We start from the raw sequence: 113,547 nt of genomic DNA, 5'->3' as shown, positions 1-113,547 counted from the left end.
CTTCTCCCGCATGTTGTAGTACTGATCCGTCAGCTCCAACGTGATGCTGTCCTTTCCGTAGGTTTGGCGGAACTCGTCGGCGATGGTTTCCATGGCGCTCTTGCGGTTCTCGAAGCTCTGGCGGTCGAAATCGCGGATGATGTACTTGAGCCGGGTTTTATCGACGGTGCCTTCAAACGAGCTCAAGTGATAGAAGCCTTCGTATCCTTCCGTGAATTCCGGCACCTCGCCGGCGGGCAGCCTGCCGTGGAAAGCCATGCCGATTGCGGAGGAGTTGATCATTTTGCCCTTGGCCGTGCCGGGATGGACGCTCTTGCCCTGGATCGTGACGATCGCCTGGGCGGCGTTGAAGCTCTCGTACTCCAGCTCGCCCAGCGGGCCGCCGTCCATCGTGTAGGCGAACTGCGCATTGAAGGCCGCGACGTCGAAGCGATGCGGGCCGCGGCCGATCTCCTCGTCCGGGAGGAAGCCGACGCGCACCTTGCCGTGGGGGATTTCCGGATGAGCGGCCAGATAAGCCATGGCCGTCATGATTTCGGCGATGCCGGCTTTGTCGTCCGCGCCGAGCAGCGTGCGGCCGTCGGTCGTAATCAACGTCTGGCCCTTGTAGGCGGCCAGCTCAGGGAATTCGCGGGGGGAGAGCAGTATGCCGTTCTCCGCATCGAGAACGATATCGCTCCCGTCGTAGCCCTCGACGATTTGCGGACGCACATTGGTCCCGGTAAGGTCGGGAGAAGTGTCCATGTGGGCGAGAAAGCCGATCGTAGGCGCCGGCTTGTCCGTCGTGGCTGGAAGGGTCGCCATGACATAGCCGTTATCGTCCAGCGATACCTCCGTCAGCCCGATTTCCTTCAGCTCGGCGGCGAGCTGCCGGGCGAGCTCAAGCTGGCCTGGCGTGGAAGGACAAGTCTCGCTGTTCTCGTCCGACTGCGTGTCCACCTGCGCGTAGGCGATGAGCCTGCGGATCAATTCCTGCTTCAATTCCATCGTTATCCTCCTTCGGAATGCTCTTTGTCCTTTCATCATAGCAGGCAGGGACAGGCTAAGCCAACATTGCCGGCTGGCCATGCCCAAGGCGGACGCCTCTTCGTGCCGCTTGCCCAACCGCTGCGGGAGGCGCCGGCATATGTTGGTGGCAAAGCCATGGAGCCAGCTCCCTGCACAGGAGATGATTGTATGCCCAGTCATTCCGTCCCATCCGGCGGTGTCAGTACCCGGATCGACGTGCTTATCCCCGCGATCGAGAAAGACCTCCGGACGCTGCCTCATGCCGTCCAAGCCGTTCGCCGCCAGTCTCTGCACCCCGTCGGCGAGATTGTCATCGTCGCGCCGCGTACGAAAGCGATGCAAGCGTCCTGCCGCACCCATGGGTGGAGGTTCGTGGACGAAAATACGGTGCTTCCCCTGACGAAGAAGGACATCACCTACCGCTCGGCCAAGTGGGACCGTTCCGGCTGGCTGTTCCAGCAGCTGCTCAAGCTTAGCGGCGACAAGATCGTCAAGGCCGAGCATTTTCTCGTTCTCGACGCCGATACGGTGCTGATTCGTCCCCATTCGTTCCGCTCGGGGGGGAGGACGACATTTTATACCCGGAGCTGGAGCCAGCCGGAGTATTTCCGCACGTACAAAAAGCTGATGGGACGCGCTCCATCGGCTCCCCGGTCGCTCGTCACGCACTATATGCTGTTCGAGAAAAGCAAGCTGCGCAAGCTGAAGCGCGATATTGAGCGGCGGCACGGCATGAGCTGGCATCGCGCCATTCTCAAGAGCATCGACCGGACCAAGCAGTTTGGCTTCAGCGAATATGAGACGTATGGGAATTTTGTCTACAGCCGCTATCCCGGCAGCGTGCAGCTTCGCAAAGCGTTGAACCGCGGGCTGCATGGGCGGGCGAGCCGGCTGACGCCGCAGCGCAGCAAGGAGCTTGCGGCGAAATACCGCTCCGTCAGCTTCCATGAACGCAAAGGCTATGTCCGCAGCGGAAGCAAGGCGGCGGGCCGGATCAGGCAGCTGTCCTTGCAGGGCCGGATATTACTGCCCGGAGGAGCCGCTGCCTTGAAGGGAGGCCATCGCTGATGGCTGCCCGTGCTGACCAAAGAAGCCGTGGGCAGGAAGCGGAGCGGCCAGATGCCAGCCAGCAAGCCGCTCCACATAGAGAGTCCAAGCAGGTCAAGAAGCAAGGAGGCTTGTCATCAGTTGCGCATCATTCTGCTATCCGGAGGATCCGGCAAGCGGCTCTGGCCGCTGTCCAACGACGTTCGCTCCAAGCTGTTCCTGAAACTCCTCCCTGGCGAAGACGGACGCCTGGAGTCGATGATCCAACGCGTCTGCCGCCAGCTCGCCGCGGCAGGCCTCGCTGGCCAAGCGGCGATCGTGACGCATCGCAGCCAGGCCGAAATCACGCGGAGCCATGTCGGGCTCGGCATCCCCATTATCGAGGAGAGCCGCAAGCGGGGCACCTACGCCGCCGTGGCGCAGGCATGCTCCTATCTGGCAGGCGAGCTGAAGGCAGACCGGGATGAGATCGTCTGCGTCTTGCCCGTCGATTTGTTCGTGGAGTCCGATTTCTTCGACCTTCTGCAGCGGCTGCCGCAGACGCTGGAGCAGGCGGGTGCGGACATCGCTCTCGTCGGCACCGCTCCCTCTCATCCCTCCAGCCAATATGGCTATATCGTTCCGGAGCGGAAGAAGCGGGCCTCGCGCGGGAAGAGAGAGAAGGAGGCGGCTGGAGCAGGCGATGGCAAGGAGCAGCCCTGGTTTCCGGTCGAAAGGTTCGCGGAGAAGCCCGATCCGCCCGCAGCCGCGAGCTTGATCCGCCGGGGAGCGCTCTGGAACTGCGGTGTGTTCGCCTTTCGGCTGGGCTACATGCTGGAGCGGCTGGGCGGCGACGAGCGGCTGGCCGCGGACGGGGAGCTGAGAGAGGATTTTCGCGGGCTGCGGGAGGCGAGCTTCGACGAGGAGGTCGTCGAGCGCTGCAGCCGCCGGGCGGCGCTTCTCTATGAGGGTCCTTGGCATGATCTGGGCAGCTGGGAAACGTTCGTCAGCCATATGGGAAGCACTCAGATCGGGCTTGGACATATCGCTGAAGGCTCGCACAACACCCATCTGATCAACGAGCTGAGCAGCCCGATCTATGTGATCGGCTTGTGCGATGTCATCGTGGCGGCAAGCCCGGACGGCATTCTCGTCGCCAGCAAGAGCGAGGCGAGCCGCATCAAGAGCATGCTGGGCGAGCAGGCGCGGCTGCCCATGTACGAGGAGAAGCGATGGGGAATACGCCGGACGATCGATTACGCCGAGACGGAGGACGGCGCGGTGCTTACGCGGCGCGTGGAGTTGCAGCCGGGCAGCCACACAAGCTACCATCTGCATGAGCGCAAGGAAGAGGTGTGGACGGTTCTGTCAGGGACCGGCCGCTTCATGCTCGAGGACCAGATCTATACGGTCGGACCTGGGGATGTGATGCGGTTTCCTCCTGGAGCCAGGCATGGAGTGAAGGCCGTCACGGAGCTGCTCTGCATGCAGGTCGAGATTGGCGATGTACGGGATGAAAAAGACATCGAGCGGCTGCTGATGAGCTGGTAGCGGCGGCATTCCATGCGAAAAAGAGGCCATTGGCCGCGCATCAGGTCCTGATTGCGCAGCCGTTGGCCTTTTAGTATGGAAAGGAGGGATCAGAGGCGCGGCACCTTTCTTCTCCAGATCATGTGGTCCTCGTCTTTTCCCCAGTAGTCTCGCAGCCTGTAGTCCGGCTCGCCGAACTTCTTCGTCCAGATCCGTTGGGCGCTCTTATACCCGCTGTCCAGGCAGAATTCATCGATGCTCTGCTCCCGCAAGGAAGCGAAGGCGCCTTCAAGGAGGGAATTGCCGATCCCGCGCCGCTGGCGGGCGGGATGGACGAAGACGGTGCCGATCTCCGGAAGATGGCCGTACCCGCCATCGGTCACGTCGAGAATCAGGCTGCTTGGAGGACCGTGCTCGATGGAACCGACAATGGCTCCGTCGACCTCGGCAACCAGGAAATGAACTTCCGTGCCTTCACTTTCGAAGCAGCGCTCCAGGCGGAGCCGCTTGCTTTCGATTTCATTTTCCAGGTCATCAGCGTGATCGTCCAAGCCTTCCTTGGCAAACGTATCCGTAATCACGGTCTGGAAAAAAGCGTTCATCGACGCGGCCTCTTCACGCTTTGGTATCCGGATTTTCATCGAATTCAAATCGATCCCCCCTCTTTTCTGCTTTAGGTCCCACAGGGGACGGCGCACCGCGTCGGTCTCAGGCTCCGCCGGCGCATCGGTCCAGCCTCGGCGGTTCCATGCTCCATCGGCATCCGTCCTAAAGCGGCAATCCCAGCCGTTTCATCCGGTTGTACAGCGTCGCCCGCGAGATATCGAGCTTTTTGGCGACGGCCCGCTTGTTGCCTTTTTCGGCTTCCAGCATTTCGAGAATCTTCTGCTTCTCGACCTCGTCCTTCATGGATTGCAGCCGGGCGCCGGCCTGCGCTTCCTTGACGGGGGCAGCCGGCGCCGCCGAGCCCGGAGCGCTCAGCACCGGCCCTGGCAAGTACTCCGGCTTGAGCTCTCCGTCCGAGGACAGAATGACGAGCCTCTCGACCGCATTGCGCAGCTCCCGGACGTTGCCGGGCCAATCGTAGCTCATCATCGCCTGCACCACTTCGCTTGGACAAGCTTCGATGAACCGGCCGTAGGCGACGGAGAACTCCGAGAGGAAGGCCTGGATCAGCTCATAAATGTCGCTCTTCCGGTGCCGAAGCGGAGGAACGTCGAGCGTGACCACATTGAGGCGGTAATACAGATCCTCGCGGAATTTATTCTCGGCGATCATGGCCTTGAGATCGCGGTTCGTGGCGGCGACGATCCGGCAATCCGCCTGCTTCAAGACCGAGCCGCCGACCGCGTAATACTTCTTCTCCTGCAGCACGCGCAGCAGCTTGACCTGCATGTCGAGAGGCATTTCCCCGATTTCGTCGAGAAAAAGGGTGCCGCCTCCAGCCATTTCGATCTTGCCCTTCTTGCCTCTCGGATCGGCGCCGGAGAACGCTCCGCGCTCATAGCCGAACAGCTCGCTCTCGAACAGGGAGGGAGGGATGGCGCCGCAGTTGATGGCGATGAACGGAGCCCCGGCCTTCTCCCTCGAATCATGGATGGCGCGCGCGTAGAGCTCCTTGCCGACCCCGCTTTCGCCGAGGATGAGCGCGGTCGCCTGGGTGGAGCCGATCTTGCGGGCCGTCTCGACGGATGTCTTGAGCGCCGCGCTCGTTCCCTTGATGGAGGCGAAAGGATCGCTCGTCGGGCTGAGCTTGGCGACCTCACGCTCCAAATGCTGGACTTTGGCCGCCATCGTGAACAGCTGCTTGTTCATCCGGATCTGCGAGGTGATGTCGATCTCCGCCGCTACCGCCCCGATCACCTTGCCGTCCAGCTCGATCGGGCGGGCGTTGATCATGGCGTGGATATCCTGCCGCGGCTGATGCTGCATCTGCCGGACGGCCTCGCCCGTATGCAGCGTGCGCAGCACCTGGAGACGCTCCTTGGGGAAAAAGTCCGATGCCTGCTTGCCGAGAATATCCTCGCGGCGGATGCCGAACATCCGCTCCGCGTCGGCAGTCCATGCGATCACCTCGCTGTGTTCGTTGATGACCGTAATGGCAATCTCCGAGGCTTCCAGAGCCGCGTCGAAGCCCGCCTTGAGCTGCCGGTAGGCGAGCGCAAGCTCCCGGCGGACATCGCTCATGCGGACCATTCCGCTCGGCTGCCCGGATGTCCCGGTAAGCAGCGCGTAGGGACAGTCCCCGGCAATGGCGGCCAGCTCGCCGAGTCCGGTTCCTTCAGGAACGGCATGGACTGCGATCCGGCCGGAATTGCCGGGGCTTCCAGGCACGAGCCATTCGTAGAGTCCTTCCGCGGAGCGGATGAAGGCAACGATGCCCGCCTTGGGCAAAATGCCGGAGCCGGCCTCTTCCTCGGTCCATAGGACAAAGTCTTGCGTCATGATGCTGCAGCCTGCAGGAAGCTGGTGCCTCATCTCATTCCTCCTCATCCTGTTTGTAACCGTTATCTTTATTATAAGAACTAGCGGCTAGAAGTGTACAAAAATTTTGACACTTTTGGTCAAAACCGCAAAAATAAGCTGCATCCCTTTGGGAGGGATGCAGCCTGGCATGGAATGAGAGATGAAAATGCTGACGCGCCGGATCTATCAAGAAGCCGATCTCTCCGAAACGTATTCATTGCCGTATGAGCCTTGAGCAAATCGGACAAGTCCCTTTTGCTGCGGTTGGGAACGGTTCGCTTGAAGGCGAGCTCTCGCATGCAAGGGGCTTCGGCCGAAAATGCCTCTGGCAAGACATGTCAAAAAAAGTCCAAAGTGTCTAATGAATTAGACACTTTGAAGAGATCTAGTTGAACATGTTTTTGAGAACCATCATCAGGTTGGCCGGCTTCTCCGCCAGGCGGCGAGTGTAATAGGGGTACCACATCGCCCCGTAAGGCACATAGCAGCGGACGCGGTAGCCTTGCCGGGCGAGCTCGGCCTGGTAGGACATGCGGAGGCCGTACAGCATCTGGAATTCAAAGGCGTCTTTGGAGATGCCGTTCTCTTCCACATACTTCTTGGTCCAGTCGATGATCGTATCGTCGTGGGACGCGACGGCGGTATAGATGCCGCGGTCCAGATGGGTGCGGATCATGTCCTTGAAATTGTCGATGACGGCCGATTTCTTCTGAATGGCGACCTCGGCGGGCTCCTTGTAGGCTCCCTTCACGAGGCGCAGCCGGATCCCGGATTCAATCATGTCTTCGATATCCTGCTTGGTCCGGTGCAGGTAGGCCTGAATGACCGTGCCGACATTGGTCAGCCCTTCGGCATGCAGACGCTTGACGATGTCGATCGTCGCCTGCGTGAACGGCGTGTCCTCCATGTCGATGCGGACGAAATTGCCGCATTGCTGCGCTTCCTTCACGACCAGGCGGATATTTTCGTAACAAGCCTGGGGATCGAGGGCGAGGCCCATCTGAGTCGGCTTGAGAGAGATGTTGGAGACGACTCCGGCTGCGGCGATCGCCTGGACGAGCCGGACGTATTCCTTGCGGTAGCCCTCGGCTTCCCGCATGCTTTTGATTCCCTCGCCTAGATGATCCAGCGTGGCCATGATGCCTTTGCCGTTCAATTCCCGAATCGCGTCTATCGCTTCCGGAAGCTCTTGCCCCGCTATGAATTTGCCGGCAAGCTTCTTGCCGTATTTGAGCGTCAGTTTCTCTACCAGGCTGTTGCCCGTAATCGTAAGCAAGGTTTTGCGGTACAGCTCGGATCCGATTTCCATCCTCGATTTCCCCTTCCGTTCTCCGTCGAAAAATAGATTCCCGAAGCATTGTCGCCGGGAATCGGCTGCCTGCAAATAATAGAAGCAAGCGCCGTGCCAACATCGAGGGAACCGAGCTTAAAAAATAAAAAAACATTCTGTGTCAACGAAGGGCGGAAATTGGCATGAAACTTGCTTGAATACTTATCTTGAGAAACAAAAAAATGAGCTGGCCATGCAGACGCAGGGCCAAGAACGATATCCAAGGAGGCTGTACCATGAGAGAGGAATTTGTGAACGAGCCGTTTTCCAACTTCAAGGACGAAAAGACCGCCAAAGCCTACGACGAAGCTTTGAAAAAGGTGGAAGCCCAGCTCGGCCGAACCTATCCGGTCGTCATCGGCGGCGAGAAGATCGAGACCGACAGCCTGCTCGACTCCATCAATCCGGCCGATACGAAGCAGGTCGTCGGCCGCGTTCACCAGGCGGACCGCGAGCTTGCGGAACGCGCCATCCAGACGGCATCCGGCACGTTCAAGACTTGGAGGACGATGGCTCCGGAGTCCCGCGCCCGCTGCCTGTTCAAGGCTGCTGCGATCATGCGCCGCCGCAAGCATGAGTTCTCCGCGTGGCTGACGTTCGAATCCGGCAAAAACCGTGCGGAAGCGGATGCGGACACGGCCGAAGCGATCGACTTCATGGAATTCTACGCCCGTGAAATGCTGCGTCTGCACGCTCCGCAGCCGCTGACCCGCCTCGCGGATGAGGACAACGAGCTCTATTACATGCCGCTCGGCGTCGGCATCGTCATCCCGCCGTGGAACTTCCCGCTGGCCATCATGGCCGGCATGACGACGGCCGCGCTCGTATCCGGCAATACCGTCGTCCTTAAGCCTGCCAGCCCGACGGCGGTCATCGCGTCGAAGTTCGTGGAGCTGCTCGAAGAAGCAGGCGTTCCAGCGGGCGTCGTCAACTTTCTGCCCGGACCGGGAGGAGAAATCGGGGACTACCTCGTCGAGCATCCTCTGACCCGCTTCATCAGCTTCACCGGCTCCCGGGACGTGGGCCTGCGCATCAATGAGCGCGCGGCGAAGACGGCGCCAGGCCAGAAGTGGATCAAGCGCGTCATCGCCGAGATGGGCGGCAAGGACTCTATTGTCGTCGACTCCGACAGCGATCTCGACCTGGCGGCGGAAGCCATCACCGCATCGGCCTTCGGCTTCTCCGGACAGAAATGCTCCGCCTGCTCGCGCGCGATCATTCATGAGGACGTCTACGACACGGTGCTGGAGAAAGTAACGGCGCTGACAAAGCAGCTCCGGATCGGCAACCCGGCCGAAGCCGCTACCAATATCGGTCCGGTAGTGGACGCGAACGCCTACCGCAAAATCCAGGAGTACATCGAGATCGGCAAGCAGGAAGGACGGCTCGTGACGGGCGGCGGCACAGGCGATCCGTCCGGCTATTTCATCGAGCCGACGATTTTCGCCGACGTGGACTCCCAGGCCCGCATCGCTCAAGAAGAAATCTTCGGACCGGTTGTCGCGTTCATCAAGGCATCCTCCTTCGACGAGGCGCTCGAGTTCGCCAACAACACGGATTACGGCCTTACTGGAGCGGTCATATCGCGCAGCCGGGAAAACCTGGAGAAGGCCCGCCGCGAGTTTTTCGCCGGCAACCTGTACTTCAACCGCAAATGCACCGGTGCCCTCGTCGGGGTCCATCCGTTCGGCGGCTTCAATATGTCGGGCACCGATTCCAAGGCGGGCGGACGCGATTACCTGCTTCTATTCACGCAAGCGAAGCTCGTCTCGGAGAAAATGTAGCTCGTCTCGGAGAAAATGTAGCTCGTCTCGGAGAAAATGTAGCTCGTCTCGGAGAAAATGTAGCTCGTTCCGGAGAGAAAGCAGTTCGTATCGGAGAGAGCGCAGCGGGATCGAGGCGGGGAGCGGGACTGTCATAGTCCGCTCCCCTTGGGTATACTGGAGGCATGAAGCGCCGCGAGAGTCTGGACCGGGAGGCAGAGGATGATGACAGGACTGGAACTGCGCCAGGAGCAGAGGCTCAGGCTGGCCGTAACGCCGGAGATCAGGCAATCCATCCATATGCTGACGCTTCCCGCATGCGAGCTCGACAGCTACGTGTGGGAACTTGCGGCGGAGAACCCGGTTCTGGAGTACGAAGGCACCCGCGCTGGAGGCGCCGTACGCAAAGGCGGATCGTCCTCCTTCTCCGGGGATCCGATCTCCCGCGCTGCAGAGGCCGAACCGACGCTGGAGGCTGAGCTGCTCGGCCAGCTTCGACTTCTGTCCCTTCCGCGGCGCATCCATCAGGCAGCTGCTTATATGGCGGGCAACCTGAACGACGACGGTTATCTGCAGTTGAGTCTGGGCGAGATCGCATCCGAGCTTGGACTCGATCAAGCGGAGGCGGATGAAGCGCTGCGGAAGCTTCAATCGCTCCATCCCGCAGGGGTCGGAGCAAGGAGCTTGAAGGAATGCCTCCTGCTGCAGATTGAGCGCGACGGACGTAGCCCGGCGCTGGCCGCCGAGGCGGTGGAGCATCATCTGGACCAGTTGGCCGGCCAGAGATGGGAGGCCGTCTCGTCTTCCCTTGGCGTGAGCCGCTATAAGGTCATGGATATCCGCACTTATATCCGCAGCTTGAGTCCACGCCCCTGCGCCGGAATCTCTCCCTGCAAGCCGCAGACGATCATCCCGGATGCCAGGATCGAGCGTACGGCCTCCGGCTTCGACATCGAGCTCAATGCCTCTTGGGAGCCGCGGCTGTCGGTGAATTCCGGCTACGGCCGGCTCCTCGGGGATAGGCGGGGGGAAGCGGACGCCTACCTGGAGGAGTGCTACCGGTCGGCCAAGTGGATCGTGCAAAGCCTGGAGAAGCGCAAACGGACGATGCGCAGAGTCCTGCAGGCGATCATGGACGGACAACCGGGCTTCCTGGAAGGGGGTGCTTCGGCGCTTCGACCGATGACGCTTGCAGATATCGCTGCCGTCGTGCAGCTGCATGAGTCCACGGTCAGCCGTGCGGTGAGCGGCAAATATGTACAGACTCCTCACGGAGTGTTCAGCCTCCGCTCGTTCTTCTCCGCCAGCCTGTCTGCGGACGGCGGCGACGGGACCTCGGCCGCGGCCGCGAAGCAGCGCCTCAAGGCGATGATCGGCGCCGAGAACAAGGCGCATCCTTGGTCGGACCAGCAGCTCGCGAATCTTCTTGGGGAAGAAGGGATCGCCTTGTCCCGCCGAACCGTAGCCAAATACCGGGACGAGCTCCGGATCCCGTCCTCTTCGGCACGGAAGCCCCGATAAATTGCGAACAGAGCATGCCTCACGAGGCATGCTCTGTTTTTTTATTGCGACAGACGGCTGCGGCGAAAGGGGAAGGCGGTGGCAGCAGCATGGGACTGTCTGCGGCTAGGGGAGAGGAATCGAAAAAAATACCTCATCCCCTCTTGACAGACCGACGGTCGGTTTTGTATTCTGATGATAACAAACCGTCGGTCGGTACGGGAACCTGGCCGAGGCGAAAAAGAGGAGAGATCAAGCATGACGCAGCAGCAATGGGATTGGATCGGCTACGGAGTTTGGGCTTTGATTATTTGGATGACGTTCAAGCAGTTCAGGCAGACGCGCAGGGAAATGAAGGGCAGCGGAATCAAGCTCCTGCTGGGAGACTGGCTGCTGCTCGCGCCGCTGCCGTGGATCGCCGTCTGCATGGGCAGCCGGGCGACGCTGGTGCAGGCCGCATGGACGCTGGGACTTGGCATCATGCTTTCGCTTCCCTATATATTGACGACGAGGTTCGAGGCTCGCTCAGGCGGAAGGATATTCTTCAAGTTCAATCTTCTGTTCTATGTCTTCCTGCTCGGTCTTCCTTATGTCCGTTACCTGATCCGTGACAAGGTGTTCCACACGTATCCGATTCTAACGCCGGAGCATCGACCGGACATCGAGCTGATGCTGGCCATGTATATCGCTGCGATGGTGATCTGCACCTTCCTGTGGCGCGTGTGGATGTACGCCTCCTACCGCCGTCTGGTTCGGGAAGATCGGATAGAGATTCCCATGCGTACGCCTAATATAGACCGACAGTCGGTCTAATCTTTCGAAAGAGGAGTTGAGATTTCATGCTTGCCAATCTGTCGCCGGTCGTCATCTTCTATCTCGTTTTCCTGATGCTGCGCTCGCAGCTTAGAACCAGAATATTGAGCGCCAGGCTGTTCGCTCTTCCGATCCTGCTGCTGGGAGGCGCTCTCGCCGCCTCCTCCCGCGCTGCAGCCGGTGAGGGAGAAGGACTTCTTCTGCTAATGGAAGCTTTGATGGGGATGGGCATCGGCTTGCTTCAAGGCCATCTGAGCCTGATCTTCCAGGAAGGCTCTGTATGGATCATTCGGGGCTCCGTTGCGGGCGCGGCAGTCTGGCTGTTCTCCATTCCGCTGCGGCTCGGCATCGAGCTCGGCGCGGCCAGCGCGTTCGGGATTCAGATGGAGCTGTCGCACGCGCTTCCCTTCGTGCCATATCTGCTTGGCTTTGGAGGAATACTGCTGGGCCGTGCCCTTCTCGTGGCGCTGCGCTACCCGTGGCAGATGGCCCATCAATCCGTATGATACAAGGAGGAGATAGAAAGATGACATGGAAAGCAAAAACGGGACTCTGGTCGCTCTCTGCCGCCGCGCTGCTGCTCGTGTTCGGGTATGTGCTGGTGCAGTACGGCATTGCGGGAGCGAGGCAGGGCGGGTTCGTCAATTTCAAGCTGCAGTCGCCGGGGTTCAGCTACTCGCCGTGGATCTACATGCTGTATGTCCACATCATCACGGCAAGCGCGGCTATGCTTGCCGGCTTGTACGCGCTGCTGCGTCCTGCGGCCGGGAAGGCGCGGCATGCTGGCTCGCCTTCCTTGAGGACGGTGCGGCTCCACCGGCTCGCCGGCCGGATTTACGCCGCTTCCGTAGCGCTCAGCAGCCTGGCAAGCCTGTATCTGGCCTTCAAAGCCAGCGGGGGATGGATCGCCAGCGCCGGCTTCCTCCTTTTGGACGCATTATGGGTGGGAACGACGATACATGGCGTCAGGCAGGCGATGCTTGGCCGCATCGGCGAGCACCGCCACTGGATGATCCGCAGTTATGCCCTTACCTTTTCTGGCGTATCCCTGCGTGTTCTGATGGGACCTCTGGTGCTGCTGCTTGGCTCCTTCACTCCGGCTTACCAGGCTGCGAGCTGGCTGTGCTGGCTCGTCAATCTGGCCGTCGCCGAGTGGATCATCCGCAGATCGAAGGGGCGCGACGTTGGTTTGACCGGACCGACGGTTGGTATACAATAAGAAGACCATAATCGACAGCTGAAGGAGAGGACAATATGATGAAGGAATCCGCGAGCCGAACCTCCAGCTTTCAGCTGATCCTGGATACGGCGGAGCAGATCATCCAGGAGAAGGGCTGCCGCCAGACGACAATGCAGGATATCATCGACCGCTCGGGGCTGTCGAAGGGCGCCATCTACCACTACGTATCGGGCAAGAACGAGCTGTTCGGCCAGATTCTGAAAACCAAGATGGACCAGATGAACGAGAGCTTCAAGCGATCGGTATCGGAGACGCCCAAAGGAGAGGCGACTCCTCCGATCCGCATGATCGCGGAGGCGATCCAGCGCAATACGGACCGGAATGCCGTCACCAATAAAATCTTCACCTATCTGCTCAGCCAGACCGACAATCCCAAGATCGAAGCCATGATGAACGAGCTTCATCGGTTCAATCTGGAGCTCAGCCGCCGCTGGATCGAGACCGGCCAGCAGGCGGGGGCGATCCCGAGGGAGATCGACGCCGCGAAGATGGCCGGACTGTTCATCGTGTTCAGCTACGGAATGCGGACGCTGGGGACGCTGGAGCAGGAGGACAGCTTGGGCTCGGCAGACATTTTTTCCCTGATTTCTAAAGCGCTCCGCTGATCTATCCGTTATACTGGGTTCATTCGGTATCGGGAGTGGATGGGTCGGATGGTGGGTTCGAGAGTCAAGGTTCTGCACCGAATTCCTGCGGGAGCGGCAGCGACAGTCTTAATGAACGCGGTTTTGCCCTATGTGGCGTATCGCATCCTGAGCGAGGGCATGACCGGGTTGCAAGCGCTGCTGATCGCGACCTGCCTCCCGCTGCTGGAGCAGTTGTGGCATTTGGCGCGGCGCAGAAAGCCGGACGCATTCGGCCTGCTTATGGCCGGGCTCTTCGTGCTGGGAGCGGGAGCGGCGCTGGCCGGAGGCGGCGAGCAGGCCGTGCTGCTGCGCGAGTCGCTGGTCACGGGAGCTGCGGGAGCTGCGTTCCTGCTGTCCCTGGCGGGACGGCGTCCGCTCGTCTACCGGCTGGCGGCGAGGTTCGTGCCGGCGGCGGATGCCGCAGCGATGGAGCAGAGGTGGGAGCTGGCGGAGTACCGGCGTGCCTCACGAGTATCGACCGTCTTCTGGGGAGCGCTGCTGCTAGGGGAAAGCATGCTGCGGGTAGGGCTGGTTCTCGTTCTGAGCGTCGAGACTTTTTTGGCCGTATCCGGCCTTCTCCTCTATGGCACCCTTGGGTTCGGAGCTTTGTGGAGCATGACGTACCGGCGGCGCACTCTAAGCCGGATCAACTCGGCGACGCCAGATCCGAAGGCTTCGGAAGCATGAAGAGGCAAGCATGAAGAGGCAAGCAGAACGAGGGCAAGGAGATAATGAGGGTATCCAAAAAGCAGGAAGGGGCGGTCCCCCTTCCTGCTTTTTCTTTGCGATGGAACGGCGGTCAGCGGCGGTTCCTGCTGCGGTTGCGGTAGAAGAAATAGATGGCCGCGGCGGCGCCGGCGGCGAGCAGTCCGTAGACGATGTTGGAGAAGACGTCCATGAACCCGACGGCCGATTCCCAGGAAGCTCCGACCGATGCTCCGACGCTTACGAGCACGATATTCCAGATGAGCGAGCCGATCGTCGTATACAGCAGGAACAGAGGCAGATTCATGCCCGACATGCCGGCTGGAATCGAGATCAGGCTGCGCACGAGCGGCACGAGCCGGCAGAGCAGCACGGCCCATGGGCCGTAGCGGTCGAACCAGCGGTCGGCCTTGCGCACATCCTCCGGCTTGAGGCGCAGCCAGCGGCCGTACCGCTCGACGATCCGCTCCAGCCGCTCGGCATGGAGCCAGGCGCCGATTCCGTATAGGACCAGCGCTCCGAAGACGGAGCCGATCGTGGCGGCGATGACCACCCCGGTCACCGTGAGGCTGGTCTGTGTCGTCATGAATCCTCCGAATGTAAGGATGACCTCGGAGGGAATCGGAGGGAACAGGTTCTCGAGGGCGATCAGCAGCGCAACGCCGAAGTAGCCGAACTTGTCCATGACCTCCGTAATCCAGGCTTCCAAAAAAGCGCACTTCCTTTCGGGAGTCCCGCCTCGGGCGGCGGACTTTGGTTTCCCCTTATACGCTTGACCCCGCCTCTTGGATTCAGAAGATGCTGCCATCCGCCATCGAGCAAGGCCGCTTGAAAGGCATGGGACATCGCGGCGTTTCGTTGGCTGGAGGCCGGAGCCGTCGCTGGGACAAGTCTGTCGGGAGAGGATGCGCAGGCTGCCCTATCTCTTGGAAAACAGAAAAAAGGGCAGCCCTCAGTCACTTTCATGACTTTTGGGCTGCCCCAGAGCCAGACCGAACTCCTGCGTCCAGCCGGGTGGCGGCGAACGATCGGGAGCTGCGGTCAGCCCGGATGGGATGATGTCGGGCCGGATCGAAGCCCTGCTTCCAGCCGGGTGGCGGCGGAAGTTCAGGAGGATACGGTCAGCCCAGATGCTGGAGATATGGAGTCAGATCGACGCCAAGCTCCGCGGACAGCCGCTTGCCGAGCTCGGCATCCGCGCGGAAGAAGTTGCAGATCGCGCGCAGCTGGGTGGACGCCTCGACGGAGGCGAGATCGGCGGACAGGTTGCGCACAAGCGCATCCTGCTCGGCCGGGGAGTAGCGGCGGAACACTTGGCCTGCCTGGCCGAAGTCGTTGGTCTTGGCGATGCGCTGGCGTCCTGCGGCAGCTCCGGCTTCGAGAGGCGCGGCAGCTTCGGCGTAGGCCGGATCCGGCTGAGGAGCATCGAGGTGGCGGCTCGGCTCATAATTGACGGAGCCGCTGAACTTGCCGTGCTGCATGGCCCCGTCACGCTGGTTGTTGCTCACCTGGGCGAACGGGCAGTTGACCGGCAGCTGCAAATAGTTCGGTCCGATCCGGTAACGCTGCGTATCGGAGTAGGAGAAGAGGCGTCCTTGGAGCAGTTTGTCCTCGGACGGCTCGATGCCCGGGACGACGACGCCGGGATTGAAGCCGACCTGCTCCGTTTCCGCGAAGACGTTGTCGGGATTGCGGTTCAGCTCCATGGTGCCGACATGCACGTAAGGAATATCCTCCTCGAACCAATCCTTGGTCGGATCGAGCGGATCGAAGTCGAAGGAATCGAGGTCGGCCGGATCGAGGATCTGGACGAACAGATCCCACTCCGGGAAATCGCCGCGGTCGATGGCGTCGATGAGGTCGCGCGTGGCATGGTTGAAGTCGCGCCCCTGGATCTCCGACGCCTGCTCGGCGCTGAGGCTGCGCACGCCTTGCTTCGGCACCCACCGCAGCTTGGTGTACACGCGGTTGCCATGCTCGTTCACCCATTTGAACGCATGGACGCTGGAGCCGCGCATCTCGCGGTAGTTCGCGGGAATGCCCTCGTCGGAGAACAGATGCACAAGCATGTTGGTGGACTCGGGAGACAGCGACATGAAATCCCAGTAGCGGTCGGCTGTCTGCAGGTTGGTGCTTGGATCCGGCTTCAGGGAGTGGACCATGTCCGGGAACTTCATCGCGTCGCGGATGAAGAAGACGGGCAGGTTGTTGCCGACAAAGTCGTAGTTCCCCTCCGTCGTATAGAACTTGATGGCGAATCCGCGAGGATCGCGCAGCGTCTCGGGGGAATGCTGGCCGTGGATGACGGTAGAGAAGCGGGCGAAGACAGGCGTCTCGGTTCCGGCATCCTGCAGGAACGCCGCCTTGGTCCAGCGCTTCATGCTGGCCGCAGTGCGGAATACGCCATGCGCGCCTGCACCGCGGGCATGGACGACGCGCTCAGGCACGCGCTCCCGGTCGAAATGGGCCAGCTTCTCCAGCAGCTGGTAATCCTCCAGCAGCGTCGGGCCGTTCTGTCCGGCAGTTCTGGAATTTTGGTTGTCTCCGATCGGGACACCCTGGTTCGTCGTAAGTCTGTTCATCGCAAGCTCCCCTTCCTTCGGCTCGAATTTTTCGGCATAAGCGCCATGTATGAGTTCATTCTGTCGCCATAACTTTATCTGTTTCTAATTTGATAGTCAATACTTTTTTATAATCATTATAATAAACTATCGGAAGGATTTTTCTGGCAGGCCGTGAAGTAATATAGAGCATCGGGAGCCGCTGCGGAGCTGCCGCAATTCCATCAGCCGGGAGTGTGAATCATGTCGTCCAAACGCGTGAATTCCACCTTTATGTACGCGCTAGGAATGTTCGCCATCATGGTGCCGAGCCAGGCTTTCACTTCGTTCTACAGCTATTACTACGTGGAGAAGCTGGGGCTCGGCATCGGTCTTGCGACGCTGGCGCGATCGGTCTATCTCGTATGGGATGCGGTCAACCAGCCGCTTCTCGGCTACTGGTCCGACCGGACCCGATCCCCCCGCGGCCGTCGCAAGCCCTGGCTCTACGGAGGACTGCCCGCTTTCGCCATCCTGTTCGTGCTGATGTTCTCCGTCCCGCCCGGGCTGTCCGGAGCCTCGGCTGCCGGAGAGCTGTTCTGGTGGTTTCTGATCGTGCTGATTCTGTTCGAGAGCGCTTCATCCGTCCTTTGGGTCAATTATGGCTCCCTCCTTCCCGAGCTGTTCGCCGGAGCCGCGCTCCGGGCCAAAGCCTCCGCCGTCCAGCAGGGCTTCCAGATGCTGGCCATCCTGATCGGCACGGCGGCCACGCCTCTGCTGTTCAAATCGATCGGCTTCAGCGGCATGTCTGTCGCGTACGCTGCCCTCTTCCTTCTATGCATGCTTGTCTTTCTGAAGCATCTGCAGGAGAGCCCCGCCGCCCGCGCCCCTTCTCCGCTGCCGCTGCGGCAAGCTTTCCGCGAAACGCTCCGCAACCGCAATTTCTGGATTTTCCATCTGGCGAATTCGTTCGCCCAAACGGTGAACGGGCTGCTCAGCTCCATGATTCCGTTTTATGCCAAGTATGCTCTGCATATTCCGGAGAGCCAGGTTTCCATTCTGCTCGCCTCCGTATTCGTATCCGTCATTCCGCTGGTCGTAGTCTGGTATCTCATCGCCCGGCGTCTCGGCGGCTTGCGCAGCTGGCGGCTGTCGCTGGCCGTGTACGGAATCACGGCGATTCCGCTCTGGTTCGCAGGAAGCCTGGGGACGGGAATCGCGGCGGGAATCTCGATTGGCTTCGGCCTGGCCGGATTTCTAGTGACTCCGGCGGTACTGAACGGGCATATCATCGATCAAGACGCGGAGCGCACGGGGAGGCGGCGGGAGGGAGTCTATACCGCTGTCGGAGGGTTCATCAACCGTTCCAGCGGGCTCATATCCGCTCTGGCTTTCTGGATTGTAGGCCGCATGTTCGGCTATGTCAGCGGACATGACCCGGGACCGGATCCGGAGCAGGCCTTCCGCTGGCTGATCAGTCTCGTGCCGCTCGGCCTTATGGCCGTATCGCTGGCGATATCATCGCTGTACCGGGAGGAGAAGCGGCATGAGGAGCAAAAAACTGATTCTTAACTGCGACGACTTCGGCCAAAGCCGGGCCGCCAACGAAGCGATCATCTGCCTGCTGGAGGAGAAGCTCGTGTCTTCGGCCACGATCATGGCGCCTGCCCCTGGATTTTCCGAGGCGGCGGCATGGTGCAGGCGGGCCGGCGCCGCCAATATCGGGGCCCATCTGACCTTCACGAGCGAGTTTCCCGGATACAGATGGGGCAGCCTCACCGGAGGAAAGTCTCTGCAGGACGCGGAAGGGTTCTTGCATCCGACCGTGGAGGAGTTCGAACGCCGCGTCGATGCGCGCGAGCTTCGCGCGGAGATGAGGGCGCAGTTCGAGGCGATCCGGGAGGCGGGCATCCCGGTCTCTCATGCGGACAATCACATGGGCAGCCTGTTCGGCCTCGCTACGGGCAGAAGCTTCCTCCCGATGGTGCTGCGGGAATGCTCCCGAAGAAGGCTGCCGTACCGGCTGTTCCGCAAGATCTGGGAGCAGGATCAGTTCCTGGCTTCGATACCGGGAGCCCAAGGGATATTGGATAAGGTCCTCGTGCTCGCCGACGCCTTGAATGTTCCCGTTCCCGACTATCTGGTCAGCCATTCCTATCATGAGGAGATCGGAGAGACGTACGATACCTTCAAGGAGATGATGATCCGCAAGCTGTACGCCCTGCCGGAAGGCATTATCGAGACGTACATCCATCCCGCAGCGCCCGATCCGGCGATGGCGGCCGTCATACCATCCTGGGAAAAGCGGGAATGGGAGTTCCTTCTTCCGCAGGATGCCGACTTCCGGTATGCGATCCGCGATGCCGGTATTGAGCTTACCACCTATGCGGAAGTCGACCGGCTGCAGCGTCAGCCGAGGCTGCGCTCCTGGATCCGCCTTTGGCGCTTATTAGGGAAATAAGCAAGAAAAAGGCTATTATTCGACAAACAATCATTAGTTTCGCCAAAATCTAACAAAATGCAACTCTACGGGCGATAATAAGAAGAGCAATAGGTCCGGCCCTGAGGCTAGGACCGTCTTCGCTCATGTAAGGTGCCCCGAGTTGCGGCGCACGGAATCGAGGTCTTCATGTTGTCCAGCAGCTACCATCACTTTCAACGGAACCTTGTTCGCAATTATTTGGCGGGCTCTCTCCTGGCCGTATTGGGGGTAGGGGGAGCTGTTATATGGATCACGCTCGGCGTCGAGGGCGAGCAGCTGGCCGTTGTGACAGCCGTGCTGCTCGTATCCCTGCTGGTCATGGGATCGCTGGAGGGACTTGTGTTCCGCAGCCATCTTCAGCCGATCCGCAAGCTGTTCATGGCGGATCATTTCAGCGAAACGGATATTCGCGCAGCTTATCTGAGAGCCCACCGCCTGCCGATGCTCGCCGTGCTGCGGATCATGGGACCGCATACGTTAGGCTTCATGGTGCCTGCTCTTATCCTATCCTTGATCAGCCTGGAATCGGGCTGGCTTACGATCAGGCCCTATTTCCTGATCATTGCCGCGGTCGCTTCGTTTCTCATCGCATGCCTGCATGCACTCGTGGAATTCTTCCTGACGGTCCAGGCGGTACGGCCGGTGCTCGTGCAGATCCGCGACTGCGCCGTCAAGGCGGGAATCAACGGGCTGTCGCTTGAGGGGAAGGTGCTGGTGCCGATCCAGAAGAAGTTCCAGCTGAGCGTATTCGTTATCGGAACGCTGCCCGTCATCCTGTTCCTGCTCTCCACGCAGATCCGCCAGGCTGTCCACGCCAGCGACCAGCACAATCAGGATTGGGTCTGGTCGGGATTCGTCCTGGCCGTCAGCCTGGGCTTCGCTTCCTTTGCCGCCTGGCTGTTCGGACGCAACATCAAGCAGCCGATCGAAGAGCTGTACGGGACGATGCAGCAGGTCCGCAGAGGCGATCTGGGCGCTACCGTTCCGGATCTCTACTCGGATGAATTCTCCCGGCTCGTGGACGGGTTCAATGATATGATCCGCAGCCTGGAGGAGCGCGCCAAGATGAACGAGCAGCTGCTGCAGAGCTACTTCTCGACGCTTGCCGCCGCGCTGGATGCCCGGGATACCTATACGGCGGGCCATTCCGACCGGGTGGCCGGATACGCGCTCATGATCGGACGCTCAGCCGGCTTGAATGCATGGACGCTCGATGCGCTTCACAAGACTGCGCTCCTGCATGACATCGGCAAGATCGGGGTCCAGGACAGCGTGCTGCTCAAGGAAGGCCGTCTGACCGACGAGGAGTTCGACCAGATCAAGCTCCATACGGTCATGGGCGAGAATATCCTGAGGCAGATCGAGCCTGCCGAGGCGATGGCCGCCTTCCTGCCCGGCGTCCGATCCCATCATGAACGCTACGACGGCCAAGGATACCCGGACGGCCTGAGCGGTACGGACATTCCGATGATGGGCAGAATCATCGCCGTTGCCGACGCCTTCGATGCGATGACCTCCGACCGTCCTTACAGGTGCGGGATGCCGATCGACCGTGCGCTCCGGATTCTGGAGGAAGGCAGCGGCACCCAGTGGGACCCGGAGTATGCCAAGCTGTTCATCGATGCGATGGGCGGAGTGGATCAATCCGGCATGTCGGATCCTGAGTCTCCCGCTCGCGCGGGCGGGCTTCTGCCCGGCGGGAAAATGGAAGAACGGGGACTGGAGAAGCGGAAGAGCTCCTGACGGAGCAAGGTTTTCGGCAATCGGCCGGGCGGGCAGCCCGGTTTTTTTTCATTTCCGGCTTAACTAGCGGGATTCCGAAGTTTTCGCGGAGTCGATGCCGATCGAGGAATTTTTCGTTTCCTGACAACAAGCTGTCAGCATTGCTTGGGTATAATGGGAAGAAGATCAGCATGGGGAAAAGCGGGGAGAAAATAAATGGCAGGAACGGACAATGCCGGATGGGAACGGAATCGCGGCAGCAGAACGCTGCGCGAGGGCGGATTGCGGCGGAGAAGGCAGCAGCCGAAACGGTCGTCCCGCACAGGGATCAGCAATGGCTGAGTTCGGCGGCCATGAGCTGCAGGGGCTTGATCGCCTGAGCCGCCCGGATGCGTTCGTCCGTGCGGCGAAATTGATGGCGTCTTTGCCGGAGCGGGACCGGTACGAGCGCGGCGAGTTGCTTGTCCCTGGCTTGCTGCTGAAGAGCTCGGGGAGACTGCAGGAATATTACGCACCCCATAATGAAATCGCAGGCAGCCGGGCGAAAGTCTTGATCGCCGGACTTACTCCCGGCTGGAGGCAGATGGAGATCTCGCTTCGGACGATGCGCCGCGCCTTGCTCGATGGCCGGGACGCCCCCGAGGCTTGCCTGATGGCCAAGCGGGAAGCGAGATTCGCCGGATCGATGAGGCGGGATCTGCTGGCCATGCTGGAGCGGCTCGGCCTCCCCGGCAAGCTGGCGGAATGGGAGGCGGCAGAGAGCGCGGCGTGCGGACAGCGAGGAATTACAAGCCAGCCTCCGGCAGGCTTGCTGTTTCCTTCGGCCGGCCTTGACGGGCATGAGGATGGAATGGAGGACCTGGATCCTGCCGCGCAGGCAGACCTGCATTTCTCGGCAGGGGGGTCATTTGCTCTACTGGATCATCCCTTGATCCATACGACATCGGTGCTGCCATGTCCGGTATTCATGGACGGGGCGAATTACTCGGGCCATCGTCCGCCGCTCGGACGAAGCCCGCTGCTGGCCGAGATCATGATGGGCCATATGGGGACAGAGCTGAGCTCGATGCACAAGCCTCTGATCATTCCCCTCGGCCGTGCCGTCGAGGAGGCGCTGCGGCTGCTTGCCGCAGACGGATGGCTTTCCGAAGCTCAAGTGCTCTGGGGCTTTCCGCATCCGTCGGGCGCCAATGGCAGCCGCCATTCGCAGTTTGGAGCCGCTCTGCCCGGCATGCTTGAGCGCATTCGGGAATTCAAGCCGGATTTTGCCCATCAGCCTCTTGGAAAGGGAGCTGAGCGGTCTTTATTAAACCTAGAGGAGTTGTGAAGCCGAACGATGGAGCCACTGCGCAATTTGTACACCGATGAGAAGCTCGAAGCCGTCGCGGAGGCGTTCCGCAAGCTGGAGCCGGCTTTTCCGGCAGGACGGTTCATGGACCTGGTTCGCCGTGACCCCTGGGGAGAGGCTCCGTTCAAGGAAAGGATGAGGCTCGTGACGCTCGCTCTGCGGGAAACGCTGCCTGAATCGTACGAACGGGCTCTGCATCTCTTATGCCAGGCGGCGAAAGAGTTCCGGGGCGTCGAATACATTTTCTTTCCCGATTTCATCGAGCTTGGAGGAATGGAGAAGCCGGAGCATGAGCCGGCTTCCCTCGCGGCATTGGCCGAGATCAGCCGGTATTCGACATCGGAATTCGCGATTCGTCCGTTCCTGCTGCGCCGTCCGGAGGCGGTCATGGAGCAGCTCGCGCTCTGGTCGAAAAGCCCCGACGAGCATGTGAGGAGGCTCGCCAGCGAAGGCTGCCGCCCGCGGCTTCCTTGGGGGACGAGGCTGCCCGTGTTCGTCCGGGATCCCGAGCCTGTGCTGAGCCTGCTGGAGACGATGCTGGACGATGCCAGCGAGTACGTCAGGCGCAGCGTCGCCAACAATCTCAACGATATCGCCAAAGACCACCCGCAGCGGGTGCTGGAGCTGGCGGTCCGCGAGATCGGAAGATCGGCCCGGACGGACTGGATCCTGAAGCACGGCTGCCGCACCTTGCTCAAGCAGGGATTGCCGGAGGCGCTGGCGCTGTTCGGCTATCCGGCCGCGGCCGATGCCGGCGTGGAGCAGTTCCGCATCCTGACGCCGTCGGTGGAGTTCGGGGGCGAGCTCGAATTTTCCTTTGAAGTGCACAATCGGGGAGACGATTCCGTGCCGCTGCGGATTGAATATGAGATCGGCTTCGTCAAGGCAAGCGGCAGCCTCTCGGGCAAGCGGTTCAAGCTGTCGGAGCGCAGCTACCCGCCGGGAATCTCGGCCGTCTCTCGGCATCATGCCTTGAAGCCGATCACTACCCGCCGCTACTACCCGGGCGTCCATGCCCTGAAGGTGCTGGTCAACGGCGTCGAGCTCGCGGCCGGACCGTTCGAGCTGACGATGCCGGCGGCAGAGGCGCGCGTATAACCCGAAAGCCCGGCATGGATGAAGGTCATCCGCAGCCGGGCTTTCTTGCCGTGATTCCAAGATACAGGCTGGCCGCGCTTCAAGCCTCTTCAAGTCTCTTCAAGTCTCTTCAAGTCTCCAGACTGCTGCTAACCGGTATGGCGGCCGGGATACGAAGAGCAGGGACAGTCCGCGCAGCCCGCAGTACCAGAACAGCAGCCAGCGGCTGTCGAACCGGTCGGACAGTCAGCCCGACAAATTCGTGCCGACGTGAAGCGGGTCAAAGTGGAAGGCGCGGACGGGCAGATTGAAAAAAAGAGCGCCGAGGCGCTCTTCATTCGTCCTGCAAACCCGCCCGTTGCCTTCCGCTTGAGGCAAGGCCTCAGCGGCTCATATCGGATTTGATGTCCTTCATCAGTTGGATGGAAGCTTCGATCTCGACCTTGCGGGTCGATACGCTCTCGATGCTGCAGCCGATCGGTATGCCCTTCTCCAGGCCGAACTGGTACAGCTCCCGGAAAGTCTCCCGCGAGAGCTGGACGGATTTGTCCAGAATATCGTGGGAATGGATCAGCTCGTTCTCGAGCCATTTTGGAATGCTGATGCCGAGCCACTTCATGAACTCCAGCGTCTTCGCGGAGCCGCAGGGAGCGAGGTTGAACAGAATCGGCGCCATTCCGATGCCGTTGTCCCGGCAATGGTAATAGTAGTCGGACAGGAAGCTTTTGGATGCCTCTACGTCGTAGGTCGCCTGGGAGATGAAGAAGGCGCAGCCGGACTGCTGCTTGTGAAGCGCGCGCAGATGCTCGTCTCCCTTGCCCCGGTGCCGTTCCGGGATGACGACGCCGCCGAGCATCAGCTTCTCGTTCAAGCTGGCGCCCAGACGATAGGCTTCGGGCAGCTTGACCTGCACCTGCTGCCTGCTCGACGAGGCGCCGACGAACACCGAGTAGCGCTGCTCGTCGCGGTTCTGGTGGATCCATTCCTCCAGCTCGCTTCGGCTCCCGCCCGCGACGCAGTGGTAGATGACAGCCGGAAGGCCGAGCTCCTGCTGGAGATAGTCCCGATAATAGGCGGTCGGATCAAGCGAGGCCAGATAGGGAAAGGGCCGGTCCTTGTCGGTGCGCTGGGCTTCGTCCTGGACGTCATACAGCACGAGGCCGTCGATGCCGATGCCCTGCAGACGCTCGATCTGCTTGTCGGCGATTTCCCTCACCTTCTCCGCCGGATGCGTATTTTTGGGCGGGGTCATGCCGTAGGTGATGATGCCGCTCTGCCGGCTGAGCAGCTTGTCCTTAAGGGTGGGGGTAATCATGAAGGGCCTCCTTGTGCCGCGCTTGCTGGTCTTTTACCTAGTTTAGCACTTCGAATACCTGTCTTGATATTCCTTTTCCGAATAGCTGGTTATAGGCCGAAGAGCCCCTGCCGGGGGCAGGGGCTCTTCGCTATTCTCCTTTTTGGATCGCAAGCCTCGTCAGGTTTGCAGCAGCCACAGGGCCGGCGTCGTTGGCGGCTCCCAGCCTGTCAGGGAGGTGTGGCTCTGGCGGCAGGAATAAGTCTTGCCGCCGTAAGTGACCAGATCGCCTACTTTATAAGCGACGCCGGCAGCCCAGGCTTGAGGGCCGGTTGGCGGCGTCGTGCCGTCGGAAGTCTTGCCGGCAACCGTCGCCGACGGGCTGACGTTGCCCGCAGCATCGATGGCCTGCACGCTCAGAGTGTAGGAGGTGCCGGCGCTGAGGCCGCTCACCTTGTATTCGAGCGTCGTTCCGGAGACGGTCGCGACAAGGGTGGAGCCGTTGTAGATGCGGTAGCCGGTGACGCCTACGTTATCCGTCGAAGCGCTCCACATGAGCGAGATGCTGGAGGCGTCGAAGGTGTGGATATGAAGGCCGCCAGGCACGGTCGGAGCCGTCGTATCCGGCGTGGAGCCCGTCGGCGTCGTGACGTTCAGGGCTGCGCTGGAAGCGCTGGTGTTGCCCGCGGCGTCAACGGCCTGGACCGTGAAGCTGTAGGCGGTGCCGGCCGTCAGGTCGGTTGCCGTGTAGGTCGTCGTGGAGCCGGACACGGTGGCCAGCAGCGTCGTGCCGCGATAGACTTTGTAGCCGGTAACGCCGACATTGTCGGAGGAGGAGTTCCAGGCGAGGCCTACGCTCGTGGAAGACACCGACGTGGAGCGCAGGTTGCCAGGGACAGATGGAGCTGTCGTGTCGACCGGCGTGCCGCCGTTCGTCAGGTTGACGTCGATGGCTTGGTAGAAGGCGTTGCCGGTGTCCGCGATTTCCCAGACGCCGAGGATCACGTAGTAGCCGCTGCGGTCGGTCGGCACGCTGCAAGTATGCGTGACGGTGGCCTCAGGCTGCTTGCCGGTATCCTTGATGTAGCAGAACTGCTCGAGATCCGCGCGGGCGATCGCCTTGTTCGGATCCCAGCCTTTTTTGGTGATGTAGTATTTCCATTCCGTCGTCGCATGGCGGGCCGTCAGCTTCCAGGTGAATGTGTTCGTACCGCCGCTCAGGTTGACTTTGCTCCAGCGCGTCGCGGATTGCGCATACATCTCGGGGAAGGCGCCTGCGCCCGTAATTTGGCCGTCGGCCGGACCGCCTGTCGGGAAGTTGCCTTTGGCCTCGAGGCTCTGCGGCTCGTACTGGATCGCGCCGCAGCCGGTGTTGACGCCGGTGCTGCACAGCTTGGAGCGGCTGGAGGGGGAATCGATATAGCCATGTGCGGAAGCGCTTCCAGCAAAGGCCTTGGCGCAGGCGAGGGCCAGCAGCATCAACGCGAAAGCGGCTGCCAGCTTCCAGATGAACATGCGGCTGTCATTCATTCGTACACTCATTAATCATTCCTCCTGTAAGATGGATAAATGAAGTTCCTTCTGTCTGATCCGTGGCGGGAACGGGGTTCCTCCGGGTCGGCGACAGGCCTCCTTTACGATGAAGTGGGAGACATTGGAAGCTCTCTTGCTACCACAATAAGGCATTTAACGTGAAAGCAATAGGGGGAAAATATTCATGGCAGGGGGTAAATAATGCTTTATCCAAACGAAGCGAAAGGCAGTTCCGCATTTGCGGCTCTTCCCGATGGCATGCGGATCCTTGCCCACGGCGGATGCCGAAGGAGCGCATGCGCGCAAAAAGACCGTATCCGCCCTAGGCGGGATACGGTCTGATCCGAACAAGCTTCGGCAAGGGATGCCGGTCAGCTCCCGCTCTTCAGGCCCGCGGCAACTTCCCGGATCTGATCCAGGTGGCGCGCTTCATGCAGCGGAATCAGCTCCACCCATTGCTTGGCGCTCATCGGTCCGAACGCAGGGTGGTCGAAGCCGTGGCTGTCCATGGCGTCGGTGCCGATGGACGGAGCCAGAGCTTCGAGCGTGCTCTGCCGCGCTCCATTCAGAGCCTCCAGCGCGTCGGCGAGCGTATGGAAGCGCCCGGAAGGCTCGGCCTGGCTTGTAGCCTGGAGCTTGCGGGAGCGGTCCTTGACGAGCTCCAGCGGGGCAGGGCGGAGATCGCCGCGTTCCGGGGCCAGCAGCGAGGCCTGGATGCCCTTGACGATGCGCGCCTCCAGCAGCGACAGGTGCTCGAGGATTTCTATGACGGACCAGCCGCCTCCTGCGGGCTTCTGCGTCAGCAGATCGACGGGTAGGGCATGGACCTCTTCCACAAGCTCCGAGCGGGTCATTTCCAGGGAGTCGATTACATTCATGGTCATAGCTCTCCTTTTTTGGGGACAGGCTGCATGCTCTGAGAACGCTGTTCCTGCTCTTTATTATTCTTTACCGGCGTGCCGGTCTGCAAATGATCTGCGGGGCGTCCTACTCGCCGCCCTCAGGCTCTACGTCGAACTCGGGAAGCGCCCATACGGAGACGCTGCCTCCATTCACCGGGAAATCGGCGAACCCGTCCTCGCCGATGACGACCCGCTCCGCGCGGGTGTTGGTGAGATCGACCCACACCTGGCCGGAGCGTTCCTCGCCGACGAACATCCGCTTGGAGCATTCCTCCTTGTTGCAGACCACGACCGCGCATCCGGAGCGCTCGAATTCCTGCACGCCCCTGCGCACCCATCCGATCACATTCGGATCGTCGAAGTAGTCGTCCTGATCGCCGTAAGCGCGATGATAGCGGGCGTACAGCAGCGGGTCGATGGCCATCTTCTTGCCTTCCACCGGAGCCTCTCCGCCGATGCCGTAATAATCCCCGTAGAAAACGACCGGATAGCCGTCCTTGCGGAGCAGGATGAGCGCATACGCACTCTGCTTGAACCAGTCGTCCACCCACGATTCCAGCGCTTCTCCCGGCTGGGTGTCATGGTTGTCGACGATCGTCACCGCCTCCAGAGGGCGTTCCTTGACGATGGATCCGTCGAAGATCGTGCGCAGGTCGAAGCCTTGTCCGGCCTGGGCCGCTTCCTTGAACCGGTAATGAAGGGGCGCGTCGAACAGGTCGACGCTGCTTTCCACCGCATCCAGATAAGCGAGGCAGTCCTCCGAAATGCTGTTCCAGAACTCGCCGACGATGTAGAACGGACCGTCCTGGTCCTCCTTGACGGCCTGGGCGAAATCACGGATGAACGTATGGTCGATATGCTTGATCGCATCCAGCCGGAAGCCGTCCACGCCGGTTTCCTTGACCAGCCATTTGCCCCACTTGATCATTTCTTCCCTGACCTCAGGGTTGTTGTAGTCGACGTTGGCGAACATCAGGTAGTCGTAGTTGCCGAACTGGTCGTCGACATTCTCGTTCCAGTCCTTGTTCTCGCCGAGGATGCGGTATACGCCGGTCTTGTCCCGCTTGGCGTCGAAGTCGGTTCCGTTGAAATGGTTGAAGTTCCAGGTGAAGTCCGAGTACTTGCCGCCGCGTCCGGGGAACGTGAATTTTGTCCATCCCTCGATGTTGTGGGCGTCGGAGATCTCCTCCTGGCGGTTGTCGCCTTCGACTTCGACCACCTTGAACTTCTCCTTCTCGTCCGCGCCGGCCTTATGGTTCATGACGAGATCCGCATAGACGGCGATGCCTTCCTGCTTGCAGGCCTGAATAGCTTCGAGCAGCTCCGCCTTCGTCCCGTATTTCGTGCGGACCGCGCCCTTCTGGTCGAATTCGCCCAGATCGTACAGGTCGTAGATGCTGTAGCCGTTGTCCTCCGGAGAGGAAGCTTTGGTGGCGGGAGGGATCCAGACGGCATCAATGCCGGCTGCCTTCAGCTCGGCGGACCGTTCCTTGAGCCGCTGCCAATGGCGGCCGTCGGCGGGTACATGCCATTCAAAAAACTGCATCATCGTGTGGTTGCGCTCCATCGTGCGGAAATCACCCTTCTGCTTGTCGTTTCCGCATCATTAACCTTCGGAGGCGGCCGGTTAATCAAGGCAGCGGAGGCGCGCCAAAAAAGCCCGCCCCAGGCGGGCGGGCACAATCAGTCGGAGGCCGGGCTGACGGGAATCTCGACCTCGATTCTCGATGACTTCCCGCTTGAGCTGCGCAACGCGGCTTCCTTCCCTCTGGATGGACTTGTCAGGGAGCGAGCCCCTTGGCCAGAAACGCGATCGTCGCTTCGAGCTCGGCCTGCTCGTCCCAGCCGCCGGCATTCCGGTCGGCGGCGACCAGATGGGCGAGGATATAGCCCATGATGCCGGAGGCGGTGAGCCGGAGAACGGTCAAGGGCGGCAGCGGAGCGAGGCTGCCCTCGTCCTGGAACTTCCGGATGACCGCCAGCAGCTGCGGCAGGACGAGCGGAATCAGCGTTTCCTTGGCCTGCTGCTGGAGATCGGGGTGGAAAGGCAGCTCCTGGAGCAGCACCTTGAACAGCCGTTTGTTCTGGGAAAGGAACTGCAGCCGGTTCGTGATCATGGCGCGGAGGAATTCCTCGTAGGTGCTGTAGCGGGTATGGAGCACGTCCTTGAATTCCCGCAGCAGGAAGGGGGCCAGCAGCTTGATGATCGCCGGCTTTACGATTGTCAGCAGCAGGTCCTTCTTCGTCTTGTAGTGGCGGAATATCGTTCCTTCGGCAACGCCTGCTCTGGAGGCGATCTCGCTCGTGGAGGACGAGGCATATCCTTTCTCGGCGAACAGATCCGCTGCAGCGGCGACGATGCGCGCCTGCTTGTCGGTCATTTTCCCTTCGCCTCCCTGCAGCAGCTCCTCCAGCCAAGGTTCTCTTCCATCGTTCATCATGCCAACTCCTTATGCCGTCCATCGTAACACAGCCGGCAGGCTCGTTTAAATGGAGCGCTGTTTCTTGAGCGCCAGCACATTGAGCAGGGCGAACAACAGGGAGAAGCCGAACAGCACGGTCAGATCAACCCATATGGAGGCGAATCCTTCTCCCCGCAGCATGACCCCTCTCAGCGCGTCGGCGCCGTAATAGAGCGGCATGACGAGGCTGATATGCCTCAGCCATTCATTCATGGCATCGAGGCTGAACAGGCCGGAGAAGAACACTTGCGGCACGATGACGAGGGGGATGAACTGAATGATCTGGAACTCGTTGCCCGCATAGGTGGAGAGGAGCGTGCCGAGAGTCAGAGCCGTCAGCGCCAGCAGCAGGTTTACGAGCATGAGCAGCCAGAAGGATCCCTCCATATACAGGCCGAGCACCGACGTGGAGTACCAGGCGATGAGGGCGGCTTGAAGCAGGGTGAACAAGCCGAATCCGCCCAGATAGCCGGCGACGACCTCCGATCTGCGGATCGGCGTGGCCAGCAGCCGCTCCAGCGTCCCGGTCGTCCGCTCTCGCAGGAATGAAACGCCGGCCAGCAGGAAGACGAAGAAAAACCCGAACAGGCCGACGAGCACGGGACCGAAGGAGTCGAAGGCGCTGAGGCCGGCGGAGCCGTGCAGATAGGCGACCTCCAGCTTGCCCTCCATGCCCCCGGATGCCGCAGGGTCTGGGGAAAGAGCCTGTTGAAGAAGCCCGAGCGACGCCTTCGATACGGCAGGATCGGTTCCCTCCAGCGTGACGCGCGGCGCGGCGCCTCCAAGTTGCAGCAGAGCGTCGATATCCCCATGCTCCAGAGCCGTCTGCCCGGCTTCGGAGTCGGCATAGTCACGGATAGTCGCACCGGCATGCTGAAGCTTTTGGGACACGTGCTCCTGGGCAGTTCCGGGGCCGGAGATCAGGCCGATGGAAGGGGCCGCGGAGGCGCCGCCGAAGACGAAGTGCATGAGCGTCAGCACGAGCAGCGGCGCCAGGAACAGCAGCGCGAGCGTGCGCTTGTCGCGCAGGAACTGGCGGATGATTCGGTAGGCGAGGGCGCGCGTCCTCATGCGGTGACACCTTCTCCCATGGCGATGAACGCCTGTTCGATGCTGGAGGCGCCGCTGCGTTCCATCAGCTCGCGCGGAGATCCGGAGGCGGTCAGCTCGCCGCTGCGGATGAAGGCGATGGTATCGCATTTCTCGGCTTCGTCCATGACGTGAGTCGTCATTAGAATCGTCGTGCCGCCGTCCCGCAGCTGCAGCAGCTCCCGCCAGATGGATTGGCGCAGCACGGGATCGATGCCGACCGTCGGCTCGTCGAGCAGCAGCAGCTCCGGCTCGTGCAGCAGCGAGATGGCCAGCGACAGCCGCCGCTTCATGCCTCCGGAGTAGGCTGCGACGCTCTTGTGGAGATGATCATCAAGCGCGACGAGCGCCATCACGGCGGCGATTCTTTCCTGCAATCGGCTTCCCCGGAGCCCGTAGAGCTTTCCGAAGAAGACCAGATTGTCTTTTGCGGTCAGATCGGCATAGAGAGCGTCCGACTGCGCCATATACCCGATGCGCTGCAGCACGGGCAAGGCAGGCATGCTCCGGCCGAGAACCGTTACTTCGCCTTCATCCGCCTTGTCGATGCCGGCCAGCAGCTTGACGAGCGTTGTCTTGCCGGAGCCGGATGGGCCAAGCAGTCCGGTCAGCCGGCCGCGAGGAATCTGCAGGCTGAGATTCCTCAACACTTCACGCTTGCCCAGACGGCGGGTGATCTGCCGGAGGTCGGCGGCTGGAAGCGTCGGATTTTCCATGGAAGCTTCATCTCCTTCGAAAATGAGTGATTACTCACTCCTATTCTAATCGAAAAGCGGAAAAATAGAAGACCTGACATCTGCTTCCATTCCATTGACCGATGCGCAATTTATGTACGTATGGCGGCGTACTTGACCGCTTTATGGCAGGGACCGGCTCCATCGCTGCTTCCGACCGCAGCCGGCTCGACCAGAGGCCGAGTCCGTCGTATGTTCTATCTGGCCCCTTGGTTGTTGTTCCACAGCGTAAGAAGCGGTCCTTCCTTTCCGTAAACGGGATCGGAGGCGGGCATCGGCACGAGCCGGATCTCCTCCAGCACGCGTGGACGCTCGCCGGGCTCGCCGGTGCGGATATTGTAATCGATGCCTCCGGGATAACCGCCGGAGATCAGGAAATCGGCGCTCGCCTGAAGCTTCTTGTGTCCGGTTCCGGCCGGCAGGACGAGCACGTCGCCTGCCTCCATCTCGACGATCTCTCCTTGCTCTCCTCCCAGCTGGAGCTTGGCGCTGCCGCGCGCGACGCCGAGCGCCTCATGGGCATTGCTGTGGTAGTGATGATAGGAAAAGACGCCGTTCGTCCAGGTATTTCCCCATCCGTTGGAGGCGAAGAGCAGCTCCATCCGTCCCGGCTCGGAGACGGCCGACGGATAGAAAAGGACGTGGAGGCTGGGATGGTTGGGAATGCTGCCGTCATCGTGGAAAGCAAATGTTCGGACGGAAGGGCGATGCTCGGGACCGAGTTTCATGGCGGACCTCCTTGTTTTTCAGGTTTATGAGGCTAACATACCCGCGGCGCGGTGCCGGCAACCGTTTCTTCCGCCGCATGGCGGCTTCGCGAGATTCACGACGGGCATTATCGAGGTAAGAGAAGAGATAAACTTCATGACGGTCGAATACGGGGAGAGCCGAAGGGAGAACTGGGAATGGAAGAGCGGGTATATGGACAGGACGAGGGACGGGAATTGCCGGAAGCGGATCGCGTTCGAAAAATGGCCGAGGAGGCCATGCAAGGCGAGGCGGATGTCATGATCGAAGCGGGACGTGCGGCCGCGGCCGGATTGCCTGCCGGAGAAGCCGCGCCTTCCTCCGAAGCATCCGGCGCTCCCGTCTCCGCACCGCTGACGGAAGAGAGCGCATCGTATGCGGAGGCGTTCTCGGATGGCTCCGCGGACGGAGCAAGCGCGGCGGCGCCCCCGGGAGGGGATGCCGCGGGCGCCTATGCCGCCGCTGCCGAGCTGGATCAGGTCTCTAACCAGCAGAGCGCCGGCGCTCTGCTGGTCCACCCGGCGGAAGGAGGCTCCATGTCCGCGCTTGCAGCGGATAATTCCCGCTCGGACTCCAGTCTGCTCTCGCCTCCTCTCGAGGAACGCTTGAATGAGCTTCTGCCCGTAGCTTCCAGCTGGGAAGTGGAATGGAGACGAGCCGCGGAGGCGCAATACGAGCAGCATATGGCCGAGATCGGCAGGGAGCTCGACCAGGATATTCTGATCGCGCTCGTCGGCGACGTGAACGCGGGCAAATCCTCGACCCTCAACCGCATCGTCGGCGAAACGGTGGCGGGAGTCGGGGCGGAGCCTGGAGAGACGGCCGATATCCGCCCGTACTTGTTCAAGGAGCGGATCTTCTTCGTCGATACGCCCGGCCTGAACGACGTACGGGTGGAGAACTCGCAGCAGACGATGGATTACTACCGCCAGGCAGACATCATCCTGTTCTTCCTGAATGCAGCCGGAACGGTGTATTCGGAGGCGGAGAAGCGCTCCTTCGAGGCGATTCGGGACACGAATCCGAATATTCTGATCGTGCTCAACAAGATCGATGCGGCGGACGAGGTCGACCGCATCACAGCAAGGGTGAAGCAGGAGACCGGAGGCAAGTACGATGTCGTCCCCGTCTCCTCCCGCACCGGCGAGAATATCGAAGCGCTGAGGGCCGCCATTCTGGAGCTGCTCCGAAAAAAGTCCAAGGATCTGCTGTTCGCGAAAAATCTCAAGGAGAAATCGGCGGCGGCTAACAAGTGGATCCTGGGAGCGGCAGCCTCCGCTTCGGCCATCGGCGCGGCTCCGATTCCCGGAGCGGATATCGTGCCGATCACGGCCGTGCAGATCGGACTGCTTACGCGGCTGGCCGTCTTGTACGGCAAGCCGATCAGCAAGGAGACGGCTCGCGAGCTCGTCGTCGCCACTGTGGTCGGCAATATCGGCAAAAGCGTATTCAGGCAAGTGCTGAAGCTGTTTCCCGGAGCAGGGTCAGTAGCCGGAGCTTCGGTGGCCGGTGCGATGACGCTGGCGCTCGGCTACGCGGTCAAGTATGCCTACGAGAACAATATGGATATCAATACCGCTACGATCGGCAAGCTGTACGGCATGTTCCGCAAGCAAGCGAAGGGGTAAGACGGCTGCGGAGATCGGGGCCTGGAAGTCGAAGCCCAGGCTTTGAACCTGCTCCTCTACCGGCTGTATGGATATGCAGGATGACGTTCAAATAATTTCCACGACAAAAAGGCGCCTATGCGCCTTTTTGTCGTTTGCAGGCCAACGGGCCCTCGACCGTCGCCGGCTCGACCTGCACCGTTGCAGCAACGGCGGCGCAGCTCATTCCAGCAGCCGACAGTTGTGTGAATGCCAGTACCGCCGCTTCGGTCGATCGGAGAAAAAGGAAATCAGGCGGTAGCTTCCTGCTGTCTGGGCTCGAACGTGCGGCAGCCCGCGTCCTCAGCCTTGCGGTCCGCCCGCTCGCTGGCTAACGCCACTGTGATCGCTGCCGCCGTGCAGACGTTGTTGAGAGACCAGTTCTTGCAGCTGCTGACCTCGCATGATACTTCGCATGCCATTGCATTCACCTCCGTCTCGATGCTGCTGGATACCTGTCCCTAATAGGGTATGCGGGCTGCCGAACCGGCATGACTGGCATGGATGCGGAGCGGACTTTGATTCTCGTGCAACCTTCCCGTGTATATACCGTCTGAAAGGGTGAGCAGGGTGCGCACCTGAAGCAAGAGAGCTGAACGATAGGGAGGAAAGACATGATGAACAAGACTTGGAAACGAACCGCAGGCTCTATTTTGGCTTTGACGATGGCTCTCTCCGGAGGCAGCTCTGTATTTGCCCTCGAAGGCCAGCCGGCACCCGCTGCAGGCGAGGCGGCCATAACCTCCGTTCCCGCTGATGCGGCAGCGATCAAGAAGATGTACAACGAATATATCAGGCTGGCATCCAGCTCCAAGACGCTGAGCCAGGCCGTTGCCTATTTGAACAAACATATCGGAGAAGCCGATAAATGGACGGCATCCATGATGGTGCTTCGTCTGGAGAATGCGCAGACTGCCGGGCTGGAATCCCTGCAGAACCGCATCGCCGCGAGTTCCATCCAGAAAGCGGTCAACGCCGCTTGGCGCAAGGGAAGCAGCGGCTCTATCGATTCGCTGGTCAAATACGCGGCTGACGAGAAGACGAAGAAGCTGCTCGGCGAAGCCGGCAGCCAAGGCTACCGCATCTCCACGGCGGAAGGGATGTACTTCCCCGAAATCGACTATGTGTCCTATGAAGCCTACAAGTCCCATGTCGGGGCTGATATCGCCGCTTATATCGCGATGATGTCCCTCGAGACGTCGGAGCCGACGCTTAGAGATGCGGCGATCATGATCGGATGGGGAGAGCTGCTGCAGCGCAACCTGGCCCAGGAGAAATTCCTGCGCAGCTATCCGTCCTCGAACCGCAAGGCCAAGGTGGAGTCCATGTACCTCCAGACCAAGTGGAACGTCTTTTATGGCAGCAACAATACGCTTTTGTTCGATTACGAGAGCAAAGCCATCGATGCCAAGGCGGTTGAAGCCTACAAGAAAGCCGTGGCGGACGGAGATGTCTCCAAGAGCCCGCTGCTGCTCAAGCTGTCCAACTTCCTCAAGGTCTCTGACCGCAATGGCGGCAAGCTGACCGATGAGCTGAGTCTCTGGAGAAGCAAGCAAATTCCGATTTAGTGCGACTGAATCCTCCCTGAAGCAATCGACAGCCGGCCGGATTTTCCAGGCCGGCTTTGTTTTATGGCGGCGCCTCGGCCCCATGTCCAGGCTCGCGGCAAGCGATGCCGCCGCCCCGTCCAGCCGTGAGTCCTTTTGCGTCGATGATTCAGGTATGGACTGCTATCGCTTGGGAAGGCTCTATTAACAGTGAGGCAGGGAAGGCGTTTCTAAACCCGGGAAACCGTTGAAGGAAGAACATGAGAACATGAGGCTTATTATACGAGAAAGGGATGAGGACATGGAATCATTCGCGGAGAAGGACAAGTCGGTGCGCGATGAAGTCGAGAGCGAGGAGGCCGAAGTCGGCAAGGGAGGCGCCGAAGTGCCGAGCAAGACGGTCGAGCAGCAGGACGATCCCGAGCCGGAAGGCGGCAAGGCAAGCGGCCAATCCGGGCTGAACGCCTAGAACGACAGCAAAAGGGTATCCGGCCGGCTGCGGCTGGATACCCTTTTTTATACTACCCTTTCAAGCTGCTCCTGCCTGGCTGCCGGCTCTCTTCCGCTGCGCTCTCACGGAGGCGGGCGGCAAGGCGCGAGCGTTCCTTGCGGAGCTTCCAGGCTGCTTCCCATAGCCGGGCGCGAATCTCGTCGTTCTCCGCTTCCTTCAGGCGGCCGTAAAGGCCTTCCAGCCTGCGGTTGATTTCCTCGAATTCGCTCCACAGCTGCGAACGGGCCTGATCCCGGAGCAGCTGCTCGTAGAAGCTTTCTTTGTCCTGCAGCTGCTGCAGCAGCTCGCGCCGCCATGGATCGTCGCCGATCCGTACGGCGTAATTGTACAGATCCAGCTGGTCATCCATCCACTGAGCATACTTTTGCGCATTCGTCATCGGCGTCTCTCCTGTTCTCCAACCCATTTATACCGACTATTATACTCGGTTATAAAGGAAGCGCAACCCTTCCTCCGCTGTTGGGCAAGCGCGGAGGAGCGCTTGCCAGCCGCTGCCAGAAGAGAGATTCGGCTTCGGGACAGAGGATTTCATGAAGACGGTGCGGAGATGACGCGGTTCCTTCCCTGCTCTTTGGCTGCATAAAGGGCCTGGTCGGCGGAGCGGAACAACGCTCGGCAGGCATCCTGCACGGGCAGTGCCGCGCTGCCGAAGCCGGCGACGCCGAAGCTGGCGACGCCGAAGCTCGCCCGGATGCCGAGAGGCCGTCCGTCCGGGTCGAGGGCAGGAGTATTCTCCAGCGCCATGCGGATGGATTCCGCCAGCTGTTCGGCCGTGAAGCTGTCGATGCCGGACAGCAGCAGCACGAATTCTTCGCCGCCGTAGCGCGCGAACAGGTCGCCTGGACCGAGCAGAGCGCTGCACACGGAGACGGCGTGCAGCAAGGCGGAATCGCCGGCTTCATGGCCGAGCGAGTCGTTGATGCCTTTGAAGTGGTCGATGTCGAACAGGATCATCGAGACGGGGAGTCCGTCGTCGGAGCAGCGGACAAGCGCTTCCTCCGCTTCGCGCATGAAGGCGCCGCGGTTGAGAATTCCCGTCAGCGGGTCGTGGGAGGCCAGCCGCTTGAGCTCCTCCTGCATGCTTCGCCTCTCCGTGATGTCGCTCAGCACGAGCAGGCAGCCGCCGGCATGTCCCCCGCCTCTTGAGATGGGAGCCGCGTAGACCTCGCACCAGCGAGGCTCTTCGCCCGGCAGCGCAGGGCTTGCGAACGAATAGGGCTTGCCCGGCTGCTCCCAGGCGCTGCGGAGGGCTGCGGCGGCTCCGTCCGGAAGCTCGAGGCTGCTCAGGCTCTGTCCCAGGGCGGAGCGTGCCAGCGCGGGCAGCAGAACGCGGGCGGAACGGTTGCTGTCGAGCAGGCGCCAGGAAGCGTCCAGCACGAGCACGCCTTCTCCCATGCTCTCCATGACGTTTTCCCGCGCGACGGGAAGCAAGGCCATCTTGTCCGTGGACAGGAAGGCATAGACGAACAGAAGGCTCGTGAAGCAGAGCACGACCGGCACGGGATCGACTCCGTTCGGACTGAAGCCCAGCAAGTAGAGGAGCGAGGCTGCAATCGGAAGCAGGATGCCCGCGAACAAAGCGATCAGCTGGCGGCGGTAAGAATCGTTCCCGGGACGGATCAGCGCCTGGAACACGAGGGAGAGAGCCGCGAAAAGGATGCCGGAGGTGTAGCAGCCATGGACCACGTACCATTCGCCCATCGTGAAATCCATCGTCGGCGTGGACAGGCCCCTTTGGAAGTAGATGTCATGGTAGAAGAGATGGTGATTGCTGTTGGTCAGAACAAGGAGAAAGGTGATGGAGGGTATGACGAACAGAAGCCAGCGTCCCCAAGCGGGGATCAGGTCGGCCTTGCCGAGAAAGTGGAGCGCGAGCAGCAAGGTGAGTACCGCGGAGAAAGGCATCCCGGCATACTGGACGGTCGTCCAGAGCATCATGCCGTCAAGAGTCTCGGACGTCTTCTCCAATGCGGCTCCGAACGTATAGAGGGAATTGGCCAGCGCCATCAGGATGAAGACGCGCTTGCCCGAGAACAAAGCCCTGCCCATCAGGGCATAGAGGGCGACAAAAACGTTCATGACGCCGGCCAGAGCCGTCAGAACGATATAGGTAGAGGTAAAGGCTGTCACGTCATACATCCCGTTCCAGTGGAATCTAGTTTCCTCAGCGTAGCACAGCCGCAGGCTCGATGGAACAGCGAATGTGACGATAAGCCGCAATATTTATGGAAAAGGAAGGAAAACAGCCCCGAAAAGGGGCTTTTGATCTCCAAGAGCGTCTGGATTCGTCTTCCTGCCCGATAGCCGGGAAGGGAAAGGAGAGGAGCGCCACGGCTAGAGCGCGCGTCCCGCCGCTGCCGTTCCGCTGCCGGCTCTCAGCAGATCCAGCAAAGACTCGTTGAACAAGGCCGGCTCATCGTAGAGCATCGCATGGCCGCTTTCCTCGAAGCGGATCATGGTGGAGCCGTGGATGCGCGCCTTGGTCTCCTCGGCCAGCTCGAACGGGCAGATCTCGTCCTTGACTCCCTGGAAGATCGTCGTCGGCACGCTGATGTTTGAAAGATCATGCCGCAGGTCTTCGTCGCGGAGCGATTCCATGGCCCGTATCGTGCCATGCGCGGTCGCTTCCAGGCAAAGCATCATCATATAGGCCTCGAATGGAGGCGAGGGCTTCTTGTGCGTGAACTTGGCGCCGAGGTCGCTGATCATGGCCGGGCGGTCGCGGTAAGTGTTGTCGATCATCTCGTCGACCATCTCCGGCGGCGTGCCGTAAGGGAAACTCTCGGATTGCGTGAAGCGCGGCGCGGCGGCGCCCGCCAGAATGAGGCGCTCCACGCCATGCTGCCGGTGGCGGCTCATGTACCGTACGGCAATCGCTCCGCCCATCGAGAAGCCGAGCAGGGTGAACGACGCGAGGCCGAGCTTGTCCACGACGGCCCTCACGTCATCCGCCATGCGGTCATAATCATAGCCTTCCCATGGGGAGTCGGATTTGCCGAAGCCGCGGAAATCGATGCCGATGTAGCGGTAGCCGTTTTTCGGGAGAAGCACGGATTGGGTCTCGAACATGCGCTGGCTGGCCTGCCAGCCGTGCAGGAACACGACCGGATGTCCTTGGCCGAGATCCTCGACGTACAAGCGGACGTTCGGCTCCGCTTCGATATAGATTCCCATTGATAAAAACCTCCTTGAGATCTTGTGTTTTAGTCGGGCTGTATCTTGCAGGGTCGGGAAGGATGCGAAGTGAGCTTGCATGTCCCCTTCTTACCCGGCATGGCGCATGGCGACGCGCCGGCTCCGGTTCCCGGCCGGAGATCGAGTCCGCCTGAACGGTGGAGGCAATTCCGGAGCGGGCGTCGATCCGGGACTGGCCGGCGGGATCGTGCAGGGTGCCGATTCGTGCTACAATGGAGGAACGAGTGTTCGCAGAAGAAGACGGAGAGGGGACGGCGCGGATGGAACGGCTTGAAGCGGAGGAAAGCGGAGCGGAGCAAGTCCGCGGAACGGATGCAGGCGGACCGAAGCAGGCTGCGGAAGCGCCGGCAGACCCGAAAGCTGCAGATGCGGCAGAGACGCCGGAAGCGGCAGAAATGCCGGAAGCGCTGGGGAAACCGGAAGAGGCACAAACCGCGCCGGCGGTTCGAATCGCGGTGAGGGCGCTGGCCGAATATGCATGCCGCAGCGGCAGCATCGAGGCCGGCTTCCGCAGCCTGACGTCCTTGACGGAAGGGACCCGGATCCACAAAGAGGTTCAGGCCGAATATGGAGAAGGCAGCGAGCGCGAGGTGTTTTTGCGCATGGAGATGGCCCTGGGCGGCGTGGATTGGACCGTGGAGGGACGCTGCGACGGCTTGCTCGCCGAAGAAGGCGGTCCCGTCATCGACGAGATCAAGTCTACCTCCGGGAGGCTGGAGGATCTGGGAGAGGAAGGCCACCGGGTCCACTGGATGCAAGCCAGGGGCTACGCTTATATCTATGCCGTTCAGCAAGGCCTGGAACGGATGGACGTTCAGCTCACCTACGTGCAGGTCGACTCGGGAGCGGTATCCCGGATCCGGCGGAGTTTCGCGCTGGACGAGCTGCGGGAGGGAATGGTCTGGATGCTGGAGCAGTACGCTCCTTTCGCCCGGATGCTGCGCCGGCATCGTCTGGAACGGAATGCCAGCCTGGAGCGGCTGGAGTTCCCGTTCCGAGGCTTCCGTCCCGGTCAGCGCAAGCTGTCCGCCGCCGTATACAAGACGCTGGAGGATAAGGGAGGGCTTTTCGCCAAAGCCCCTACCGGCATCGGCAAGACGATGTCGGTGCTCTGGCCCGCTGTGCGCGCCCTCGGAACGGGTGCGGCTTCACGGCTGTTCTATCTGACGGCGCGTACGACGACGCGGGCTGCAGCCGAGGATGCGGTCCGCCGCATGGAAGAGCAAGGATTGAAGCTCCATGCCGTCACGCTGACGGCAAAGGAGAAGATCTGCCTGCAGGAGACCGTCAGCTGCCGCAAGGAAGACTGCCCGTTCGCGGACGGATACTACGACCGGATCAACGGCGCGATGCTGGATTTGATGGAGCATGAGACGCTGATGACGCGCGAGGCCATCGAGCGGTACGCGCTCAAGCACCGGGTGTGCCCGTTCGAATTTTCCCTTGAGGCGGCCTATGCCTCCGATGCCGTCATCTGCGACTACAACTACATCTATGATCCCAAGGTATCGCTGAAGCGGTTTTTGGCCGAGCAGGCCAAGGGAACCGCGCTGCTCGTCGACGAGGCCCATAATCTGCCCGACCGCGCCCGCTCCATGTACAGCGCGGAGCTGGATAAGGCGCCTTTCCTGGCGCTTCAGCGGGCTTACAAGGGCTTGTCCGCCGGACTGTCCGCCGCTGCCAAGGGCGTCAACGCAGCGTTCATCGCTCTGCGCAAGGAAGCGGAGGCTGGAGCTGCCGCGGGCGGCGGAGGGCTGCGTCCGGCAGGTCCGGGCGCCTATGTATCGGAAGCTCCTCCGCAGCAGCTGCTGGAATCGGTCCATGCGTTCATCGCGCAGGCGGAGCCGCATTTGGCGGCAGGCGGGGATGAGAGCGGAGCGGAGAACGCGGCGATGCTGCTCGAAGCCTACTGGGCAGCCAAAGCGTTCGCAGCTGCCGGGGAGTGGATGGACGAGCGGTTCGTTGCGATGGCCGAGCTGGCAAGGGGCGGCGTGAAGGCGAGAATCATGTGCCTCGATCCATCCCATCTGCTTCAGCAGACGGGCAAGGCTTACGGAGGACGCGTGTTTTTCTCCGCGACTCTGTCGCCGCTGCCCTTCTATATGGATCAGCTCGGCGCCATGGAGGAAGACCGTTCCTTGACGCTGCCGTCCCCGTTCGGACGGGAGCAGCTTGAGGTCCGCCTCGTGCCGCTGTCCACGCGTTATGCCGACCGGGGCGCCACGCTCCAGCCGCTCGCCCGCCTGCTGCTTGACGCCGTACGGGAGAAGGGAGGCAACTGGCTCGCCTTCTTTCCCTCCTATGCTTATATGAACGCCGTATACGGACAGCTTCTGCTGGAATTGAATTCCGGCAGCTCCGACGCGCTGCATGCATCAGAAGAGGTTGCCGATGCCGGAGAGCCTGCGGAAGAAATGCTGTTCCCTGCGCATGCGGGGAACCAAGGCGAGAAACGGGGCTTGCGGCTGCGCCTTCAGAGGCCCGACATGGACGAGGAGGCGAGGGACCGCTTCCTCGCCGCTTACCAGCCTCCGGAGCCCGGGAGCGATGCCCTGCTCGGCATGGCTGTCATGGGCGGCATCTTCTCCGAGGGCGTGGATCTCGCCGGCGAGAGGCTGGAGGGTGTCGCGGTCATCGGAGTCGGGCTTCCCCAGCTCGGCCCCGAACGCGATCTGCTTGCCGCCTACGAGAAGAAGCAAGGACGGAGCGGCTTCGACTACGCCTATGTCTATCCCGGCATCAGCAAGGTGCTGCAGGCCGGCGGGCGCCTCATCCGCTCCGAGAGCGACACCGGCGTCCTGCTGCTCGTGGACGACCGCTATCTCCAGCCCCGCTACCAGCGGCTGCTGCCGGAAGAATGGCGAAGCGAAGGGGCGGACTAAGAAAAGGGACGAGGCGGAGCAAGCCGGTGATCAAGGCTGGTTTTCTATCCACGGAGAAGAAGCCTGATTTCTCTTTTCTACGACCCCGCCAGTTCCAGCGAATGGCTGTTGCGGCCCCCCTCGGGGCTCTCCTTGAATCCAAGGGAACGGTACAGACTTGCCGCCGGCTCGTGTTCCGTGTACAAGGTCAGCTTGTCGTAGTTCTTATGCGCTGCCGCAATGAGGGCCGACATGAGCTGCTTCGCGACTCCGTTCCTGCGGTATTCAGGACGCACATACACCCGCCTTACCCTGCCTATCCGGCCGCATTCCGCATACGGATCCCGATTCAAGCCGCCAATGCCGATGATCGACGTGCCTTCCCATGCGGCAAGCAGCATTTCCCCCGGCTCCGCGAACCGGTTGGCGCCGTTCAAGTAGTCATTCGCGAGCCTTTCCATATGGCGGTGGCCTTCTTTCTTGGCCAGCCTCGCCAGCTCCAGCAGCTCCGGATGGAATTCCGTCAGTTCTCCGATGCGCATGGAATCACTCCCCTTCAAACGATGTTGTTGACACAAGATCAAGGGTGCTCCTCCGGTCGATGAATAGAGAGCCCGCAGCAGCGATGTTGATCTGCATACGGGCTCTATTTTTATGCAAGTATGGACCGGAGAATTGTAATCGTTCTTTTGTAAAAATCACTTTGTGGATCAATCTCGCCAATCACAACTGCGTTTCGAGCGTCTAGATCGACCGATCGAGCATGATTCGGAATTGCCCCACCACAGAGTTCCGTCCAATCCGACTTTCCCACGAGCTTCCCGTTGACGAGTTAGCCATTACGAGACAACAAGTACCGGACGATACGAGGCTTGTTCCTGTCCCTTAGTAGGATTCAGGCTTAAATATACAATACTTCCGCGCTTCACGTCACCGGTAATGCCCATTAATCGATCTCATCCCCCACGGGTTCCCAGCGCTCCTCTTCGTCTTCATATCCCTCCATTTCATCGGTGACTTGGGAAACTAAAGACAAATAAAACGCTCTCAGACTCTCTTGGTCATCAGCTGCGGGATAAACATGTGGCTGAACGAAGAAACCTGCGTCGGAGGGGAGGAATTCGATCTCAACACCATCAGCGAATTTGTACATTTTCGCCACATCGGCGGAGATCCGCAATGCCAAGCTATTTCCCCAAGTCTTGATCATCTCGGGCCAATGGTTCTGCTGCCAGCTTCAGATGAATGACCTTGCTTTCATCCAGATTTTTTGTCCTTGTTCCCTGACGTCCTGCTGCGGCCGCCACGGGCATGTTCCCCGGTCCCTTCGTTCTCAATTGTTCTTACGGCTCATATCCTGCAAGTACAAGCTTTGAAAACTTATCTTCATGCCCGCCTGCGGACAAGCAGGAAAATCCGGATGGAAAGAGAAATAGTCCTGATCAATAATTATACCGTATGGTTAATTATTGATCATGGTTAAACCTTCCTCTATGTCTATTTGGGGCCTGGGAGATCGGATAATGGGAGCGGTGATGGGATGGTTGTGGGGAAAAGGGCTGCCGTAATCGGCGCCGGACCGGGCGGGCTGGCGGCAGCGATGCTGCTGGCCGCCCAGGGTGTGGACGTGATTGTCGTGGAGAAGCAGCCCTATGTAGGAGGGAGAACCTCGGGACTGCGTCTGGGAGCGTACAGCTTCGACCGCGGGCCGACGTTCCTCATGATGCTTCCCGTCATGGAGGAGCTGTTCCAGCGCAGCGGGCGCAGGCTGCAGGATTATGTGGAGCTGAAGCGCGTCGACCCGCTGTACACGCTGAAGTTCGGAGAGAAGGAGTTTTCTCCCGGCGGCAGCCACGAGGACATCGCGGAGCATGTCGAGGAGCTGTTCCCGGGCAATGGGGCGAACTACCTTAGGTTCATGGAGCGCGAGCGCAAAAAGCTCGCCGGGCTCATGCCGCTGCTGCGGCAGCCGTTCTCGCGGCGGTCCGACTATCTGTCGGGAAGGATGCTGCGCGCGCTTCCGAAGATGGATGTGCTGGACACCGTCCACAGCCGATTGTCCAAGTATTTTACGGATGAGCGGCTGCGCTGGGCGTTCTCGTTCCAGTCCAAATACCTCGGCATGTCGCCTTGGGAATGTCCCGGAGCCTTCACGATGCTGAGCTTCCTGGAGCATGAATACGGGCTCTACCATCCTGTCGGAGGCCTGCACCGGATCTGCGAGGCGATGGCGCAGGTGGCGCGCGAGCATGGAGGCGTCATCCGCACCGGAATCGGGGCCGAACGGGTCCTGCTGAGAGATGGCCGAGCCGTCGGCGTCCTCCTGGAGGACGGGACGGTCGTGGAAGCCGACGATGTCGTCATCGGCGCCGATTACGGACATGCCGTCAGCACTCTGTTCGAGCCGGGGGAGCTCCGCCGTCATGCGCCGGCCAAGCTGGTGAAGAAGAAGCTGAGCCTTTCCACGTTCATGCTGTATCTGGGCATAGGGGCTCCGCTCCGGCTTCCCCACCACAAGATCGTATTCGCCGAAGATTACCGCCTCAATGTGGATGACATGACCAAGCGGCTCCGGCTGTCGGAAAACCCGTCCGTCTACATCCATAATCCGTCGCGGCTGGATCCAACGTTGGCTCCGGAAGGGAAATCGGCCGTGTATCTGCTGATGCCGGTGCCCAACAACCGGTCGGGAATCGATTGGGAGAGGGAAGCCCCCGGCATCCGCAGAAGGATGCTGGACGTTCTCGCCCGGGAGAGCGGCCTGGCGGAGGTCGACAGCCTCATCGAGGAGGAAAGGATGCATACGCCTGCGGACTGGGAGCGGGAGTCGTTCGTCTACCGGGGAGCAACCTTCAATCTGGCCCACAGCCTGGATCAGATGATGTATATGCGGCCGCATAACAAATTCCAGGATGCGGAGCATTGCTTCCTCGTCGGCGGAGGCACCCATCCCGGCAGCGGCCTGCCGACGATCATGCAGTCGGCGATGATCAGCTCGGAGCTTCTGCTGAGGCAATACGAACGGCGGGCGCGTACGGATGCTCATGCGCCGCTGCAGGCGAGGAGGGCGGAGCGATGAGGATTGCCGTCATCGGAGCCGGAGTCGGCGGGCTGGTCTCGGCGCTGCTGCTGCGCCGGCAGGGGCATGACATCGACGTCTACGAGAAGGAGGCGGTGCCGGGAGGACGGCTGGCCTACGAAGCCGACGAGTCGGGCATGTACCGGATCGACCGGGGGCCGACGATCGTCCTGCTGCCGGATCTGCTGAGGGACATTCTCGCCGAAGCCGGAGTGCCGGACGATGCCGTGCAGCTGCTTCGCTGCGATCCGCTGTACGATTTCTACTACCCGGACGGAACGCGCTGGACCAAGTGGCAGGATAGGGGACAGCAAGAGGCCAATCTGGAGAGAACGTATTCCGGCGGAGGGGCTGACTTCAGGCGGTACATGGAGGATATGGAGGAGCTGTTCGAATACGGATTCGATGCGTTCCTATCCCGTTCATTCCCCGGCATCCGTTCCTTCCTGACGCCCGCCAACCTGAAATTCCTGCTTCGCTCGCGAGCCTACCGGGCTATCGATCCTTGGGCCGGCTCCTACTTCCGCAGCCGCCGGATACGCGAGGCGTACTCCCTGCAGTCGCTGTACATAGGAGGATCGCCGCAGGAGACCCCGGCTCTGTACGGCTTGATTCCTTACAGCGAGCACAAGCACGGAATCTGGTATCTAAAAGGCGGATATGCCGGATTGGCGTCTGTGCTTGGGCAGGCCAGCGCCGAACAGGGCATTCCCATCCGTTGCTCGGCTCCGGTGGACAAGGTTGTCGTGTCGGGCGGACGCTGCACGGGCATACGGACCGGCGGGGAGGAGCTCAACTATGATGCGGTCGTGTTCAATGGAGACTATCCGGCGCTGGCCGGGCTGCTGGAAGGATGGCGCGGCAAGCCGCGCCGCTTCCGCCCATCCTCCGGCTGCCTGCTCATCTATGCCGGGGCGGCGAGGCGATGGGACCATGCCGGCGTCCATCAGTTCTTCCTGGGCGAGCGCCACGGAGACCATATGAAGGATCTGTTCCACCGCGGACGCCTGTCCGAGGAGCCCTCCTTCTACATGTTCAACCCTGCTGCAGTCGACCCGGATGCCGCTCCCGAGGGACATAGCGCGCTCTACTTCCTCGTCCCCGTGCCGGCCGACGAGGCTCTGGATTGGGACGGTGCCGGCGAGGAGCTGGCCGAGCGCGTGCTGGAGCGGGCCGAGAGGCTGCTGCTCCCCGGCTTGCGGGACAGCATCCGCTGGCGCCGCATCCGGACGCCGCGCGATGCGGCCCGCGACGGCCTTTACCGGGGAGGCAGCTTCGGCATCGCCCCGGTGCTGACTCAGTCCGGCAGCTTCCGTCCCCAGGTCAAGCCGCTTCCGGTCGAGGGACTGTATGCGGTCGGAGCTTCGGTTCATCCCGGCGGCGGCATTCCGATCGTCATGCAAGGCGCGCGCCTGCTCGCCCAGCAAATCGCAAAGGAGCTGGAACCATGTTGAATCCGCGGCTGGCCGCCTCATGCGAGGAGGTCATGAAAAGAAGCTCGGCCAGCTTTTACGAAGCCTTCCGCTTGTTGTCCTCTCCACGCCGCGAGGCTGTCTTCGTCATCTATGCCTTCTGCCGGATGATAGACGATTCCGTGGACGAGCCGGACAAGGCGGACTACAGCCTGGATGAGCTGGAGGCGCTGTTCGGCAAGCTGGACGAAGCCGAAGGCCACTTCATCTGGCCTTCCCTGCGCTGGCTGATGGCCAGCTTCCCGATCGCCAAGGAGCCGTTCCTGACCCAGATGAGCGGACAGCGGTTGGATCGTGTCCAGACCCATTACGATACGCTGGCGCAGCTGGAGGATTACTGCTACCGCGTAGCCGGCTCCGTCGGCGAAATGCTGCTTCCCGTCCTCCACGAGAGCCCGGACAGGGAGATCGTCGAGGCGGGCATATGGCTCGGCAAAGGCATGCAGATCGTCAACATCATCCGGGACGTCGGAGAAGACCGCGGTCTTGGAAGGCGGTACATCCCTCTCGAACTGATGAAGCGCTGCGGGTATTCGGAGGAGCGGTTCGCAGCCGGAGAGGTGGACGCAGCGTTCCGCCGGCTGCTCGGCGAACTTGCCGGGACGGCCCGGCAATGGTTCGGGCGCGGCCTCGCCCATCTGTCCTCGTATCCCCAGGAGAGCGCGTTCGCTATCCGCCTGGCCGCTCATTACTATTTTGCCATTCTCCACGCGGTGGAGGAGAACGGATACGATGTCTACGGCAAGCGGGCGTATGTGAGCGACGAGGCCAAGAAGACGATTCTCCGGGCCGTGATGGCCGATATGGCCGAGGCGGAGCGGGAAGCCGCCGATCCGGGGGAAGGCTTTACGGCAGGGGAGGAAGCCGGGATGCAGCCCTCATCTCCGGAGAGGCTGGCTCAATGAGCCGCCCCGCGCAGGAGGAGACATTCCCCATCCATCCTTCCGGGAGAACGGAACGGGAGGAGCCGACGGACAACGGCCTGCAGGATCGCCAGGGAAGGCAAGGAAGCCAAGAACGGCAAGAACGGCAAGAACGGCAAGAACGGCAAGAACGGCAAGAACGGCAAGAACGGCAAGAACGGCAAGGAAGCCAAGAGCGACAAGAGTGGGAAGAACGGCAAGAACGGCAAGAACGGCAAGAACGGCAAGAACGGCAAGAACGGCAAGAACGGCAAGAACGGCGAGAGCGGGCATCGGAGGGGTGGCAGTGGGCTGCTCTTCAGCGGCTTGCGTCCGCTTATCCCGTTACCGCTCTGTTCGCCGTCTGGTACTCCGTCGGTTTCCTGCTCATGGTGTTCGCCGAGGTGCCGAAGCCGCTTGAGTTCTCCAATGGCGTGTTCCTGGTCCTCTACGCGCTCTGTCTGTGCGAGCTGGCCGCGACCGGAATAGGCGCAGCCCGGAAGCATCGGGACGAAGCTCTTGCCCGGCCGGTCGGCTGGAGCCGTCTCGCTCTGTCCGCTGCCGGCATCGCGGCAGGCACCTTCGCGGTCGAGTATGCGGGCGTGCATACCGGATTCCCCTTCGGCTCCTACCGCTACGAAAATACGCTGGGATCGCTGCTCGGCGGCGTTCCGTGGACGATGGGGCCGGCATGGGTCGGAGTCATTCTGAACGGCGCCCTCCTGTCGAGCTCGCGGGGCAGGCTGGTCCGCGCCCTGGAGACGGGGGCTTGGGTCGTGCTGCTCGATCTCGTGCTCGATCCTGTCGCGGAGGCGCGGGGATTCTGGCATTGGCAGGACGGAGGAGTCTACTACGGCATTCCGGCCGCTAATTTTGCCGGCTGGTTCGTCGTCGGGGCGCTGCTGTCCCTGCTGCTGCCGTCCGGCATAATGCTCGCTTCAGCCCGCTTCGCCGCTCTGCGGGTCATGCAGGGAATGCTGCTGCTGTTCGGGCTGCTCGCGGCCAAGGCAGGCTTGATGCCTGTATTTCTGCTGTCGCTGTTGTTCATGGCGGCAGCCGAAGGGAGGGTCCGCTTTGATTCAAGCCGATAAGAAGACATGGTTCCGGCGGTTGTTTTTCCGCTATCAGAAGCATTACCTGTTCCCGCGATACCTGCATGGCCTGTATGTATCGGGCGACATGGAAGGCGCTCGAGAGGGAACAGACGGCAGCGGCGCTGCCGTCCCCGTTCTCTACGTTTGCAACCATGTGTCCTGGTGGGACGGGCTTGTGCTGTTCCAGCTGACGGAGCAGCTGTCCCGGCAGGACCATTACATCATGATGGACGAGCAAGGCCTCCGAAACTATCCTTTCTTCCGGAAGATCGGGGCATTCTCGGTCAACCGCAGCCGCCCGCGGGACATGCTGGAATCGTTGGGCTATGCGGAGAGCCTTCTGCAGGCGGGGGCGCCGGTGTGGGTCTTCCCGCAGGGAGCCATCATGTCTCCGGACGCGGACATCCGGGCCGCAAGCGGAATCGGCCATCTGATGCGCCGGGCCGGGCAAGCCGAGCTCAGGCCGGTCACGCTTCGCTATTTGCTCGGCGATCACCAGAAGCCCCTTGCGGCGGTCCGCTTCGGCGAGCCGATCCGGCGGGATTGGGGCGGCATGGACCGCAGCGAGGCCGCTTCCGAGGTCGAGGCTCTGCTCCGGAAGCAGGCGGCCGAGCAGCGGTCGATTCTTGCGGAATGCCCGCTGCCTGGGACCGGGAACGGATACGAGGCAGTCTGGGAAGGCGGCAGGCGGACGACAGCGGAACGGTACCGGAAGCTCAAGGAGGGGATCGGGCCATGGCAGCCTTTCTCGCGGCATTGACGGGCGCGCTCGTAGTCCAGCTGCTGTTCGTGCTGTGGAACCGCCGCTACCATGTCGAGCTTGGAGAGCCAGACAGGCACAGGGGGAGCGGGCAAGAGGCTGGAGGCCGGAACAAGAAGGACGCCGTGAGCCGGGTCGGAAGCGCCGAAGCCAGAGCAGACACGTACTCTGAGGATTACGAAGTAATGCCGAGTGATATCTCTATTCTCGTACCGGCCCGCAATGAAGAAAGGAATATCGGCGATTGCCTGCAAGCGCTGCTGGCGCTGCGCGGACGGCCGCATGAAATTCTGGTGCTGGACGACCATTCGGAGGATGGGACGGCGAGCATCGTGAGCAGCATTGCCGGCGATCCGGACATGGGCGTCAAGCTTCTGCAAGGCGGACCGCTGCCGGAAGGCTGGATGGGCAAGTCCCATGCTTGCTCCCAGCTGGCGCAAGCCGCTTCGGGCCGGTGGCTGCTGTTCGTGGACGCGGATGTCCGGCTTGGTCCGGACGCGCTGGAGGCAGCCGCGGCGGAAGCCTCGCTCCAGCGGAGCGGACTCGTCAGCGGATTTCCCCGGCAGGAGACAGGGGGCTGGATGGAGCGGCTCGTCGTATCCATGATGATGTTCACGATTTTGAGCCATCTGCCGCTGAGGCTTGTTTCCCGCTCGGACGATCAGCGATTCGCCGCCGCCAACGGCGCTTTCATTCTCGTTGAAGCCCGGAGCTACGATCGAATAGGCGGGCATGAGGCGGTCCGGGAATCTCTATTGGACGATATGGATCTGATCCGCCAGGCGAAGCGCCGGGGCGAGCCGGTACGGCTGGCCCGGATCGACCGGGTGGCTTCCATGCGGATGTACCGCAGCCCCGGTGAAGTATGGAACGGCTACCGCAAAAACCTGTTTCCGGGCCTCGGGAGAAGCTTTCCTTTGATGGGATTCGTTTTCTTGGCCTATGCGCTGCTCTATCTGGCGCCACCGGCCGCCCTGCTGGGCGGCATGACGGCATGGGCCGTCTCTGGAGCGGCTCCTCTTTGGCTGGGATGGGCCGCGTCCGCGGCGGCGCTCGGCATGGCGGTGAAGACGGCAGTCGACGTATCCAGCGGACTTTCGGCATGGTACGGAATCTTCGTGCCCGCCAGCATCGTCCTGACGATTCTCATCGGCCTGGATTCGGCGCGGGTCCATTATGCCGGAAGCGGCTACGAATGGAAAGGCAGGCGGTACGCATGAAAGGAGGCCGAAAAGCCGTCGTCGTCGGCGCCGGCCTGGGGGGGCTCAGCTGCGCGATCCATCTGGCCCTGCAGGGATGGGGCGTGACGGTCGTGGAGAAGGAGCCCCTTCCCGGCGGCAAGCTGCAGCGTGTGGAGGAAGCCGGCTACCGGTTCGACAACGGCCCGAGCACGATGACGATGCAGCCCGTATTCGATGCGGTGTTCGAGGCTGCCGGACGGCGCAGAGAGGATTATGTCGAGTTCTATCCGCTCGATCCCGTCGCACGCAATGCCTTCCATGACGGAACGATCGTGGACGTCACCGGCGACATCGGGCTCATGGAGGAGCAGATCGCCCGCTACAGTCCGGAGGATGCGCTGAAGTACCGGCCGTTCATGAGGGAAAGCGCCCGCTTGTATGAGCTGGCTTCCAAAGAGTTTCTCAGCCGCCTCGTGCTGGATTGGCGGGACAAGCTGCAGCCTTCGCTGCTGGCCGGCTTTGGACGGATTCGTCCGTTCACCCCGATGAGCCGGACGATCCGGAACTACTTCCGCCACCCTCATACATTGGCGATGTTCGGGCGTTATGCGACCTATGTCGGCGCATCCCCGCAGCGCGCTCCATCCATCTTCAATATGATGGCCCATGTGGAAGCCGACCAAGGGGTGTTCGGAGTCAAGGGAGGCACGTACTCCATTGTGGCGGCTTTCGCGAAGCTGGCCGGAGAGCTTGGAGTCGCCATCGCGGCCGGCGATGCGGCCAAGGAGATTCTTATTGCCGGAGGGAAAGCGGCCGGCGTAGAAACCGAAGGCGGCAACCTGTGGGAGGCCGACGCCGTCGTGGTCAACGCCGATGCGCTGGCGGCCGTGCCCCGCCTGATCCCGGACCATCCGGGGGCTTCCCGGATGAGCGGCCGGCTGCATAAGCTGGAGCCGTCCGTCAGCGGTTTCGTTCTGCTGGCCGGAGTCGAGAGGGACTACCCGCAGCTTCTGCATCACAATGTCTTTTTCCCCGAGCGGTACCATCTCGAATTCGACGACCTGTTCCGCAAAGGAATTCTGCCGGAGAAGCCGGCCGTCTACGTCTGCCGCTCCGGCGGAGGGGCTGGTGTGGGCGGCGGCGAAGGTGAAGGCGCGAGGTCGAGCCTGTTCGTGCTGGTCAACGCTCCTGCGCAGCGCGACGGTTATTCTGTGGAAAATAGGAAGGAAGAATATGCCGCACGCATTCTGGGCCTGCTGGAAGAACGCGGCTTGCTAGGCATCGGCGCGGCCGTCCGGCGTGAAGGAGGCTTGCTTCGGATCCAGACGCCGGATGACCTGCAGCGCCGGACCGGAGCTTGGAGGGGAAGCATCTATGGCATGTCGTCCAATGGCTTCCGCCAGTCCTTCTTCCGGTACCCGAGCAAGGATTCCCGCCTTGGGAGATTGTGGTATGTCGGAGGCTCGACCCATCCGGGCGGAGGCACCCCGATCGTGACGATCGGCGGGAGGCTGGTGGCGGAGCGCATCGCGAAAGAAGGGGTGCGAGCGGGGCGGGCATGACGCGGGTCTCGAGACAGACATAAACGAGATGAGCATGATCACGATGCGACCCCAGCCCAGCAGCAAGCGGCGGCAGGACCCGGGGAAGCACCTTCCGCCGGGTCCTTGGCATGCATGCGGGCACCGGCAGCAAGCCGGCCGCCGGTCTGAAACCTGGAGCGGCATGAGCCGTACTACCTGTCAATCCATGATCTGACGGCCGCCATACCGCCAGCTGTTCCCGGTGAAGCCGAGAGGATCCTGGGAATTCAGATGCAGGAGAGTGGCAGGGATGTCTTTTTTCAAGAATATGATGGCTTCAATCGGAATCGGGGCCGCCAAGGTCGATACGGTTCTGGAAGTATCCTACAGCGGCATTCGTCCAGGGGATGAGATCAACGGACGGGTCATCGTGACGGGAGGGGCGGTTCCCCAGCAGATCAACGGCATCGAGCTGCTGCTCATGACCTCCTTCATCAAGGAAGTGAACGACCAGAAGGTTCGGGAAAATGCAGCGATTGCCAGATTGCCCCTGTGCGCGGCGTTCGAGGTCAAAGCCGGAGGCAAGGAAGAGATTCCGTTCCGCTGGCAGCTGCCGGTGACGGCGCCGATTACCGCCGGCGGCACGCAGATCTGGGTGAAGACCGCGCTGGATATCGCGAGCTCGCTCGACGCATCGGATGAGGATTACATCAAGGTGCTCCCCCATCCTTTGGTGGGAGAGGTGCTGGAAGCGTTATCCTCGCTCGGCTTCCGCACCCGCGAGGTCGAATGCAAATATGCCCCCCACAGCCGTTACGGGACGTCTCTCCTGCAGGAATTCGAGCTGGTTCCGGGCAGGGCATCAGGCTTTGGCAAACTCGACGAGCTTGAGATCGTCTTCATCCCTTCGGCTGCGTACGTGGATGTGCTGATGGAGGTCGACCGCCGTTCGGGCGGCTTTGCAGAGTGGCTGGGAACGGATGAATCCCGCATTTCCTTCCGTCTCTACGAGGAGGATATCCAGCGCGGCAGGGCTGCCCTGGCCGAGAACCTGTCCTCCCGCATCCACAGCTTCATGTAAGAGCTGTCCGGGCGTCTTCCGCAGTCTGCAAAGGCTCTTTCCTTGAATGTTCCTCCCGATTTCCTTTGGCAAGGACCAAAGCAAAGCATGCGAGGGGATCGGCAGAGCAATAAATATAGCATCGAATAAACAAAGAAGGCCGTCCTCTGCATCCTGCAGGGACGGCCTTCTTTTTGCTACGGACAATCAGGATCAGACCGAAGCCGGCAGCGAGGTCTTCTCCAGGAACAGGCGATGCAGCTCGCGGACCGTCTCGCCCGGCGCGCCGGAGCCGATCGGCCCCTGGCCGTGGATCTGCACGACCGGAATGATCTCGATGCCGGTGCTGGTCAGGAACGCTTCATCGGCATCCAGAAGCTCGGCCGGCGTGAACGGCTCCTCGATGAACGGGATGGCGGCTTCAAGCGCGATGCGGCGGACCGCTTCGCGCTTGATGCCGGGCAGGATCCGATTGGACAGCGGCGCGGTGCGGATGGCGCCGTCCTTGACGAGGTACATGTTGGAGCTGGAGCCCTCGGTGATATATCCGTCCTCCCGCACGAGCACGGCCTCGAAGCAGCCCGCATCGACGGCCGCCTGCTTGGCCAGCACGTTGGGGAGCAGATTGAGCGACTTGATATGGCAGTTCATCCAGCGCTCGTCAGGATGCAGCAGGACGGATACGCCCTGCTTGCGCAGCTCGGGATTCACTTCCCTGGAAGGCTTCACAGTCATGGACAGGGAGGCAGGGACATCCGGGAACGGATGGTTGCGGGGAGCGATGCCCCTCGTCAGCTGCATGTAGATATCGGCATGGCGCAGCCCGCTCCGTTCCAGCAGCTGGACCATGACAGCCAGAAGCTCGGCGCGGGAGATGCCGGGATTCAATCGGATCAGCTCCGCGCTGCGGTAGAACCGGTCGAAATGCTCCTCCAGCATGAAGCCCTTTCCGTCGTAGAACCGCATGTACTCGTAGACGCCGTCGCCGAATTGATGGCCGCGCTCCTCTACCGGAACGACCGCCTCGTCCAGCGGAACGAACCGGCCGTTGTAATAAGCCAGACTCATGTTGGCTCCTCCTTCTTGTCATTCTCTGAAATCAGCTGCAGCCGGGGCCATTTGGCCAGCCACTGCTTGGAGCCCGCCCTGCGCAGGAACAACCCGGCATCGGAGAGCCGGGGGCTTGGCCGCAGCAGAAGGCCGAACAAGTCCTCCAGGCCATGCGGGGCGAGCACGGCGATCGTTCCGTCCTCCCTCATGGCGGCGGCGACGGCCGTCGCCGTCTCCGGCCAGCAGCTCATCGCATCCGCCACGTCTTCATAAGGCGGAAGGCCGCTGACGACATGCATGCGCGCCTGGTTTTTGCAGGACCAGCGCAGCTCCGGCAGGCCCAAGGCCAGCTGTCGCTCCCAGACCTTCTCCTCCGCTTCGTCCGGATGCTCCTGATCATAATAGATGACGTCCGCATCATCAAGCGGCGTGCGCTCCCGGTAGTCATGCAGGCGGTCCCAGACCAGATTGCGGATATAGCCGGCGGACAGCCAGGCTCCTGGCGGGCCATGATCTCTCAAATGCCTGAGATGATCGGGAGCTTGCGGATCGGTAAGGAGCAGCGCAACAAGCTGTTGTTCAAGCAGCTGCTTGCGCCCGGCTCCATCTGTCCGCCGGAAGCCCCCTTGGAAGCTGTTCATCCCCGTACCTCCCTTCTTTCAGGTGTTAGCTCATAGAGAAGCTTGCCGGAAGCGTCGTACACCCGGATCTTATCTCCCCAGGGACTAGGACTTCCCTCCGAAGAGGGCGTCGCTTCGACAGCATGATAGAAGATTCCGTTGTAGGCAACACTGAGTTCGGTGCCGTCTATTTGGACGAGCCGAACTTCGGCCGCCTGCGGATCATGGATCTGGCCATAGACGGAATAGACGTTCTTGGACCCTACGCTGGACATGGACCCGTAATAATCGGCCTTGATGCCGTCATCGAGCCGGCTGCCGGCCGAGCCGCCGCCGATCGTCCATACGAATCCGGCATGGCGGGTGACCAGAAATTGATGGAAGAGCCCGTTGTCCTCGTCCTCCAGCAAAACGGAATATCGCCCATTTCCCCAAGGGAGCTGCGATGCGATTGCCGCGGATGGAAGCTCCAACTCCTGCAGGCGCTGGTCGGCGACGGCTTCGAGGCTCCAGAATCGGAAGCCGGATATGGAGGCGAGGATGGCATAGACGATGGCAGCCGCGGCGAGCCAGCGGATGAGGTGTCCCGCGGCCAGTCGGAGCGGAGGAGGACCGGATCGGGAAGGCGAAGGAACGGGGGTCATGATCGGGTTCCCCCTTTAGCCAGCGGAATCCTGTAGCTGAACGACTGTCCGTAGGATTCTCGGCTGACGATGACGTACTTGGCTCCTTCGGGAAGTCCGTCATAAGTAGCCATCATTCCTCCCCCGAACAGGCTGCGCGAGCTGCTGCTTCCCTGGTACATAAGATCTTTGCCCGAATCGGACACGACTTTGACGGCCAGTCCATTCGAGGGCCCGCCAGCCCGCGGGAATCCTTTCGCATCGATAAAGACTTCCAGCTCAGTGCCGTGAACGGCCGCTCCCCGCACCCGGATCCACTTGCCGTAGAAATAGCGGGAGCTTGCCGGCTCGGCCGCATGGAACCGGCCTTCCGAGCGGGCAGCCTTCAATTCCTGCGCAGGGAAGAACACACCGAGCGAAGGGATGAGCAGGAGGAGCAGCATGGCGGCGGAGACGGTCAGAACCGTCCACTCGATATACATCAATACTTTGTGTGCCAGCAACTAAAGGGAAGCCTCCTTCGTCTTATAGCTTCAAGACTATCACAATTGGAGAATAAAGGAAGGGTTGAAGGATGGAGAATGAGCCGGAAAAAATGGGAGTTGACCATAGCGGGTTCCGCGGCTGCCGGATCGTCTGGATCAACGGGGCTTTCGGATCCGGCAAGACGCAGACCGCCTGGGAGCTGCATCGCAGAATTCCGGGCTCCTACGTCTTCGATCCGGAAAATGCCGGCTATTACATCAGGGCCAACATGCCCGATTCCCTGCAAAAGGGGGACTTCCAGGAGTTCGCGCTATGGAGAAGCATCAATTACGACATGCTGTCCTATCTGACCGATCGCCACGACGGCGTGCTGCTCGTGCCGATGACGGTGACGGATCCGCTCAAATTCGCAGAGATCGCGGGCAGGCTGCGAAGCGACGGGAGGGATCTGCGCCACTATGCGCTGCTCGCTTCCGAAGGAGAGCTGCTTCGCCGGCTGCGCTCCCGGGGCGAAGGCCGCCGTTCCTGGGCTGCGGCGCAGATCGGACGCTGCGTGCGCGATCTGAAGCAGGATGCTTTCGCCGAGCAGCTGGATACCGAGCATTGGAGCGTAGCCGAGACGGCGGAGGGGATCGCGGCGCTCGCCGGCCTTGAGCTGCTTCCGCGCAGCGGCGGAGCGTCCGGGGCTTGGAGCCGGCTGCGGACACAGCTGCGCCATCTCCGATGGCAGAAGGGGATGGGCAAGAAATGACCGCTTGACCATGCCCGGGCAGAGTGGAGAGCCGGCGCTGCAAGCGGCAAAAAAGGACCGCATCCCCGACGGGGCCGCAGTCCTTTGCTTCCTTTAAGCGAGCAGCGAGCGCCCGCCCTTGCCGCTGTCATCGCCCTGACGGATCAGGCGGCGAGGATTCAGAATCTCCGCCAGCGGATGCTTCTCCCCGGACAGGGCGGCCTGCAGCATCGAGGCCGCCAGCGAGCTGTAGACCGTGCCGTTGCCGCCGCAGCCCATCGAGTGGAAGATGCCCGGCTGCTCCTTGTCTTCCCCGATGAACGGAAGATCGTCCGCCGACTCGCCGAATGTGCCGCACCAGGCGTACTCCGCTTCGAATTCGGCATCCGGGAAGTAGCGCTTCAGATCGGCGATCAGCTTGTCGGAGCGGTCGCGCAGGAACGTCTCGTCTCCTGCCGGGTCCGGACGGTCCTCGTCCAGGCCCCCGGCTACGATCCGCCCGTCGGGCGTCGTCCGGAAGTAGAAGTAAGGCCGCGCCGTTTCCCATACCATGCTGTCCTCCGGCCAGCCCGGCGGGACGCTGCCCGGCCGGGTAGCCAGGGCATAGGTCCGGCGAAGGATCGGCTTCAGCTCCGAGGCTGCGCTGATGCCCGGGATATAACCGGTGGCCACGACAATATGGCTGGCAGCGACTTCTCCGTCCCCCGCGCTGATGACCCAGCTGCCGCCGCGCCGGCGCACCTCGCGGACAGGGGACTGCTCGAAGATGGGGACGCCATTGTCCGACGCCATCCTCAGCAGCGCCCTCGCGAGCCGGGGCGGATTGGCAAGAGCGTCGCCATAAGTCGTCATGCTGGCGGGAAAAGCCTCCGCGACGCTGGAAGGAATGGCTGCAGGAGCGCCCCAGACGACGGGAAATCCGTTTTTCTCCAGCATCCGGAACTCCCGCATCAGCTTGGCTTCATCTGTCTCCAATGATGCGGCGTAGAGGCTCGAAGCCGGCCGGAATCCGTCGTTCCATTGGCCTGCAGCGGCGGCCAGCCGGCCGAGCGAGCCTACCGCGCCCCGGCACTGCTCATAGAACCGGACCGCCGCCTGGCCGCCATATCGGTCCGCCAGCTCGCTCATCATGATATCGTTGGAAAACTGAAGCAGCCCGGTGCTCGCGGCGGTGCTCGCCGCGGCGGCGCGCCTGCCCTCCAGGATGACGGCCGGGATGCCGGCTTCCGCAAGGGAAGCTCCGATGATTGCCCCGGTCATTCCGCCGCCGATGACGGCAACCCGGGTAACGAGCTTTTCCGACAACGAAGGGTACTGTCCCAGCTCATCCCGCCGATCCAGCGTCGAAGGCCAGTAAAGAGTACCGTCATGTAGCTTGCGCGCAGGCTGCTTGTCCATCTGTATTTCCTCCCGTGAGGCTTTGTTAGTATTGGCTTAACCTGCCCCGCGAGGAGTTGAACCAGGGATTTGGAACCTGCGGCGCCGTCTGCTCTTCGCTTCCGGCGAAGCCGGATATTCCGTCCCAGGGCCATCGTTCCCCTTACTTCGACACAGCAGGTAGGTTATACTTGGTAAGCCTGGGATAAGGACGAGCTCCGAGCGTGCGACTGCCGGCCGGGATGGCGGAATTGGAGGACGGGAGCATGGAGAACGTTGCCGGTGTGCTGGTTGGCTTTCTTTACGTGCTTGTCCTTCTTGTTCTCATTTTGCGGGTCCGGTAGAGGGAGTAGGATATCTTTTACGGGGCAGCCTCCCGGAGGACGCAGGTGCAACAAAGGTAATTATTGGACGACGGAAGGAAATGCTCCACGACGCGTCGAACTATATTACTGGGTATCACCATCACGAGCCGCATTTGTTTTTGGCAATTCTTCGTAATTTTGATTTGGAGAATCAGCGTCAATCAGCCTCGAAGTGGCGGGAATCCTGCGTTTTTGGTGAAGGAATCATCCCATGCTAGCACAGCCTCCGCGGCATTGCGGAGAGCGAAGGAGGAGACAAGATGAAGGTACATTTTCAAGTAGGCAACGACAACGGCAACAGCGAGCATGACCTGTTCGTCGACGGCAAAATGATCCGCCAGCCGAACGTGTGCTGCCGGGTGGACAAGCTTCCATGGAGCGACGAGCTTCCGCCGGAAAGCTTCATCCGCAACCTGCAGGACCAGCTGATCGTCACCATCGATTCGCCCGCGGCTCGCCCCGGGATGTACTATATCGGCAAGTTCGCCTTGATGAGCGGCGAGCTGCTGGAGAACCTGCAGATCGGCATCGACAACAAGAGCGACATGGATCTGCCGATCATCAATACATTGGCACAGGTAGCGGCCGTAGCGGTTCAGCGTGCCTATGACGAAGCGAAGGGCGTTCCGACGGAGCCTGTAGAGGCGACGGTCGACATGGCTACGGCTCTGCCGGTCACTCAGCATACCGACGAGACGGCAGCCAAGTTCGAAGCGAAGTTCATGGAAGGGACCCATCGCGTTACCGTTCACCTGAACAAGGTTCGCGTTCCGGTATCCATCGACTTCGAATACGTCAAGGCGATTCCGGAAGCGACGCCGGTCGTGTTCGCCTTGCAGAAGGACCGCGAAGGCAACTGGCGCTCCGGCGATATCTTCCAGGAATTCGTGGACCGGTACGAGCTCGGAGAGAAGTTCACGGGGGCTTATTTCAAGGACAAGCGAGTCCTTCATACGGATATCGGCGACGGATCGACGGAATATCCGATTACCGAGGGCAACAAGTTCCTGCGCCAATTCGTGCACGGCAGCCATCATGGCGCCGGCTATGCGATCGAGGAAGCGCTGGACGACTTCAACCGCCTCGTGCATCTGCCGGACAGCCCGCGCCAGTTCTTCAGCGACGTCATCAAGAACCCGGCGCACAAGTACCATAGCCGGGCCATCCAGACGCTGCGCCGTCCGCTGGAAGGACAAGCCCGCCACATCGTGCAGAACATCCGCAAGCAGCTGACCAAGGCACGCAACGAGATCGACGTCATCTGCGTGTACGGCGGCGGCAGCGTCCTGATGAAGCCGATTCTGCAGCCGATGCTTGAGGAGCTGTGCGAGGAGCGCGAGATCAAGCTTCTGTACATACCGGCCGAGCATGCCGTCACGATGAATGCCGAGGGATTGGACGCCTTCGTGCGCGGCAAGATCTTCGAAGCGCTCAAGTCGAAAGGTCCTAAGCAGCCGGCATAGGCGAGAAGGGTACAGGGGGTGAAGCCGGGTGAAGAAGATCAAGCAGCCCGGAGAGAATATCAGCCTGAAAACGAAAAAGAACGAATCCCCCGATGTGATGGAATGGATCAACGGCCAGTCCAATCTGATGGATTCAATCCGTTATCTGGTTGAAAACGAGATCCGCGAGCATGGCGTGCGGAATCTGCAGCTGCTCATTCCGGCCGAGAGGGGAACCTTGGTCGCCGGAAGCGGAGCGGGCATTGGCACGGCGGCCGCGCTGGCGGTTGTTCCGGCGGCAGCCGAGGAAGCCGGCGCAGGTCGACGCGAGAGTGCGGCGGCGGCCGAAGCCGAAGCGCCCGTTGCCGGAGAGCTTCCGGCAACGGAGGCGGAAGAGCCGGCAACGGAGGCGGAGGAGCCGGCAGCCGTCGGCGAAGCACCGCAGCCGGAGCCGAGCCCGGCCGAGCAGGAGCCCGGCGCCGAGCAAGCCGCGGCGGCGGAAGACGATATCGACGACGACGATATCGACAGCTGGATGTAAGCAGGTCCCCGGGGCAGCTCCCATCAGCGGAGCGGTCCCGGGGATTTTTTTGCCCATAGGAATGATTTCCTTATGGACTGAAATCCGCAGATTCCATCCAATCCGGACCGTGCTCCGCGGATTGATCAGGCACAACGACCGGCCCTTGTTGGTAATTCAGACATGAGTAGGCAATATTGCGCCATAATAAGAGCGTACCCGTAATTTTCTTTTGCAGTTGCAGCCGTTAAGTTGTAAACTATCGGTAGAAGTTCCGTGCCGACCGCCTGGCCGACAACGATAAGGTAGTCTTTGACTCACTCGACGTTTTCTCGGTGCCCAGGCTGGAAGCGGCCGTTTTTTTGCGCAATAACATTTTTCAAGGCTTGGACTGATATGTGAATTTTGGTACAAACTCAGACTTGCCTGAGATCGTATTATTCCGCAACGAGGCTGCTCCCATTCGCTGTGCGCATGATGACAACGTCCCCGCCCTCGGCCGCGACCCTGCGGAAGTTGACAGCAGCGGACGCAAGGAATCGCGGACAACCGAGGGACGGAACCGCATTTCCAGAGCAAAGGAGGAAGTAATTCCATGTCCGAAAACCAACCAACTCAAGCGGTGGCGACTCAAGAGCCATCCGCGGCGGTACAGCAGCGCGATATCCTCGACCAGCTCATGAAGCCGGAAGTTCAGGAGTCCCTTACGGTACTTGTGGATAATCTTCCGAAGCTGGCCGAAATCGTCACGCTCATGACCAAATCCTACGATGTAGCCAAGTCGCTCGCGACGGACAAAGTGCTCATCAACGACTTCGGAGGCGGTCTCGGCGAGATGGTGAAGCCGATCGTCGACAAGACCAAGACAGTCGCTCAAGCGGCTATCGAAGCCGGCGACCAAGTCAGCCACGAGTCTTCCAGCGTAGGCCTCTTCGGCCTGCTGCGCATGCTTAAGGACCCGAACGTCCAGCGCACGCTGCGCTTCACGCAGGCATTCCTGGACAATCTCGGCGAAAAGCAGAAAAACCAAAACTAACCCGCGCACTCCCCGCGGGGAGGCTGCATAGAACGTGAACGGAGGATGAACATGGCGAAGCATATTCTTATCCTGGGCGGCGGCTACGGCGGCCTGCTGGCCGCTACGACGGCACGCACGCACTTTACGCCGCAGGAAGCCCAGATTACCGTTGTCAACCGGATCAACGCGCACCAAATCATCACCGAGCTGCACCGTCTTGCCGTCGGCAACCTGTCCGAAGGCAATGTGGCGCTTCCGCTGGACAAGCTGCTGCGCGGCAAAGACATCGACCTGAAAATCGGCGAAGTCGCAGAAATCAAGCCGGACGAGAAGCAAGTGAAGCTGTCTACCGGCACGACTCTTTCCTACGATGCGCTTGTTGTCGCACTGGGCAGCGAGACGGCATTCTTCGGCATTCCAGGCCTGCAGGAGCACAGCTTCACGCTGAAATCCGTTGCAGACGCGAACAAGCTGAAAGCCCATGTCGAAGCTTCCGTGGCGAAGTACAAGCAGTCCGGCAACAAAGCCGACCTGACCTTCGTCGTCGGCGGCGGCGGCCTGACGGGCATCGAGCTTGTGGGCGAATTCGCCGACATGCTGCCCGGCCTCGTGAAAAAACACGGCATCAGCTATGACGAAGTATCCCTGTACTGCGTCGAGGCAGCTCCTACGATCCTACCTGGCTTCCCGGCCGAGCTGGTCGAGCGTGCGACGACTTCCCTCGAGAAGCGCGGCGTCGTGTTCAAAACCGGCCTGCCGATCACGGAAATGAAAGGCACGACCGTTTCCTTGAAGGACGGCAGCACGATCGAATCGAGCACGGTCATCTGGACGGGCGGCGTGCAAGGCACGGCAGTCGTGGCCAACTCCGGCATCGAAGTCAACCGCGGCCGCGCCACGGTTACGGAAGGCCTGCAGTCCACCTCGCATCCGGATGTATTCATCGCCGGAGACAGCGCTGTAGTCATGGGTCCGGAAGGACGTCCGTTCCCTCCTACGGCTCAGCTGGCTTGGCAGATGGGCGAGCTCATCGGCGCCAACATCTATGCTTACTTCAACGGCCATCAGCTAGACTCGTTCTCCCCGGTCTTCTCCGGCACGCTCGGTTCGCTCGGCCGCAAGGACGCGATCGGCACGATCGGCGGCAACCAGACCCGCCTCAAAGGCTTGCCGGCAACGCTGATGAAGGAAGCTTCCAACATCCGCTACCTGTCGCATATCAACGGCCTGTTCTCCCTGGCTTACTGATCCGTGCGCATCCGGGGCCTACCCGGATAATGCCGCATGGAAGAACCGCATGGATGCCCTCCATGCGGTTCTTTTTCATTCCCGGGAAGGACGATGCCGAATGCATGCCCATCCCAATGTGAGGAATACCGGGATGCAGCGCCAAGTCGGGAGCTTGTTATCTTCCTTGCAGGCCGCCACGGATTTTTATCTCCGTTTAACCTGGGGTGATGGCGGGTAAAGAGCACTATAACCGCTACAACAGGAAAAGGAGCGATAACCATGGCAGACGGACTTAGCGATAAAGTGAAGGGCACAGTCAACAAGGTGAAAGGCGAAGCCAAGGACCAATGGGGCAACGCTACCGACAACCACAAGCTTCAAGCGGAAGGGAAGCTGGATAAAGCCAAAGGCGAAGTCCAGGAAAAGGTCGGAGAGTTCAAAGACCGGCATTGAAGATGAAGCGAGCAAAGATCCTTGCCTCCAAATGGAGCAGGGGTCTTTTTTTTGCATGCAGACAACCTTTCTCGCCTAAGATTATCTATTATGCTTGGAGTTTGGCGTGGGGTTGAGCTGGAATTCCAGGCCGGCTCATGCAGAGCATCCTGACTTCTTGAACGGATCCTAGGAGAAACAGCCGCTATTATGGACTTACCGTCGCTTGGGAGATCCGCAGGAGGAGCGGGCGCTCCGTCTGCGGGAGGAGGCGCAGTTCCATCTCACGCCGCTGGGAGACGACTCTGCCGGGTTCTATAATGAGGTCAATTGACAACTAAATTATGGAACCGAAAGGATGACCTGCCTTGAAGGACTTGATTCGCAACGGGGTGTTCATGCGCCTGTTTCTCGCTACAGTCTGCTCTCAGCTGGCTTCTACAATCGGAGCGATGGCGTTCGCCTTTTATATGCTCGATCGGTTTTCCTCCCAGCCCGCTTATGCTTCCATCGCTGAAATGCTCTACTCCGCGCCTACCGTCTTCGTTTTTCTGTTTATCGGAGTGCTCGCAGACCGCTTTGACCGCAAGAAGATCGCAGAGAATACCGGATGGATCCGCACCGGATTGTCGCTCTGCATGCTGGGGGCTTTGGCTGCTGGGGTGTGGCTGCCGATCATCTTCCTGATCCTATTCGTTCGGGCCGGTGTGACCAAGTTCTATGCCCCTGCCGAAACAGCGATGATTCAAGGCATTCTGAAGGAAGACCAGTACGTGAAGGCCTCGGGACTGAACCAATCCGTATTCGGAGTGTTCATGCTTTTCGGAACGGGTATAGGAGCCTTTGTGTACCATACCGTCGGCATTATGGGCGCGGTCATTATCGATACGGTCGGTTTCCTGCTTACGGCTCTCCTTGTCCGCTCGCTGAAGCTGCCCGTCGAGGTGACGCTGCCGAACGGCAAGCAGCCGCTCTCCTCCCTCAATATGAGATCGGTATGGAGTGATTTCAGCATCGGCTTCCGGTATATTTTCAGCCGCAAGCTTCTGATCGCTTTGATATCCGGCTTTGCATTGTTCGGATTGATCAACGGCTCCTTCGCGATCCTGCCCATGCTGACAATGAAATACCATCTGGCCCCGGACAACTATCAGCTGTATGCCTCGCTATTCTCCGTATTTCTCGGCATCGGCTTCCTGGCAGGGAGCGCGCTGGGCTCCATGCTGATCGATAAATTCAACATGCATCAAGTTCTCATCGCATGCGTCCTGACATCCGGTCTGATCGCCTTGGTTCTGGGCTTTGTATCTTCTCCTTGGATATACCTCACTCTAATTCTGGTGATGGGAATCATCCTTGCCCCGCTTAACATCGTCATCGGCGGCTGGCTGCCCAAGCTGGTGGAGCCTTCCAAGATGGGGCGCGTGAGCGCCTGGATCGATCCCATCATGATGGCCGGACAGACGCTGATGCTCGGCCTCATCGCTTGGCTGTACCCCTCGCATTTCACGCTGCTGGGGCTGTACCTGTTCATAGCTGTGCTGCTGCTGCTGACCTTCGTCATCTATATCTTCACGCTTCCCCGCTTTGTCCGCGAAGAAGAAGGGGCTGCCCGCAACGACAGGAAGGGGACGGCTGTTGAAACCGGGCTCTAATCTTCGGGAGGGAGAGGCATTTCGGCGGTTTAATGGCAAATGGCAGCTTGGAAGGCTCTTGAATCCGTTCGTTGAAGTCCAGGTAAGAGTTTAATGTTCGGAATATTCACAGTCTCTCCCTCTTTTTCCCCGCTATATTTGCCAAAAAAGCCTAAATGACCTTGTTTCCCCGTTCAATTTCTCCGATATCCGTTCGTTTGTGCGGTTTTTGTTGAATGATGACGTCTTATGCGCGGTTTTCTGCGATCTTCCCTTTGCCTGATCGCCATCATGACCGATTTGCTGAGATTTGCTGAGCAGCCTCATCGTCACCTCGTCGTCGGTTTTCATCCGGTTTGTTCGCTGCCGCCGTTTTCTTCCTTCGCCTCGACCGAATTGGTTTTCGTCGAGATCGGCCCGTTCCCTGCGACGGGTCTTTTTGTTTCGTCAAGTTCAAAATTCGATCCAAGGAATTAAAGTGTCTAAATTGAACATGTACTAAATGACGATAAAAGGCATTCGGCCTTTGAGGATAGGATTTTTAAATAGAATTGATTTATACACATTAAACTTTAAAACATGGAATATGGGTGCTTTGGACTTGGCTCTGGATGCAAGGATAGAGCGATGGATATGTCCGCTGATCGTTTGTCGTCTGGCCGCTGGAAGATTGGTGGAGTTTGGTCGTCTGGTCGATCTGGCGGGTGCATCCGTGGGACCAATGCATTCTCATGGTGATCAATCGCTGCTGTCCATGGACGATCCAATCCGGACGTGGGATGCAATCATTCGGGAGGGAGGGGCGACCAAGAGGGAAAAGTCTCTGGGAGAGGGATATGGGGAGCTGAAACCGATCGGAAAATCTCTCTTCAGTAATTAATGTTCGTATTTATCCGGTTCTCTCCCTCTTTTTGAAATCATATCGAGCCAATAAAGCCCAATTACGGTCGTTTTGCCGTTCATTCCTGCCGTTTTTCGTTTTTTTATGCGCTTTTTGTTGAAATGCCCCGATTTTCAGCCTGTATTATCCATATCGAATTTATACTTGCATTCAGAAGGCGGCTTTCATTTTTCGGATCGATGATTCCATCTATGTATCGGCGATTCGAAGCCATGCTTTATGGCCAGGGATTGAATCGATTAATTTCAGATTAATTTAAAAGTTTAAATGGTGCAATTTCCAACCCTTCCCGCATGGCGGAAAGGGTTGGTTTTGTTCCGCAGAACATTGATTGCTATGGGGGATAAGGGGCGACTAGCAAAGGAATGCGCGGCTGATGATGACCAGCAGGATGAAGAGAACCAGAATGGCGCCCATACTCGAGTAACCCCAGCCGCCGCCATAGCCGCAGCCTGCGCCTACGCCGCCAACTGCTCCGCCAACTCCGTAAGACATGTGCAAATCCCCCTTTGGTTTAAAAAGCTATTTTATGATTGTTGCCATCGTGATGTTTGAGCGGGAGGTACAATTATGCGCGAGCCCAGCTGCACCTTCCTCATGCTATGCTAATAGAGGAAAGCCCGGCTGATGATAACCAGCAGAATGAAGAGAACAAGGATGGCTCCTGTGTTCGTCCACACACCACCGTATCCGACTCCTCCGCAGCCTGCTCCTGCTTCGCCAACGCCGTAAGACATTTGTCAAATCCCCTTTCGCTTTAGATAACACATCATACGTGGGAGCGGACCGGGATGTTTGGGCAAGAAGGTCATTCGACGAGAAATGGGCATGCACGCCAATGAAACCTTCGGCGGCATTCATGAGACCATGGGCAGACGCCGGCTCGCGAGCGATCCGACGTCTGCCCAGGAATTGCTTAGTAGCAGAAAATGCTGCTGATGATGACCAGCAGAATGAAGAGAACCAGAATGATTCCGGTGTTGTTTACGCCATAGCGAGCGGCTTCAACTTTTACTTCCGCGCCTTCTACATATTCAGACATGTCAAAACTCCTTTGCAGTAGAATGATACATTGTATGAGCTGCGGCTGCATGCCGATTGGACGGGAAGGACAAATGTGCGCTTGGTTACGTTCGCGGTCGAATCCGGCTTCAAGCCGAATCAGATCGAGAAGAAAAAGCCTCCTGAAGGCAGCCTTCAGGAGGCTTTTGGTCTCTGGTTCCAGTTCAATTATGCGTGAAACCTGCCCAGGCCTAGACTAATACAGGAATGCGCGGCTGATGATAACCAGCAGGATGAAGAGAACCAGAATGGCGCCCGTGCTCGAGTAACCCCAGCCGCCGCCATAGCCGCAGCCTGCGCCTACGCCGCCAACTGCTCCGCCAACTCCGTAAGACATGTGTCAAATCCCCTTTCTTGTGGTATGCCACATCATACGGCGTGTGCACCCGTGATGTTTGGGCGGGAGGTGCAATTGTGCATATGCTGATTTAAGGGTGCTGCCCATGCGGTACAAGCCTCGACTGGGCATATCGGAAATGATCCTCGCATAGAAATGTAGTCCTTTCAGGGGCGAGGAGGAACAGCGCATGACTATTTTCCGGGAAATAATCGGCTGCGGCTTCGAGCAGATCGCCTTCTGCCACGATGCGGAGAGCGGTCTGAGAGCCATTGTCGCCATTCATAGCACGGCGGCAGGACCTTCCCTTGGCGGATGCCGGTACATGACATACGGTGATGAGGAAGACGCCCTGCAGGATGCGATGCGTCTCGCACGGGGCATGACGTATAAAAACGCCGCCTACAAGCTCCCTTACGGGGGAGGGAAGGCTGTCGTCTGGCGGGATCCCGCCGCGCGGTTGGAGAAGTCCGTCCCGGAAGCGTCATGGACGCAGCTGAGAGCAGGGAGAACCGGAACAGGAGAGCTGCCGGGCGAAGAGTACGGGAGGCGGCGGCTGTTCCAGTCCCTGGGACGGTTCATCGAAGGCTTGGGCGGCCGTTATATAACCGGACTTGACCTGGGCACCTGCATCCAGGACATGGACGCGATTCAAACTCAGACTTCCTATGTAACGGATACATCGGGAAGCATCATGGCGCAGGATGATTTTACGGCCGAGATGACGGCATACGGCGTTTATCAGGGAATGAAGGCTGCCGTCGGCCATCGTCTTGGCCTGCCGTCTCTCTATGATCTCAAGGTGCTCGTTCAGGGACTGGGTAAAGTAGGCTTCAGGCTGTGCCGGTATTTATATGAGGATGGGGCCAGGCTGATCGTCTCCGACCCCAATGATACCGCTGCATTGGAGGCGGTGAGATATTACGGGGCGAAGCGGGTGAAGCCGGAGAACGTGTACAAGACGAAATGCGATTTGTTTGCGCCTTGCGCGCTGGGCGGCATTCTGAACGATGTGACCATTCCCCAGCTGCGTTGTTCGATTGTCGCCGGCGCAGCCAACAATCAGCTGTCCATGGACCGTCACGGGGAATTGATCGAGGAGAGGGGAATTCTCTATGTCCCGGATTACATCCTGAATGCCGGCGGAATCATCATCACCGCTGGAGAACTGCAGGGGCTGGGGCGAGCGGAGCTTCAGGAAAGCGTAAAGGCCGTCGCTGAAACGGCAAAGGAGGTTTTCCATCTGGCGGAAAAATACGGCATACCTCCTTCCAAAGCGGCAAAGCGGTTGGCGGAACAAAATCTGGAACGGTTGAAAGAACGATGAGCAGAAGAAAGCCGGCTTGGACCGGGGATCCGGCAAGTCGGCTTGGCGGGGCATGACCCGTCTAGTATTTGTATTTCTTGATCAGGAGCTGGCTCTCGACGCCAGCGATGCCTGGCAGATTGTACAAGCGCTCCTGGAGAAAAGCTTCCATCTCCTGCATCGTGGCGAATACGGCGTGCATATGCAGCTTGCTCGGCCCGGTCATATGGTGAAGCGCGGTTACGGCAGGCTCGTCCGACAGCCGCCGCGCCACTTCGCTGAGACGATGAGGCTCGACTTCGACATGAAAAAAGGCAGATACGTTCATGCCGATCTTCTCGGGATTGACCAAGACAGTGAACCTCTCCAGGGTGCCGTTTTCGATCAAGGCATTGACCCGTGCTTGGACGCCGACCCTGGAGATGCCTACTTCCTTGCTGATGTCCGTATAGGACATCCGCGAGTTAATGCGGAGAAGCTCGATGATCCGGCGGTCCAGAGCATCCAGCTTGGTAGAGGGAATCGTATAGGAAGGCGGCCTGGGAGGTTGGGCGGACATTTCAATCGTCTCCTTTGGCAGGCTGATCATCGCTGGAACGGAAGTGCCTGGAATTTTTGCTAAAATCACTATATCGGGTTCAGATCCCCATTACAAGACTTTAATCCATTATATGGAATTTTCAAGGCGGCATTAACGGAGCTTCACCGCTCTACGGCGAACAGTATCAAATGCACCGCAGCGGATGGGAGCCCGAGGAGCTTGCGGCTCTCGGATAAGAGGTGACGGTCATGAAAGGGTTCCATGATACGTCCAACCCGGCATTTGTGAACGCCTACGGCAGGGATCACGAGCCGGTCGATGCGCTGATGGCCGTCAAGCGGATGGCATGAGCAGAATTGTCCCCGGCGCATGGAAAGGAGAAGGCCCGCGAGTGGGTCTTTTTTTGCGCAAAAATGGATTAAGAATCCAATCGGGAGAATCGGGGCGAAAGCGATGCGCTGCTGATTGTCACTCTTCAAGCGTTGGCGATCGAACTGCTCGGCACCGTTCTCGTCTTTTGCATATCTCCGCGGGGCAGGAATCAAACGGGCTTTCTTCACTTCTTGCGGCAGACGGAGTGAAGCCAGGCTGAGAGCGGTCGTTCACGACCGTTGGACCCTCTGAGGCGGCAATGGATTCCAAGTCAAGACACGGAAGCCGCTTTATGCTATGCTGATACAGGTTTTTCGGAGGAGGACGCGCCGGGAGCTCCAAGCTTCAGGCCGCATCCATTTGCCGCACGCGGTTCGTAACCATCCCGCGCCACCAAAACTAGGGGGTATTATTTTCATGTTCAATTTCACCTGGGGCGTGTTCTTCGTCCTGGTCAACTTCGCGCTGTTCCTGGCGTGCTATCGTTTCTTCGGCAAAAAAGGCCTCTATGCCTGGATCGGCTTCGCGACGGTTGTGGCGAATATCCAGGTGACGGAGACGATCTCCATGTTCGGCATCGTCATGACGCTCGGCAACACGATCTACGCGTCGCTCTACATGACGACGGACTTGATCAACGAGCGCTACGGCGGCAAGGAGGCCCGTCAGGCGGTATGGTTCGGCTTCTTCATTCTCATCGCCACAACGATCCTCATGCAGATGGTGCTCAAGTTTCATCCGGCGGAGACCGATTTCGCCCATGAATCGCTGTCGACCATCTTCGGCCTGATGCCGCGTCTTGCACTGGCCAGCCTGAGCGCTTACTTCATCAGCCAGTTCCTGGACGTACGCGTCTTCTCGGTGCTGAAACGGCGCTTCGGCGGACGCAACCAGTTTTGGATCCGCATCAACGGAAGCACGATCTTGAGCCAGTTCGTGGACTCGCTCGTCTTCTGCACGATCGCGTTTGCGGGAGTCAGCGGCTACACATGGAATATCTGGATCCAGATCTTCCTGACCACGTACGTGATGAAGTTCGTCATCTCCATCGCTTCGACGCCGGTTCTCTATCTGGCGCGGACGTTCCGGTTCAAGGACGAATAAAGCCGCTCGGCGGCAAACGCAGCAGCCCGGCCCGCTTGAATGCGGCCGGGCTGCTGCGTTTTAGAAGGGCTGGATTCGCTGCGGAAGCGGATGAATTCGGAAGGGAAAGCAACTTTGGATGTCGAATTCATTCCTTCCAAGACAAGGAGGGGTGGACAGCCATGCAGGAGAGACCGCAGGACCAAGAAGTGCCCGATTATGAGAAGCCTTATGTCGGGGCCGTTCCCGATGGAGACTTGCTCGCCATTCTGAAAGAGCAGCAAGCCGACATGCTGGGCTTGCTGGATTCGCTTGCGGAGGAACAGCTGGAATTCCGCTATGCGCCGGGCAAATGGAGCATCCGCCAAGTCATCGGCCATGTGGCCGACAACGAACGGATTCTAGCCTACCGGCTGCTGCGTTTCGCACGCGGCGATGCCACGGAGCTGCCGGGCTACGACGAGAATCTCCTGGTCGCCGAGGGGCCGTTCACTAGCTGGACGAGGGCTCAGACTTCGGCCGACTATTCCGCCGTACGGCAGGCGACATTGACGCTGCTGAGCGGTCTGCGGCCCGAAGATTGGCAGCGCGAAGGCATGGCCAACGGCTTGAAGCATTCGGTGCTGCTGCTGGCCTGCGTCATTGCCGGGCACGAGAAGCATCATCTTAATATTCTTCGGGAACGTTATTTAAAGGAATGAGAACGGGAGAGAGCCGGGGACAGGGGTCCCCGGCTCTCTTTTGCGCGGATTTCATTCTAACCGTCTCCAAAAGCCATGCTCCGATCTCCTTGCGATGCCGGCAGAAAAAGCCGGGCGCCGACTAGCCGAGCCGTGCCGAGAGCACGGATGCGAAGCGCTCCAGCTGCACGCGGTCGGTCTCGTCGAAGCGGTTCAGGCTCGGGCTGTCGATGTCGAGCACGCCGATCAGGCGGCCGTCTGCGGCGAGCAGGGGCACGACGATCTCCGACTGCGAGGCGGCGTCGCAGGCGATATGGCCCGGAAAGGCATGCACGTCAGGGACGAGCATCGTTTCCTTGCGCTCCGCCGCCGTGCCGCAGACGCCGCGCCCGACCGGGATGCGGACGCAGGCCGGAAGCCCTTGGAAAGGGCCGAGCACGAGTCCCTGCTCGTCGAGCAGGTAGAATCCGGCCCAGTTGATATCCGTGAGGAACTGCGCGAGCAGCGCCGAGGCGTTGGCCAGGTTGGCGATGGCGTTCGGCTCGTCCTCGATCAGCGCTTCGAGCTGGCGGATGACCGTCCCGTACTGCTCTTCGCGAGTTCCGTCGTAAGTTACTGTATGGAACATTTGTCTCTTCCCCTTTCTTCGTGGACTTACAATATCATATCTGCGGCACTGCGGTAAATGGCATGGACGTCCAGTTATTGACCGATCGTTCTGAAACGAATATACTGGATTAAATTTGAAGCCGATAAGAACAAAATGGAGGTGCAGGATGGCCAGACCGAAGGAGTTCGACCCTGCGAAGGCGCTGGACCAGGCGCTGGAAGCATTTTGGGATCAAGGCTACGAAGCCGCATCCGTGCAGGGGCTGTGCTCCGCCATGGGCATCAACCGCGGAAGCCTCTACGACACGTTCGGAGACAAGGAGACGCTCTTCACCGCCTGCATGGATCGTTTCCGCGCGATGCAGGAGCAAGGCATCTACAAGATTCTGGAACGCCGCGATGAAGATCCGCGGGAGCAGCTGCGGCTGTTCTTCGATGCGGTCGTCGAGTCTTCCCTGGTGAACTTTTCCCGGGGCAGAGGCTGCTTCATGACGAACACGACGCTCGGCTCGTCGGTCCGTCTCCCCTCGATCGCGCAGCGGGTGGAGGATTATCAGCTCTATACCGAAGACGTGCTGCTGCGTTTTCTGGAGGACGCGTCAAGGCGCGGATGGACCAAGGAAGGCTTGCAGCCTCGCGAGGCTGCAAGCCTTCCTGCTCGCCCTCAAGCAGGGAATCCATGTCACCGCACGCACGGAAGCGGGACGGAGCATGCTGGAGGATGTATGCCGGATGGCCGTGAATGCCGTATTTTGAGCGGCGTTTGCGCGCTCTTTTTTGAACGATCGTTCCAACAACCTGTCCAACGAAAGGGGAGTGTCTCGAATGAAAAGAATGCTTGGCATCCTCATCATCAACATCGTCGAGCGCTGCAAGCCGGCAGCCATAGTAGTTCTGAATAAAATAGAAATACATATTATAGTTTGATGAACCGCCTTCCCATGGGTCGCTGCTAGTTCAGAAAGGAGGAATAGCCAACGATAGAATGATCATCCAGTTTTGGCTTCGCAAAATGTAATCGATTTTATTTCGAAGAAAGGTTGTGTTCCTGATGAGTCTTCCTTCTTCCCTCCAAAAAAAGATGGCCTTTACGTTAGCGCTTCTGGTCGGAGTTATGATGATCGCATTTCCGCCAGCCAAAGCATCCGCAGCGACTTTATACAGCCTCCAAGCACGAGCCAACAACAGTTATGTCAGTGCCGACAATTATGGCAGCAATCCTTTAGTGGCCAATCGGACTTCGGCCAGCGCATGGGAACAATTCCAGGTGATCAATAATTCGGATGGCACCATCTCTCTCCTGTCCATGGCCAACAACAGCTACGTGGCGGCCGATCTTAATCAAGGAGCGAAGCTGATTGCCAGAAGCGCCAGCATCCAGCAATGGGAGAAATTTACGAAGGTCGTCTTGGCGGACGGAACCATCGCGCTAAGAGCCTTGGCCAACAATCAGTATGTATCGACCGATTTGAACAACGGCGCGGTTCTGGTGGCGAACAGAGCTGCCGTAGGCGGCTCATGGGAAGCATATAACCTTGTCAGCACCGGCTCTACGGGCACGGGCGTATCCAAACCAGCCGAAGCCCCCGGCTATATTTGGAACTATGCGGTGAATGCGGACAATCGGTTTGGCAAAAACGGCGATTTCGCTTTGCTCCTTTGTGCCGTGATCAAAAAAGAAACGAACTATGGCACCTATACATCCGGTCCATCCGGTGCGGATGGACTGATGCAGGTGGAACCGAACACAAGAAACGGCTATTCCAGCCAGTTCCTCTCAACATTCGGGCATGCCTACAACCACGGCGATCAGCAGGACCAAGTGTATATGGGAGCCATGATTCTAAATGATATGATCAATAGGGGAGGATACATCTGGAAAGGGTTGGCGTTGTACAACGGGGGACCCAACTGGTATCCGGGAGCGACGGATTCCTACGGCCGTGTCATTCATGCCGAACAATACGCTGACGAGGTCTATGCAACCTATCGCAGCTACGGCGGTTTGAACTGAGACGAACGAATCTGAGATAGGGCACCCATGAAAAGCAACGTTGCTTTTCATAACGATTGGACCCTTTTCTTCCTTTCCGCATGCTGACTATAAAGGGCGGCTCTATAGGCCAAGGCTAGCGGACTCCCCTTCCGTTGTGAAGGGGAGTCCGCTAGCGCCGGTATCGGTAGGAACCGCTCCTCGCGCTTTCTGCTCATACGAAAGCCGGCATCTCCCGCTGGGGCAGAGGCCGGCTTGGGCCGCTTGCAAGGAGCTACAATGCCGAGGCTGCCCGGCGGACGAGCCCGGCTTCGAGGTCTTGTCCTTGCTTCAGCTTGATCGTCTTTCTCTCCGGAGGTCCATCGAACAGCCCGGCGGGAAGCTCCAGCCCTTCGGCATTGAAGATGGTGAAGCTCACCGCTTCCTGGCCATTCCCCTTCTTATAAGATTGAAAATACGGTTGCCAAGGCGAAGAGGATCGCCATAGCGGCAGCAGTCAAGGCGAATCCCTTGACATAGCTGCGGGCGAAGGACGGCCCTTCCTGCCGCTCGCGGCCGGACCACTTCCATATGGCTCCAAGCGCGAGACCGGCCAGCGCGATCCGGACGGCAAAGCGGAGAAGGTTCAGGATGTAATCCCGCAATGGAAGCTCGACCACGGACTTTACTCGGCCGGAGATCTGCGTGAAGGAGTCGGGCACGAGGAGCAGCCCCAAGGCCAGGCCGAGCAGAAACGTGTACAAGGCCGTTTTGAGCAGGTAACGCTCCATAGGTATGATCTCCTTTCTATCTCTCGATGGAACCGTCCCTTAGAGGGCTCATCGCTTTCCTGTATTTGAAGAAGCTTCCTATCCTCCACACGGCGATGTAGCAGACGGCGATCGACATCGTGAGGAAGATGAATTGGCCTGGCTGCAATTCCCTCAGATACTGGGACAAGGCGAGCCTGAGCACGATGACGACGAGAATTACATACTTGAAATATGCGTTCGGCTTCGTATACACGCGGCCGTCCGCATTCAGCTCGTACCCGGTATGGTACAGCATCACCGCGCCAAGCGCGATTCCGATCAGCACGGCGCACAGCTCCTCCCACAGGGGAGGGTATTGCACGGCTTGGCCGGTTGCGGACAAGGACGACAAGCTGGCGAAAAAGCCGAGCAGCACGAAGAGGATCGGCAGCATCATGAGCCATCCGCCGGCACGGATCGGACGGGCCTGGGAGGAGCGCACGGAACGGCGCCAGTATACGAGAAGCAGGACGAGCAGGATGAAGCCATAGGTGCCGAGCATCTGCGAATTCAAATCGTTCACTCCTTGAGCGGCCGCTGGGGCAGGCCTGCTGTATAGGATAAGTGTAAGTGGATTCCCAATTTCATACAATAGCGAATAGGCTCGAAATTGGATTCAACCGACTAGTTTGGTTTAGGCCGAATTCGCCATTGACGATCGAGAGGGGGCTGAAGTACAGTAACGGAATGGAAGGAAGTGTTCGTATGTCAGGGGAACAAACGGCGGGCGCCGTCAAGCCTGCCAAGGGCTGGGGAGTCTACCGCGAGATGCTGGCCCGCTACGTTTTTCCGCAGCGCCGGCTGCTGTGGAGCCTGACGGCTCTGCTGCTCGTCTCGATCGGGCTGCAGCTGGTCAATCCGCAGATCATCAGGTATTTCATCGACAGCGCCCAGGGCCAAGGGAGCATCACGGCGCTGTACTATGCGGCGGGGCTGTTCATCGCTTTTTCTTTGCTTCAGCAGGGGGTTTCGGTAGCGGCGGCCTACTTCAGCGAGAATCTCGGCTGGACGACGACGAACAAGCTGCGCGCGGAGCTCGCCGAGCATTGCCTGTCGCTGGACATGAGCTTCCACAAGACGCAGACGTCGGGCTCCCTTATCGAGCGGGTGGACGGCGACGTCAACGCGCTGGCGAATTTCTTCTCCAGCTTCATCATCCACCTGGCCGGCAACGTCGTCCTGATGCTCGGCATCCTGGCGCTGCTGTTCCGCGAGAACTTCTGGATCGGGCTCGTCATGACGGCGTTCGTCATCGGGGCTGTGTACGTCATCCAGTGGATCCGCAAGTTCAACGTCCCCGTGTGGAAGAACTGGAGGCAGATCAACGCCGAGTTCTACGGCTTCATCGGGGAGCATCTGGAGGGCACTGAGGACACCCGTGCCAACGGAGCGGCGGGGTACGTCATGAACCGCTTCTACGAGATGACGCGCCGCATGCTGCCCATCCGCTTGCGGGCCTTCCTCGGATTCTGCATGATGTGGAGCACGACGATCCTGGTGTTCGCGCTGGGCAACGCGGCGGCCTTCATCGTCTGCGCGATTCTGTGGAAGAACGGCCAGAGCGGCCTGACGATCGGCTCCATCTATCTGGTGTTCTATTACACGGAGCAGCTGGCGAAGCCGATCGAGAAGATCCGCACCCAGCTTGAGGATCTGCAAAAAGCGGATGCCAGCCTCATGCGCGTGCGCGACCTGCTGGCGACGAAGCCGCTGATCCAAGACGGGCCGGGAGCTCCGCTGCCGGAGGGACCGCTCGCGGTGGAATTCCGTGATTTGGAATTCGCCTACGAGGAAGGCGGCCGCGCCACGCTCGACCATCTGCAGCTTAGGCTCGAGCCGGGGCAGACGCTCGGTCTGCTGGGACGGACCGGCAGCGGAAAGACGACGATCGCGCGCCTGCTGCTGCGCTTCTACGATCCGCAGTCCGGCGCCATCGAGCTGGCAGGGACGGACATCCGCCAGTGCAAGCTCCATGAGCTGCGCCGCAAGGTCGCGATGGTGACGCAGAACATCGAGATTCTGGAAGGAAGCGTCCGCGATAATCTGACGCTGTTCGATGACGGCATCCGGGACGAGAGAATCGCCGAGGTGCTGCATGATCTGGGCCTCGGCGCCTGGTATGAGGCGCTGCCCGACGGCTTGGATACGATGCTCGCCTCCGGCGGCGGCAGCCTGTCGGCAGGAGAGGCGCAGTTGCTGGCGTTCGCCCGCGTCTTCCTGACGAATCCCGGCCTTGTCATTCTCGACGAAGCCAGCTCGCGCCTGGATCCGTTGACGGAAGCGCGCATCGAAGCCGCGGTCGACCGGCTGCTGGAGGAGAAGACCTGCATCATCATCGCCCACCGGCTGGCGACGATCCAGCGAGCCGACCGGATCCTGATCCTGGAGAACGGGCGGATGCTGGAGAGCGGACGCCGCGAGGAGCTCGCGGCCGATCCGAAGTCCCGGTTCAGCCGCATGCTCGCTGTAGGGATGGAGGAGGTGCTCGCATGAAGACAAGACATTTCTTCTGGCGGCTTATCGGCTACCGGCCCGGCTTGTATGTGCTCAACCTGGTGGCATGGTCGCTCATCCATATGGCTCCTCTCGTGCCGGGCCTGCTGACCAAAGCTTATTTCGACCATCTGGAAGGAACGTACGAGTTCCCTTACGGCGTCTGGGCGATAGCAGCTCTGCTCGTCGCCGCGGCGCTGGCCCGGATCGCCCTGATCTTCGGCGGCTTCCTGACCGACGTCAACTTCCGCTTCCGGATGGCGATGCTGATCCGGCGCAATATGCTCTCCCATGTGCTGAGACAGCCGGGCGCGCGGGCGATTCCAACTTCGCCGGGCGAGGCGATCAGCAACTTCCGCGACGACGTGGACCATACGGAAGAGGCGATGAGCTGGTCGGTCGACACGCTCGGGCTCGTCGGCTTCGTTGTCGTCGCCAGCTGGATTCTCGTCTCGATCGACGCCCAGCTGACCGTATTCGTGTTCGTGCCGCTCATCCTCGTCGTCACGGCAGCCCAGGTCGCGACGGCGCGCATCCACAAGTTCCGTGCCGCCAGCCGGGAATCGACGGCCAAGGTGACGGGCGCGATCAGCGAGATGTTCTCCAACGTGCAGGCCATCCAGGTGGCCGGCGCAGAGAAGCGCATCGTGGACCGGTTCGCCGCCCTGAGCGAGAACCGCCGCCAGAATATGGTCAAGGACAAGCTGCTGACCGAAACGCTGTCGTCCGTGTTCACCAACTCCGTCAATCTGGGGACGGGCCTCATTCTCGTGCTCGCCGGCTATAAAATGCGGGACGGAGGCTTCACCGTCGGCGATCTGTCGCTGTTCGTCTACTACCTCACGTTCGTGACGCAGCTGACGTCGAACGTCGGCAACTTCATGACCTACTACAAGCAGATGGCGGTCAGCTTCGAGCGCATCAAGACGATGCTGCAGGGAGCGCCGGCTTCTGTTCTGACAGCGGCCCGATATATCGGACTCGGCAAGCGCGTCGGGGGAAGGCCGGACAGGGCGGCATCCCCGGCTTCCCATCCGGCTGCGCAAGCGGCGCCGGGCGCAGGCGGACAGGAGGCCGGAGCGGCGGGCCGGCAGGCTTCCGCGCGGAGAAGCCGGAACCTGGACGACGAGCTGCCGTACTTCCAGGCGCCTCCGCTGGAGATTCTGGAAGCATCCGGCCTGACGTACCGGTATCCGGAGACGGGGCGCGGCATCGAAGGCATCAACCTGCAGATCCGCCGGGGCTCCTTCACCGTCGTCACGGGCATGATCGGCAGCGGCAAAACGACGCTCGTGCGCACGCTGCTGGGCCTCCTCCCGGCAGAGACCGGCGACATCCGCTGGAACGGCGAACGGATCGAGCAGCCGGCCGATTTCTTCGTCCCTCCGCAGAGCGCGTATACGGCCCAGATTCCGCGCCTGTACAGCGACCAGCTGCGGCACAATATCCTGCTTGGGGCCGAGGATCGGCCGGGCGGCGTGGAGCGCGCCCTGTACGCAGCCGTGATGGAAGAGGACATGGGCAATCTGGAGCATGGCCTCAGCACGATGGTCGGTCCGCGCGGCGTCAAGCTCTCCGGCGGCCAGGCGCAGCGCACGGCTGCCGCCCGCATGCTGGTGCGCGACGCGCAGCTGTACGTGTTCGACGACTTGTCGAGCGCGCTCGACGTGGAGACGGAACGCCGGCTCTGGGAGCGTCTGTTCGTCGAGAAAGGGGATGCGGCCTGCCTCGTCGTCTCCCATCGCAAGGCGGCCTTGTCCCATGCCGACCACATCATTGTGATGAACGGCGGCAAGGTCGAGGCGGAAGGCACGGCCGAGGAGCTGCTGAAATCCAGCGACAGCTTCCGCCAGCTGTGGTACGGCGAAGAAACCGGCTGAATGGCCGATTGGTCGTGCAGAGCGGAATCGCGCAAGCTTCAGACGGCAAAAGAAGAGGCTGCCCGCAAGTCATGAACATGACTAGGGGCAGCCTCTTTGCTTTTTTTGGCGCGTCGGTTCCAATGGGGCAGGGATAAGGTATAGCGGCTGCAATCTTTCGGGACCATCTTCGTATCATGCGGAGCGCATCTCTGCGGTGCCTACAGCAAGTCGAGGGGCATGCCGGAAGTTTAGGCAAAAAAGTCCTGCCATCTGGCAGGACCGGACAATCGAAACGTATGGATGCCGATTCAGAGCAAATAATGATACACATACGTTTTTCCGCACATGTTGCGCATATCCGCATCGTAGACGCGAATTCGAAGCACATCGCTGACCGTCAGCGACTGGATATAGTCATTCAGCTCGGATTGGCGCTGGAACACGAGCTCCGGCTGCTGCTCATCCTGCCCATCCGCATACCGCAGCGTCCAGGTAGACATAAGGCGGATCCTCCATCTCCTACAGTGAAGTCAGATAGATTCAGTTTTCCCACAATCAATCAACCTAATCCGAATCTGTGCAACCGGATAGCCTGCAATCGAAAAAACGGCTTGCCATCTGTGCCGGTCAGCACCTTGGGCCAGGCCAGCGGGCGCGCCGCGAGGACGGAATCGCCATCGGCGGTCAGCATGCTTGGGATATGCCTGCGGGCTCGCCGCGAGGGACGAAATCGCCATCGGCCTACGGTCATGCCGGTCGCAGGCTGTCGCGGACGATGCCCGCAAGGGACAGCTTCTCGTCGGGCGGAAGCCATTCCGTAAGTCTCGCGGCGGCAAGCGCCGGCATCCAGGCTTCGAGCTCACCGCGTTCCAAACCGCTCAGCCGCAGATAGGTGCGCAGATAGCGGGAGAGCAGCAATCTGCGGACGGAGGTCAGAATGAGCTCGAAGGCGCGGGAGGACTCCTCCGGGAGCGAGCCCGTGCGCAGCATGAGCACGGTGCGGGCGGCATCGGCGGCAGGGTGGCCGTAGCTGGCGGTCATCCAGTCGATGATCCAGCCTTTGCGGCCGTCGATCATGATGTTGTCGGGATGGAGGTCGCCGTGGAGAAGCTGGCGGCCGACGGGCAGCTTGTCCAGGCCGGCGAGAACGCCTGCCTTCTCTTCGGGGGACAAAATAGGAGCCGCTTCGATCTTCTCCCGCAACACTTCCTTGAGGCAGGGCAGCCCCGAGTCCGGTCCGGCGCCCGTGCGGTGCACGGCTACATGCAGACGGGCCATATGGGCCGCATCGCGGAAAAGATACCACGGCTTCTGAGCGAGCCGGCGCAGCATCGTGCTGCCGGACAAGCGCTCGTAGACGATGGCGGGGCGTTCTTCCCATTCCAGCAGCTGCTCGGGCTTGGGAGTAGGCAGGCCGGCTTTGACCGCGAAGCGTCCGGCCTTGAATTCGAACTCGGCATAGGCGCGCGGCATGCCTTCCTTGAAGATTTTCAGCAAGCGGTTCTGCCCATAAAGACGGATTTGCGCGGTACGGCCTTGTGCCAGCACCGCTCCGGGTGCATGCTCCATGGGTATTTTCATCTCCGATCCTAGATGCAAGGTTCTCGTACAAAATACCTATTCTGGAAACGATTCCATAATCCTTCTTCTCCCAGACAGGGAATCGGGCCTCGGTAGCGCGTGAGAGGCCGATTATGGTACGCTCAAGGTACTTGAACCGGGAGGTGAGTTTATTGTTCGAGCTTCATGAATTGCTGTCGTGGATCTGGTCCATCGGCATCGTCTGCTCCGCGGCTTATTATTATTTCGCCTGGCTCCAGGATGCAGTCCAGGATGGCGGCTGGCGCCTCACCGGAGTGCGCTTCGCGCCTCCGGCAGCGCCGAAGAGCGCCGCGATTCCAAGCCCGCTGGGGCTGCGGCTGGTCCGCCTGTCCAAGCGCAAAGATTCCCCCGATGATGACGGGGCGGATTGCCTCTCCCTCTTCCAAGGCCGCTCAGCCAACGAATGGGGAGGATATTATTCATGGACACGAACAAGGACCGCCGCTCCGCGGTTGCGGATGAACTAACGAACGGCCGCCGGAAGGAAGCTCCGCGCAAGCGCAAATTCTGGAGCCGTCCGGCCAAGGCGACCGCCGCCGCGGGCAGCCTGCTGCTGCTCGCCGGATGCGGAGCCAAAGGAACCATCGACTCGGATACACCGGGATTTTTCAACCATTACGTCGTTTATCCGCTGTCTTGGGTGCTGGAGCACCTCGCTTCTTTCTTCAGCGACAACTATGGCCTCGCCCTCATCGCCGTCACGCTGCTTGTGCGTCTCGTGCTCATGCCGCTCATGCTGCGGCAGTACCGGAGCCAGCAGATCATGAAGGGCAAGATGAAGAGGATGCAGCCGGAGCTCGAAGACCTCAAGGCGCGCCATACGGACAAGTCGCCGGAGACGATGCAGAAGCAGCAGCAGGAAATGATGGAGCTGTACAAAAAGCATGGCTACAATCCGCTGGCCATCGGCTGCCTGCCGATGCTGATCCAGCTGCCGATCCTGACCGGGCTGTATTACGCCATCCGGATGAGTCCCGATCTGGCCAGCCACACGTTCCTGTGGTTCCAGCTGGGCAAGCCGGACATCATCCTGCCTTTCCTGGCCTCCGCCGTTTACTTCGTGCAGGCCAAAGTATCCCAGAGAGGCGTCGAGCAGACGGACATGCAGCGGCAGATGAGCTGGATCATATATCTCTCGCCGATCATGATGGGCTTCTTCTCCTTCACGGCTCCAGCGGCGCTGCCGCTCTACTGGGCCGTCGGCGGCATCCTCGTTATTCTGCAGACGCTGCTTGGGCAGCGGCTGTTCCGCCATCTGGCGGAGCCCGGACATCCGGAGGAGGCGGACAGCGGTCCGGCTGCTCCCGGTGGGCTCGCGCTGGCGGGCGGAGCGTCGGTCTCGGCGGCCGCCGGAACGGGCGTTGCCCAGCAGCGCCAAGCTGCCCGGGCCAAGGGCAGCGGCGGCGGCTCCAAGCCGCGCGGCAGCTCCGGCGGCGACCGGGGCAGCGGCGGATCCCGCCAAGGACGCAAGCCGGGCAAGCGCTAGAAGGGCTTGCCGCGAAAACAGGAAAAGCCTCCATTCCGCCCGCGGGCGGAATGGAGGCTTTTTTTGTGCGTCGTGCATGATAACCGTTCCGGATGGCGCTTGCCGGCAGGCTTATACCTGGACCTCGACAGGCTCGTCGGCGCCTTTTACCTTCACCAGCATCGCCTTCACGTTCTGCGATTCGCCGAGGTTGACGTTTTTCGCATTGAATTCGAAGCTGTCCTCGAGCGTAATGCGCTGTCCTTTGTCTACCGTCTGGGCGATCTCCTTGCGCAGCGAGCGTCCAGGATCGTTCAGCAGCAGATTGCCTTTCAGCACGGGCTCGACCCATTCGACTTCAATCGGCCCCTCGCTGACATTCTCGAGCGTGACCCGGTAGGTGAACTTCTTCCAATTGTCCTTGTTCGCCATGATTTCCAGTCCTTCGGTGGCGCTGCGGGTTTTCCACCCTCCGGACACGGGGGAGGAGAAGTTGCAGCCCGCCAGCAGGAGGGAGGGCAGGATGGCGCAAAGGACGATAAGCGTAAACAGGCGGCCAGCAGGCCATATTCGGTTCGAGCGGTACATGGCGGCAGCTCCTTTATCGTAAGTTGATCAGGAATGGGCTTCTAAAAAAATCGCATGGGAGCATGTGCGAAAAGATGCTTGCGTATTGATTCCAGTGTAAAGGCTGCGCCGCTGGCGATGCAAAGGACGGAATGTGACAGATGCCGGTCATCCGGCGGATGCGTCTATTTTGTGAAGATCATGATAATATTTGCTCATTGTTCAGGTTGTAGTAAATTAATTTGCCGGAGGGGATGGGGGGATGCAATGCTGGGCAGCAAGTTTGGAGCTTGCAGCAGTGGAGCGAGGCAAGGAAGACTCCGCAGCTCCATGACAAAAAGCCCGGCATGCCGGGCTTAGTTTTGCTTTCTATCGGAGAAGCGGATTCATCTGCATAGGGTCAGAAAACAGATCATAAGTTTGGCCGCAGCCTGCTCGGCAAATCCCCTTCTCTACTCCGCTCGGACAAAATATCGATCGCCATGCCGCTCCACGGCGACGGGAGCCTCGAAAAACCGGCTTAGGATTCCGTCTGTCAGCACGTCGCCCGTGCTGCCGCTGCGGAACACCTCTCCCCTGCGAAGCAGCAGGGCATGGCCGAAGACTGGCAGGATCTCCTCCGTATGATGCGTGACGTAGATCAGCGAAGGGGCGTCGTGCTGTCGCGCCAGCCCGCCGATGCTCTCCAGCAGCCGCTCGCGGGAGAACAGATCGAGCCCGTTGCAAGGCTCGTCCAGGATGAGGATGCGCGGGCGCGCCATCAGGGCGCGGGCGATGAGCAGCTTCTGCTTCTCGCCCTGCGAGCAGGTGCCGTATTCCCGGTCCCACAAATGGGCGCAGCCGAGTGTCGCCATCAGCTCCCGCGCCGTCTCGAGGTCTTCCTCCTGAACCTTGTCATAGAGCCCGATCGTCGCATGCTTGCCGCTGATGACGACCAGCTGGGCTCGGTCGGTCTTGTACAGCTTCTCTTGCAGCGAGTTGCTGACCCACCCGATGGATTTTCGCAGCTCCCGCAGATCCACTTCGCCGTACCGCTCTTCGAGCACCTCGACCGAACCCTCCGAGGGCCAGATGTAGCCGCAAATGATGTTGAGCAGCGTCGTTTTGCCCGACCCGTTGAGGCCAAGCAGCGCCCAGTGCTCTCCCGGCTTCACTTGCCAGCTGATGTCCTGAAGCAGCATGCGCTGCTCCCTTCGCCACGACACATGGTTCAATTCGATGATCATGGTGGTTCAGACTTCCTTTCCGTTTCTTCTCTGTCGTCCGTCCCCCGTCCATTGACAAGCGACGCTGCCTATCCTCCTATCGTAACCCTAAAAGGCCAGGGACGTCACCCGCCAATGATGCGGAGCTGCCGGCCGCAATAATCGCTGCAGGGGGCGGACGGCAGATGGAGATGATGGTTCAGACCGGATCGGTCGAGTTTTGGAGAGGCGCCGAAGGCTTCGTCAATACGCCCAACATTCATGAAGACTGGGTGCAGCTGACGCTTCCGGTCCAGGGCAGCTGCGAGTTCATCCAGGACGGCTCGGCAAGAGCAGCCGGGGGCGGAATCGGCCGAGCCTTCCCTGCCTGCTCTCGAATCCGGCTCCACCTGCGCAGAGGTCGCCACCGGAACCTCTTCCGGCCCGGCGATTCCGACCGCCGCAAGCCTTTGCATGCAAAAACTCGTCGCCTTCATGAAGGAAGGCTACGCCGACCGAATCACGATTGAAGAGCTCGCCTCTATCGCCTGCTTGAGCCGGTTCCATTTTATCCGGTCGTTCCGGGTCGAGACCGGGCTGACGCCTTGCCTATACTTGCTGCGGCTGCGCATCGAGGAGGCGAAGGATCGGTCTCCCGCTCTTCGGATTCCGTGGCCCATATCAGCGGGGAGCTCGGCTTCTCCAGCCCCAGCCCGTTCTACCGCTCGTTCCAGAAGCTCGCGGGCACGACGCCGCAAGCTTACCGAAGCCGCTGGTGACAGGGCGTGCGGCCTTCATGAATTATTAACATGGCCATGATTCCTTCTTTACATCTCCTTGATATGCTGACAAGCAGGAAGAAAGCGGGCAACAGGCCTGTGCCAGCTTGTCCGCATCAGAGGGGGAAACGGAAGATGAACCGTTACAAACGCAAAATGAGCCGTACGCTGGGGCTTACGCTCAGCTTGTCGGCAGCGGCGATGGCGCTGCTGCCCGCCGGCATCGGTACAGCACAGGAGGGGGGCGCGGAGCCGGCTTTTATGGTCGGACAAGCCTTGGTCGCGCCGGCAGCCGACAGTTCCGCTGAAATGACGGCTTCGGCTGCCGTTTATCAGGACCAGATAAGCGTCACGAAGATCGGCTCCTACAGCGAAGGCGCTACGAACAAGGACGGCGGCGTAGCCGAGATCGTCAAATACAACCGTGACAACGGAAGGTTCTACCTCGTCAACGGCTCGGGCAACCCGCCGAGCCTCGATATCGTCAAGCTGGCCGCGGGACAGATGGTCAAGGAGAAGCAGATCGACATCCAGGCGCTTGCCGAGCAGGAGAGCGGATTCCTGTACGGCGATTTGACGAGCGTGGATATCAATACGGCAGCGGGCCGCGTATTCGCCGCCGTGCAGGCCAAGGGTGCCGGGGATCCGGGCCGTATTCTGGAGCTTGATTACGAGGGCAACTTGATCCGCGCTTATGAGACGGGCTTCCAGCCGGATATGGCGAAGTCGACGCCGGACGGGCGTTACGTGCTGACGGCCAACGAAGGCGAGCCGCGCGAGGCCGGCATCGATCCCGAAGGCAGCGTCACCATCGTCGACCGCCAATCGCAGTCGGTGCGCCATGCGAAGTTCGATGATCCCTCCATCATCGACGATCTCGTGCATATTCGCGGCGATGCGGACGCAAAGGGGCTGATTACGGGGCCAGGAACGAAGGAACGGGCGCTCACGGATCTGGAGCCGGAATATATCGCCTTGTCCGGAGATGCGGCCACGGCTTATGTGACGCTGCAGGAGAACAATGCCGTCGCGGAGCTGGACATCGCATCCGGCAAGTTCATATCGGTGAAGGGGCTGGGCTTCAAAGACTTCAGCAAGCCGGAAAACGCGCTCGACCTGCTCAAGGACGGCAAGATCTCGCTGGAGAACGTCCCGTTCTTCGGGCAATACATGCCGGACGGCATCGCATCCTTCCAGGCCGGGGGCAAAACCTATCTGGTCACCGGCAATGAAGGCGACGCCACCGACTTCCCCGGCCGCAAGAACGGCTCGACCGTCAAGGATCTGAAGGCGGCTCTGGATCCGGACTCGGCGGCGGCGAAGTTCCTCAACGGAACGACCGTCTACGACAAGGTCGAGGCGTCGAGCGACATGGCCAAGGACGGCATTTACATGTACGGAGGACGCTCCTTCTCCGTTTGGGACGCTGCGTCGATGAAGCAGGTGTATGACAGCGGCAGCGGCTTCGAGCGGATCACGGCCGAGCGCCTCCCGAACAACTTCAATGCCTCCAACGACAAGCCGGAGATGGATTCCCGCAGTCCGAAAAAAGGGCCGGAGCCCGAAGACGTCAAAATCGGGCATGTCGGCGACCGGACCTTGGCCTTCATCGGTCTAGAGCGCGTCGGCGGCGTCATGACTTACGACGTGACGGATCCGGAAGCGGCCCGGTTCGTCAACTACATCAATACCCGCGACTTTGGTGCCAGCGATCCGCTTGCTTCGGATACGGCTCCGGAAGGCATCGAGTTCATCTCTGCCGCAGACAGCCCGACCGGGCAGCCGCTGCTGCTTGTCGCCTTCGAGGTCAGCGGCACAGTCGGCGTTCTCCAGCTCAACACGACCCAGGTGAAGCTGGACCGGAGCGAGATCGCACTGACGGCAGGCGGCGAGGCGGAATCGCTGGCGGCAACAGTAACAGCAGGCACTTACGGCTCGAACAACGCAGCGGTGACGTGGACTTCCTCCGCGCCAGGCATCGCCTCCGTCGATGCTTCCGGCAAAGTAACCGGGCATAAAGCCGGCACAGCAGTCATCCGCGCCGTGAGCGCCGACGGCTACGGCGCTGCCGAGGCTGCGGCGAAGGTGTCGGATCCGACGCCGACGCCGTCCACCAGCCCGACGCCGACACCGTCGGCAAGTCCGGCTCCAACGCCAAGCGGCACGCCAACGCCGAGCAGCACGCCAACGCCGAGCGGCACGCCGGCGCCGAGCAGCACGCCGGCGCCAAGCGGCGCGCCGACGTCGACGGCAACTCCGGCGCCATCGGCGACGCCAACGCCATCAGCGTCTCCAAGCCCTTCCGCCGTTCCGACAGCCAGCCCGGCACCGACGCCGTCCCCTTCAGCTCCGCTGTTCGGCGACATCGGCGGCCACTGGGCTGCGGATTCCATTCGCGAGGCTTCCGCTCAAGGGCTGCTGACCGGTTATGGCGACGGCAGCTTCCGTCCGAACGCGCCCGTTACCCGACTGGAGCTTACGGCCATGCTGCTTCGCGCCATGGGAGTGAAGGAGCCCGGCGAGACCGCGGCTTCCCGCTTCTCCGACGGCGCCTCCATTCCGGCCTGGGGCCGGGCATTCGCAGCCGAGGCTGCCGAGCGCGGGCTTGTGTCCGGCTACGAGGACGGCAGCTTCCGTCCGGATCAGCGCGTCACCCGCGCCGAGCTGGCCGTGCTGCTGAGCCGCGCCGCCGGCCTTGAAGCGGCCAAGAATGCGTCTTCCGGCTTCTCCGATGCGGCGCTCATTCCGGCCTGGGCGCGGACTGCAGCCGCGTCCGCCCAAGCGGCCGGCCTGCTCCAGGGCCGCGAAGGAGGGCGCTTCGCGCCGGCAGCGCAGACGACCCGCGCCGAGGCGGCGGTCGTGCTTCTTCGCCTGCTTCAGCTGCCGTCGCAAGGGCGCTGAGCCGCAGGCGGGCCCGCCCTCCGCGCAGCGTCATCATGCCCTCTATGCAAGCGTCTCACCCGACAATCGGGGGAGACGCTTTTTTTTCATCCCTGCGGAAACTGCGGCTGTTCTCTTCATGAGGACGTCATCTGAGCTGCCGCAGCTGGCGAGGAAAGGCAGCGATAGAATACAAAGGAAACGACATTGGAATGAGGCATCTGAATAAGACATTGGAATAAGACATTGGAATAAGACATTGGAATAAGATGATGAGCTGGATTCAGGCAGCTGTGAGCTGAAGCGCTCAAGTTGCCATTTTCCAACTCCGGAATGAAGGAGGAAGGCGGCTTGAAAGGTCCCCATATTCTGCTCATCACCAGCGACCAGCAGCATGGGAATACGATCGGAGCGCTGGGCGGGGAGCCACTCACCCCGAAACCTGGACCGGCTCGCCAGAGAAGGGACGGCTTTCACGCGGGCATACTGCCCGAACCCCGCCTGTACGCCGACGAGAGCTTCCATCCTGACCGGGCGGTACCCGAGCCAGCACGGAGCCTGGACGCTGGGCACCAAGCTGCTGGAGGACCGCCGTACCGTGGCGCAGGAATTCTCGGAGCCCGGATACCGGACGGGACTCATCGGCAAAGCCCATTTCCAGCCTTTGCGCGGAAGGGATGACTATCCTTCCTTGCAAGCTTATCCGATTCTTCAGAGTCCTTGCCGAACCTTGCTCAGGAAGTTGTTCATGAGCAGAGGCAGAGAGACTAGGATCGGCGGATCATCCAGCCGGGGCTCTTGCAGCAGCACCTCCTGAGGCGGGAGGGGGACGCCCGGAAGGACGGCCAGCGGGGACTTGCTGCGGGTGCGAAGAGTCGTCTTCGGCAGCAGCATGTCCATCCTCCCCATCGTCCAGGAAATAGAGGTGGCCATCAGGTAGTAGATGCCCGGCTTCACGCCGTCGAAGCGGAAGCTGCCGGGGTAGCGGACCAGCGTGCCGTATAAAGGGAGGCCTTCCGGAATCGGCTTGGAGAACAAGCCGATGAGGACGAAGCCTTCGAACGGAACGGCGGCCTCGATGGTGCCGCTCACGCATCCCTCCCGGAAGATCGGGGCGGCAGGCTGCTCCCATTCTCTCAGCCGCCGAAGAGACTCGAAATCCCGATCCGCGCTGCGGATCGACTGGCGGAATTCGGCGGGGGATACCCCCACACGCTGCGTGAAGCGGGTCGTGAACGTGCCGAGGCTCTGCTGCCGGATCTCGAGGCCGATGTCTCGGACGCTCAGATGGGTGCGGAGCAGCATGTCCTTGGACCGCTCAAGACGAATGGAGGACACGTAATACAAGGGCGTCAGCCCCGTGCGTTCCTTGAACAGCCGGGCGAAATGCGAGGGGCTGTAGGAAATGTGCCTGGCCAGCCGGGCAAGCGGCATCGGGTCGAAAAGGTGTCGGTGAATGTAGGCGATGACCTGGTCGATTTCACTGCAAGGCACCATGGAAGGATCCTCCTCCGCCAGCCGGCGTCAAGCCCGCGATAGCATGTGATTCGAACATTCGTTCTCATTCTATCATATGGAACAGAATGGGAAAAGATCTTTTTTTTGGCCTTCTTACGGCCCCGTTCACACCTTCAGCTGGCTCTTCCATAATACGAAGCGGTGGCGGTCCTTCTCGGCTCCCAGATCCCGAAGCAGGCCGGCTCCCCGCGTATCGTCGACGGGGCTTCCGTTCCACTGCTCGACGATGACGCGCGAGAGGCCTTGCCGGATTGCGATCGTGCGCAGGATTTCCTGCAGAACCTCCGCCTCTCTCGCGTGATCTCCCTGCGAAGTCGACAGCGGATGGATCTTGCGCGCGTTGTTCTCGATCCAGTACAGCCAGCGGCCGTTCTCCAGGACCAGGTAGTTGCCGGGCTTCCGGGCGAAGACGCCCTTGCCTTCCTGCGGCCAGTCGGCGACCAGTCCGAACGGGTTGGCGGGATCCGCCGCCGACAGGACGGTCAGGCTGCGGTCCGTGTCCTGCGGGAGGGGACGGCGGACCGCCTCGGCCATCTCGCGGGTCGCGAATTGCATGGACGGCATGCCGGCGATCAGAAATCCGCGGACGAGCACGCCCCATTCCTCCAGACGTTTCAGCAGCGGCAGCAGCTCGTCCCAGGAGAAGGGAGAGACGGCGGAGACCAGATCTCGCGAGAGGATCCCGTACGATTCCAGCAGATGGTTGATCCAGCGCAGCGCGGGCGAATCCTCGGCTGGCGAGGCGAGCTGCCGGCCGGCATCTGCGGCAGGAGAATGAGCCGCCTCATGGCTGGATGTCCCGGAATTAGACAGGGAGCTGCCTGGAGCGGCAGCGATACCGGCTGCGCCCTGGCGGGCGGATGCCGCGATGGCTGATGGCGGGCCGCCTGGAGCGGCAGCGCCGTCAGCCGCAGCTGGGCGCCCGGCCGGACCGGCGCCTGAATCGCCCATTCCTGCCTCCAGGGAGCCGGTCCAGAACCAGCGGCCGAGACCGGAGCCTCCCCAGGCTCCCGGCCGGCCCTTGGGCGAGCGGGGCTTGGCGGAGGAGACGGCCCTGAGCGGAGCGAACTGGTCGTTCGACACCAGCCCTTCCCAGACCAGCTCCAGCAGCTGCTCCTGCGCCTCCGAAGGAGGCAGGCCTACTTCACGCGCGATCCGGGTCAGGAAGGAAGCGCCGCCGGCTTTGAGCGCTTGAAGCAGGGCGGGATGGGCGGAGCCGCCGTCGTCCTGGGGCAAATAAGGCGCGTACAGCTCCCGGGAATCCGGCAGGAAAAAGGCGATTCTGCCTTCCTTTTCACCCGGCTCCTTGCGCCCGAGCCAAAGCACCTCGCCGGAGGCGCAGAGCAGGTCGAGCTCCTCGGGCCGGTAGGCGGCGAGGCGCGAAGGCAGAATGAAGCTTTCCCAGTGCGACAGCGGGAAATAGAAGCCTTGCAGCGACTGCAGCACCTGCAGCAAGCCGTGCTCGCCCCGCAGCTGGCTGCCCTGCAGCGCGTGCTGGCGGAGCGCCATCTGGCCGCACCAGCGGACGGCGTCGGCAGCCTCGCTGCGGCTGCGCGCATGCTGGACGGAGAGCCGGACGACCCGCGCCGCGATCAGGCTCGAGGCATACAGGCGCTCTCCCTCCTCGGCGAACGGGGCCGTCTGGATCCGGTCGGCCTCCAGCAGACGGGAGATCAGCCTGCCGGACCCGTCGGCGCCGAGGGCCGGATAGCGTTCCGCCAGCTCTTGCTCCGTGAAGGAAAGCCGATGGGAGATGTACCGCTCGATAATGAACGACACGGAGTCCTCGTCCTCCGGAAAAGCCGCATATACGCCGGCCTCGTCCGCGCAAATGAGCCGCTCCAGGGCCGGGCCGCCGGGCGTGTAGGCGGCGACTCGTCCCTGGCGCCGCAGCGCGGCCAGCCAGCCATCCGCCACGGCCCGGCCGACAGGCTCGGCTGAGGCGGGCTCGTCCGAGCCGGCAGCGGACGCTGCCAGCCGCAGCAGCTCTTCCGGCTCCAGATCGCCCCGCCGCTTGAGCAGCTGGTACAGATCGTCCTCGCTGCGAACGCTGCCGGCTGGCCGCTCGAGCCGCTCGCGCTCCGCTTCCAGCACCTCGGGAGCGACCGCGCTCCGCAGAGCCTCGGCGCCGAACAGCTCGCCGGCGAGCTCGCGGCTCATCTGCAGCAGCTGGGCGCGGACGGCGCCGTCCAGGCCGTCGCCCTCGTAGATGCGCATGTTCACGTAATCCGCTGCGAACTGGGAGGCGAGCGGCGATGGGCGGGACGTATGCACCACCTCAAGCGAGATGCCGCCGCTCTCGATTTCCCGCAGCAGCTCCCGCAGCCGCCCGAGGTCGAGGTAGACGTTCATGCACTCCCGCATCGCCTCGGCGAGATAGGGGAAGCGATCTCCATAGGGAAGGGCGGCGCGCAGCAGCTCCTCGCTGCGCAGCCTCATCTGCCACATCGGCGTGCGGGTGAAGCTTCGGGACAGCAGCAGCGACGTCTCGGCGATGCGCCGGAAGGCGACGGCAAGCAGCGGGGAGCCGGGAATGGCCGCCAGCAGCAGCTCAGGCAGGTTGTCCGAGGAGACGGAGTGGACGGCCTGGAGCCAGGAGGGCTCCCATTCCGGCAGCACGAACTCGATCCCGTTGTCCTTGGCGTTGCCGTACAGCCGATAGGGCAGCGCTTCCTCGAATCTGCGCTCGATGGCGAGCTGCCACGTCCGGTTCACGCGGCGTCCCCAGGCATTGTGGATGACGATGTGGGTCTGGTTCGATATATCCTTGTACACCTCGACGGCGATCCGCTTGCGGGTCGGCCTGACGCCGGAGGCGGCCTGGGCGCGGACGAGGGCGGCCAGCTGCCGCGCGGAGCGGTCATCCATGCCGCTGCGCTCCCGGAGCTCGGCGATGACGGCTTCGTCTCCGGGATGGACGGGCTCGTCCGGCAGGGAGGAGCCTTCTTCAAGGCCGTCCATCCCTGAAAGGGCCGAATCGGGAGGGCGCCCGGGCCGGTGATCGTTGCGATTCCCCGCCTGAAGAGCGTCTTCATCTCCTTGCTCCAGCCTCTCCAGCAGCTCCGTCCACAGCTCCGCCACCCTCCGGCCAAGCAGGTAGGAGCGGGAGCCGGCTTCGTTGCGCCAGAACGGAATCTCGCTGAAGCTGTTCGACGTCTCGGTCACATACACGCGGTCCTTGCTGATCTGGCGGATCATCCAGGAATTCGTGCCGAGCTGGAACACGTCTCCGACCCGGCTCTCCTGGACGAATTCCTCATCCAGCTCGCCGATATGGGCGCGGCTGTCGGCATGGTGGACGGGATAAGCGCTGCTCTGCGGGATCGTGCCTGCTCCCGTGACCGCTGCCATGGAGCTGTTGCTGCGAGGTCCGACCGTGCCGGAGCCCCGGTCCCACTCCAGCAGCGGCCGGGAAAACGGATAGAAGCCGGCCAGCACCGCAAGCATCGATTCCAGCCTGCCGCGCGGGAAGGCCTGATAGCTGTCGCATCCCGCAATCAAGCGGTGCATGGCCTCCACGGTCCACTCGCCGCCGGAAGCCATGGCGACAGCCTGCTGCGACAGCACGTCAAGCGCGTCGCGCGGAATCTCGATCGGCTCGATATCGCGCTCCGCGATCATGCGGCTGAGCACCGCGATTTCGGGCAGCGCGCCGCGCTGGCGGGAGAGGATGACGCCGCGGCTCGCCTCGCCGACTCCGTGTCCGGCGCGGCCGATCCGCTGGATGCCGGAGGCGGCGGACAAGGGCGAGTCGACTTGGATGACGAGGTCGACGTGGCCGACATCGATGCCGAGCTCCAGCGACGAGGTGGCGACGATGCAGCGCAGCTCGCCCGCCTTCAGCAGCCGCTCGACCTCGAGCCGCCGCGTCCGGTCCATGCTCCCGTGATGGGCGCGGCACATCTCGTGGCCGGTGTAATCGTTCAGCCGCAGGCAGAGCCGTTCGGCCAGCCTTCGGCTGTTCACGAAGACAAGCGTCGAGCGGCTCCCTTCCATGAGCTGGAGCAGCCGGTCCATGATCGGGAACCAGACGGATTCCCGGGTCCGGTGCAGCCGGCTGTGGTCGGGCATCGTGACCGAAACCTGCATCGTTTTGGGCATCGCGCTTTCCACGATGGCTACGGGGCGAGGGAGATAGCCGAGCGGATGAGCCGGGAAGCCTTCGCCGTCCTGATCAGGCGAAAGAAGAGGAGCGGCTGAATCTGAAGCCTCCGTCCCCCCGCCTGCCCCGGGCGACCATCCCCCGAGGAAGCGGGCGACGCGCTCCATCGGCCTTACGGTCGCCGATAAGCCGATGCGCTGCAGCGGACGGCCGCACCAAGCCTCGAGCCGCTCCAGCGTCAAGGAGAGATGGGAACCGCGCTTGTCCGCCGCCAGATCGTGGATCTCGTCCACGATGACTTGGCGGGTCGTCCGCAGCATCGTTCTTCCCTTCGCCGAGCCGAGCAGGATATAGAGCGATTCGGGGGTGGTCACCAGCACGTCGGGCGGCTTGCGCAGCATGGAGGCTCGTTTGGAGGCCGGCGTATCGCCGGTCCGGACTGCGCAAGTAATCCTTTGTAATGCCGGGTCATGCCCGGCAGGATGTTCACGGGCAAGCCATTGTTCATACTGCCGCCCTATCTCCTCGACGAATCCAGTGACATGGTCGTAAATATCATTGTTCAGCGCCTTGAGCGGCGTGACATAGATGACCCGGACTCCGGACGGCGCCATGCTGCCGTCCAGGCTTTCACCCGTCTCTTCCTTGGAACGGAGCACCCGGTCCAGGCAGGGCAGCAAAGCCGCAAGCGTCTTGCCGGAGCCGGTCGGAGCGGCCAGCAGCGTATGCTCTCCCTCTCCGATGGATGCCCAGGCCCGGCGCTGGATATCGGTAGGGCTGCCGAAAGAGCCCGCAAACCATTGCGCGAGAACGGGGTGGAACCGGTTCAGCGATGGATCGGGCTGTCGATGGGTCGTCATGGAATCACCAAGCCTCCTTGTCATAGAAGGGAAAAATCGGCTCTATGGAGCCGGCAGGGCTGCGATGTAGCGGCTGCAGCGTTGTCTTCTAAGAATACTATACTTCGCTTTGCCGTCCTAATCGGAAGCGCGGCTTGCCGTTGACGTTTTCGCCTTGATTTCCGTTCGTCAAAATTTTAAAAGCAGGCCCTTGAAACCGGAGCAGCTGCTCGGCGCAACGATGGAAAGGAGTGGCCCTGTGAAACATTCGGGACAGGAATGCGTCTACTCTAGTGGAAATATCCGGTTGATAAACGACGAATGGCATCGATTTCGACTCAAGGAGGCTGTCTTCATATGATCTTGACATCCATCCGCCGCCCCGCTCTCGCTGTGCTGGCGGCAACCATTTTGGCCGCAGGCGGCATGGGGGCCGGCACGGCTGCCGCAGCCGGCTCGGCTCCGTCCGCGACCATTCTGCTGGACGGGTATCCGCTCGTTTTCCCGGCCCAGCCGATCATCCAGAACGGGACGACGATGGTTCCTTTCCGGGCCATTGCCGAAGCGCTGCAGATTCCCGTCGAGTGGAATGCCGCGGGCAAGACGGTTACGGCCGTCAAGACCACGGATGAAGGCCAGCGCAAAGTCGTGCTGCGCCAAGGCAGCAAGCAGGCGACGGTCGACGGCGAGGCGGCTCAGCTCGGGGCCGCCCCCGTGCAGAAGAGCGGAACGGTCCTCGTTCCGCTGAGCTTTTTCAGCAGCGCGTTCGGAGCGCAAGTGAGCTGGGACGGGGCGACCCGCACCGTATCGATCGTTTCTCCTCCGGAGAAGCTGTACACGAAAGCTTATTACGCCATCAAGTCCTATTCCCAAGTGAAGCAGTTGGGCCGCTTCGACGCGGTCGCCTTCGGCTGGGGCCGGATCGGGGAAGACGGCAGGCTGACGCTCAAGGGCAAAGACTTCTACTGGCCCCAAGCCGACGGCGACGTCACTCCCGAATCGATCGTAGCGGGCGCGGGAGCGGCGGGCGGCCACACGGAATTCATGGTCTTCTCCGGGGATGTCAAAGGCGAGCTGACCAAAATGCTCGGGGATTCCTCCTTGAGAGCCGATACGGTCAAAGGAATCGTGCATGCCGCTTCGCAGGGAGGCTTCAAATCCATCGATCTGGACTTTGAAGGACTCGGATTGACCGGAGACAAGGCGGCGGCCGCGCAGTCGTTCAACGTGTTCGTCAAGGAGCTGCGCGCTGCGTCCAAGGCGGCCGGACTCGGCCTGTCGCTGTCGCTGCATCCGTTGAACGGCTCCTACAAAGGCTATGATTACAAAACGCTGTCGCAGCTGTCCGACGAGATCGCGATCATGGCGTACGACTATGAGCAGGGCGGCAAGCCGGAGCCTCTGGCCAAGGTGGACGAGGCCATCAGGCTGGCATTGAAAGAGACCGACCGCAGCAAGCTGCTGCTCGGGATCAACTTCAACAGCGAAACGGCGCAGACGCTGTCCGGCCCGGCGGGGCTGGCCAAGCGGTACGGCCTCAAGGGCATCGCGCTGTGGCGGCTCGGCCCCGGCCTGGTCGACGCCGATTCCTTGGCTGCTCTGGAACGGACGGTCAAGCTCAGAGGTCCTGCCGAGGGCTGATGCCGTCGATCCGAATTCAACTGCAGCATAGAGGAAGGGGGACTTGGCCGGAATGCAACCCGAAGCTTATCTGAGAAGCGTGCAACTGCTGCGGGACAGCGTGCCTTCCTTCGCGGAGTATCCCTTCTCGCTCCCCGTCATCCGGGAGATGGACCGGCTCACGCTGCATCCCAAGGTGACGTACATCGTCGGGGAGAACGGCAAAGGCAAGTCGACTCTGCTGGAGGGCATCGCCGTCGCTTGGGGCTTCAATCCCGAGGGCGGCAGCCTGAACTTCACGTTCTCCACCTATGCTTCCCATTCAGAGCTCCACCGGCACTTGAGGCTGGCGCGCGGAACCCGCAAGCCTCGGGACGGGTTCTTCTTCCGGGCAGAGAGCTATTACAATCTGGCGAGCAATATCGAGGAGATGGATCGGGACCCCGATGGTCGGGGACCTAGAATCATCGAAAGCTATGGAGGCCGTTCTCTGCATGAGCAGTCGCATGGAGAGTCCTTTTTTGCGGCCTTCATTAACCGGCTGGGGGGCGGCGGGCTCTACATCATGGACGAGCCGGAGGCGGCGCTGTCGCCGACGAGGCAGCTGTCGATGCTGGCCCGAATTCACGAGCTCGTCAGCCAAGGCTCCCAATTCATCATCTCCACGCATTCGCCGATTCTGATGGCTTATCCGGACGCAGTCATTTATCAGCTCAGCGGGAGCGGCATCGAAGAGGTCGCGCTGGAGGAGACGGAGCATTTCCGGGTGACGAGGCAGTTCCTGAACAACCGGAGCCCGATGCTGGAGGAGCTGTTCTCGGAGGAATAGGCTGTAATCCTTCCGCTCGTGGATCAACGGATCGAACGGTATAAGAAGAGGCATGAGAACTTCTCATGCCTCTTTTTGTTCATTCAGGAGGCTTCAGGCCAGGCTTTGCCGACCCTTCGCTCCGGATCGGCAGCAGCCGACTGGCCGCCGGCTGAGTGGCAAAGGGACTTGAGCGAGACCTATAATAAAGGAAACAACAGATTCCCTTGGGACGGATAGAGGGAAAGGGGGCTGCAAAACGCATGGCATCTTCAACCGAAATCTCATCCTACCGCGCACGGGGCGATGCCCCTTCATCCGCTGGACAAGCCGGCGGCAAGCGGGCGGGCTGGCGTTCCTTCGTCAGGCTCATCATGGCGTCCAAGCCGCCCAAAAAGCTGATCGCCGTCGCGCTGCTGCTGAGCCTGGCTTCTACGGCGGCAGGCCTCGTCGTGCCGATGGTGACCAAGCAGTTCATCGACGGCTTCAGCCTGAGCGCCTTGAAGCCGGGCCACATCGTCATGCTGGCCGGATTCTTCGTCATCCAAGCGCTGGCCGGAGCTTATTCCAGCTACTTGCTCGCCCGGCTCGGGCAGCATGTCGTTGCGAGCCTGCGCGAGCGGCTGTGGCGCAAGCTGATGGCGCTGCCGGTCGCTTATTACGACCGGCACCAGACGGGAGAAACGGTCAGCCGCATGACCAACGACACGGGCGTCGTGCGCGGACTCATCACCGATCATCTGGTCGGCTTCGTCACCAGCATCATCTCGGCGATCGGAGCGTTCATCCTGTTGCTGACGCTGGATTGGCGCATGACGCTCATCCTGCTGATCGCGATTCCGGTGCTGGCCGGCATCATGGTGCCGCTCGGCATCATGATGCACCGCATCGCCAAGGAAACGCAGGACGAGACGGCTTCCTTCTCCGGCGGCATCAACAACGTGCTGTCGGAGGTCCGCCTCGTCAAGGCGTCGGGCGCGGAGCGGCGCGAGCTGGAACACGGCTTCAAGGGCATCCGCGCCTTGTACCGGCTCGGCGTCCGTGAAGGCAAGGTCGGGGCTTGGATCGGCCCCGCCGTCTCCTTCACGATCATGATGCTGCTCGTCATCATCATCGGCTACGGCGGCGTGCGCGTGTCGTCCGGGGCGATGACAGCCGGCGACCTTGTCGCCTTCATCCTGTACCTCATGCAGATCATCATGCCGATCAGCCAGATCGCCGTTTTCTTCTCTCAATTCAACAAGGCGATGGGAGCGACAGAGCGGATCAGCGCGACGCTGGAGGAGACCGAGGAGGACTTCGCCGCAGGCGGGGAGCTCCGCAGCGCGTCGGCTCCCGTCACGGCCGAAGGACTGGAGTTCGCCTATGCCGGCAGCGAGCCGATCCTTCGGGGCATCGATTTCGTACTCCAGCCGGGACAGGTTACGGCGATCGTCGGTCCAAGCGGGGGCGGCAAAACAACGCTCTTCTCGCTTCTGGAGCGATATTACGCTCCTACGGCAGGAAGGCTGCTGATCGGCGGCGTGCCGCTCGCGGACTATTCCCTCGCCAGCTGGCGCAGCCGGATCGGCTATGTGGCGCAGGAAAGCCCGCTGATGGCGGGCACGATCCGCGACAATCTGACGTACGGCATCGACCGCGCGCCGGAGCCGGAGGAGCTGGAGAGAGCGGCGAGGCTGGCCTACGCCGACGTCTTCATCAACGAGCTGCCGCAAAAATACGACACCGAGGTCGGCGAGCGCGGCATCAAGCTGTCCGGCGGGCAGCGGCAGCGCATCGGGATCGCGCGGGCTCTGCTGCGCAATCCGGACATCCTGCTGCTCGACGAGGCGACCTCGGCGCTCGACAGCCAGGCGGAGGTGATCGTGCAGCAGGCGCTCGGCAATCTGATGGAGGGGCGCACGACGGTCGTCATCGCCCACCGGTTGTCGACCGTCGTGGACGCCGACCAGATCCTGTTCGTGGACAAGGGACGCATCACCGGACGGGGCACCCATGAGGAGCTGCTGGAGACGCATGAGCTGTACCGCGAGTTCGCGCTGCGCCAGCTGCGCTCACCGAAGGAAGACGAGGCTGCAGAGGCGGTTGACCCCCGTTCGCAGCCGGAATTATACTAGAAGCAGGGCGGCATGCCGCCACAGGGAATGAGAGGCGGATCCACGCCTGCTTGCTCTCTTCACTGAATGTCACGGGGTTGCACAGATAAAGTCTCAGACAGATAGAGAAATAGAGACAGAGATAGAACGAGAACAGATCCTCTCGCAGCTGGCAACGGATAGGAGGAGATTGTGGAGTGAACAGCATCCATTCTGAAGAAAACTTGGTCAAGCTCGCGCAGCTTCATCTGCCGGGCTATGGCTACGGAACAAAGGCGGGTGCAGATGCATCCGCCGTCTCGACGGCCGAAGCCGCACCGCCCATCCTATGCGCCACGACGCGGCGGATCGTGCTGATCAGCCCGTATCCCAACCTGCTGCATGAGCTGATCCGGGATTTGTCCGCCGCCTGTTACGATGTGATGGTCTTCCACCGCGTGGACGATTACGTTCTGCACAGCCTGCAGGCCGACCTGTACCTGATCGACGGCAGCGCGGCCGACATGCTGGGCAGCGATCCCGGCTTCCGCACCTTCATGGCGGATCCGTCCAAGCAGAGCCGCGCTATTCTTCTGGGAGACCGGGACAAGCAAGGAAAGGAATTCCGCGGCAGCATGGATACGGGAGCCCTGCAGACGGTTTCCCCTGCGGACGCCTTGGATCTCGTCGAGGATTGGCTGCTTCGGCATCCTGCCGCAGACGAGGCTGATCCAGGCATTCTGGGCTTCAAGGATCTGATTCTGGACACGAAGCGCATGGCGGTGTTCCGCGGCGGCAGCCCGATCGATCTGACCAAGACGGAGTATGAGCTGCTGCTCAGCTTCATCGGCGCGGAGGGGGCCGTCCAGACGCGCGACCATCTCATGGCGACGATCTGGGATGCGCCGTTTTTCGGCAACAGCAACGTCGTCGACGTCCATGTGAAGAGCCTGCGGCGCAAGCTGGGCGACAACGCCCTGGCTCCGGTGTACATCGAGACCGTGCGGGGAGTCGGCTACCGGCTCGCGGATTGAGGAATGCCGGGCATGAAGAAGCGCCCGCGCGAACGCTCAAACTGTTGAGAAGTCTCTGTTGTTACGAGGCTTTTGAAATCAGGCCTGAAGACAATTCTATATCTTTTTTGAGCGTCGCACCCGCAGGGCGCTTCAGAGCTTCGAGAAACCCACGTTTTTTTAAACGTCGGGTTTCTCTTTTTTTATGCCCGAATCCACTCTAAGATGATGGAGTGCGGCAAGCGTGCTACTGGCTTACTATGGAGGGGTTCCATAGGAAATGCGCCTGGGCAGCTTCAGCAGGTTTCGTTTGACTATAGCCATCCTTTACGTAGAGACCGCGCCGCGATACGGATACTCTAGGGGGGAGAAGGCACGCGCTCCCCAGAAGGAAGCTGCGCCCGCAGGAGGTGCTTCCCATGAAATGGCTAAAATCCTTTTTCGCCTATTACAAGCCTTACCGGCTCATGCTGGCCGCCGATCTGTTCTTTGCCGCTCTGGCTTCCCTCGTCGTCCTTGCTTACCCCATGCTCATCAACCGCATCACAAGCGAGGCGATCAGCGAGCAGGGCATAGCGGTAGAGATGATGGCGAGGATCATCGGCGTGTTCTTGTTCCTCATGATCGTCGAATACGCAAGCGGCTTCTATACCGACTACTTCGGCCATGCCATGGGTGCGCGAATGGAGGCGGACATGCGGGACGATTTGTTCGTCCATGTCCAGAAACAGAGCTTCGTCTTCCATGACAACGCCAGCACCGGCCAGCTGATGTCGCGCATGACGAACGATCTGTTCGACATTTCAGAGCTGGCTCATCACGGACCCGAGGATGTCGTCATCTCGCTGGTGCGAATTGTCGGCTCTTTCCTCATTCTGAGCCGGATCAACGGCCCGCTGACCTGGATGATTTTCTGCATCCTTCCGGTGCTTTTCCTGCTCGTCTATTTGTACAGCGGGAAGCTGAAGAGGGCGCTGAAAACGAGCAAAGAGCGCATCGGCGACATCAACGCACAGCTCGAGGATACGCTTGCCGGCATCCGGGCCGTGCAGGCCTTCAACGGCGAGGAGGCCGAGACGGATAAGTTCAGGCGCAGAAACCGCCGCTTTTTCGAAAGCCGCAAAAAAGGCTACTGGGCCGAGGCGGTCATGTTCAACGGCCTGAACAGCTTCGTGTCGCTGCTTACGATTCTGGTCGTTGTCGTTGGCGCTTACCTGATCGGCCGCCGCGAATTGCAACTGCCCGACCTGATCACATTCCTACTCTATATCGGCACCTTGATCGCGCCGATCCGGATGCTGGTGAACTTCACGCAAAATCTGCAGAACGGCATCGCGGGATTCGAGCGCTTCCGGGAGCTCATGGAGATTCAGCCCGATATTGCGGATGCCGATCATGCTGCCGATCTCCATCATGTCCGCGGAGAAGTGGAATTCGACCGCGTCAGCTTCCGCTATTCGAAGGAGGAGGGGGAAGTGCTGTCCGGCATCGACTTCAAAGTCCGCCCCGGCGAGTTCATCGCTCTCGTCGGCTCCTCGGGGGTCGGCAAAACGACGTTCTGCAGCCTCATTCCCCGATTCTATGAATGCAGCGAAGGAACGGTGAGGATCGACGGCAAGGACGTCAGAGATATCCGGCTGAAGTCGCTGCGAAGCCATATCGGCATCGTGCAGCAGGAGTCGTATCTGTTCGCAGGGACGATCGCGGACAATATCCGCTACGGGCGGCCGGACGCGACCGACGACGAGATCAGGGAAGCGGCGGTGAATGCGAATGCCGATGCATTCATCCTGGAGCTGCCGCAAGGCTACAGCTCCGTAGTCGGACAGCGGGGCGTGAAGCTGTCCGGCGGACAGCGCCAGCGCATCAGCATCGCCAGGGCGTTCCTCAAGGATCCGTCCATTCTCATCCTGGACGAAGCGACCTCCGCCCTCGACTACCGGAGCGAGAAGGCGGTCCAGAAAAGCCTGGAGCGGCTGGCGAGGAACCGGACGACGTTCGTCATCGCCCACCGGCTGTCGACGATCCGGAGCGCGGACCGGATTCTCGTGCTCTCGGAGCAGGGCATCGAGGAGGAAGGCACGCATGAGGAGCTCGTATCCCGGGGAGGATTGTACGCCCGTCTGACCGGCATGCAGGCTTGACCGGGCTGAGGAGCCGAGCGGCCGATCCGTCCGGGCCGGAACTTCGGAGCTTGGCCTTGGTTCCGTGAGGCGGCCTGAGGGTAAGGATAAGTACCTTGATCCTACCGAAACGGAGGCAATCATCATGGGCATACGAACGGGATTGATCGGATACGGCCTGTCAGGCTCGGTATTCCACGCCCCCCTCATCGCAGCCGAGGAAGGCTTGCAGCTGACTGGAGTCGTCACCTCCCAGACGGATAAAGTCCGGGAGGATTACGAGAATGTCGACGTGTACGAAGACGTGGAGGCGCTGCTGGGCAGCGGAGTGGAGCTGGTCGTCGTAGCAAGCCCGAATACGCTGCACTACGAGCATGCCAAGAGCGCCATTCTCGCGGGCAAGCATGTCGTGGTCGAGAAGCCGTTCACCAATACGGTGCGCGAGGCGGAGGAGCTGATCGAGCTGGCGCGGACCAAGGGCGTCATGCTCAGCGTTTTCCACAACCGCCGCTGGGACAACGACTTCCTTACCGTGCGGCAGGTGCTGGATTCCGGCACGATCGGACGGGTTTCCGTCTACGAGGCGCATTACGACCGGTATTCGCCGGAGGTGGAGGTCGAGGCGAGATGGCGGGATCAGCCGCTGCCGGGCTCCGGTATTCTGTATGACCTCGGAGCGCATCTCATCGACCAGGCTGTGCAGGTTCTAGGCAGCCCGGATTCCATTTGGGCCGATCTGCGGCTCGACCGGGATGAAGCGGAGACGGTGGACTACTTCCACCTGGTGCTATCCTATCCCCAGTCGCGGGCGATTCTGCGGGCCGGCACGCTGGTCCGGCAGGCGGGGCCGCGCTTCATGGTCCATGGAGATCTCGGGAGCTATATCAAATACGGGCTGGATCCGCAGGAGGATCAGCTGAAGGCCGGCCTGCGGCCAGGCGACGCCGACTGGGGCGCGGACAAGGAGGAATGCTACGGCGAGCTGACGACGGCCGTCGGCGACCTCACCATGCGCACCAAGATCGACACGCTGCCCGGCAGCTATCAGGACTATTACCGGGGCATCGCGGAGGCGATCTCCGGCGGCGGCAAGCCCCCGGTCGATGCGGAGGAAGCGCTGGAGGTCATCAGGCTGATCGAGGCGGCGCATCGCAGCGCCCGGGAGCGGAGGGTCATTGATCTGGCTCCGGCACTCGGCGAGGCCGCCAAAAAAGACTGAGCTCTTTCATGAAAAAGGTTGCCGGCTGTTCGGGTCCTGATCGTTGGAACGGCCCGTACAAAACCGAATGCATCCCGGCGCGAGACCGTTCCCCCTGCTATAAGGGGAGAACGGTCTTTTTGCTGTTCCGTAGGCGTCGTCCTGCAAGACAAAGACAGGCGCTCGTTGGAAGGATCTTCGCGCCAAAATTTTTTCTTGAAAAAATGGAACCGATCGTCCGCCAAAGCGGTCCTATATGCATGAGGGGGGCAGCCATGTCGGAAGAACTGGACTATATCAAGCATCTGGCTCCGGGATTCGACCGCGGCAGGGTGCTGCAGGATCTGATGGATCATTTCGGCGATGACGTATGGAGATTCGCCTATTTCCTGACGCGCCGGGCCGATGCGGCGGACGATCTGTCCCAGGAGGTATTCCTGTCGGCGTACAGCTCGCTGCACGCCTATCGCGGAGACGGCTCCGTCAAAGGCTGGCTGCTCAAAATCACGCGAAATAAAGCCCTGCATTATTTGCAAAGCGCTTTCGTCCGCAAGGTGACGCTGACCGATCTGTTCACGGCCTCAGGCAGCTCTCCCGGCGCAGACGTCGTCTTTTTCGACCGAATGGAGAGCCGCTCATTGTGGGAGGCCGTCATGAGCCTGCCGCGAAAATACAGGGAGCTGCTCATTCTGGACTATCATTATGGCTTTGCCGTGAAGGAGATCGGGGCCATGACCGGGCTTCCGGCAGGAACGGTCAAATCCCGGACGCACCGGGCCAGGAAGAAGCTTGGCCAACTGCTGATAGAGGACGAAAAGGAGGCCGAAGGCATTGAGCGCCAACGATCGGAATGAGAGGCTGAGAAGGCGGATGCGGCCGTCGCCATTCGTCGCCGGCCGGTTCACGGAGGAAATGGCGCAGGCGGTGACCCGCAGGATCCATTCGCAGTCCGCGGGGCGGGACGGAGCAGTCTCGAGAAGGATGCGTCGGGCTGTTCTGGCTGCGGTGCTGACGGCTGCCTGTCTGGCAGTGGTTTGGGGACTGCCGTCTCCATGGGGGGGCCATCCGGGACAGGGAAGCCTGACGGAGAACCATGCCTATTTCGAGCAGGGCAAGCAGCTGTTCGCCATCTCCCCGGAGCCGGATGCGCAGGCAGGCATTATGCAGGGTTATCTGTTCTCGTTCACCGCTCCCTTCCGCGTCTTCGAGGGCAAAAACCTCCGAGTGGAAGCCGTGCATGCCGATTCGGGCTGGAGAGAGACCGTATATTCCGACCTGATCCGGAGTCCGGACAGCGGTTATGAAGGATTGGAGAGGCATGGGATGCAATTCGCTCTCCCCCTCGGCGGACTGTGGAGGCTCGACGTGCTTCTCGACGGAGTTTCCTATGGACATGTGACGATAGCCTTGCATGAGCCGGATTGGCAGGCCAGTCCCGAGTTCCGCTCCGGAACCTATCTCATGCGCGGCGTGGAAGGAAAAGTAGCCTTCATAGACGCCGGTTTCTCGGCAGGCATGCACCAGAAGTACATGTGGCATTTCTGGGGGGACAAGGAGAAGTTCGACGGAGGCTTCCAGGTGAAGGCGATCAAAGAAGGAGAGGAACGGCCTGTCGACGTCTTCTCGACGGATTCGTTTTTTTCCGGCTCCTTGAACGGCGCAGACCGGATCGCCGTCTCCATGATGTCGCTGCCCGAGCCGGGACGCTGGCGTCTTCTTCCCTACGTGGACGGCAGGCTTTTGGATACGATTGTGGTGGATGTGAAGAAGGCGGGCAAGGAATGAAAGAACGAGCAGGGGATAGAAGAGGATAGCAAGGCAGAAAAAGCAGGCAAGGGATGAAGGCAAGAAGCAAGAAGCAAGAAGCAAGAAGAAGCAAGAAGCAACAAGCTGGACGTAAGGAAACAAAGGAAATAAAGGAAACAAGAAGAGCAGGGAAGGCAAGAAGAGCAAGCAGAAGAGCAAGAAGAGCAAGCAGAAGAGCAAGAAGAGCAAGGAAGCAAGAAGATAAAGGAAGCAAAAAGATAAAGGAAGCAAAAAGATAAAGGAAGCAAGAAGCAAGGAAATCAAGACAGTGCCATATATCATGATTGGAACCGCCTAGGCGGTTCTTTTTTTGGCTGGCGAAATGGCGGAGGCTCAGGGCGGTCTTTGGAGCCTCAGGCAAATCAATGGGGAACCTCGAGCATGAAAGAACCGTCTTAGTCGGAGCTTTTGCGTCAGAAGCAACCAAATAAGCCGAAAAAATCGTCTAACTCGGAGCTTCTGCGGAAGAAGCAGTCAAATAAGCCGAAAAAACCGTCTTACTCGGAGCTTTTGCGGCAGAAGCAGCCAAATAAGCGGGAAAGCCCGTCTAACTCGGAGCTTCTGCGGCAGAAACGGCCAAATAAGCAGGAAAACCCGTCTAACTCGGAGCTTCTGCGGCAGAAACGGCCAAATAAGCGGGAAAACCCATCTAACTCGGAGCTTCTGCGGTAGAAACAGCCAAATAAGCGGGAAAACCCATCTAACTCGGAGCTTCTGCGGTAGAAACGGCCAAATAAGCGGGAAAACCCGTCTAACTCGGAGTTTCTGTGGAAGAAGCAGTCAAATAAGCCGAAAAAACCGTCTTACTCGGAGCTTTTGCGGCAGATCGTGGCAGACTAAGAGCGAAGCTTGGCTGGGAACAGCCGGGTTTTTCGCCTTTTCAGCGCCTGTCCGGACAAGAGGTGAATCTGCTGGTAAGATAGGGGGAAAACGGGCGGGGGATTGCAATGGCTCGAAAACTGGCTTGCCTGCACGCGCATGAATCCAATATCGGATTCATCCAGGAGATCGCGCCCCGGGAATTCGTCTTGGAGCATTACGTCGATCCCGGCCTGATGGCCCGTATCGGCAACGATCCCGGCTTCGCAAGCGCTGGAGGGGGCGATAGGGTGCTGAAACAGCTGGAATGGATGGCTGCGGCGGGAGCGGACGTCATCCTGATCACCTGCACCAACTATATAACGCTGCTTGACGAGTCTCGTCTGGCAGCCGGAATGCCGGCTATTCTCAAGATCGACGAGCCATTCTTCCAGGAGGTATGCCGCAGCGGGCAGCCCCAGCTGCTGCTGTTCAGCAATTCGGCCACGGTAGAAGGAACGATGGCCAGACTGCATGCTTATGCGGAAGCATCCGGCTGTCGGGCGCCGGCAGTCCGCGCCGAAGTCATCCCGGATCTGTTCCCCCTGATCATGGCTGGCAGGAAAGAGGAGTATGAGGACGCGGTTACCGCTCATCTTCTCCGGACGGCAGAGTCCGATCCGGGGCTGGCTGTATCCGTCGCCCAGCTGTCGATGGCCGGAGCGGCCGAACGGGCCGGGCGGGAGACGGGCAGGCAGATCGGCCATCCTCTCCGCCCGCTGGCAAGAGCGCTGGAGCTTTTGGCCTCGACTTGAAAAAAGAGAAAGCCCCTGCCGGGACAAGCGGCGTCTCGATCCTCGACGGGTCGGGCGGAGCGGCTTGGCCTGAAGGGGCTTTTTTCATTTTCCGGCGTCGCTGCATTCCCTCTGCCATCTGGCGCTCGATGCCGTCCAGCAGCAGCGGGAGTACAGACTCGAACATCTCCTCCGACCCGACCAGCCGGAACAGCCCATTCTTGTAGATCCTTCGGACGAGAGGGAATTCCGCCAGGCCTGACATCCGGCACCTCTCCTCCTCCGGATAAGCGGTTACTTGCCGCCTTCGATGCGCTCCAGCTCCTTGTGCACGATCGGGGCGACCTTCGTACCGAGCAGCTCGATGGCCTTCAGCACCTCGCGATGCGGCATCGTGCTGACGTCCACATGCAGGAAGAAGCGGTCGAGGCCGAGGTTCTGGCGCAGCAGCACGATTTTCTCCGCGACGAATTCGGGATCGCCGACGTAGAGAGCGCCTCGCAGAGTACGGGACTGGTCGTAGGCTGCGCGGTCGTATCCGGCCCAGCCGCGCTCTTTGCCGATGGCGCTCATCTGTGCCTGGTTATGAGGGAAGAAGGCATCGGCGGCTCCCTGAGTCGTATCGCCGACAAAGCCGTGCGAGTGCGTAGCGACCCGCAGCTTCGAGAGGTCGTGGCCAGCCTGTGCGGCGGCGCGGCGGTACAGATCCACCAGCGGGGCGAATCTCTCCGGCATGCCCCCGATGATCGCGAATACGACGGGAAGGCCGAGCACGCCAGCGCGAATGGCGGATTCCGGATTTCCTCCCGTAGCGATCCAGACCGGGAGCGGCTCCTGCACCGCCCGCGGGTATACGCCTTGATTATCGATGGCCGGCCGATGGCCGCCTGGCCAGCTTACTTTTTCCGACTGCCGGATGTTGAGCAGCAGCTCCAGCTTCTCGTCGAACAGCTCGTTGTAATCGTCCAGGCTGTAGCCGAACAGGGGGAAAGACTCGATGAAGGAGCCACGTCCCGCCATGATCTCGGCACGGCCGTCCGAGAGGCCGTCGAGGGTGGAGAACTGCTGGTAGACGCGGACAGGATCGTCCGAGGACAGCACCGTGACGGCGCTCGTCAGGCGGATCTTCTTGGTCAGGGGCGCCGCGGCGGCAAGCACGACGGCTGGAGCGCTTCCCGCATAATCAGGCCGATGATGCTCTCCGATGCCGTAGACGTCCAGACCGGCCTGCTCGGCGACGACGATCTCCTCGACCGCGTTGCGCAGACGCTGGGCGTGGCTGATCGTCGGGCCTGCGGTCGAGGCTGGCATGGCCTCCAAAAAAGTGCTGATTCCAAGTTCCATCTTTCTCGGTGAAGCGGACATAAAAATAGGCCTCCTTTAGTCTATTCATTGTACTAAATTAACTATTGTTTCTCAACTTTAGTAAGCAAAATAGAGGAGCTGCTTTGGAGGCGATATCGAGCTCCTGGCCAGGTATGCCCAAAATCCGGTCGACCAGCTCATAAAGTACGACCTGCAGGCTGCCGCCAAAGACCGCGACGCGATTTTGACGGAATGGACCAAGCGCTACGACGGAAAAGCTGAAGGGCTGAAATGCTGAACAGTGAGCCGGAAAGCTGAACAGTGAGCCGAAAAGCTGAACAGTGAGCCGAAAAGCTGAACAGTGAGCCGAAAAGCTGAACAGTGAGCCGAAAAGCTGAACATTGAAAACGGGGATGGACGGCCATCCCCGTTTTATTTGCTATGCGAACGCTGCTCAGCCAAGCAGCTCCGGCCGCAGCCTGACCGCAAGACGGCGAGTAGCCTGGGCTGGGTCGACATCATAGATGATCAGCTCTTCGACATCGGGCAATGCCGAGGCCAGCGTTTCTCCGGCAGGGGAGATCAGGCGGGTGACGACCTGCTGTCCTTCCAGGGCGAAGTTGACGCTCGCGAAATAAATTTGGTTCTCGCCGCTGCGGCAAGCCATGGCGCCTTTGTAGAATTCGGGGTTGGGCACCGCGGGAGTGAACTGGGGATGAAAGACGATATCCGCTCCTCGGCGCGCGGCCCAGCGGACGGTCTCGGGATACCTCCACCCCTCATGGCAGATGACGATGCCGAACTTCAGCCCTTCAATCTCGAACAGCGTTCTTCCAACGCCGGGATTATAACCGAATGGCTCTTCGTCCGGATCGAGCTGATTTTTGGTCTGGCGTCCAAGCAGCTTGCCATCGGCAGAGATGACAAATGCCGCGAGCTCCATGCCTCCCTCGCCCCTCCATTCCGTAGGCAGCACGACCGCGATCCGGCGGCTGGCGGCCAGCTCGCAGACGCGCTTCAGCGCAGCCTGCATGGCCTCGTGATCATAGGGCTCAACTTCGAAGCCGACCCCTCTCAGCCCCGGAAGGACCGCCTCCGGAAAACAGACGAGGGTGCTTCCCTGCTCAGCAGCCTGGCTTATTCCTCGGGCTACGAGATCTTCTCCATCCGCAAGCGACTTCGGAAAGCGGGTTTGGGCGAGTGCGATTCGGACGAGATTCTTTTCCATTCGGCGGCAATCCCCTTTTTTTCCATTCTAAGATGTCTCCAAGCAGCCTGCAGGCTGCAAAGGCTTTTCTGGAAAAGAATTCGGGAAGAAAACCAACGGGGAGTGGAAAAACGGAGCGAAAGGGTGGAAACTGTGGATGGAATTGGGGAGGGCTTCGAGAACAGGAACGGGGGGAGGGCTTTGAGAACAGGAACGGGAGAAATCGAAAGCAAGTCAAGTAAAAAGCAAGGAACACGAAGCCGGAAAGTTAACGAATGCAGCACAAAACCGGAGATAGGTACAGAAGCCAAAAACGAAACACGGAATCACAGTTTACGAATGGTATCAGAAACAGAAGAGAAGTTCGAAACACGTAACTGTAAACAAGAAATGAAACCAGAAATGAAACAAGAAATGAAACAAGAAATGAAACAAGAAATGAAACAAGAAAAACGCCTATGATATCAAATATGATGCATCCCAATGCTGCCTGCGCGCCACGGTAGCTCTTATAAATTCAAACTGGGAATGCCCGATTAACCGTATCGGACATACGATCCGTTATTGAGCGAGAATGAGCCTTTATGGGTGATTATCGGACATCAGATCCGTTATTTCTTTGAAATTTACCTCTATGTTGATAAAAATTTGGCAATAGCGGATCGTATGTCCGATAAATCTGAAATAGCCTTCAAATTGGCCAAATAGCGGATCGTATGTCCGATAAAGTCGGAATGGCCTGTAAGCTGCGAAAAAGGGTCGGATGCCAGTAAAGCCGGAATGGCCTGCAATCGTCGAAAAGCGGGAAGCATGTACGTAAAGCCGGAACGGCCTGATTGGCGAAAAGGGGGACGCATGCATAAAGGCAGACGGAATGACTGCCGGACATTATTGGACGCATCCAAACAAACGAATGTCCATGGAAATGTCTATGGGTCTATGGGCAATGAGGGACTTGGCTGCCAATAAAGAGCCGTTATTCAACCAGCCTCCGTTTATCTCCTGTAGTGTCTTGACCGGAAACAAAACGATGCATGCCCTCAAGAGGTTCCGGAACGCGAAAAACAAGAGACAAACAAAAGCTGAGCCGCTTGAACGGCTCAGCCTTTGTCATTGCGCGGGCGAATCCCGGCAAGCGCGAGTATGAAAGCGGCGGCAGCCACGGCAGCCATTACTCCCAGCAGCAAAGGCGCGGACTGCTTCATCAGCAGCGAAGCGACGGGCGGGCCTGCGGCTACGCCGATGAATCTCATGCTGCTGTACAGCGAGCTGATCGTCCCGCGCTCCTCCTTGTCGATGCCTTCGGTAATGAAGGCGTCGAGGCAGGGCAGGCCGGCACCGATGCCAAGGCCTGCCCCGGACAGCAGGGCGATGCGGATGGAGGTCGCTTCCCAGAACAGGCAGGCTCCAATGCTGGCCGCGCAGAGGAGGAATCCCCCGGTGAGGGTCCATTTCATCACTTTTTTATGCTCGCCGATCCATTTTCCCGCTGCATAGGAAGCCGCGCACAGAACGGCCAAAGGAATCGCGAGCACAAGCCCCTTCAGGATGCCTTTCATGTGATGGCTTTTTTCCAGCGTTTCCGACAGGTAGAACAGCAGTCCGAATAAAATGAACATCGAAAAGCAGCCTACGACGAACAAAGCCGTCAGCCATCTCGCCTTGCTGCGGTAAAGATTCCAAACGCCGCTCAAGAATTTGCCTGGAGGCTGAGTGGCGGCTGCTTCCTTGCCTTGCTTGGGCGGCACCTTGACCAGGAGCAGCACAAGGATAATGGAGAGCGCGCAAAGAACAGGCACGGACCAGAACGGCGCCTGCCAGGCAAGAAGAGCGAGAGCCGATCCGAGAATCGGGCTGAGCACCTTGCCGAAAGTGTTGGAGGTTTCAATCAGTCCGAGTCCCGCGCTGACCTGCTGCTCGCTCCGGAACATGTCTCCTACTAGAGGGAGGACGATCGGCATGGCGCCGGCAGCGCCGATTCCCTGTAGCACTCTTCCTGCCAGAATGATGCCGTATCCCCCTGGCTCGAGACTGCCCGCCCAGCCGCATACCGCGCCTCCCGCTCCAGCCAGGATCAGCGAGGGAATGATGACCTTCTTGCGGCCGATGCGGTCGGACAGATAACCGGCGATCGGAATCAGAATGATGGCCATGACGGAGTAGACCGTAATGATGAGGCTCGCCTGCAAAGGCGTGATGCCGAGCGCCGTTTCGATGGCGGGCAGCACGGGAATTAGCATGGAATTGCCCAGCGTCATGATCAAAGGAACGGATGATAGGGCGAGAAGGGCGGCTGTGCGGCTGTCGTCGGCTTTCTTGTGGGAAGGCTGAGGCTCCCTGCCGACGAACTTCCCGCGCGGCCATTTCATCTCTCCGCCCGATATGGCGGTGGAACCGCCGCGTTTATCTGGTTTCACTCCTGCCGTCACCCTTCTCTCGCGTAATGTACTCGAGCGCTGGAAAAGCGTCCTTGGGTAGGATTCGCCCCGGGCTGGAGTTTCATACCCGGCAAAGAAGAGAAATCAGAGCCGCATCATCCTGCCTGCTGCGGGAACTGGAGCTCGTACAGGCGGCGGTATCGGCCTCCTTGCTCCATGAGCTCCTCGTGGGTGCCGCTTTGGACGATGCGGCCCTCCTCCATGACGACGATGAGATCGGCTCTGCGGACGGTGGAGAGGCGGTGAGCGATGACGAGGCTGGTCCTTCCGGCCAGAAGGGTTTCCAACGCTGCTTGGATGAGCTGTTCGGATTCCGTGTCCAGAGCAGCCGTCGCTTCGTCGAGGATGATGACTTTGGGATCGGCAAGCAGCGCTCTGGCGATGGAAAGCCGCTGCTTCTGCCCGCCGGAGAGGCGGACGCCTCTCTCTCCGACTTCCGTATCGTAACCGTCCGGAAGCTCCTCGATGAACGGATGCGCGTAGGCCGCCTGCGCGGCGCCGATCATTTCCTCCTCGGTGGCTCCGGGCTTGCCGTAAGCCAGATTGGCCCGTACGGTGCCGTTGCGGAGCATGACATCCTGCGAGACGATCGCGATCTTACGGCGCAGGGAAGCCTGGGTCACGTCGCGGATGTCGGTTCCGTCGACCGTGATCCGGCCTCGGGTCGCGTCGTAATAGCGCATGACGAGATGGGCGGCCGTCGTTTTGCCCGCGCCCGAAGAGCCGACAAGGGCGGTCGTTTTTCCCGGGGCCAAGGTCAGGTTGAACTCATGCAGAACATCAGCCGCGGAGGAGGAGTAGCGGAACGAAACCTGCTCGAACACGATCTCTCCGCCAGCGAGCCTAAGCTCGCCCGCATCAGGCCGGTCCTTGACGTCGGGAACGGCCGACATCGTCTCCATGATGCGGTCATAGGCCGCCGCGGACTGCTGCACGGTGCTCATGAGGCGGCTGAAGCGCCGCACCGGGTTTTGGAGCAGCCGCAAGTAGCTGAGGTAGGCGATGACCGAGCCGGCGGTCATATCGCCGCGCATCGCTTGCCAGGAGCCGAAGGCGAGCACGAAAGCCATGCCTGCGTATTGAAGCAGGTCGATCATGGGGCCGAAAATCGCGCTGAAGCGGGTGGAGCGGAGATTGGCGTCCCGGTTGTCGGCGCTCAAGCGGGCGAATACAGCGCTTTCGCGTTCTTCGGCGGAGAACGACTTGACGAGCCGGATGGAAGAGAGCGTGTCCTGCAGATGGCTGCTCATCTCCGCCACGGTTTCCTGGACCCGTCGGAAGGTGCGGCGCATCCGTCCGCCATAGCGGCGGGCCGTAAGGAACATGACGGGAAACAACGCCAGGAGCGCGACAGTCATCTGAGCATTCTCCAGCAGCATGTAACCGGCAATAGCGATGAACGTGACGGCGTCAGTCAGAATCCCCATCGTTCCGGAGCTGACCATCTGCTGCAGCTGGTTGACATCGCTCGTCATGCGGGACATCAGGTCGCCCGTGCGGCGGCGGTCGTAGAAGCCGAGATCGAGGCTTTGCAAATGGCGGTACAGGCGGTTGCGGATCTCGAAGACGGTCTGCTGGCCGGCTTTGCTGAACGTGTAGCTGCTGATATAGCCGAAAACGCCGAGCAGCACCGCTGTCCCCAATACGGCGCCTGCGATCGGCAGCAGCTGGCCGTACAGCTTGCCGGGAATGACATGGTCGACCGCATATTGGGTCAGCTTCGGAATGACGAATTGCAGGGCGGCGACGCCGCCCATGGACAGCCATGCGGCCAGAAGCAGCGGCCATTGTCCTTTGACATGCAGGAACAGGCGCTTGAACATCGGCCACAGCGGAGCTTTATCGGGTTCGGGCGCGGCATGGGATCTCATTTTCATTGGATTCCTCCGGGCACAGAAGAAAATTCTGCGTAGTCGTTCGATTTCGATCAACGATCAATGGATAATGCCGCTTTCGCGGGCTTTTGCCGCAAGGCTCCCGGCGGCTCTTCCGAGCGGCTTCTTGAGCAGCAGGCCGGCGAGCAGCGCGATGACGCCGAAGAGCAGCAGCTTCGACAAATCCCTGCGCGCGGCTTCGGGGAGAATGCCTCCGACCGTTTCGCGCATGAGGCCGACGGCATAGGTGAAAGGCAGAAAAGGATAGAGGGCCCGGAAGATCGGAGCTGTGACTTGCACCGGGAACGTGCCGCCGGAGCCGGCGAGCTGCAGCACGAGCAGGACGATGGCGGCAGCCTTGCCGACATTGCCGAGAACGGATACGAGCGTATAGACGATGAGCATGAACACGGTGCTGATGAGCAGAGCCGACAGCACGAACAAGACCGGCGACGCGGGGCGTACGCCGAGCAGCAGGATGTCTCCGAGCGTGACGAGCAGCGACTGCAGCAGGCCGATCGCCCAGAAGGTGAGGAAGCGGCCGAGATAGGCATGCTGGACCGCCGCCTCTCGATGGACATCCAGGCTGAGCATGGAGACGAGCAGCAGCGCGCCAACCCACAGCGAGAGTACGGTGAAGAACGGCGTCATCGCCGTCCCGTAATTCGCGATCGGGAACAGGGAATGCTGCTTCAGCTTGATCGGGCGGGCCAGAAATTCGGCCTTTTGGACGTAATTGCTCTTAAGCAGATCGATGGCCTCGCCGAGATTGCCTTTCTTGCGCAGCTCCCGCAGCTTGGCCGCGAGGTCCCGAATCCGCTTTTCGGCCTCCGGCAGCTCGCTCTGGAAGGCGTCGAGCTTGCTTTGGCCGAACGCGATGCCTTTGGCGGCATCCCGGAGCAGTCCGGTCACAGCGGGCAGCTCGGCATGCGCCCGCTTCAGCGCGTCGCCGGCTTCTGCGGCGGCCTTTTGCGCCGCCTTCACTCCTGCCGCGACGCGCGGCGCGAGCTCGCTGTCGTAGCGGCCGAGGAGGTCGGCGGCGATGCGCCCGGCCTCCTCGGCCCCTTGCCGCAGCTGCTCGGCAAGCCCGGCGGCCGGCTGCCGCCCGGCCGCCAGCGCCTCGCCTGCGGCGCGGGCCAGCTCCGCCTGGCGGGCGAGGCTGCGCTCGAGCCCGCCAAGGCGCTTGCCGGCGGCGGCGAGCACGCCGCCGGCATCGCCGTAGGGGCC

106 protein-coding genes and 1 pseudogene (1 of these 107 only partly in view) are annotated in these 113,547 nt (G+C 60.7%); 61 read left to right on the top strand and 46 right to left on the bottom strand.

What is annotated here, in order from left to right; translation table 11 throughout:
• Positions 1-981 carry the 5' portion of a peptidase T gene (pepT, locus tag ACLBWT_RS11265; RefSeq protein WP_447663419.1) on the bottom strand. Its footprint begins 252 nt before the window's first position, so only the first 981 of its 1,233 coding nucleotides appear in the window; it begins with the start codon at positions 979-981; the stop codon falls past the left edge of the window.
• A 195-nt stretch (positions 982-1,176) separates the two neighbouring features.
• Here pepT and ACLBWT_RS11260 point away from each other — a divergent pair, with 195 nt between their 5' ends.
• Both ACLBWT_RS11260 and ACLBWT_RS11255 read left to right on the top strand, forming a co-directional pair.
• Positions 1,177-2,076 carry a DUF6492 family protein gene (locus tag ACLBWT_RS11260; protein WP_447663219.1) on the top strand — a complete coding sequence of 300 codons (900 nt, stop codon included), beginning with the start codon at positions 1,177-1,179 and terminating at the stop codon, positions 2,074-2,076.
• Between the two features lie 120 nt (positions 2,077-2,196).
• Complete coding sequence (locus tag ACLBWT_RS11255) at positions 2,197-3,585, top strand: sugar phosphate nucleotidyltransferase (protein ID WP_447663218.1); 1,389 nt, start codon at positions 2,197-2,199, stop codon at positions 3,583-3,585.
• Between the two features lie 89 nt (positions 3,586-3,674).
• On the opposite strand, the gene ACLBWT_RS11250 is transcribed toward ACLBWT_RS11255, so the two are convergent.
• The 3 genes from ACLBWT_RS11250 to ACLBWT_RS11240 all read right to left on the bottom strand — a co-directional run bounded on the left by ACLBWT_RS11250 (position 3,675) and on the right by ACLBWT_RS11240 (position 7,339).
• A complete protein-coding gene (locus tag ACLBWT_RS11250) occupies positions 3,675-4,214 on the bottom strand; it encodes an N-acetyltransferase family protein (RefSeq protein ID WP_447663217.1) in 540 nt (179 codons plus the stop codon).
• Between the two features lie 118 nt (positions 4,215-4,332).
• The gene (locus tag ACLBWT_RS11245) at positions 4,333-6,042 is read right to left on the bottom strand and encodes a sigma-54 interaction domain-containing protein (protein ID WP_447663216.1); all 1,710 of its coding nucleotides are present in this window, start codon (positions 6,040-6,042) and stop codon (positions 4,333-4,335) included.
• A gap of 373 nt (positions 6,043-6,415) precedes the next feature.
• Entirely contained in the window at positions 6,416-7,339 is a 924-nt protein-coding gene (locus ACLBWT_RS11240) for a proline dehydrogenase family protein (protein WP_447663215.1), read from the bottom strand.
• A gap of 257 nt (positions 7,340-7,596) precedes the next feature.
• Between ACLBWT_RS11240 and pruA the strand changes: the two genes are divergently transcribed.
• From pruA to ACLBWT_RS11205, 7 genes are all read left to right on the top strand, one after another.
• Positions 7,597-9,144 carry an L-glutamate gamma-semialdehyde dehydrogenase gene (pruA, locus tag ACLBWT_RS11235; RefSeq protein ID WP_447663214.1) on the top strand — a complete coding sequence of 516 codons (1,548 nt, stop codon included), beginning with the start codon at positions 7,597-7,599 and terminating at the stop codon, positions 9,142-9,144.
• Between the two features lie 201 nt (positions 9,145-9,345).
• The gene (rpoN, locus tag ACLBWT_RS11230) at positions 9,346-10,644 is read left to right on the top strand and encodes an RNA polymerase factor sigma-54 (RefSeq protein WP_447663213.1); all 1,299 of its coding nucleotides are present in this window, start codon (positions 9,346-9,348) and stop codon (positions 10,642-10,644) included.
• Between the two features lie 237 nt (positions 10,645-10,881).
• Positions 10,882-11,436: a CcdC protein domain-containing protein gene (locus ACLBWT_RS11225; RefSeq protein WP_447663212.1), complete on the top strand. Its 555-nt coding sequence runs from the start codon at positions 10,882-10,884 to the stop codon at positions 11,434-11,436.
• A gap of 26 nt (positions 11,437-11,462) precedes the next feature.
• Entirely contained in the window at positions 11,463-11,942 is a 480-nt protein-coding gene (locus tag ACLBWT_RS11220; protein WP_447663211.1) for a hypothetical protein, read from the top strand.
• A gap of 20 nt (positions 11,943-11,962) precedes the next feature.
• On the top strand, positions 11,963-12,655 hold the full coding sequence (locus ACLBWT_RS11215) for a DUF2306 domain-containing protein (RefSeq protein ID WP_447663210.1): 693 nt from the start codon (positions 11,963-11,965) through the stop codon (positions 12,653-12,655).
• A gap of 35 nt (positions 12,656-12,690) precedes the next feature.
• A complete protein-coding gene (locus tag ACLBWT_RS11210; RefSeq protein WP_447663209.1) occupies positions 12,691-13,281 on the top strand; it encodes a TetR/AcrR family transcriptional regulator in 591 nt (196 codons plus the stop codon).
• Positions 13,282-13,329: 48 nt separating this feature from the next.
• On the top strand, positions 13,330-13,989 hold the full coding sequence (locus tag ACLBWT_RS11205; RefSeq protein WP_447663208.1) for a VC0807 family protein: 660 nt from the start codon (positions 13,330-13,332) through the stop codon (positions 13,987-13,989).
• Between the two features lie 112 nt (positions 13,990-14,101).
• Here ACLBWT_RS11205 and ACLBWT_RS11200 read toward each other — a convergent pair whose 3' ends face one another.
• Entirely contained in the window at positions 14,102-14,716 is a 615-nt protein-coding gene (locus ACLBWT_RS11200; protein WP_447663207.1) for a DedA family protein, read from the bottom strand.
• Positions 14,717-15,128: 412 nt separating this feature from the next.
• Entirely contained in the window at positions 15,129-16,589 is a 1,461-nt protein-coding gene (locus tag ACLBWT_RS11195) for a catalase (RefSeq protein ID WP_447663206.1), read from the bottom strand.
• Between the two features lie 222 nt (positions 16,590-16,811).
• On the opposite strand from ACLBWT_RS11195, the gene ACLBWT_RS11190 reads away from it, so the two are divergent.
• From ACLBWT_RS11190 to ACLBWT_RS11170, 5 genes are all read left to right on the top strand, one after another.
• The gene (locus tag ACLBWT_RS11190; protein ID WP_447663205.1) at positions 16,812-18,119 is read left to right on the top strand and encodes an MFS transporter; all 1,308 of its coding nucleotides are present in this window, start codon (positions 16,812-16,814) and stop codon (positions 18,117-18,119) included.
• Complete coding sequence (locus ACLBWT_RS11185) at positions 18,094-19,008, top strand: polysaccharide deacetylase family protein (RefSeq protein ID WP_447663204.1); 915 nt, start codon at positions 18,094-18,096, stop codon at positions 19,006-19,008. The genes ACLBWT_RS11190 and ACLBWT_RS11185 overlap by 26 nt, the downstream gene beginning before the upstream one ends.
• 168 nt (positions 19,009-19,176) lie before the next feature.
• Complete coding sequence (locus ACLBWT_RS11180) at positions 19,177-20,772, top strand: HD domain-containing phosphohydrolase (RefSeq protein WP_447663203.1); 1,596 nt, start codon at positions 19,177-19,179, stop codon at positions 20,770-20,772.
• A gap of 211 nt (positions 20,773-20,983) precedes the next feature.
• Positions 20,984-22,078, top strand: a complete 1,095-nt coding sequence (locus tag ACLBWT_RS11175) for a hypothetical protein (protein WP_447663202.1) — start codon at positions 20,984-20,986, stop codon at positions 22,076-22,078.
• Between the two features lie 9 nt (positions 22,079-22,087).
• Positions 22,088-23,197, top strand: coding sequence for a DNA alkylation repair protein (locus tag ACLBWT_RS11170; protein ID WP_447663201.1), 1,110 nt, complete (start codon positions 22,088-22,090; stop codon positions 23,195-23,197).
• A 361-nt stretch (positions 23,198-23,558) separates the two neighbouring features.
• On the opposite strand, the gene ACLBWT_RS11165 is transcribed toward ACLBWT_RS11170, so the two are convergent.
• The 8 genes from ACLBWT_RS11165 to ACLBWT_RS11130 form a co-directional block, all read right to left on the bottom strand.
• Entirely contained in the window at positions 23,559-24,491 is a 933-nt protein-coding gene (locus tag ACLBWT_RS11165) for a methylenetetrahydrofolate reductase (protein WP_447663200.1), read from the bottom strand.
• Between the two features lie 159 nt (positions 24,492-24,650).
• Positions 24,651-26,012: a lytic polysaccharide monooxygenase gene (locus ACLBWT_RS11160; protein WP_447663199.1), complete on the bottom strand. Its 1,362-nt coding sequence runs from the start codon at positions 26,010-26,012 to the stop codon at positions 24,651-24,653.
• A 362-nt stretch (positions 26,013-26,374) separates the two neighbouring features.
• The gene (locus ACLBWT_RS11155; RefSeq protein ID WP_447663198.1) at positions 26,375-26,881 is read right to left on the bottom strand and encodes a DinB family protein; all 507 of its coding nucleotides are present in this window, start codon (positions 26,879-26,881) and stop codon (positions 26,375-26,377) included.
• A gap of 109 nt (positions 26,882-26,990) precedes the next feature.
• Complete coding sequence (locus ACLBWT_RS11150) at positions 26,991-28,472, bottom strand: alpha-amylase (protein ID WP_447663197.1); 1,482 nt, start codon at positions 28,470-28,472, stop codon at positions 26,991-26,993.
• A gap of 214 nt (positions 28,473-28,686) precedes the next feature.
• The gene (locus ACLBWT_RS11145) at positions 28,687-29,343 is read right to left on the bottom strand and encodes a TetR/AcrR family transcriptional regulator (RefSeq protein WP_447663196.1); all 657 of its coding nucleotides are present in this window, start codon (positions 29,341-29,343) and stop codon (positions 28,687-28,689) included.
• A gap of 48 nt (positions 29,344-29,391) precedes the next feature.
• Complete coding sequence (locus ACLBWT_RS11140) at positions 29,392-30,438, bottom strand: ABC transporter permease (RefSeq protein ID WP_447663195.1); 1,047 nt, start codon at positions 30,436-30,438, stop codon at positions 29,392-29,394.
• Positions 30,435-31,172 carry an ABC transporter ATP-binding protein gene (locus tag ACLBWT_RS11135; protein WP_447663194.1) on the bottom strand — a complete coding sequence of 246 codons (738 nt, stop codon included), beginning with the start codon at positions 31,170-31,172 and terminating at the stop codon, positions 30,435-30,437. The genes ACLBWT_RS11140 and ACLBWT_RS11135 overlap by 4 nt, the downstream gene beginning before the upstream one ends.
• 215 nt (positions 31,173-31,387) lie before the next feature.
• Positions 31,388-31,918, bottom strand: coding sequence for a cupin domain-containing protein (locus ACLBWT_RS11130; protein WP_447663193.1), 531 nt, complete (start codon positions 31,916-31,918; stop codon positions 31,388-31,390).
• 177 nt (positions 31,919-32,095) lie between these two features.
• Between ACLBWT_RS11130 and ACLBWT_RS11125 the strand changes: the two genes are divergently transcribed.
• Positions 32,096-33,565: a GTPase gene (locus ACLBWT_RS11125; RefSeq protein WP_447663192.1), complete on the top strand. Its 1,470-nt coding sequence runs from the start codon at positions 32,096-32,098 to the stop codon at positions 33,563-33,565.
• A gap of 269 nt (positions 33,566-33,834) precedes the next feature.
• Here the strand turns inward: ACLBWT_RS11125 and ACLBWT_RS11120 are convergent, their stop codons facing one another.
• Positions 33,835-34,005: a DUF1540 domain-containing protein gene (locus tag ACLBWT_RS11120; protein ID WP_447663191.1), complete on the bottom strand. Its 171-nt coding sequence runs from the start codon at positions 34,003-34,005 to the stop codon at positions 33,835-33,837.
• A gap of 192 nt (positions 34,006-34,197) precedes the next feature.
• On the opposite strand from ACLBWT_RS11120, the gene ACLBWT_RS11115 reads away from it, so the two are divergent.
• Both ACLBWT_RS11115 and ACLBWT_RS11110 read left to right on the top strand, forming a co-directional pair.
• A complete protein-coding gene (locus ACLBWT_RS11115) occupies positions 34,198-35,151 on the top strand; it encodes a hypothetical protein (protein ID WP_447663190.1) in 954 nt (317 codons plus the stop codon).
• Positions 35,152-35,431: 280 nt separating this feature from the next.
• On the top strand, positions 35,432-35,599 hold the full coding sequence (locus ACLBWT_RS11110; RefSeq protein ID WP_447663189.1) for a hypothetical protein: 168 nt from the start codon (positions 35,432-35,434) through the stop codon (positions 35,597-35,599).
• Positions 35,600-35,651: 52 nt separating this feature from the next.
• On the opposite strand, the gene ACLBWT_RS11105 is transcribed toward ACLBWT_RS11110, so the two are convergent.
• The 3 genes from ACLBWT_RS11105 to ACLBWT_RS11095 form a co-directional block, all read right to left on the bottom strand.
• Positions 35,652-36,020 (bottom strand): hypothetical protein, encoded by a 369-nt coding sequence (locus tag ACLBWT_RS11105; RefSeq protein WP_447663188.1) that lies wholly within the window; start codon positions 36,018-36,020, stop codon positions 35,652-35,654.
• 149 nt (positions 36,021-36,169) lie between these two features.
• Positions 36,170-37,771: a histidine kinase N-terminal 7TM domain-containing diguanylate cyclase gene (locus ACLBWT_RS11100; protein ID WP_447663187.1), complete on the bottom strand. Its 1,602-nt coding sequence runs from the start codon at positions 37,769-37,771 to the stop codon at positions 36,170-36,172.
• Between the two features lie 204 nt (positions 37,772-37,975).
• The gene (locus tag ACLBWT_RS11095; protein ID WP_447663186.1) at positions 37,976-38,815 is read right to left on the bottom strand and encodes an alpha/beta fold hydrolase; all 840 of its coding nucleotides are present in this window, start codon (positions 38,813-38,815) and stop codon (positions 37,976-37,978) included.
• 79 nt (positions 38,816-38,894) lie between these two features.
• On the opposite strand from ACLBWT_RS11095, the gene ACLBWT_RS11090 reads away from it, so the two are divergent.
• Positions 38,895-39,110: a hypothetical protein gene (locus tag ACLBWT_RS11090; protein WP_447663185.1), complete on the top strand. Its 216-nt coding sequence runs from the start codon at positions 38,895-38,897 to the stop codon at positions 39,108-39,110.
• A 121-nt stretch (positions 39,111-39,231) separates the two neighbouring features.
• Positions 39,232-41,718, top strand: coding sequence for a helicase C-terminal domain-containing protein (locus tag ACLBWT_RS11085; RefSeq protein ID WP_447663418.1), 2,487 nt, complete (start codon positions 39,232-39,234; stop codon positions 41,716-41,718).
• A 77-nt stretch (positions 41,719-41,795) separates the two neighbouring features.
• On the opposite strand, the gene ACLBWT_RS11080 is transcribed toward ACLBWT_RS11085, so the two are convergent.
• The 3 genes from ACLBWT_RS11080 to ACLBWT_RS11070 all read right to left on the bottom strand — a co-directional run bounded on the left by ACLBWT_RS11080 (position 41,796) and on the right by ACLBWT_RS11070 (position 42,907).
• The gene (locus ACLBWT_RS11080) at positions 41,796-42,239 is read right to left on the bottom strand and encodes a GNAT family N-acetyltransferase (RefSeq protein WP_447663184.1); all 444 of its coding nucleotides are present in this window, start codon (positions 42,237-42,239) and stop codon (positions 41,796-41,798) included.
• A 297-nt stretch (positions 42,240-42,536) separates the two neighbouring features.
• Positions 42,537-42,644: a type II toxin-antitoxin system PemK/MazF family toxin gene (locus ACLBWT_RS11075; RefSeq protein WP_447663183.1), complete on the bottom strand. Its 108-nt coding sequence runs from the start codon at positions 42,642-42,644 to the stop codon at positions 42,537-42,539.
• Positions 42,644-42,907 carry an AbrB/MazE/SpoVT family DNA-binding domain-containing protein gene (locus ACLBWT_RS11070; RefSeq protein WP_447663182.1) on the bottom strand — a complete coding sequence of 88 codons (264 nt, stop codon included), beginning with the start codon at positions 42,905-42,907 and terminating at the stop codon, positions 42,644-42,646. Before ACLBWT_RS11070 ends, ACLBWT_RS11075 begins: the two co-directional genes overlap by 1 nt.
• 330 nt (positions 42,908-43,237) lie before the next feature.
• Here ACLBWT_RS11070 and ACLBWT_RS11065 point away from each other — a divergent pair, with 330 nt between their 5' ends.
• The 8 genes from ACLBWT_RS11065 to ACLBWT_RS11030 all read left to right on the top strand — a co-directional run bounded on the left by ACLBWT_RS11065 (position 43,238) and on the right by ACLBWT_RS11030 (position 52,789).
• A complete protein-coding gene (locus ACLBWT_RS11065) occupies positions 43,238-44,776 on the top strand; it encodes a phytoene desaturase family protein (RefSeq protein ID WP_447663181.1) in 1,539 nt (512 codons plus the stop codon).
• Positions 44,773-46,230: a phytoene desaturase family protein gene (locus ACLBWT_RS11060; RefSeq protein WP_447663180.1), complete on the top strand. Its 1,458-nt coding sequence runs from the start codon at positions 44,773-44,775 to the stop codon at positions 46,228-46,230. Before ACLBWT_RS11065 ends, ACLBWT_RS11060 begins: the two co-directional genes overlap by 4 nt.
• A complete protein-coding gene (locus ACLBWT_RS11055; RefSeq protein ID WP_447663179.1) occupies positions 46,224-47,153 on the top strand; it encodes a phytoene/squalene synthase family protein in 930 nt (309 codons plus the stop codon). Before ACLBWT_RS11060 ends, ACLBWT_RS11055 begins: the two co-directional genes overlap by 7 nt.
• Complete coding sequence (locus tag ACLBWT_RS11050; RefSeq protein WP_447663178.1) at positions 47,150-48,241, top strand: carotenoid biosynthesis protein; 1,092 nt, start codon at positions 47,150-47,152, stop codon at positions 48,239-48,241. The genes ACLBWT_RS11055 and ACLBWT_RS11050 overlap by 4 nt, the downstream gene beginning before the upstream one ends.
• Positions 48,225-49,004, top strand: coding sequence for a lysophospholipid acyltransferase family protein (locus ACLBWT_RS11045; RefSeq protein ID WP_447663177.1), 780 nt, complete (start codon positions 48,225-48,227; stop codon positions 49,002-49,004). The genes ACLBWT_RS11050 and ACLBWT_RS11045 overlap by 17 nt, the downstream gene beginning before the upstream one ends.
• The gene (locus ACLBWT_RS11040; protein ID WP_447663176.1) at positions 48,980-50,224 is read left to right on the top strand and encodes a glycosyltransferase; all 1,245 of its coding nucleotides are present in this window, start codon (positions 48,980-48,982) and stop codon (positions 50,222-50,224) included. Before ACLBWT_RS11045 ends, ACLBWT_RS11040 begins: the two co-directional genes overlap by 25 nt.
• Entirely contained in the window at positions 50,221-51,747 is a 1,527-nt protein-coding gene (locus ACLBWT_RS11035; RefSeq protein ID WP_447663175.1) for a phytoene desaturase family protein, read from the top strand. Before ACLBWT_RS11040 ends, ACLBWT_RS11035 begins: the two co-directional genes overlap by 4 nt.
• Positions 51,748-52,018: 271 nt before the next feature.
• The gene (locus ACLBWT_RS11030; RefSeq protein WP_447663174.1) at positions 52,019-52,789 is read left to right on the top strand and encodes a sporulation protein; all 771 of its coding nucleotides are present in this window, start codon (positions 52,019-52,021) and stop codon (positions 52,787-52,789) included.
• Between the two features lie 192 nt (positions 52,790-52,981).
• On the opposite strand, the gene dat is transcribed toward ACLBWT_RS11030, so the two are convergent.
• The 4 genes from dat to ACLBWT_RS11010 are packed head-to-tail and all read right to left on the bottom strand — an operon-like array spanning position 52,982 to position 55,564.
• On the bottom strand, positions 52,982-53,836 hold the full coding sequence (dat, locus tag ACLBWT_RS11025; RefSeq protein WP_447663173.1) for a D-amino-acid transaminase: 855 nt from the start codon (positions 53,834-53,836) through the stop codon (positions 52,982-52,984).
• Positions 53,833-54,459 (bottom strand): nucleotidyltransferase family protein, encoded by a 627-nt coding sequence (locus ACLBWT_RS11020; protein WP_447663172.1) that lies wholly within the window; start codon positions 54,457-54,459, stop codon positions 53,833-53,835. Before ACLBWT_RS11020 ends, dat begins: the two co-directional genes overlap by 4 nt.
• The gene (locus ACLBWT_RS11015) at positions 54,456-55,082 is read right to left on the bottom strand and encodes a hypothetical protein (RefSeq protein ID WP_447663171.1); all 627 of its coding nucleotides are present in this window, start codon (positions 55,080-55,082) and stop codon (positions 54,456-54,458) included. The genes ACLBWT_RS11020 and ACLBWT_RS11015 overlap by 4 nt, the downstream gene beginning before the upstream one ends.
• The gene (locus ACLBWT_RS11010; protein ID WP_447663170.1) at positions 55,079-55,564 is read right to left on the bottom strand and encodes a hypothetical protein; all 486 of its coding nucleotides are present in this window, start codon (positions 55,562-55,564) and stop codon (positions 55,079-55,081) included. The genes ACLBWT_RS11015 and ACLBWT_RS11010 overlap by 4 nt, the downstream gene beginning before the upstream one ends.
• Positions 55,565-55,635: 71 nt before the next feature.
• Between ACLBWT_RS11010 and ACLBWT_RS11005 the strand changes: the two genes are divergently transcribed.
• Positions 55,636-56,298 (top strand): AAA family ATPase, encoded by a 663-nt coding sequence (locus tag ACLBWT_RS11005; protein ID WP_447663169.1) that lies wholly within the window; start codon positions 55,636-55,638, stop codon positions 56,296-56,298.
• A gap of 93 nt (positions 56,299-56,391) precedes the next feature.
• Here the strand turns inward: ACLBWT_RS11005 and ACLBWT_RS11000 are convergent, their stop codons facing one another.
• Complete coding sequence (locus ACLBWT_RS11000) at positions 56,392-57,675, bottom strand: NAD(P)/FAD-dependent oxidoreductase (RefSeq protein WP_447663168.1); 1,284 nt, start codon at positions 57,673-57,675, stop codon at positions 56,392-56,394.
• A gap of 604 nt (positions 57,676-58,279) precedes the next feature.
• On the opposite strand from ACLBWT_RS11000, the gene ACLBWT_RS10995 reads away from it, so the two are divergent.
• The 8 genes from ACLBWT_RS10995 to ACLBWT_RS10960 all read left to right on the top strand — a co-directional run bounded on the left by ACLBWT_RS10995 (position 58,280) and on the right by ACLBWT_RS10960 (position 65,175).
• Positions 58,280-59,482 (top strand): ParM/StbA family protein, encoded by a 1,203-nt coding sequence (locus ACLBWT_RS10995; RefSeq protein ID WP_447663167.1) that lies wholly within the window; start codon positions 58,280-58,282, stop codon positions 59,480-59,482.
• A 28-nt stretch (positions 59,483-59,510) separates the two neighbouring features.
• Positions 59,511-60,002 (top strand): hypothetical protein, encoded by a 492-nt coding sequence (locus ACLBWT_RS10990; RefSeq protein WP_447663166.1) that lies wholly within the window; start codon positions 59,511-59,513, stop codon positions 60,000-60,002.
• 574 nt (positions 60,003-60,576) lie between these two features.
• The gene (locus ACLBWT_RS10985) at positions 60,577-61,017 is read left to right on the top strand and encodes a DUF1641 domain-containing protein (protein ID WP_048747568.1); all 441 of its coding nucleotides are present in this window, start codon (positions 60,577-60,579) and stop codon (positions 61,015-61,017) included.
• A 51-nt stretch (positions 61,018-61,068) separates the two neighbouring features.
• The gene (locus ACLBWT_RS10980; RefSeq protein WP_048747571.1) at positions 61,069-62,247 is read left to right on the top strand and encodes an NAD(P)/FAD-dependent oxidoreductase; all 1,179 of its coding nucleotides are present in this window, start codon (positions 61,069-61,071) and stop codon (positions 62,245-62,247) included.
• 261 nt (positions 62,248-62,508) lie between these two features.
• Entirely contained in the window at positions 62,509-62,682 is a 174-nt protein-coding gene (locus tag ACLBWT_RS10975) for a CsbD family protein (protein WP_447663165.1), read from the top strand.
• A gap of 347 nt (positions 62,683-63,029) precedes the next feature.
• Positions 63,030-64,316: an MFS transporter gene (locus ACLBWT_RS10970; protein WP_447663164.1), complete on the top strand. Its 1,287-nt coding sequence runs from the start codon at positions 63,030-63,032 to the stop codon at positions 64,314-64,316.
• 228 nt (positions 64,317-64,544) lie between these two features.
• The gene (locus tag ACLBWT_RS10965) at positions 64,545-64,772 is read left to right on the top strand and encodes a hypothetical protein (RefSeq protein WP_447663163.1); all 228 of its coding nucleotides are present in this window, start codon (positions 64,545-64,547) and stop codon (positions 64,770-64,772) included.
• Between the two features lie 25 nt (positions 64,773-64,797).
• Complete coding sequence (locus ACLBWT_RS10960; protein ID WP_447663162.1) at positions 64,798-65,175, top strand: hypothetical protein; 378 nt, start codon at positions 64,798-64,800, stop codon at positions 65,173-65,175.
• 375 nt (positions 65,176-65,550) lie between these two features.
• Here the strand turns inward: ACLBWT_RS10960 and ACLBWT_RS10955 are convergent, their stop codons facing one another.
• The 3 genes from ACLBWT_RS10955 to ACLBWT_RS10945 all read right to left on the bottom strand — a co-directional run bounded on the left by ACLBWT_RS10955 (position 65,551) and on the right by ACLBWT_RS10945 (position 66,238).
• Positions 65,551-65,691, bottom strand: coding sequence for a YjcZ family sporulation protein (locus ACLBWT_RS10955; protein ID WP_447663161.1), 141 nt, complete (start codon positions 65,689-65,691; stop codon positions 65,551-65,553).
• 110 nt (positions 65,692-65,801) lie between these two features.
• Positions 65,802-65,933, bottom strand: a complete 132-nt coding sequence (locus ACLBWT_RS10950) for a hypothetical protein (RefSeq protein WP_447663160.1) — start codon at positions 65,931-65,933, stop codon at positions 65,802-65,804.
• Positions 65,934-66,112: 179 nt separating this feature from the next.
• On the bottom strand, positions 66,113-66,238 hold the full coding sequence (locus ACLBWT_RS10945; RefSeq protein ID WP_447663159.1) for a hypothetical protein: 126 nt from the start codon (positions 66,236-66,238) through the stop codon (positions 66,113-66,115).
• Positions 66,239-66,313: 75 nt separating this feature from the next.
• On the opposite strand from ACLBWT_RS10945, the gene ACLBWT_RS10940 reads away from it, so the two are divergent.
• On the top strand, positions 66,314-66,436 hold the full coding sequence (locus ACLBWT_RS10940) for a hypothetical protein (RefSeq protein WP_447663158.1): 123 nt from the start codon (positions 66,314-66,316) through the stop codon (positions 66,434-66,436).
• Between the two features lie 18 nt (positions 66,437-66,454).
• Here ACLBWT_RS10940 and ACLBWT_RS10935 read toward each other — a convergent pair whose 3' ends face one another.
• The gene (locus tag ACLBWT_RS10935; RefSeq protein WP_021881002.1) at positions 66,455-66,595 is read right to left on the bottom strand and encodes a hypothetical protein; all 141 of its coding nucleotides are present in this window, start codon (positions 66,593-66,595) and stop codon (positions 66,455-66,457) included.
• A gap of 190 nt (positions 66,596-66,785) precedes the next feature.
• On the opposite strand from ACLBWT_RS10935, the gene ACLBWT_RS10930 reads away from it, so the two are divergent.
• Entirely contained in the window at positions 66,786-67,922 is a 1,137-nt protein-coding gene (locus tag ACLBWT_RS10930) for a Leu/Phe/Val dehydrogenase (protein WP_447663157.1), read from the top strand.
• Positions 67,923-67,983: 61 nt separating this feature from the next.
• Here ACLBWT_RS10930 and ACLBWT_RS10925 read toward each other — a convergent pair whose 3' ends face one another.
• Complete coding sequence (locus ACLBWT_RS10925) at positions 67,984-68,460, bottom strand: Lrp/AsnC family transcriptional regulator (RefSeq protein ID WP_447663156.1); 477 nt, start codon at positions 68,458-68,460, stop codon at positions 67,984-67,986.
• A 771-nt stretch (positions 68,461-69,231) separates the two neighbouring features.
• On the opposite strand from ACLBWT_RS10925, the gene ACLBWT_RS10920 reads away from it, so the two are divergent.
• Both ACLBWT_RS10920 and ACLBWT_RS10915 read left to right on the top strand, forming a co-directional pair.
• The gene (locus ACLBWT_RS10920; RefSeq protein ID WP_447663155.1) at positions 69,232-69,918 is read left to right on the top strand and encodes a queuosine precursor transporter; all 687 of its coding nucleotides are present in this window, start codon (positions 69,232-69,234) and stop codon (positions 69,916-69,918) included.
• A gap of 161 nt (positions 69,919-70,079) precedes the next feature.
• Positions 70,080-70,598 carry a DinB family protein gene (locus ACLBWT_RS10915; protein ID WP_447663154.1) on the top strand — a complete coding sequence of 173 codons (519 nt, stop codon included), beginning with the start codon at positions 70,080-70,082 and terminating at the stop codon, positions 70,596-70,598.
• A gap of 121 nt (positions 70,599-70,719) precedes the next feature.
• On the opposite strand, the gene ACLBWT_RS10910 is transcribed toward ACLBWT_RS10915, so the two are convergent.
• On the bottom strand, positions 70,720-71,205 hold the full coding sequence (locus ACLBWT_RS10910) for a GAF domain-containing protein (RefSeq protein ID WP_447663153.1): 486 nt from the start codon (positions 71,203-71,205) through the stop codon (positions 70,720-70,722).
• A gap of 148 nt (positions 71,206-71,353) precedes the next feature.
• On the opposite strand from ACLBWT_RS10910, the gene ACLBWT_RS10905 reads away from it, so the two are divergent.
• Entirely contained in the window at positions 71,354-72,088 is a 735-nt protein-coding gene (locus ACLBWT_RS10905; protein WP_447663152.1) for a TetR/AcrR family transcriptional regulator, read from the top strand.
• Between the two features lie 149 nt (positions 72,089-72,237).
• Positions 72,238-73,200: a transglycosylase SLT domain-containing protein gene (locus ACLBWT_RS10900; protein WP_447663151.1), complete on the top strand. Its 963-nt coding sequence runs from the start codon at positions 72,238-72,240 to the stop codon at positions 73,198-73,200.
• 253 nt (positions 73,201-73,453) lie between these two features.
• Here the strand turns inward: ACLBWT_RS10900 and ACLBWT_RS10895 are convergent, their stop codons facing one another.
• From ACLBWT_RS10895 to ACLBWT_RS10885, 3 genes are read right to left on the bottom strand one after another with little or no spacing between them, the layout of a single operon-like run.
• Positions 73,454-73,597 (bottom strand): hypothetical protein, encoded by a 144-nt coding sequence (locus ACLBWT_RS10895; RefSeq protein ID WP_447663150.1) that lies wholly within the window; start codon positions 73,595-73,597, stop codon positions 73,454-73,456.
• 22 nt (positions 73,598-73,619) lie between these two features.
• Positions 73,620-73,949, bottom strand: coding sequence for a hypothetical protein (locus ACLBWT_RS10890; protein ID WP_447663149.1), 330 nt, complete (start codon positions 73,947-73,949; stop codon positions 73,620-73,622).
• Positions 73,950-73,965: 16 nt separating this feature from the next.
• The gene (locus tag ACLBWT_RS10885; RefSeq protein WP_447663148.1) at positions 73,966-74,484 is read right to left on the bottom strand and encodes a CcdC protein domain-containing protein; all 519 of its coding nucleotides are present in this window, start codon (positions 74,482-74,484) and stop codon (positions 73,966-73,968) included.
• Between the two features lie 191 nt (positions 74,485-74,675).
• Here ACLBWT_RS10885 and ACLBWT_RS10880 point away from each other — a divergent pair, with 191 nt between their 5' ends.
• On the top strand, positions 74,676-76,463 hold the full coding sequence (locus ACLBWT_RS10880) for an ABC transporter ATP-binding protein (protein WP_447663147.1): 1,788 nt from the start codon (positions 74,676-74,678) through the stop codon (positions 76,461-76,463).
• Complete coding sequence (locus tag ACLBWT_RS10875) at positions 76,460-78,343, top strand: ABC transporter ATP-binding protein (RefSeq protein ID WP_447663146.1); 1,884 nt, start codon at positions 76,460-76,462, stop codon at positions 78,341-78,343. The genes ACLBWT_RS10880 and ACLBWT_RS10875 overlap by 4 nt, the downstream gene beginning before the upstream one ends.
• Before the next feature lie 290 nt (positions 78,344-78,633).
• Here the strand turns inward: ACLBWT_RS10875 and ACLBWT_RS10870 are convergent, their stop codons facing one another.
• Positions 78,634-78,825, bottom strand: a complete 192-nt coding sequence (locus ACLBWT_RS10870; RefSeq protein ID WP_021882196.1) for a hypothetical protein — start codon at positions 78,823-78,825, stop codon at positions 78,634-78,636.
• A gap of 247 nt (positions 78,826-79,072) precedes the next feature.
• Entirely contained in the window at positions 79,073-79,894 is an 822-nt protein-coding gene (locus ACLBWT_RS10865; protein WP_447663145.1) for a phosphotransferase, read from the bottom strand.
• A 164-nt stretch (positions 79,895-80,058) separates the two neighbouring features.
• On the opposite strand from ACLBWT_RS10865, the gene ACLBWT_RS10860 reads away from it, so the two are divergent.
• Together ACLBWT_RS10860 and yidC are read left to right on the top strand one after the other, a co-directional pair.
• Positions 80,059-80,394 carry a hypothetical protein gene (locus ACLBWT_RS10860; RefSeq protein ID WP_447663144.1) on the top strand — a complete coding sequence of 112 codons (336 nt, stop codon included), beginning with the start codon at positions 80,059-80,061 and terminating at the stop codon, positions 80,392-80,394.
• Positions 80,349-81,413: a membrane protein insertase YidC gene (gene yidC, locus ACLBWT_RS10855; RefSeq protein WP_447663143.1), complete on the top strand. Its 1,065-nt coding sequence runs from the start codon at positions 80,349-80,351 to the stop codon at positions 81,411-81,413. Before ACLBWT_RS10860 ends, yidC begins: the two co-directional genes overlap by 46 nt.
• Before the next feature lie 111 nt (positions 81,414-81,524).
• Here the strand turns inward: yidC and ACLBWT_RS10850 are convergent, their stop codons facing one another.
• Both ACLBWT_RS10850 and ACLBWT_RS10845 read right to left on the bottom strand, forming a co-directional pair.
• Entirely contained in the window at positions 81,525-81,980 is a 456-nt protein-coding gene (locus tag ACLBWT_RS10850; protein WP_447663142.1) for a hypothetical protein, read from the bottom strand.
• A gap of 431 nt (positions 81,981-82,411) precedes the next feature.
• Entirely contained in the window at positions 82,412-83,185 is a 774-nt protein-coding gene (locus tag ACLBWT_RS10845; RefSeq protein ID WP_447663141.1) for an ABC transporter ATP-binding protein, read from the bottom strand.
• Positions 83,186-83,349: 164 nt separating this feature from the next.
• Between ACLBWT_RS10845 and ACLBWT_RS10840 the strand changes: the two genes are divergently transcribed.
• The 4 genes and pseudogenes from ACLBWT_RS10840 to ACLBWT_RS10825 form a co-directional block, all read left to right on the top strand.
• A complete protein-coding gene (locus ACLBWT_RS10840) occupies positions 83,350-83,673 on the top strand; it encodes a hypothetical protein (protein WP_447663140.1) in 324 nt (107 codons plus the stop codon).
• Positions 83,674-83,748: 75 nt separating this feature from the next.
• Positions 83,749-83,922, top strand: coding sequence for a helix-turn-helix domain-containing protein (locus ACLBWT_RS10835; RefSeq protein WP_447663139.1), 174 nt, complete (start codon positions 83,749-83,751; stop codon positions 83,920-83,922).
• A gap of 135 nt (positions 83,923-84,057) precedes the next feature.
• Positions 84,058-86,823 (top strand): choice-of-anchor I family protein, encoded by a 2,766-nt coding sequence (locus tag ACLBWT_RS10830; RefSeq protein WP_447663138.1) that lies wholly within the window; start codon positions 84,058-84,060, stop codon positions 86,821-86,823.
• A gap of 312 nt (positions 86,824-87,135) precedes the next feature.
• A pseudogene (locus ACLBWT_RS10825) lies at positions 87,136-87,517 on the top strand (sulfatase-like hydrolase/transferase); the annotation flags it as partial.
• On the opposite strand, the gene ACLBWT_RS10820 reads toward ACLBWT_RS10825, so the two are convergent.
• Both ACLBWT_RS10820 and ACLBWT_RS10815 read right to left on the bottom strand, forming a co-directional pair.
• Positions 87,514-88,299 carry a helix-turn-helix domain-containing protein gene (locus ACLBWT_RS10820; RefSeq protein ID WP_447663137.1) on the bottom strand — a complete coding sequence of 262 codons (786 nt, stop codon included), beginning with the start codon at positions 88,297-88,299 and terminating at the stop codon, positions 87,514-87,516. The pseudogene ACLBWT_RS10825 and the gene ACLBWT_RS10820 overlap by 4 nt on opposite strands.
• Before the next feature lie 126 nt (positions 88,300-88,425).
• Positions 88,426-93,282, bottom strand: coding sequence for a DEAD/DEAH box helicase (locus ACLBWT_RS10815; RefSeq protein WP_447663136.1), 4,857 nt, complete (start codon positions 93,280-93,282; stop codon positions 88,426-88,428).
• 336 nt (positions 93,283-93,618) lie between these two features.
• On the opposite strand from ACLBWT_RS10815, the gene ACLBWT_RS10810 reads away from it, so the two are divergent.
• From ACLBWT_RS10810 to ACLBWT_RS10765, 10 genes are all read left to right on the top strand, one after another.
• Complete coding sequence (locus ACLBWT_RS10810) at positions 93,619-94,902, top strand: stalk domain-containing protein (protein WP_447663135.1); 1,284 nt, start codon at positions 93,619-93,621, stop codon at positions 94,900-94,902.
• 52 nt (positions 94,903-94,954) lie between these two features.
• Positions 94,955-95,710: an AAA family ATPase gene (locus ACLBWT_RS10805; protein ID WP_447663417.1), complete on the top strand. Its 756-nt coding sequence runs from the start codon at positions 94,955-94,957 to the stop codon at positions 95,708-95,710.
• Positions 95,711-96,063: 353 nt separating this feature from the next.
• Entirely contained in the window at positions 96,064-97,806 is a 1,743-nt protein-coding gene (locus tag ACLBWT_RS10800) for an ABC transporter ATP-binding protein (RefSeq protein WP_447663416.1), read from the top strand.
• A gap of 176 nt (positions 97,807-97,982) precedes the next feature.
• Complete coding sequence (locus tag ACLBWT_RS10795; RefSeq protein ID WP_447663134.1) at positions 97,983-98,798, top strand: winged helix-turn-helix transcriptional regulator; 816 nt, start codon at positions 97,983-97,985, stop codon at positions 98,796-98,798.
• Positions 98,799-99,196: 398 nt separating this feature from the next.
• Positions 99,197-100,921 (top strand): ABC transporter ATP-binding protein, encoded by a 1,725-nt coding sequence (locus ACLBWT_RS10790; protein ID WP_447663133.1) that lies wholly within the window; start codon positions 99,197-99,199, stop codon positions 100,919-100,921.
• Between the two features lie 124 nt (positions 100,922-101,045).
• Entirely contained in the window at positions 101,046-102,119 is a 1,074-nt protein-coding gene (locus tag ACLBWT_RS10785) for an oxidoreductase (RefSeq protein ID WP_447663132.1), read from the top strand.
• Between the two features lie 254 nt (positions 102,120-102,373).
• Positions 102,374-102,952 (top strand): RNA polymerase sigma factor, encoded by a 579-nt coding sequence (locus ACLBWT_RS10780; protein WP_447663131.1) that lies wholly within the window; start codon positions 102,374-102,376, stop codon positions 102,950-102,952.
• On the top strand, positions 102,930-103,883 hold the full coding sequence (locus tag ACLBWT_RS10775) for a DUF4871 domain-containing protein (protein WP_447663130.1): 954 nt from the start codon (positions 102,930-102,932) through the stop codon (positions 103,881-103,883). The genes ACLBWT_RS10780 and ACLBWT_RS10775 overlap by 23 nt, the downstream gene beginning before the upstream one ends.
• Positions 103,884-103,936: 53 nt before the next feature.
• Positions 103,937-104,143: a hypothetical protein gene (locus ACLBWT_RS10770; RefSeq protein WP_447663129.1), complete on the top strand. Its 207-nt coding sequence runs from the start codon at positions 103,937-103,939 to the stop codon at positions 104,141-104,143.
• A gap of 708 nt (positions 104,144-104,851) precedes the next feature.
• On the top strand, positions 104,852-105,517 hold the full coding sequence (locus ACLBWT_RS10765; protein WP_447663128.1) for a hypothetical protein: 666 nt from the start codon (positions 104,852-104,854) through the stop codon (positions 105,515-105,517).
• A 273-nt stretch (positions 105,518-105,790) separates the two neighbouring features.
• Here ACLBWT_RS10765 and ACLBWT_RS10760 read toward each other — a convergent pair whose 3' ends face one another.
• Positions 105,791-106,861 (bottom strand): LLM class flavin-dependent oxidoreductase, encoded by a 1,071-nt coding sequence (locus ACLBWT_RS10760; RefSeq protein ID WP_447663127.1) that lies wholly within the window; start codon positions 106,859-106,861, stop codon positions 105,791-105,793.
• Positions 106,862-107,255: 394 nt separating this feature from the next.
• Positions 107,256-108,029 (bottom strand): carbon-nitrogen hydrolase family protein, encoded by a 774-nt coding sequence (locus ACLBWT_RS10755; RefSeq protein WP_447663126.1) that lies wholly within the window; start codon positions 108,027-108,029, stop codon positions 107,256-107,258.
• A 180-nt stretch (positions 108,030-108,209) separates the two neighbouring features.
• Between ACLBWT_RS10755 and ACLBWT_RS10750 the strand changes: the two genes are divergently transcribed.
• The gene (locus ACLBWT_RS10750; protein ID WP_447663125.1) at positions 108,210-108,470 is read left to right on the top strand and encodes a hypothetical protein; all 261 of its coding nucleotides are present in this window, start codon (positions 108,210-108,212) and stop codon (positions 108,468-108,470) included.
• Positions 108,471-109,108: 638 nt separating this feature from the next.
• Here ACLBWT_RS10750 and ACLBWT_RS10745 read toward each other — a convergent pair.
• From ACLBWT_RS10745 to ACLBWT_RS10735, 3 genes are all read right to left on the bottom strand, one after another.
• Entirely contained in the window at positions 109,109-110,425 is a 1,317-nt protein-coding gene (locus ACLBWT_RS10745) for an MFS transporter (protein ID WP_447663123.1), read from the bottom strand.
• 116 nt (positions 110,426-110,541) lie between these two features.
• Entirely contained in the window at positions 110,542-112,323 is a 1,782-nt protein-coding gene (locus ACLBWT_RS10740; protein ID WP_447663121.1) for an ABC transporter ATP-binding protein, read from the bottom strand.
• Positions 112,324-112,380: 57 nt separating this feature from the next.
• Positions 112,381-113,547, bottom strand: a 1,167-nt coding sequence (locus ACLBWT_RS10735; RefSeq protein WP_447663119.1) for a YhgE/Pip family protein, incomplete at its 5' end; no start/stop codon positions are given.

It is taken from the genome of Paenibacillus sp. D51F (assembly GCF_053345695.1).
The sequence above is the reverse complement of the archived record's forward strand: the minus strand, read 5'-3'. Positions and strand labels throughout refer to the sequence as shown.

Coding starts and splice junctions, on each gene's coding strand:
- ACLBWT_RS11260 (WP_447663219.1), top strand. CDS start 1,177: ATGCCCAGTCATTCCGTCCCATCCGGCGGTGTCAGTACCCGGATCGAC.
- ACLBWT_RS11245 (WP_447663216.1), bottom strand. CDS start 6,042: ATGAGGCACCAGCTTCCTGCAGGCTGCAGCATCATGACGCAAGACTTT.
- ACLBWT_RS11240 (WP_447663215.1), bottom strand. CDS start 7,339: ATGGAAATCGGATCCGAGCTGTACCGCAAAACCTTGCTTACGATTACG.
- pruA (WP_447663214.1), top strand. CDS start 7,597: ATGAGAGAGGAATTTGTGAACGAGCCGTTTTCCAACTTCAAGGACGAA.
- rpoN (WP_447663213.1), top strand. CDS start 9,346: ATGATGACAGGACTGGAACTGCGCCAGGAGCAGAGGCTCAGGCTGGCC.
- ACLBWT_RS11225 (WP_447663212.1), top strand. CDS start 10,882: ATGACGCAGCAGCAATGGGATTGGATCGGCTACGGAGTTTGGGCTTTG.
- ACLBWT_RS11220 (WP_447663211.1), top strand. CDS start 11,463: ATGCTTGCCAATCTGTCGCCGGTCGTCATCTTCTATCTCGTTTTCCTG.
- ACLBWT_RS11215 (WP_447663210.1), top strand. CDS start 11,963: ATGACATGGAAAGCAAAAACGGGACTCTGGTCGCTCTCTGCCGCCGCG.
- ACLBWT_RS11210 (WP_447663209.1), top strand. CDS start 12,691: ATGATGAAGGAATCCGCGAGCCGAACCTCCAGCTTTCAGCTGATCCTG.
- ACLBWT_RS11205 (WP_447663208.1), top strand. CDS start 13,330: ATGGTGGGTTCGAGAGTCAAGGTTCTGCACCGAATTCCTGCGGGAGCG.
- ACLBWT_RS11195 (WP_447663206.1), bottom strand. CDS start 16,589: ATGAACAGACTTACGACGAACCAGGGTGTCCCGATCGGAGACAACCAA.
- ACLBWT_RS11190 (WP_447663205.1), top strand. CDS start 16,812: ATGTCGTCCAAACGCGTGAATTCCACCTTTATGTACGCGCTAGGAATG.
- ACLBWT_RS11185 (WP_447663204.1), top strand. CDS start 18,094: ATGAGGAGCAAAAAACTGATTCTTAACTGCGACGACTTCGGCCAAAGC.
- ACLBWT_RS11180 (WP_447663203.1), top strand. CDS start 19,177: ATGTTGTCCAGCAGCTACCATCACTTTCAACGGAACCTTGTTCGCAAT.
- ACLBWT_RS11175 (WP_447663202.1), top strand. CDS start 20,984: ATGCCGGATGGGAACGGAATCGCGGCAGCAGAACGCTGCGCGAGGGCG.
- ACLBWT_RS11170 (WP_447663201.1), top strand. CDS start 22,088: ATGGAGCCACTGCGCAATTTGTACACCGATGAGAAGCTCGAAGCCGTC.
- ACLBWT_RS11165 (WP_447663200.1), bottom strand. CDS start 24,491: ATGATTACCCCCACCCTTAAGGACAAGCTGCTCAGCCGGCAGAGCGGC.
- ACLBWT_RS11160 (WP_447663199.1), bottom strand. CDS start 26,012: ATGAGTGTACGAATGAATGACAGCCGCATGTTCATCTGGAAGCTGGCA.
- ACLBWT_RS11155 (WP_447663198.1), bottom strand. CDS start 26,881: ATGAATGTAATCGACTCCCTGGAAATGACCCGCTCGGAGCTTGTGGAA.
- ACLBWT_RS11150 (WP_447663197.1), bottom strand. CDS start 28,472: ATGGAGCGCAACCACACGATGATGCAGTTTTTTGAATGGCATGTACCC.
- ACLBWT_RS11145 (WP_447663196.1), bottom strand. CDS start 29,343: ATGAACGATGGAAGAGAACCTTGGCTGGAGGAGCTGCTGCAGGGAGGC.
- ACLBWT_RS11140 (WP_447663195.1), bottom strand. CDS start 30,438: ATGAGGACGCGCGCCCTCGCCTACCGAATCATCCGCCAGTTCCTGCGC.
- ACLBWT_RS11135 (WP_447663194.1), bottom strand. CDS start 31,172: ATGGAAAATCCGACGCTTCCAGCCGCCGACCTCCGGCAGATCACCCGC.
- ACLBWT_RS11130 (WP_447663193.1), bottom strand. CDS start 31,918: ATGAAACTCGGTCCCGAGCATCGCCCTTCCGTCCGAACATTTGCTTTC.
- ACLBWT_RS11125 (WP_447663192.1), top strand. CDS start 32,096: ATGGAAGAGCGGGTATATGGACAGGACGAGGGACGGGAATTGCCGGAA.
- ACLBWT_RS11120 (WP_447663191.1), bottom strand. CDS start 34,005: ATGGCATGCGAAGTATCATGCGAGGTCAGCAGCTGCAAGAACTGGTCT.
- ACLBWT_RS11115 (WP_447663190.1), top strand. CDS start 34,198: ATGATGAACAAGACTTGGAAACGAACCGCAGGCTCTATTTTGGCTTTG.
- ACLBWT_RS11110 (WP_447663189.1), top strand. CDS start 35,432: ATGGAATCATTCGCGGAGAAGGACAAGTCGGTGCGCGATGAAGTCGAG.
- ACLBWT_RS11105 (WP_447663188.1), bottom strand. CDS start 36,020: ATGACGAATGCGCAAAAGTATGCTCAGTGGATGGATGACCAGCTGGAT.
- ACLBWT_RS11095 (WP_447663186.1), bottom strand. CDS start 38,815: ATGGGAATCTATATCGAAGCGGAGCCGAACGTCCGCTTGTACGTCGAG.
- ACLBWT_RS11090 (WP_447663185.1), top strand. CDS start 38,895: ATGTCCCCTTCTTACCCGGCATGGCGCATGGCGACGCGCCGGCTCCGG.
- ACLBWT_RS11085 (WP_447663418.1), top strand. CDS start 39,232: ATGCCGGAAGCGCTGGGGAAACCGGAAGAGGCACAAACCGCGCCGGCG.
- ACLBWT_RS11080 (WP_447663184.1), bottom strand. CDS start 42,239: ATGCGCATCGGAGAACTGACGGAATTCCATCCGGAGCTGCTGGAGCTG.
- ACLBWT_RS11075 (WP_447663183.1), bottom strand. CDS start 42,644: ATGGGCATTACCGGTGACGTGAAGCGCGGAAGTATTGTATATTTAAGC.
- ACLBWT_RS11070 (WP_447663182.1), bottom strand. CDS start 42,907: ATGATCAAGACTTGGGGAAATAGCTTGGCATTGCGGATCTCCGCCGAT.
- ACLBWT_RS11065 (WP_447663181.1), top strand. CDS start 43,238: ATGGTTGTGGGGAAAAGGGCTGCCGTAATCGGCGCCGGACCGGGCGGG.
- ACLBWT_RS11060 (WP_447663180.1), top strand. CDS start 44,773: ATGAGGATTGCCGTCATCGGAGCCGGAGTCGGCGGGCTGGTCTCGGCG.
- ACLBWT_RS11055 (WP_447663179.1), top strand. CDS start 46,224: ATGTTGAATCCGCGGCTGGCCGCCTCATGCGAGGAGGTCATGAAAAGA.
- ACLBWT_RS11050 (WP_447663178.1), top strand. CDS start 47,150: ATGAGCCGCCCCGCGCAGGAGGAGACATTCCCCATCCATCCTTCCGGG.
- ACLBWT_RS11040 (WP_447663176.1), top strand. CDS start 48,980: ATGGCAGCCTTTCTCGCGGCATTGACGGGCGCGCTCGTAGTCCAGCTG.
- ACLBWT_RS11035 (WP_447663175.1), top strand. CDS start 50,221: ATGAAAGGAGGCCGAAAAGCCGTCGTCGTCGGCGCCGGCCTGGGGGGG.
- ACLBWT_RS11030 (WP_447663174.1), top strand. CDS start 52,019: ATGTCTTTTTTCAAGAATATGATGGCTTCAATCGGAATCGGGGCCGCC.
- dat (WP_447663173.1), bottom strand. CDS start 53,836: ATGAGTCTGGCTTATTACAACGGCCGGTTCGTTCCGCTGGACGAGGCG.
- ACLBWT_RS11020 (WP_447663172.1), bottom strand. CDS start 54,459: ATGAACAGCTTCCAAGGGGGCTTCCGGCGGACAGATGGAGCCGGGCGC.
- ACLBWT_RS11015 (WP_447663171.1), bottom strand. CDS start 55,082: ATGACCCCCGTTCCTTCGCCTTCCCGATCCGGTCCTCCTCCGCTCCGA.
- ACLBWT_RS11005 (WP_447663169.1), top strand. CDS start 55,636: ATGGAGAATGAGCCGGAAAAAATGGGAGTTGACCATAGCGGGTTCCGC.
- ACLBWT_RS11000 (WP_447663168.1), bottom strand. CDS start 57,675: ATGGACAAGCAGCCTGCGCGCAAGCTACATGACGGTACTCTTTACTGG.
- ACLBWT_RS10995 (WP_447663167.1), top strand. CDS start 58,280: ATGAAGGTACATTTTCAAGTAGGCAACGACAACGGCAACAGCGAGCAT.
- ACLBWT_RS10985 (WP_048747568.1), top strand. CDS start 60,577: ATGTCCGAAAACCAACCAACTCAAGCGGTGGCGACTCAAGAGCCATCC.
- ACLBWT_RS10980 (WP_048747571.1), top strand. CDS start 61,069: ATGGCGAAGCATATTCTTATCCTGGGCGGCGGCTACGGCGGCCTGCTG.
- ACLBWT_RS10975 (WP_447663165.1), top strand. CDS start 62,509: ATGGCAGACGGACTTAGCGATAAAGTGAAGGGCACAGTCAACAAGGTG.
- ACLBWT_RS10965 (WP_447663163.1), top strand. CDS start 64,545: ATGCGCGGTTTTCTGCGATCTTCCCTTTGCCTGATCGCCATCATGACC.
- ACLBWT_RS10960 (WP_447663162.1), top strand. CDS start 64,798: ATGACGATAAAAGGCATTCGGCCTTTGAGGATAGGATTTTTAAATAGA.
- ACLBWT_RS10955 (WP_447663161.1), bottom strand. CDS start 65,691: ATGTCTTACGGAGTTGGCGGAGCAGTTGGCGGCGTAGGCGCAGGCTGC.
- ACLBWT_RS10950 (WP_447663160.1), bottom strand. CDS start 65,933: ATGTCTTACGGCGTTGGCGAAGCAGGAGCAGGCTGCGGAGGAGTCGGA.
- ACLBWT_RS10945 (WP_447663159.1), bottom strand. CDS start 66,238: ATGTCTGAATATGTAGAAGGCGCGGAAGTAAAAGTTGAAGCCGCTCGC.
- ACLBWT_RS10935 (WP_021881002.1), bottom strand. CDS start 66,595: ATGTCTTACGGAGTTGGCGGAGCAGTTGGCGGCGTAGGCGCAGGCTGC.
- ACLBWT_RS10930 (WP_447663157.1), top strand. CDS start 66,786: ATGACTATTTTCCGGGAAATAATCGGCTGCGGCTTCGAGCAGATCGCC.
- ACLBWT_RS10925 (WP_447663156.1), bottom strand. CDS start 68,460: ATGTCCGCCCAACCTCCCAGGCCGCCTTCCTATACGATTCCCTCTACC.
- ACLBWT_RS10920 (WP_447663155.1), top strand. CDS start 69,232: ATGTTCAATTTCACCTGGGGCGTGTTCTTCGTCCTGGTCAACTTCGCG.
- ACLBWT_RS10915 (WP_447663154.1), top strand. CDS start 70,080: ATGCAGGAGAGACCGCAGGACCAAGAAGTGCCCGATTATGAGAAGCCT.
- ACLBWT_RS10910 (WP_447663153.1), bottom strand. CDS start 71,205: ATGTTCCATACAGTAACTTACGACGGAACTCGCGAAGAGCAGTACGGG.
- ACLBWT_RS10905 (WP_447663152.1), top strand. CDS start 71,354: ATGGCCAGACCGAAGGAGTTCGACCCTGCGAAGGCGCTGGACCAGGCG.
- ACLBWT_RS10900 (WP_447663151.1), top strand. CDS start 72,238: ATGAGTCTTCCTTCTTCCCTCCAAAAAAAGATGGCCTTTACGTTAGCG.
- ACLBWT_RS10890 (WP_447663149.1), bottom strand. CDS start 73,949: ATGGAGCGTTACCTGCTCAAAACGGCCTTGTACACGTTTCTGCTCGGC.
- ACLBWT_RS10880 (WP_447663147.1), top strand. CDS start 74,676: ATGTCAGGGGAACAAACGGCGGGCGCCGTCAAGCCTGCCAAGGGCTGG.
- ACLBWT_RS10875 (WP_447663146.1), top strand. CDS start 76,460: ATGAAGACAAGACATTTCTTCTGGCGGCTTATCGGCTACCGGCCCGGC.
- ACLBWT_RS10870 (WP_021882196.1), bottom strand. CDS start 78,825: ATGTCTACCTGGACGCTGCGGTATGCGGATGGGCAGGATGAGCAGCAG.
- ACLBWT_RS10865 (WP_447663145.1), bottom strand. CDS start 79,894: ATGGAGCATGCACCCGGAGCGGTGCTGGCACAAGGCCGTACCGCGCAA.
- yidC (WP_447663143.1), top strand. CDS start 80,349: ATGGACACGAACAAGGACCGCCGCTCCGCGGTTGCGGATGAACTAACG.
- ACLBWT_RS10850 (WP_447663142.1), bottom strand. CDS start 81,980: ATGTACCGCTCGAACCGAATATGGCCTGCTGGCCGCCTGTTTACGCTT.
- ACLBWT_RS10845 (WP_447663141.1), bottom strand. CDS start 83,185: ATGATCATCGAATTGAACCATGTGTCGTGGCGAAGGGAGCAGCGCATG.
- ACLBWT_RS10840 (WP_447663140.1), top strand. CDS start 83,350: ATGGAGATGATGGTTCAGACCGGATCGGTCGAGTTTTGGAGAGGCGCC.
- ACLBWT_RS10830 (WP_447663138.1), top strand. CDS start 84,058: ATGAACCGTTACAAACGCAAAATGAGCCGTACGCTGGGGCTTACGCTC.
- ACLBWT_RS10820 (WP_447663137.1), bottom strand. CDS start 88,299: ATGGTGCCTTGCAGTGAAATCGACCAGGTCATCGCCTACATTCACCGA.
- ACLBWT_RS10815 (WP_447663136.1), bottom strand. CDS start 93,282: ATGACGACCCATCGACAGCCCGATCCATCGCTGAACCGGTTCCACCCC.
- ACLBWT_RS10810 (WP_447663135.1), top strand. CDS start 93,619: ATGATCTTGACATCCATCCGCCGCCCCGCTCTCGCTGTGCTGGCGGCA.
- ACLBWT_RS10805 (WP_447663417.1), top strand. CDS start 94,955: ATGCAACCCGAAGCTTATCTGAGAAGCGTGCAACTGCTGCGGGACAGC.
- ACLBWT_RS10800 (WP_447663416.1), top strand. CDS start 96,064: ATGGCGTCCAAGCCGCCCAAAAAGCTGATCGCCGTCGCGCTGCTGCTG.
- ACLBWT_RS10790 (WP_447663133.1), top strand. CDS start 99,197: ATGAAATGGCTAAAATCCTTTTTCGCCTATTACAAGCCTTACCGGCTC.
- ACLBWT_RS10785 (WP_447663132.1), top strand. CDS start 101,046: ATGGGCATACGAACGGGATTGATCGGATACGGCCTGTCAGGCTCGGTA.
- ACLBWT_RS10780 (WP_447663131.1), top strand. CDS start 102,374: ATGTCGGAAGAACTGGACTATATCAAGCATCTGGCTCCGGGATTCGAC.
- ACLBWT_RS10770 (WP_447663129.1), top strand. CDS start 103,937: ATGAAGGCAAGAAGCAAGAAGCAAGAAGCAAGAAGAAGCAAGAAGCAA.
- ACLBWT_RS10765 (WP_447663128.1), top strand. CDS start 104,852: ATGGCTCGAAAACTGGCTTGCCTGCACGCGCATGAATCCAATATCGGA.
- ACLBWT_RS10760 (WP_447663127.1), bottom strand. CDS start 106,861: ATGTCCGCTTCACCGAGAAAGATGGAACTTGGAATCAGCACTTTTTTG.
- ACLBWT_RS10755 (WP_447663126.1), bottom strand. CDS start 108,029: ATGGAAAAGAATCTCGTCCGAATCGCACTCGCCCAAACCCGCTTTCCG.
- ACLBWT_RS10740 (WP_447663121.1), bottom strand. CDS start 112,323: ATGAAAATGAGATCCCATGCCGCGCCCGAACCCGATAAAGCTCCGCTG.